108 protein-coding genes, 2 tRNA genes and 5 pseudogenes (2 of these 115 running past the window's edge) are annotated in these 112,040 nt (G+C 70.5%); 83 read left to right on the forward strand and 32 right to left on the reverse strand.

From position 1 onward, the window contains the following. On the reverse strand, positions 1 to 1,159 hold the 5' portion of the coding sequence (locus AC5Y6X_RS06550; protein ID WP_499985407.1) for a phytoene desaturase family protein. It extends 284 nt beyond the left edge of the window; 1,159 of the gene's 1,443 nt are visible here — the first part of the coding sequence; the start codon lies at positions 1,157 to 1,159; its stop codon lies off the left edge, out of view. A 41-nt stretch (positions 1,160 to 1,200) separates the two neighbouring features. Between AC5Y6X_RS06550 and serA the strand changes: the two genes are divergently transcribed. Then, positions 1,201 to 2,787, forward strand: coding sequence for a phosphoglycerate dehydrogenase (gene serA / locus AC5Y6X_RS06555; RefSeq protein ID WP_499985408.1), 1,587 nt, complete (start codon positions 1,201 to 1,203; stop codon positions 2,785 to 2,787). Beyond that, entirely contained in the window at positions 2,784 to 3,794 is a 1,011-nt protein-coding gene (locus tag AC5Y6X_RS06560) for a 3-isopropylmalate dehydrogenase (protein WP_499985410.1), read from the forward strand. Before serA ends, AC5Y6X_RS06560 begins: the two co-directional genes overlap by 4 nt. Before the next feature lie 133 nt (positions 3,795 to 3,927). Here the strand turns inward: AC5Y6X_RS06560 and AC5Y6X_RS06565 are convergent. After that, positions 3,928 to 4,998, reverse strand: a pseudogene (locus AC5Y6X_RS06565) (MFS transporter); the annotation flags it as partial. Positions 4,999 to 5,057: 59 nt separating this feature from the next. Between AC5Y6X_RS06565 and AC5Y6X_RS06570 the strand changes: the two are divergent. The 4 genes from AC5Y6X_RS06570 (at position 5,058) to AC5Y6X_RS06585 (ending at position 7,647) form a co-directional block, all read left to right on the forward strand. Further along, positions 5,058 to 5,855 (forward strand): fumarylacetoacetate hydrolase family protein, encoded by a 798-nt coding sequence (locus AC5Y6X_RS06570; protein WP_499985411.1) that lies wholly within the window; start codon positions 5,058 to 5,060, stop codon positions 5,853 to 5,855. After that, positions 5,852 to 7,315: a glutamate--tRNA ligase gene (gltX, locus tag AC5Y6X_RS06575; protein WP_499985413.1), complete on the forward strand. Its 1,464-nt coding sequence runs from the start codon at positions 5,852 to 5,854 to the stop codon at positions 7,313 to 7,315. Before AC5Y6X_RS06570 ends, gltX begins: the two co-directional genes overlap by 4 nt. Positions 7,316 to 7,430: 115 nt before the next feature. Continuing rightward, a tRNA-Gln gene (locus AC5Y6X_RS06580) sits at positions 7,431 to 7,502 on the forward strand. A gap of 72 nt (positions 7,503 to 7,574) precedes the next feature. Then, positions 7,575 to 7,647: transfer RNA gene (locus AC5Y6X_RS06585), tRNA-Glu, on the forward strand. On the opposite strand, the gene AC5Y6X_RS06590 is transcribed toward AC5Y6X_RS06585, so the two are convergent. Then, the gene (locus tag AC5Y6X_RS06590; protein WP_499985415.1) at positions 7,645 to 8,157 is read right to left on the reverse strand and encodes a pyridoxamine 5'-phosphate oxidase family protein; all 513 of its coding nucleotides are present in this window, start codon (positions 8,155 to 8,157) and stop codon (positions 7,645 to 7,647) included. The two genes, AC5Y6X_RS06585 and AC5Y6X_RS06590, sit on opposite strands and share 3 nt — an antisense overlap. Before the next feature lie 86 nt (positions 8,158 to 8,243). Further along, entirely contained in the window at positions 8,244 to 8,945 is a 702-nt protein-coding gene (locus AC5Y6X_RS06595) for an IclR family transcriptional regulator (RefSeq protein WP_499985416.1), read from the reverse strand. A gap of 52 nt (positions 8,946 to 8,997) precedes the next feature. On the opposite strand from AC5Y6X_RS06595, the gene leuC reads away from it, so the two are divergent. The 3 genes from leuC to AC5Y6X_RS06610 all read left to right on the forward strand — a co-directional run bounded on the left by leuC (position 8,998) and on the right by AC5Y6X_RS06610 (position 11,913). Beyond that, positions 8,998 to 10,407: a 3-isopropylmalate dehydratase large subunit gene (gene leuC, locus AC5Y6X_RS06600; protein ID WP_499985417.1), complete on the forward strand. Its 1,410-nt coding sequence runs from the start codon at positions 8,998 to 9,000 to the stop codon at positions 10,405 to 10,407. A gap of 45 nt (positions 10,408 to 10,452) precedes the next feature. After that, positions 10,453 to 11,049: a 3-isopropylmalate dehydratase small subunit gene (gene leuD / locus AC5Y6X_RS06605; protein ID WP_499985419.1), complete on the forward strand. Its 597-nt coding sequence runs from the start codon at positions 10,453 to 10,455 to the stop codon at positions 11,047 to 11,049. A gap of 213 nt (positions 11,050 to 11,262) precedes the next feature. Next, positions 11,263 to 11,913: an HU family DNA-binding protein gene (locus AC5Y6X_RS06610; RefSeq protein WP_324681262.1), complete on the forward strand. Its 651-nt coding sequence runs from the start codon at positions 11,263 to 11,265 to the stop codon at positions 11,911 to 11,913. Between the two features lie 68 nt (positions 11,914 to 11,981). Here AC5Y6X_RS06610 and mutT1 read toward each other — a convergent pair whose 3' ends face one another. The 3 genes from mutT1 to cofC form a co-directional block, all read right to left on the reverse strand. After that, a complete protein-coding gene (gene mutT1, locus AC5Y6X_RS06615) occupies positions 11,982 to 12,929 on the reverse strand; it encodes an 8-oxo-(d)GTP phosphatase MutT1 (protein WP_499986460.1) in 948 nt (315 codons plus the stop codon). Positions 12,930 to 13,000: 71 nt separating this feature from the next. After that, entirely contained in the window at positions 13,001 to 15,193 is a 2,193-nt protein-coding gene (locus AC5Y6X_RS06620; RefSeq protein ID WP_499985421.1) for an RNA degradosome polyphosphate kinase, read from the reverse strand. A gap of 47 nt (positions 15,194 to 15,240) precedes the next feature. Further along, on the reverse strand, positions 15,241 to 15,903 hold the full coding sequence (gene cofC / locus AC5Y6X_RS06625; protein WP_324681264.1) for a 2-phospho-L-lactate guanylyltransferase: 663 nt from the start codon (positions 15,901 to 15,903) through the stop codon (positions 15,241 to 15,243). A gap of 108 nt (positions 15,904 to 16,011) precedes the next feature. Between cofC and AC5Y6X_RS06630 the strand changes: the two genes are divergently transcribed. Then, positions 16,012 to 17,037, forward strand: a complete 1,026-nt coding sequence (locus AC5Y6X_RS06630; RefSeq protein ID WP_499985423.1) for an NAD(P)H-dependent glycerol-3-phosphate dehydrogenase — start codon at positions 16,012 to 16,014, stop codon at positions 17,035 to 17,037. A gap of 28 nt (positions 17,038 to 17,065) precedes the next feature. Continuing rightward, positions 17,066 to 18,175, forward strand: a complete 1,110-nt coding sequence (locus AC5Y6X_RS06635) for a D-alanine--D-alanine ligase family protein (protein WP_499985424.1) — start codon at positions 17,066 to 17,068, stop codon at positions 18,173 to 18,175. Positions 18,176 to 18,178: 3 nt separating this feature from the next. Here AC5Y6X_RS06635 and AC5Y6X_RS06640 read toward each other — a convergent pair whose 3' ends face one another. Next, entirely contained in the window at positions 18,179 to 18,706 is a 528-nt protein-coding gene (locus AC5Y6X_RS06640; protein WP_499986461.1) for a DUF3515 domain-containing protein, read from the reverse strand. Positions 18,707 to 18,839: 133 nt separating this feature from the next. On the opposite strand from AC5Y6X_RS06640, the gene AC5Y6X_RS06645 reads away from it, so the two are divergent. Together AC5Y6X_RS06645 and AC5Y6X_RS06650 are read left to right on the forward strand one after the other, a co-directional pair. Further along, positions 18,840 to 19,811, forward strand: a complete 972-nt coding sequence (locus AC5Y6X_RS06645; RefSeq protein ID WP_499985425.1) for a thiamine-phosphate kinase — start codon at positions 18,840 to 18,842, stop codon at positions 19,809 to 19,811. An 83-nt stretch (positions 19,812 to 19,894) separates the two neighbouring features. Continuing rightward, positions 19,895 to 20,578 (forward strand): uracil-DNA glycosylase, encoded by a 684-nt coding sequence (locus AC5Y6X_RS06650; protein ID WP_499985426.1) that lies wholly within the window; start codon positions 19,895 to 19,897, stop codon positions 20,576 to 20,578. Positions 20,579 to 20,585: 7 nt separating this feature from the next. Here AC5Y6X_RS06650 and rpmB read toward each other — a convergent pair whose 3' ends face one another. Continuing rightward, a complete protein-coding gene (gene rpmB / locus AC5Y6X_RS06655; protein ID WP_076125869.1) occupies positions 20,586 to 20,780 on the reverse strand; it encodes a 50S ribosomal protein L28 in 195 nt (64 codons plus the stop codon). A gap of 262 nt (positions 20,781 to 21,042) precedes the next feature. Here rpmB and AC5Y6X_RS06660 point away from each other — a divergent pair, with 262 nt between their 5' ends. The 3 genes from AC5Y6X_RS06660 to AC5Y6X_RS06670 are packed head-to-tail and all read left to right on the forward strand — an operon-like array spanning position 21,043 to position 25,612. Further along, positions 21,043 to 22,683, forward strand: coding sequence for a DAK2 domain-containing protein (locus AC5Y6X_RS06660; RefSeq protein WP_499986462.1), 1,641 nt, complete (start codon positions 21,043 to 21,045; stop codon positions 22,681 to 22,683). A gap of 2 nt (positions 22,684 to 22,685) precedes the next feature. Beyond that, positions 22,686 to 24,905 (forward strand): ATP-dependent DNA helicase RecG, encoded by a 2,220-nt coding sequence (gene recG, locus AC5Y6X_RS06665; RefSeq protein WP_499985427.1) that lies wholly within the window; start codon positions 22,686 to 22,688, stop codon positions 24,903 to 24,905. Further along, positions 24,902 to 25,612: an HNH endonuclease family protein gene (locus AC5Y6X_RS06670; protein ID WP_499985428.1), complete on the forward strand. Its 711-nt coding sequence runs from the start codon at positions 24,902 to 24,904 to the stop codon at positions 25,610 to 25,612. Before recG ends, AC5Y6X_RS06670 begins: the two co-directional genes overlap by 4 nt. Before the next feature lie 3 nt (positions 25,613 to 25,615). On the opposite strand, the gene AC5Y6X_RS06675 is transcribed toward AC5Y6X_RS06670, so the two are convergent. Both AC5Y6X_RS06675 and AC5Y6X_RS06680 read right to left on the reverse strand, forming a co-directional pair. Beyond that, positions 25,616 to 26,461, reverse strand: coding sequence for an aldo/keto reductase (locus AC5Y6X_RS06675; protein WP_499985430.1), 846 nt, complete (start codon positions 26,459 to 26,461; stop codon positions 25,616 to 25,618). 6 nt (positions 26,462 to 26,467) lie between these two features. After that, the gene (locus AC5Y6X_RS06680; protein ID WP_499985432.1) at positions 26,468 to 27,301 is read right to left on the reverse strand and encodes an aldo/keto reductase; all 834 of its coding nucleotides are present in this window, start codon (positions 27,299 to 27,301) and stop codon (positions 26,468 to 26,470) included. On the opposite strand from AC5Y6X_RS06680, the gene AC5Y6X_RS06685 reads away from it, so the two are divergent. The 5 genes from AC5Y6X_RS06685 to coaD all read left to right on the forward strand — a co-directional run bounded on the left by AC5Y6X_RS06685 (position 27,300) and on the right by coaD (position 31,008). Next, positions 27,300 to 28,418, forward strand: a complete 1,119-nt coding sequence (locus tag AC5Y6X_RS06685) for an alpha/beta hydrolase (protein WP_499985434.1) — start codon at positions 27,300 to 27,302, stop codon at positions 28,416 to 28,418. The two genes, AC5Y6X_RS06680 and AC5Y6X_RS06685, sit on opposite strands and share 2 nt — an antisense overlap. 90 nt (positions 28,419 to 28,508) lie before the next feature. Then, the gene (locus AC5Y6X_RS06690) at positions 28,509 to 29,276 is read left to right on the forward strand and encodes a DsbA family protein (RefSeq protein ID WP_324681275.1); all 768 of its coding nucleotides are present in this window, start codon (positions 28,509 to 28,511) and stop codon (positions 29,274 to 29,276) included. Positions 29,277 to 29,287: 11 nt separating this feature from the next. Next, a complete protein-coding gene (locus AC5Y6X_RS06695) occupies positions 29,288 to 29,881 on the forward strand; it encodes a vitamin K epoxide reductase family protein (RefSeq protein WP_499985436.1) in 594 nt (197 codons plus the stop codon). Positions 29,882 to 29,891: 10 nt separating this feature from the next. Continuing rightward, on the forward strand, positions 29,892 to 30,446 hold the full coding sequence (gene rsmD, locus AC5Y6X_RS06700; RefSeq protein ID WP_499985437.1) for a 16S rRNA (guanine(966)-N(2))-methyltransferase RsmD: 555 nt from the start codon (positions 29,892 to 29,894) through the stop codon (positions 30,444 to 30,446). Positions 30,447 to 30,522: 76 nt separating this feature from the next. Beyond that, positions 30,523 to 31,008 carry a pantetheine-phosphate adenylyltransferase gene (gene coaD, locus AC5Y6X_RS06705; protein ID WP_499985438.1) on the forward strand — a complete coding sequence of 162 codons (486 nt, stop codon included), beginning with the start codon at positions 30,523 to 30,525 and terminating at the stop codon, positions 31,006 to 31,008. A gap of 12 nt (positions 31,009 to 31,020) precedes the next feature. Here coaD and AC5Y6X_RS06710 read toward each other — a convergent pair whose 3' ends face one another. Further along, positions 31,021 to 32,193, reverse strand: a complete 1,173-nt coding sequence (locus tag AC5Y6X_RS06710) for a permease (RefSeq protein ID WP_499985440.1) — start codon at positions 32,191 to 32,193, stop codon at positions 31,021 to 31,023. 112 nt (positions 32,194 to 32,305) lie between these two features. Here AC5Y6X_RS06710 and AC5Y6X_RS06715 point away from each other — a divergent pair, with 112 nt between their 5' ends. The 5 genes from AC5Y6X_RS06715 (at position 32,306) to mutM (ending at position 36,731) form a co-directional block, all read left to right on the forward strand. After that, a complete protein-coding gene (locus AC5Y6X_RS06715) occupies positions 32,306 to 33,469 on the forward strand; it encodes an AAA family ATPase (protein ID WP_499985442.1) in 1,164 nt (387 codons plus the stop codon). A gap of 262 nt (positions 33,470 to 33,731) precedes the next feature. Continuing rightward, on the forward strand, positions 33,732 to 34,469 hold the full coding sequence (gene sepIVA / locus AC5Y6X_RS06720; RefSeq protein ID WP_324681307.1) for a cell division protein SepIVA: 738 nt from the start codon (positions 33,732 to 33,734) through the stop codon (positions 34,467 to 34,469). Positions 34,470 to 34,508: 39 nt separating this feature from the next. Further along, complete coding sequence (locus AC5Y6X_RS06725; protein ID WP_499985443.1) at positions 34,509 to 35,096, forward strand: YceD family protein; 588 nt, start codon at positions 34,509 to 34,511, stop codon at positions 35,094 to 35,096. After that, positions 35,093 to 35,800, forward strand: coding sequence for a ribonuclease III (rnc, locus tag AC5Y6X_RS06730; protein WP_324681282.1), 708 nt, complete (start codon positions 35,093 to 35,095; stop codon positions 35,798 to 35,800). Before AC5Y6X_RS06725 ends, rnc begins: the two co-directional genes overlap by 4 nt. Positions 35,801 to 35,870: 70 nt before the next feature. Further along, complete coding sequence (gene mutM / locus AC5Y6X_RS06735) at positions 35,871 to 36,731, forward strand: DNA-formamidopyrimidine glycosylase (RefSeq protein ID WP_499985445.1); 861 nt, start codon at positions 35,871 to 35,873, stop codon at positions 36,729 to 36,731. A gap of 265 nt (positions 36,732 to 36,996) precedes the next feature. On the opposite strand, the gene AC5Y6X_RS06740 is transcribed toward mutM, so the two are convergent. Further along, positions 36,997 to 37,764, reverse strand: coding sequence for a PIG-L deacetylase family protein (locus tag AC5Y6X_RS06740; RefSeq protein ID WP_499985447.1), 768 nt, complete (start codon positions 37,762 to 37,764; stop codon positions 36,997 to 36,999). A 34-nt stretch (positions 37,765 to 37,798) separates the two neighbouring features. Between AC5Y6X_RS06740 and AC5Y6X_RS06745 the strand changes: the two genes are divergently transcribed. From AC5Y6X_RS06745 to AC5Y6X_RS06775, 7 genes are all read left to right on the forward strand, one after another. Next, on the forward strand, positions 37,799 to 38,212 hold the full coding sequence (locus tag AC5Y6X_RS06745; RefSeq protein WP_499985448.1) for an OsmC family protein: 414 nt from the start codon (positions 37,799 to 37,801) through the stop codon (positions 38,210 to 38,212). Further along, positions 38,199 to 38,480 (forward strand): acylphosphatase, encoded by a 282-nt coding sequence (locus tag AC5Y6X_RS06750; RefSeq protein WP_499985449.1) that lies wholly within the window; start codon positions 38,199 to 38,201, stop codon positions 38,478 to 38,480. Before AC5Y6X_RS06745 ends, AC5Y6X_RS06750 begins: the two co-directional genes overlap by 14 nt. A gap of 124 nt (positions 38,481 to 38,604) precedes the next feature. Next, positions 38,605 to 42,210, forward strand: coding sequence for a chromosome segregation protein SMC (gene smc / locus AC5Y6X_RS06755; RefSeq protein ID WP_499985451.1), 3,606 nt, complete (start codon positions 38,605 to 38,607; stop codon positions 42,208 to 42,210). Between the two features lie 112 nt (positions 42,211 to 42,322). Further along, positions 42,323 to 43,570, forward strand: coding sequence for a signal recognition particle-docking protein FtsY (gene ftsY / locus AC5Y6X_RS06760; protein WP_499985452.1), 1,248 nt, complete (start codon positions 42,323 to 42,325; stop codon positions 43,568 to 43,570). Positions 43,571 to 43,711: 141 nt separating this feature from the next. Then, positions 43,712 to 45,145: an ammonium transporter gene (locus tag AC5Y6X_RS06765; protein WP_499985453.1), complete on the forward strand. Its 1,434-nt coding sequence runs from the start codon at positions 43,712 to 43,714 to the stop codon at positions 45,143 to 45,145. Further along, positions 45,142 to 45,480 (forward strand): nitrogen regulatory protein P-II, encoded by a 339-nt coding sequence (glnB, locus tag AC5Y6X_RS06770; RefSeq protein WP_003878721.1) that lies wholly within the window; start codon positions 45,142 to 45,144, stop codon positions 45,478 to 45,480. Before AC5Y6X_RS06765 ends, glnB begins: the two co-directional genes overlap by 4 nt. Positions 45,481 to 45,525: 45 nt before the next feature. Further along, positions 45,526 to 48,003 (forward strand): [protein-PII] uridylyltransferase, encoded by a 2,478-nt coding sequence (locus tag AC5Y6X_RS06775; RefSeq protein WP_499985455.1) that lies wholly within the window; start codon positions 45,526 to 45,528, stop codon positions 48,001 to 48,003. Positions 48,004 to 48,010: 7 nt separating this feature from the next. Here the strand turns inward: AC5Y6X_RS06775 and AC5Y6X_RS06780 are convergent, their stop codons facing one another. From AC5Y6X_RS06780 to AC5Y6X_RS06790, 3 genes are all read right to left on the reverse strand, one after another. After that, positions 48,011 to 49,711 (reverse strand): DEAD/DEAH box helicase, encoded by a 1,701-nt coding sequence (locus AC5Y6X_RS06780; protein WP_499985456.1) that lies wholly within the window; start codon positions 49,709 to 49,711, stop codon positions 48,011 to 48,013. An 89-nt stretch (positions 49,712 to 49,800) separates the two neighbouring features. Beyond that, positions 49,801 to 50,592, reverse strand: coding sequence for an alpha/beta hydrolase (locus AC5Y6X_RS06785; protein WP_499985458.1), 792 nt, complete (start codon positions 50,590 to 50,592; stop codon positions 49,801 to 49,803). A 79-nt stretch (positions 50,593 to 50,671) separates the two neighbouring features. After that, positions 50,672 to 51,520, reverse strand: coding sequence for an endonuclease domain-containing protein (locus AC5Y6X_RS06790; RefSeq protein WP_499985459.1), 849 nt, complete (start codon positions 51,518 to 51,520; stop codon positions 50,672 to 50,674). Positions 51,521 to 51,668: 148 nt separating this feature from the next. Between AC5Y6X_RS06790 and ffh the strand changes: the two genes are divergently transcribed. From ffh to AC5Y6X_RS06815, 5 genes and pseudogenes are all read left to right on the forward strand, one after another. Then, positions 51,669 to 53,237 carry a signal recognition particle protein gene (gene ffh, locus AC5Y6X_RS06795; protein WP_499985461.1) on the forward strand — a complete coding sequence of 523 codons (1,569 nt, stop codon included), beginning with the start codon at positions 51,669 to 51,671 and terminating at the stop codon, positions 53,235 to 53,237. Between the two features lie 13 nt (positions 53,238 to 53,250). Then, complete coding sequence (locus AC5Y6X_RS06800; protein WP_499986463.1) at positions 53,251 to 54,321, forward strand: amidohydrolase family protein; 1,071 nt, start codon at positions 53,251 to 53,253, stop codon at positions 54,319 to 54,321. A 12-nt stretch (positions 54,322 to 54,333) separates the two neighbouring features. Beyond that, positions 54,334 to 56,001 (forward strand): serine/threonine-protein kinase, encoded by a 1,668-nt coding sequence (locus tag AC5Y6X_RS06805; protein WP_499985463.1) that lies wholly within the window; start codon positions 54,334 to 54,336, stop codon positions 55,999 to 56,001. Positions 56,002 to 56,036: 35 nt separating this feature from the next. Beyond that, positions 56,037 to 57,858, forward strand: a pseudogene (locus tag AC5Y6X_RS06810) (N-acyl-D-amino-acid deacylase family protein). Between the two features lie 2 nt (positions 57,859 to 57,860). Continuing rightward, a complete protein-coding gene (locus AC5Y6X_RS06815) occupies positions 57,861 to 58,463 on the forward strand; it encodes a TetR/AcrR family transcriptional regulator (RefSeq protein WP_499985465.1) in 603 nt (200 codons plus the stop codon). Between the two features lie 17 nt (positions 58,464 to 58,480). On the opposite strand, the gene AC5Y6X_RS06820 is transcribed toward AC5Y6X_RS06815, so the two are convergent. Further along, positions 58,481 to 59,362, reverse strand: coding sequence for a D-alanyl-D-alanine carboxypeptidase family protein (locus AC5Y6X_RS06820; protein WP_499985466.1), 882 nt, complete (start codon positions 59,360 to 59,362; stop codon positions 58,481 to 58,483). A 77-nt stretch (positions 59,363 to 59,439) separates the two neighbouring features. On the opposite strand from AC5Y6X_RS06820, the gene AC5Y6X_RS06825 reads away from it, so the two are divergent. From AC5Y6X_RS06825 to AC5Y6X_RS06835, 3 genes are read left to right on the forward strand one after another with little or no spacing between them, the layout of a single operon-like run. Next, a complete protein-coding gene (locus AC5Y6X_RS06825) occupies positions 59,440 to 60,327 on the forward strand; it encodes an adenylate/guanylate cyclase domain-containing protein (RefSeq protein ID WP_499985467.1) in 888 nt (295 codons plus the stop codon). A gap of 35 nt (positions 60,328 to 60,362) precedes the next feature. Continuing rightward, the gene (locus AC5Y6X_RS06830; RefSeq protein ID WP_499985469.1) at positions 60,363 to 60,596 is read left to right on the forward strand and encodes a FitA-like ribbon-helix-helix domain-containing protein; all 234 of its coding nucleotides are present in this window, start codon (positions 60,363 to 60,365) and stop codon (positions 60,594 to 60,596) included. Beyond that, a complete protein-coding gene (locus tag AC5Y6X_RS06835; RefSeq protein ID WP_499985470.1) occupies positions 60,593 to 60,991 on the forward strand; it encodes a type II toxin-antitoxin system VapC family toxin in 399 nt (132 codons plus the stop codon). Before AC5Y6X_RS06830 ends, AC5Y6X_RS06835 begins: the two co-directional genes overlap by 4 nt. Positions 60,992 to 60,998: 7 nt before the next feature. Here the strand turns inward: AC5Y6X_RS06835 and AC5Y6X_RS06840 are convergent, their stop codons facing one another. After that, the gene (locus tag AC5Y6X_RS06840; protein WP_499985471.1) at positions 60,999 to 61,430 is read right to left on the reverse strand and encodes a nuclear transport factor 2 family protein; all 432 of its coding nucleotides are present in this window, start codon (positions 61,428 to 61,430) and stop codon (positions 60,999 to 61,001) included. A gap of 223 nt (positions 61,431 to 61,653) precedes the next feature. On the opposite strand from AC5Y6X_RS06840, the gene rpsP reads away from it, so the two are divergent. Genes rpsP through trmD form a run of 4 tightly spaced genes read left to right on the forward strand, consistent with a single transcriptional unit; the run spans position 61,654 to position 63,682 of the window. Next, positions 61,654 to 62,184, forward strand: coding sequence for a 30S ribosomal protein S16 (rpsP, locus tag AC5Y6X_RS06845; protein WP_499985473.1), 531 nt, complete (start codon positions 61,654 to 61,656; stop codon positions 62,182 to 62,184). Between the two features lie 7 nt (positions 62,185 to 62,191). Then, complete coding sequence (locus tag AC5Y6X_RS06850; protein WP_003878715.1) at positions 62,192 to 62,434, forward strand: RNA-binding protein; 243 nt, start codon at positions 62,192 to 62,194, stop codon at positions 62,432 to 62,434. A gap of 13 nt (positions 62,435 to 62,447) precedes the next feature. Next, on the forward strand, positions 62,448 to 62,981 hold the full coding sequence (gene rimM, locus AC5Y6X_RS06855) for a ribosome maturation factor RimM (protein WP_499985474.1): 534 nt from the start codon (positions 62,448 to 62,450) through the stop codon (positions 62,979 to 62,981). Positions 62,982 to 62,992: 11 nt separating this feature from the next. Then, positions 62,993 to 63,682 carry a tRNA (guanosine(37)-N1)-methyltransferase TrmD gene (gene trmD / locus AC5Y6X_RS06860; protein WP_499985476.1) on the forward strand — a complete coding sequence of 230 codons (690 nt, stop codon included), beginning with the start codon at positions 62,993 to 62,995 and terminating at the stop codon, positions 63,680 to 63,682. On the opposite strand, the gene AC5Y6X_RS06865 is transcribed toward trmD, so the two are convergent. Continuing rightward, positions 63,679 to 64,644 (reverse strand): serine hydrolase, encoded by a 966-nt coding sequence (locus AC5Y6X_RS06865; protein WP_499985477.1) that lies wholly within the window; start codon positions 64,642 to 64,644, stop codon positions 63,679 to 63,681. The two genes, trmD and AC5Y6X_RS06865, sit on opposite strands and share 4 nt — an antisense overlap. Before the next feature lie 298 nt (positions 64,645 to 64,942). Between AC5Y6X_RS06865 and rplS the strand changes: the two genes are divergently transcribed. The 4 genes and pseudogenes from rplS to AC5Y6X_RS06885 all read left to right on the forward strand — a co-directional run bounded on the left by rplS (position 64,943) and on the right by AC5Y6X_RS06885 (position 67,294). Further along, positions 64,943 to 65,284 carry a 50S ribosomal protein L19 gene (rplS, locus tag AC5Y6X_RS06870; RefSeq protein ID WP_324681492.1) on the forward strand — a complete coding sequence of 114 codons (342 nt, stop codon included), beginning with the start codon at positions 64,943 to 64,945 and terminating at the stop codon, positions 65,282 to 65,284. Positions 65,285 to 65,332: 48 nt separating this feature from the next. Further along, positions 65,333 to 66,205: a signal peptidase I gene (lepB, locus tag AC5Y6X_RS06875; protein ID WP_499985479.1), complete on the forward strand. Its 873-nt coding sequence runs from the start codon at positions 65,333 to 65,335 to the stop codon at positions 66,203 to 66,205. A 2-nt stretch (positions 66,206 to 66,207) separates the two neighbouring features. Then, positions 66,208 to 66,985 (forward strand): annotated as a pseudogene (locus AC5Y6X_RS06880) (ribonuclease HII); the annotation flags it as partial. A 3-nt stretch (positions 66,986 to 66,988) separates the two neighbouring features. Then, positions 66,989 to 67,294, forward strand: coding sequence for a DUF2469 domain-containing protein (locus AC5Y6X_RS06885; protein WP_324681614.1), 306 nt, complete (start codon positions 66,989 to 66,991; stop codon positions 67,292 to 67,294). 31 nt (positions 67,295 to 67,325) lie between these two features. On the opposite strand, the gene AC5Y6X_RS06890 is transcribed toward AC5Y6X_RS06885, so the two are convergent. Continuing rightward, positions 67,326 to 68,096 (reverse strand): GAF and ANTAR domain-containing protein, encoded by a 771-nt coding sequence (locus AC5Y6X_RS06890; protein WP_499985480.1) that lies wholly within the window; start codon positions 68,094 to 68,096, stop codon positions 67,326 to 67,328. Positions 68,097 to 68,269: 173 nt separating this feature from the next. On the opposite strand from AC5Y6X_RS06890, the gene AC5Y6X_RS06895 reads away from it, so the two are divergent. From AC5Y6X_RS06895 to AC5Y6X_RS06935, 9 genes are all read left to right on the forward strand, one after another. Beyond that, positions 68,270 to 69,250, forward strand: a complete 981-nt coding sequence (locus tag AC5Y6X_RS06895) for an NAD-dependent epimerase/dehydratase family protein (RefSeq protein ID WP_499985482.1) — start codon at positions 68,270 to 68,272, stop codon at positions 69,248 to 69,250. A 34-nt stretch (positions 69,251 to 69,284) separates the two neighbouring features. After that, complete coding sequence (locus AC5Y6X_RS06900) at positions 69,285 to 71,612, forward strand: FdhF/YdeP family oxidoreductase (protein WP_499985483.1); 2,328 nt, start codon at positions 69,285 to 69,287, stop codon at positions 71,610 to 71,612. After that, a complete protein-coding gene (gene fdhD, locus AC5Y6X_RS06905; RefSeq protein ID WP_324681615.1) occupies positions 71,600 to 72,421 on the forward strand; it encodes a formate dehydrogenase accessory sulfurtransferase FdhD in 822 nt (273 codons plus the stop codon). Before AC5Y6X_RS06900 ends, fdhD begins: the two co-directional genes overlap by 13 nt. A gap of 90 nt (positions 72,422 to 72,511) precedes the next feature. Further along, on the forward strand, positions 72,512 to 72,898 hold the full coding sequence (locus AC5Y6X_RS06910) for a YraN family protein (RefSeq protein WP_499985484.1): 387 nt from the start codon (positions 72,512 to 72,514) through the stop codon (positions 72,896 to 72,898). Continuing rightward, the gene (locus tag AC5Y6X_RS06915) at positions 72,898 to 74,409 is read left to right on the forward strand and encodes a YifB family Mg chelatase-like AAA ATPase (protein WP_499985486.1); all 1,512 of its coding nucleotides are present in this window, start codon (positions 72,898 to 72,900) and stop codon (positions 74,407 to 74,409) included. The genes AC5Y6X_RS06910 and AC5Y6X_RS06915 overlap by 1 nt, the downstream gene beginning before the upstream one ends. Further along, positions 74,406 to 75,569, forward strand: a complete 1,164-nt coding sequence (gene dprA, locus AC5Y6X_RS06920; protein WP_499985487.1) for a DNA-processing protein DprA — start codon at positions 74,406 to 74,408, stop codon at positions 75,567 to 75,569. Before AC5Y6X_RS06915 ends, dprA begins: the two co-directional genes overlap by 4 nt. Before the next feature lie 33 nt (positions 75,570 to 75,602). Further along, the gene (locus tag AC5Y6X_RS06925) at positions 75,603 to 76,451 is read left to right on the forward strand and encodes a siderophore-interacting protein (RefSeq protein WP_499985488.1); all 849 of its coding nucleotides are present in this window, start codon (positions 75,603 to 75,605) and stop codon (positions 76,449 to 76,451) included. Positions 76,452 to 76,453: 2 nt separating this feature from the next. Then, a complete protein-coding gene (locus AC5Y6X_RS06930) occupies positions 76,454 to 77,620 on the forward strand; it encodes a lactate 2-monooxygenase (RefSeq protein WP_499985490.1) in 1,167 nt (388 codons plus the stop codon). A gap of 32 nt (positions 77,621 to 77,652) precedes the next feature. After that, the gene (locus AC5Y6X_RS06935) at positions 77,653 to 78,564 is read left to right on the forward strand and encodes a tyrosine recombinase XerC (protein WP_324681505.1); all 912 of its coding nucleotides are present in this window, start codon (positions 77,653 to 77,655) and stop codon (positions 78,562 to 78,564) included. A 76-nt stretch (positions 78,565 to 78,640) separates the two neighbouring features. On the opposite strand, the pseudogene AC5Y6X_RS06940 reads toward AC5Y6X_RS06935, so the two are convergent. Continuing rightward, positions 78,641 to 79,159 (reverse strand): annotated as a pseudogene (locus AC5Y6X_RS06940) (M23 family metallopeptidase); the annotation flags it as partial. A gap of 206 nt (positions 79,160 to 79,365) precedes the next feature. On the opposite strand from AC5Y6X_RS06940, the gene rpsB reads away from it, so the two are divergent. The 3 genes from rpsB to AC5Y6X_RS06955 are packed head-to-tail and all read left to right on the forward strand — an operon-like array spanning position 79,366 to position 82,485. Beyond that, positions 79,366 to 80,220: a 30S ribosomal protein S2 gene (gene rpsB / locus AC5Y6X_RS06945; RefSeq protein WP_324681507.1), complete on the forward strand. Its 855-nt coding sequence runs from the start codon at positions 79,366 to 79,368 to the stop codon at positions 80,218 to 80,220. 3 nt (positions 80,221 to 80,223) lie between these two features. Then, positions 80,224 to 81,039 (forward strand): translation elongation factor Ts, encoded by an 816-nt coding sequence (gene tsf, locus AC5Y6X_RS06950; protein WP_499985492.1) that lies wholly within the window; start codon positions 80,224 to 80,226, stop codon positions 81,037 to 81,039. 24 nt (positions 81,040 to 81,063) lie between these two features. Further along, positions 81,064 to 82,485, forward strand: a complete 1,422-nt coding sequence (locus tag AC5Y6X_RS06955) for an amidase (RefSeq protein ID WP_499985493.1) — start codon at positions 81,064 to 81,066, stop codon at positions 82,483 to 82,485. A gap of 6 nt (positions 82,486 to 82,491) precedes the next feature. Here the strand turns inward: AC5Y6X_RS06955 and AC5Y6X_RS06960 are convergent, their stop codons facing one another. Continuing rightward, on the reverse strand, positions 82,492 to 82,911 hold the full coding sequence (locus AC5Y6X_RS06960; RefSeq protein WP_499985494.1) for a MarR family winged helix-turn-helix transcriptional regulator: 420 nt from the start codon (positions 82,909 to 82,911) through the stop codon (positions 82,492 to 82,494). A gap of 390 nt (positions 82,912 to 83,301) precedes the next feature. Between AC5Y6X_RS06960 and AC5Y6X_RS06965 the strand changes: the two genes are divergently transcribed. Together AC5Y6X_RS06965 and AC5Y6X_RS06970 are read left to right on the forward strand one after the other, a co-directional pair. Then, on the forward strand, positions 83,302 to 83,868 hold the full coding sequence (locus tag AC5Y6X_RS06965) for an MPT63 family protein (RefSeq protein ID WP_499985496.1): 567 nt from the start codon (positions 83,302 to 83,304) through the stop codon (positions 83,866 to 83,868). 124 nt (positions 83,869 to 83,992) lie between these two features. Continuing rightward, entirely contained in the window at positions 83,993 to 84,940 is a 948-nt protein-coding gene (locus AC5Y6X_RS06970) for a lysophospholipid acyltransferase family protein (protein WP_499985498.1), read from the forward strand. A gap of 40 nt (positions 84,941 to 84,980) precedes the next feature. Here AC5Y6X_RS06970 and AC5Y6X_RS06975 read toward each other — a convergent pair whose 3' ends face one another. Together AC5Y6X_RS06975 and mbp1 are read right to left on the reverse strand one after the other, a co-directional pair. Further along, entirely contained in the window at positions 84,981 to 85,718 is a 738-nt protein-coding gene (locus AC5Y6X_RS06975) for a winged helix-turn-helix domain-containing protein (protein ID WP_499985500.1), read from the reverse strand. Between the two features lie 216 nt (positions 85,719 to 85,934). Further along, positions 85,935 to 86,180: a microaggregate-binding protein 1 gene (gene mbp1, locus AC5Y6X_RS06980; protein WP_499985501.1), complete on the reverse strand. Its 246-nt coding sequence runs from the start codon at positions 86,178 to 86,180 to the stop codon at positions 85,935 to 85,937. A gap of 301 nt (positions 86,181 to 86,481) precedes the next feature. Here mbp1 and pyrH point away from each other — a divergent pair, with 301 nt between their 5' ends. Genes pyrH through AC5Y6X_RS07010 form a run of 6 tightly spaced genes read left to right on the forward strand, consistent with a single transcriptional unit; the run spans position 86,482 to position 91,320 of the window. After that, positions 86,482 to 87,243 carry a UMP kinase gene (gene pyrH, locus AC5Y6X_RS06985; RefSeq protein ID WP_324681520.1) on the forward strand — a complete coding sequence of 254 codons (762 nt, stop codon included), beginning with the start codon at positions 86,482 to 86,484 and terminating at the stop codon, positions 87,241 to 87,243. A gap of 15 nt (positions 87,244 to 87,258) precedes the next feature. Beyond that, positions 87,259 to 87,816 carry a ribosome recycling factor gene (frr, locus tag AC5Y6X_RS06990; RefSeq protein WP_324681521.1) on the forward strand — a complete coding sequence of 186 codons (558 nt, stop codon included), beginning with the start codon at positions 87,259 to 87,261 and terminating at the stop codon, positions 87,814 to 87,816. Between the two features lie 22 nt (positions 87,817 to 87,838). Next, complete coding sequence (locus AC5Y6X_RS06995) at positions 87,839 to 88,768, forward strand: phosphatidate cytidylyltransferase (RefSeq protein WP_420715983.1); 930 nt, start codon at positions 87,839 to 87,841, stop codon at positions 88,766 to 88,768. A gap of 22 nt (positions 88,769 to 88,790) precedes the next feature. Further along, entirely contained in the window at positions 88,791 to 89,885 is a 1,095-nt protein-coding gene (rlmN, locus tag AC5Y6X_RS07000; RefSeq protein ID WP_499985502.1) for a dual-specificity RNA methyltransferase RlmN, read from the forward strand. 45 nt (positions 89,886 to 89,930) lie between these two features. Continuing rightward, positions 89,931 to 90,449, forward strand: coding sequence for a disulfide bond-forming protein DsbE (gene dsbE / locus AC5Y6X_RS07005; protein WP_420715984.1), 519 nt, complete (start codon positions 89,931 to 89,933; stop codon positions 90,447 to 90,449). Positions 90,450 to 90,453: 4 nt separating this feature from the next. After that, entirely contained in the window at positions 90,454 to 91,320 is an 867-nt protein-coding gene (locus tag AC5Y6X_RS07010) for a cytochrome c biogenesis CcdA family protein (protein WP_499985504.1), read from the forward strand. 15 nt (positions 91,321 to 91,335) lie between these two features. Here the strand turns inward: AC5Y6X_RS07010 and AC5Y6X_RS07015 are convergent, their stop codons facing one another. Further along, entirely contained in the window at positions 91,336 to 91,590 is a 255-nt protein-coding gene (locus AC5Y6X_RS07015) for a DUF2631 domain-containing protein (RefSeq protein ID WP_324681526.1), read from the reverse strand. A gap of 76 nt (positions 91,591 to 91,666) precedes the next feature. On the opposite strand from AC5Y6X_RS07015, the gene dxr reads away from it, so the two are divergent. The 13 genes from dxr to AC5Y6X_RS07080 all read left to right on the forward strand — a co-directional run bounded on the left by dxr (position 91,667) and on the right by AC5Y6X_RS07080 (position 105,926). Next, positions 91,667 to 92,842 carry a 1-deoxy-D-xylulose-5-phosphate reductoisomerase gene (gene dxr / locus AC5Y6X_RS07020; RefSeq protein WP_324681527.1) on the forward strand — a complete coding sequence of 392 codons (1,176 nt, stop codon included), beginning with the start codon at positions 91,667 to 91,669 and terminating at the stop codon, positions 92,840 to 92,842. Between the two features lie 5 nt (positions 92,843 to 92,847). Further along, positions 92,848 to 94,071, forward strand: a complete 1,224-nt coding sequence (locus AC5Y6X_RS07025; protein ID WP_499985505.1) for a M50 family metallopeptidase — start codon at positions 92,848 to 92,850, stop codon at positions 94,069 to 94,071. 13 nt (positions 94,072 to 94,084) lie between these two features. Next, positions 94,085 to 95,251: a flavodoxin-dependent (E)-4-hydroxy-3-methylbut-2-enyl-diphosphate synthase gene (gene ispG, locus AC5Y6X_RS07030; protein ID WP_324681530.1), complete on the forward strand. Its 1,167-nt coding sequence runs from the start codon at positions 94,085 to 94,087 to the stop codon at positions 95,249 to 95,251. 47 nt (positions 95,252 to 95,298) lie between these two features. Beyond that, entirely contained in the window at positions 95,299 to 96,153 is an 855-nt protein-coding gene (locus AC5Y6X_RS07035) for a GNAT family N-acetyltransferase (RefSeq protein ID WP_499985506.1), read from the forward strand. A gap of 77 nt (positions 96,154 to 96,230) precedes the next feature. Continuing rightward, positions 96,231 to 98,051: a penicillin-binding transpeptidase domain-containing protein gene (locus AC5Y6X_RS07040; RefSeq protein ID WP_499985508.1), complete on the forward strand. Its 1,821-nt coding sequence runs from the start codon at positions 96,231 to 96,233 to the stop codon at positions 98,049 to 98,051. Between the two features lie 38 nt (positions 98,052 to 98,089). Further along, positions 98,090 to 98,668, forward strand: a complete 579-nt coding sequence (locus AC5Y6X_RS07045; protein WP_324681534.1) for a DUF1707 SHOCT-like domain-containing protein — start codon at positions 98,090 to 98,092, stop codon at positions 98,666 to 98,668. 53 nt (positions 98,669 to 98,721) lie between these two features. Beyond that, positions 98,722 to 99,579, forward strand: coding sequence for a type I methionyl aminopeptidase (gene map, locus AC5Y6X_RS07050; RefSeq protein WP_499985510.1), 858 nt, complete (start codon positions 98,722 to 98,724; stop codon positions 99,577 to 99,579). A 14-nt stretch (positions 99,580 to 99,593) separates the two neighbouring features. Further along, complete coding sequence (locus AC5Y6X_RS07055) at positions 99,594 to 101,096, forward strand: cobyric acid synthase (protein WP_499985511.1); 1,503 nt, start codon at positions 99,594 to 99,596, stop codon at positions 101,094 to 101,096. A gap of 53 nt (positions 101,097 to 101,149) precedes the next feature. Further along, entirely contained in the window at positions 101,150 to 101,704 is a 555-nt protein-coding gene (locus AC5Y6X_RS07060; protein WP_499985512.1) for an alpha/beta hydrolase, read from the forward strand. 17 nt (positions 101,705 to 101,721) lie between these two features. Next, positions 101,722 to 103,074: a glutamine synthetase family protein gene (locus AC5Y6X_RS07065; RefSeq protein WP_499985514.1), complete on the forward strand. Its 1,353-nt coding sequence runs from the start codon at positions 101,722 to 101,724 to the stop codon at positions 103,072 to 103,074. Then, positions 103,061 to 103,786: a gamma-glutamyl-gamma-aminobutyrate hydrolase family protein gene (locus AC5Y6X_RS07070; protein WP_499985515.1), complete on the forward strand. Its 726-nt coding sequence runs from the start codon at positions 103,061 to 103,063 to the stop codon at positions 103,784 to 103,786. The genes AC5Y6X_RS07065 and AC5Y6X_RS07070 overlap by 14 nt, the downstream gene beginning before the upstream one ends. Beyond that, complete coding sequence (locus AC5Y6X_RS07075) at positions 103,783 to 105,153, forward strand: aldehyde dehydrogenase family protein (RefSeq protein ID WP_499985516.1); 1,371 nt, start codon at positions 103,783 to 103,785, stop codon at positions 105,151 to 105,153. The genes AC5Y6X_RS07070 and AC5Y6X_RS07075 overlap by 4 nt, the downstream gene beginning before the upstream one ends. Beyond that, positions 105,150 to 105,926, forward strand: coding sequence for a 3-oxoacyl-ACP reductase (locus tag AC5Y6X_RS07080; RefSeq protein ID WP_499985518.1), 777 nt, complete (start codon positions 105,150 to 105,152; stop codon positions 105,924 to 105,926). Before AC5Y6X_RS07075 ends, AC5Y6X_RS07080 begins: the two co-directional genes overlap by 4 nt. Here the strand turns inward: AC5Y6X_RS07080 and AC5Y6X_RS07085 are convergent. The 5 genes and pseudogenes from AC5Y6X_RS07085 to AC5Y6X_RS07105 form a co-directional block, all read right to left on the reverse strand. Then, positions 105,913 to 106,263, reverse strand: coding sequence for a PPE family protein, SVP subgroup (locus tag AC5Y6X_RS07085; RefSeq protein ID WP_499986464.1), 351 nt, complete (start codon positions 106,261 to 106,263; stop codon positions 105,913 to 105,915). The genes AC5Y6X_RS07080 and AC5Y6X_RS07085 overlap by 14 nt on opposite strands. A gap of 114 nt (positions 106,264 to 106,377) precedes the next feature. After that, positions 106,378 to 106,818: pseudogene (locus AC5Y6X_RS07090) on the reverse strand (PPE family protein); the annotation flags it as partial. Between the two features lie 252 nt (positions 106,819 to 107,070). Continuing rightward, positions 107,071 to 108,000: a PPE family protein gene (locus tag AC5Y6X_RS07095; RefSeq protein ID WP_499985520.1), complete on the reverse strand. Its 930-nt coding sequence runs from the start codon at positions 107,998 to 108,000 to the stop codon at positions 107,071 to 107,073. Between the two features lie 124 nt (positions 108,001 to 108,124). Beyond that, entirely contained in the window at positions 108,125 to 108,562 is a 438-nt protein-coding gene (locus AC5Y6X_RS07100) for a hypothetical protein (protein ID WP_499985522.1), read from the reverse strand. A gap of 50 nt (positions 108,563 to 108,612) precedes the next feature. Beyond that, positions 108,613 to 109,731: an alkaline phosphatase family protein gene (locus AC5Y6X_RS07105; RefSeq protein WP_499985523.1), complete on the reverse strand. Its 1,119-nt coding sequence runs from the start codon at positions 109,729 to 109,731 to the stop codon at positions 108,613 to 108,615. Positions 109,732 to 109,784: 53 nt separating this feature from the next. Here AC5Y6X_RS07105 and AC5Y6X_RS07110 point away from each other — a divergent pair, with 53 nt between their 5' ends. After that, positions 109,785 to 111,266, forward strand: a complete 1,482-nt coding sequence (locus tag AC5Y6X_RS07110; protein ID WP_499985524.1) for an HNH endonuclease signature motif containing protein — start codon at positions 109,785 to 109,787, stop codon at positions 111,264 to 111,266. Positions 111,267 to 111,270: 4 nt separating this feature from the next. Here the strand turns inward: AC5Y6X_RS07110 and AC5Y6X_RS07115 are convergent, their stop codons facing one another. Both AC5Y6X_RS07115 and hypD read right to left on the reverse strand, forming a co-directional pair. Continuing rightward, on the reverse strand, positions 111,271 to 112,017 hold the full coding sequence (locus AC5Y6X_RS07115) for a DUF6390 family protein (protein WP_499985526.1): 747 nt from the start codon (positions 112,015 to 112,017) through the stop codon (positions 111,271 to 111,273). Then, on the reverse strand, positions 112,014 to 112,040 hold the final stretch of the coding sequence (gene hypD, locus AC5Y6X_RS07120) for a hydrogenase formation protein HypD (protein ID WP_324681557.1). 1,104 nt of this gene lie beyond the right edge of the window; the window shows 27 of its 1,131 coding nt (coding positions 1,105-1,131); its start codon lies off the right edge, out of view; its stop codon occupies positions 112,014 to 112,016. Before hypD ends, AC5Y6X_RS07115 begins: the two co-directional genes overlap by 4 nt.

Genomic DNA, 112,040 nt, shown 5'->3' on the forward strand with positions numbered 1-112,040 from the left:
CGCGGAAGCCGGGCGCGAACCGCTCGACCACGCCGGTCACGGCCTCGGTCGCATCGACGGCGGAGCCCGACGGCACGTGGGCGTACGTCCAGAACGGGCGCCGGCCCCGGCCGTCGATGCGGCCCGGGTCGGCCACGTGCGGCGAGGCGGCTAGCACCATCGGCCACTGGGCGTGGCGACCGGCGGCGATCTCGGCCTCGGCCCGTGTCATCTGCTCGCGGGTGCCGCCGAGATGAAGCGTCGGTGCCTCCCGCAGCCGCGGGTCCGACCACGGGATCTCGTCGCCGAGCACGAAGTCGACCTTGGCCACACCCGGTCCAAAACGATAGCGGCGCAACGCCTTAGCGTACCGAGCGGGCAGCGCGTCGCCGTAGATCCGAAGCAGCGCGGTCGGCGCGGTGTCGTACGCGACGACACCGCTTGGCGGAGAAGTGACTTCGGCGCCGACGGTCAGCTCGCCGCCGTGCGCGCGCAGGTCGGCGATCAGCGCGTCGCTGATCGCCTGGCTGCCGCCCACCGGAATCGGCCAGCCGACCGAATGGGCGAGCGTCGCCAGCATCAACCCCGCGCCGGCCGCCGCCATCGACGGCATCCGCGAAATCACGTGGGCCGCAACGCCGGTGAACAGCGTGCGGGCTTCCTCCCCGGTCAGGAAGCCGGCCCGCGACCCCCACGCCGGGGTGCCCTGGGCCAGCATCCGCAGGCCCAGGCGCAACGCCGCCGGCGGCGAGGGCGGCACCGAACGCTTGTCGCCGAGCAGCAATCCCACGACCGCATCCGAGTCGGCCACCAACGGTCCGAGCAGGCGCCGCCACGATGCGCCGTCGGTCAACTCGGCGCAGGTGCGCTCCAGGTCGCGGTAGGCGATCACCGTGGGCCGGCCCGGCACCGGGTTGGCGTACGCGATCTCGGGCACCGCCAGCCGCACGCCGCGGCCGGGCAGGTCGAACTCAGCGAAAAACGGCGACGCCAGCGCCAGCGGGTGAACCGCCGAGCAGATGTCGTGTGAGACGCCGGGAAATTCCGGGTCGGCCGCGGTGCGCGCGCCCCCGCCAGGGGTCGGCTGGGCCTCGACGACCTGCACCTTGAGCCCCGCGCGGGCGCAGATCACGGCCGCCGTCAGCCCGTTGGGCCCGCTGCCGACAACGGTGACGTCCACCGGTCAATTAGAGCCGATACCCCGGCCTATAGCCTGGGCGGGTGAACTTGCCTGTTGTATTGATCGCCGACAAACTCGCCCAATCAACCGTCGCCGCCCTGGGGGACCAGGTCGAGGTGCGCTGGGTCGACGGTCCCGACCGGGAGAAGCTGCTGGCCGCGGTGCCCGAGGCCGACGCGCTGCTGGTGCGGTCGGCCACCACCGTCGACGCCGAGGTGCTCGCGGCGGCGCCCAAGCTCAAGATCGTCGCGCGGGCCGGCGTCGGGCTGGACAACGTCGACGTGGACGCCGCCACCGAGCGCGGCGTGCTGGTCGTCAACGCCCCGACCTCGAACATCCACAGCGCCGCCGAGCACGCGATCGCGCTGCTGCTGGCCGCGGCCCGACAGATCGCGGCGGCCGACGCCACGCTGCGCGAACACACCTGGAAGCGCTCGTCGTTCTCGGGCACCGAGATCTTCGGCAAGACCGTCGGCGTGGTCGGGCTGGGCCGGATCGGCCAGCTGGTCGCCCAGCGGATCGCGGCCTTCGGCACCCGCGTCATCGCCTACGACCCGTACGTGGCGCCGGCGCGCGCCGCGCAGCTCGGCATCGAACTGCTCGACCTCGACGACGTGCTGGCCCGCGCCGACTTCATCTCGGTGCACCTGCCCAAGACGCCCGAGACGGCCGGGCTGATCGACAAGGAGGCGCTGGCCAAGACCAAGCCGGGTGTCATCATCGTCAACGCCGCGCGCGGCGGCCTGGTCGACGAGGCGGCGCTGGCCGAGGCGGTGAGCAGCGGGCACGTCCGCGCCGCCGGCCTGGACGTGTTCTCCACCGAGCCCTGCACCGACAGCCCGCTTTTCGAGCTTCCGCAGGTGGTCGTCACCCCGCACCTGGGGGCCTCCACCGCCGAGGCGCAGGACCGCGCCGGCACCGACGTGGCCGAAAGCGTGCGGCTGGCGCTGGCCGGGGAGTTCGTTCCCGATGCGGTCAATGTCGGCGGCGGCGTGGTCAACGAGGAGGTGGCGCCCTGGCTGGACCTGGCGCGCAAGCTCGGGGTGCTGGTCGCGACGCTGTCCGACGCGCCGCCGGTGTCGTTGTCGGTGGAGGTGCGCGGCGAGCTGGCCTCCGAAGACGTTGAGGTGCTTAAGCTTTCGGCGCTGCGCGGGTTGTTCTCGGCCGTCATCGACGGTCCGGTCACGTTCGTCAACGCGCCTTCCCTGGCCGCCGAACGCGGCGTCACCACCGACCTGGCCACCGCCTCGGAAAGCCCCAACTATCGCAGCGTGGTCGACGTACGGGCGGTCGGATCCGACGGTTCGTCCGTCAACGTCGCCGGCACGCTGGCCGGGCCGCTGCAGGTGCACAAGATCGTGCAGATCAACGGCCGCCACTTCGACCTGCGCGCCGAGGGCACGAACCTGGTCATCCATTACGTCGACCAGCCCGGGGCGTTGGGCAAGATCGGCACGTTGCTCGGCGGCGCCGGGGTGAACATCCACGCGGCGCAGCTGTCCGAGGATGTCGAGGGCCCGTTCGCGATGATCCTGTTGCGGCTCGACCAGGACGTGCCCGGCGACGTCCGGTCGGCGATCGCGGAGGCGGTGGGCGCCAACAAGCTCGAAGTCGTTGACCTGTCGTGAAACTGGCGGTGATCGGCGGCGACGGCATCGGCCCCGAGGTGGTGGCCGAGGCGGTCAAAGTCCTCGACGCGGTGCTGCCGGGCGTGCAGAAGACGGACTACGACCTGGGTGCGCGCCGCTTCCACGCCACCGGTGAACTACTGCCGGACTCCGTGCTGGCCGAGCTGCGCGAGCACGACGCCATCCTGCTCGGCGCGGTGGGGGATCCGTCGGTGCCCAGCGGTGTGCTGGAGCGAGGCCTGTTGTTGCGCCTGCGTTTTGAGCTCGATCACCACATCAACCTGCGACCCGGCCGGCTGTATCCGGGGGTGAGCAGCCCGCTCGCGGGGAACCCCGACATCGACTTCGTGGTGGTGCGGGAGGGCACCGAGGGCCCCTACACCGGCACCGGCGGGGCGATCCGCGCGGGCACGCCCAACGAGGTGGCCACCGAGGTCAGCGTCAACACCGCCTTCGGCGTGCGCCGGGTGGTCGCCGACGCGTTCGAGCGCGCCCGGCGCCGTCGCAAGCACCTGACCCTGGTGCACAAGAACAACGTGCTCGCGTTCGCCGGGAAGCTGTGGTCGCGGATCGTCGCGGAGGTCGGCGAGGAATACCCCGACGTCGAGGTGGCCTATCAGCACGTCGACGCCGCCACCATCTTCATGGTCACCGACCCGGGACGCTTCGACGTGATCGTCACCGACAACCTGTTCGGCGACATCATCACCGACCTGGCCGCGGCGGTGTGCGGCGGAATCGGCTTGGCCGCCAGTGGAAATATCGACGCCACCCGGACCAACCCCTCGATGTTCGAGCCCGTGCACGGCAGCGCACCCGACATCGCCGGCCGGGCCATCGCGGATCCGACCGCGGCGATCATGTCGGTGGCGCTGCTGCTCGCCCATCTCGGCCACGACGACGCCGCCGCCCGGGTGGACCGGGCGGTCGCGACCTACCTGGCGAATCGCCCGCAAGAACGCCTCTCCACCAGCGAAGTCGGCGAACGGATCGGAGCCGCGCTGTAGCCTCCAGCCCGGGCGGCAGCACCCGCGTCGGCACCAGCGGGATCGCCAGCAACGGGAACAGCCCGCAAAGCGCCCACGCGGTCGGGTATTTGGCCGCCGCGATCAACGCACCGAAGAGCGGCGGCCCCGCCGCCGCCATCAGCCGTTGCGTGGTGTTCTGCACGCCGAGCGCGCGGCCGCTCCAGAACGGCCCGGCGAATTCGGTTATCGCGGTTGCCTCCAGGCCGTTGTCGAGCACCGCGATCACCGAGATGGCGATCATGAGGGGCACATCGAATCGCGAGTTCACCCGGTCGCTGAGCGCGAGCAGGAACAGGGTGACGGCCGCGGCGACGGCAATGACGAGCACCGGCCACATTCGCGAGCCGACCCGGTCCGACCAGCGCCCGACCGCGACGCGCCCCAGCGCGCCGAGCAGTTGCGCGAGCGTCACCAAAACGCCGGCGGCCCCGACCGACCAGCCGTGGTGGTTCATCAGCCACACCAGCATGAACGTCACGGTCACCGTCTGCGGCATCATCAGCAGGCCCGCCACCGCGTGAATTCGCCACAGCACCAACGACCCCCGATACGGGCTGGCCAGCTCGGCCACGCTGGCCGTCTTCCGGGACTTCCCCGGCGGGTTGACGACGCCGACCGCGCTGGCCACCGTCGCCACCGTGCACACCAGGGCCGGCAACATCAGCCCGGCGCGCGGACCGCGTTCGGCCAACTCGGGTATCACCAGCGCCCCCAACGCGATTCCCAGCGGTTGCGCCGTCTGACGGATGCCCATCGCCAGGCCGCGTTGCTGCGGCGGGAACCAGCCGGACACCAGCCTGCCGCCGGCGGTGTTGCAACTCGCCGCGGCCATGCCGCCGAGGAACAGGTAGATCCCGACCCACACCATCGACTGCACCGACGCCGCCGCATACGCCGCCGCCGCGGTGAGCGCCGAGCCCGCGGTCATCACGATGCGCTCGCCGACGCGGTCGAGCACGTAGCCCCATCCGATGAGCGTGACGACCATGCCCCAGCTCGGCATCGAGGACAACAGGCCGGCCTCGGCCAGCGGGATGCCGCGCCTGGACTGCAGCGAGGGGATCAAGAAGGCGACGCCGTTGATGAAGAGGAAGGAACTTGCCGTCACCCCGAGCGAGACGACCATGATCGACCAGCGTGCCCCGGTGCTGAGTTGGCCCGCCGCGTTCGGGTCGGTCGGCATTCGCCCATGCTCGCACACCGGTTCGAGGGGTCAGTTGCCATTTCACTAGGCTGACCCGAATGCGCCTTGGACGAATCGCCAGCCCGGACGGGGTCGCCTTCGTCAGCATCGAGGGCGAGCTGGACGATCCCACCGCGATGGTCGCCCGCGAGATCGCCGAGCACCCGTTCGGCACGCCGACCTTCACCGGCCGATCGTGGCCGGTGCCCGACATCCGGCTGCTGGCCCCGATGCTGGCGGGCAAGGTGGTCTGCGTCGGGAAGAACTACGCCGACCACATCGCGGAGATGGGCGGCCAAACGGGCCCGGCACCGGAAGATCCGGTGATATTCCTCAAGCCCAACACCGCCATCATCGGACCAAACGTGCCGATTCGGTTGCCCGCCAACGCCTCACCGGTCCACTTCGAGGGGGAGCTGGCGGTGGTGATCGGCCGTCCGTGCAAGGACGTGCCGGCCGCGCAGGCCGCCGCCAATATTCTCGGCTACACCATCGCCAACGATGTGTCGGCGCGCGACCAGCAGCGGGCCGACGGCCAATGGACCCGGGCCAAGGGGCACGACACCTTCTGCCCGGTCGGCCCCTGGATCGTCACCGACCTCGACCCGAGCGACCTCGAACTGTGCACCGAGGTCGACGGCCAAGTCAAGCAGCGCAGCCGTACCTCGCTGATGATCCACGACGTCGGCGCCATCGTGGAATTCATCTCGGCCGTGATGACGCTGCTGCCGGGCGACCTGATCCTGACGGGCACGCCGGCCGGTGTCGGTCCCATCGAGCACGGTGACACCGTCTCGGTCAGCGTCGAGGGAATCGGCACCCTCACCAATCCCGTAGTGCGCAAAGGAAAGTCGTGACAGTACGAGTCCGGTTCTGCCCGTCGCCCACCGGCACGCCGCACGTCGGCATGGTGCGCACCGCGCTGTTCAACTGGGCCTACGCGCGGCACACCGGCGGCACCTTCGTCTTTCGCATCGAGGACACCGACGCCGCGCGCGACACCGAGGAAAGCTATCTGGCGCTGCTCGACGCGCTGCGCTGGCTCGGCCTGGACTGGGACGAGGGGCCCGAGGTCGGCGGGCCGTACGGCCCGTACCGGCAGTCGCAGCGCGGCGACATCTACCAGGAGGTGGTGACGAAGCTGCTCGCGTCCGGCGAGGCCTACCATGCCTTTTCGACGCCGGAGGAGGTCGAGGCCCGGCACATCGCCGCCGGCCGCAACCCGAAGCTGGGCTACGACAACTTCGACCGCGAGCTGACCGAGGCGCAGCGTTCGGCGTTCCTCGCCGAGGGCCGCAAGCCGGTGGTGCGGCTGCGGATGCCCGACGACGACCTCCACTGGGACGACCTGGTGCGCGGGCCGACCACGTTCGCGGCGGGCAGCGTGCCCGACTTCGCGTTGACCCGGGCGAGCGGAGACCCCGGAAAATTCTTGTACACCTTGGTCAACCCGTGCGACGACGCGCTGATGAAGATCACGCATGTGCTGCGCGGGGAGGACCTGCTGCCGTCGACCCCGCGCCAGCTGGCGCTGTACCGGGCGCTGATCCGGATCGGGGTCGCCGAGCGCATCCCCGAATTCGCCCACCTGCCAACGGTGTTGGGCGAGGGCACCAAGAAGCTTTCCAAGCGGGACCCGCAGTCGAATCTGTTCGCCCACCGCGATCGGGGCTTCATCCCCGAGGGGCTGCTGAATTATCTCGCGCTGCTCGGCTGGGCGATCGCCGGTGACCGCGACGTGTTCAGCACCGACGAGATGGTCGCGGCGTTCGACGTCCGTGACGTCAACCCCAACCCCGCCCGGTTCGACCAGAAGAAGGCCGACGCGATCAACGCCGAGCACATCCGGATGCTCGGCGCCGACGACTTCACCGCCCGGCTGCGCGGGTACTTCGACGCGCACGGCCATCGCGTCGGGCTGGACGACGCCGCGTTCGCCGCCGCCGCCGCGCTGGTGCAGACGCGCATCGTGGTGCTCGGGGACGCGTGGGAGCTGCTGAGGTTCCTCAACGACGACGAGTACGCGATCGACCCGAGGGCCGCCGCCAAGGAGCTCGGCCCGGCGGGGGCCCCGGTGCTGGACGCGGCGCTGGCCGCGCTGGCCGGCGTGACGGAGTGGACCGCGGAGCGCATCGAGGCCGCCCTGAAGGCCGCGCTCGTCGACGGTCTGGCGCTCAAACCTCGCAAGGCGTTCGGCCCGATCCGCGTCGCCGCGACGGGAACAACGGTCAGCCCGCCGCTGTTCGAATCGCTGGAACTGCTGGGCCGCGACCGCAGCCTGCGGCGGCTGCGGGCCGCCCGCGACGGCGCGGCCTGAGTTTTTGGTAGTCTGCACAGCGGTTTGCAAAGGCCGACGACGGCTGGCGACGGCGGTCCGCGGACACTCGTTTGGTCCGCGGAATGCGCTCTTACCAGCGGTTATAGGCAGCCAATGGGGTATGGTGTAATTGGCAACACAGCTGATTCTGGTTCAGCCATTCTAGGTTCGAGTCCTGGTACCCCAGCAAAATCTGCCCACCACAAGCGATTAGGTGGCGATATGCCGGTGAGCTATGCTGGCAGCTCGGATCGGTTCTGGCCCCGTCGTCTAGCGGCCTAGGACGCCGCCCTCTCACGGCGGTAGCGTGGGTTCGAATCCCATCGGGGCTACTTTTTACTGGCGAGCACGGCCGGCGCGGTCGATCCGCCAACCGGCATGTGCGGCAGGCCGAGCTTGCGGTGATCCCAGGAACGCGCGCGCCGCGCCACGATGCGCACGCAGACCCGCTTGTTCATCATCTGCTCGACGATCGGCTTCATCTCGTCGCTGTAGGGGCCGGTGTAGCGCTCGAACACGCTGACCCCGACCCGGTGCGAGACGTCGGGATCGTCGACGATCTCGGCGACGCCCTCGAAGGACACCCCGCGCAGCGTGTCGTAGGTGTCGCCGTCCTCGATCAGAAAGCTCACCCGCGGATCCCGCTTGAGGTTGACCGCCTTCTGCGACTTGGCCTTGGTCTCCAGCCAGATCTCGCCGTCGACCACGGCGTACCACATGGCGGTCAGGTGCGGCTGCCCGTCGGGGCCGACGGTGGCCAATGTCCCGGTGCGACTCTTGACTACGAACTCGGCGATCTCGTCCTCGGACATGACGATGCTCGCGCGCTGATTGGTTCCCATCGCGACAGTGTGTCAAGCCACCCGCGAGCAGACGCAAAAGGCCCTCATTTCGGCTCGGAATGGGGACGTTTGCGTCTGCTCGCGCTTCATAACCGGCGGGTGAGCGCGTCGGCCGCGGACAACAGATCGGCGGCCCAGCGCGCCCCCGGACGCCGCCCGATCCGGTCGATGGGCCCGGACACCGAGATCGCGGCGATGACGACGCCGCGGCCGTCGCGCACCGGCGCCGACACGCTGGCCACCCCCGGCTCGCGTTCGGCCACGCTTTGCGCCCAACCGCGCCGGCGCACCTCGGCCAGCGCCCGTTCGGTGAATTTCGCCGCGGGCAGCACGGCCTTCTGGGTGGCGGCGTCGCTGTGGGCCAGCAGCACCTTGGCCCCCGAGCCCGCGGTCATCGGCAGGCGCGCCCCGACGGGAACCGTATCGCGAAGGCCCGCAGCCGGTTCCAGGGCGGCCACGCAGACCCGCGAGGTGCCCTCGCGGCGGTACAGCTGCACGCTTTCGCCGGTGATTTCGCGCAGCTGCGGCAGCACCGCCGCGCCGGCGGCCAGCAGCGGATCGTTGACGCGGGCCGCGAGTTCGGTGAGCGCGGGACCGAGCCGCCAGCGCCCGTCGTCGTCGCGCGTCAGCAGGCGATGCAGCTCCAGGGCCGCCGCCAGCCGGTACGCCGTGGCCCGCGGCAACCCGGTCCGCTCGCACAGTTCGGCCAGCCCGCAGGGGGATTCCGCGACCGTGTGCAGCAGTCCCACGCTTTTGTCGAGGACGCCGATTCCGCTATGCTGTCTCATATCAAGATATTAACGTCTCATATTCTGAGATAGCATCCAGCGAGAGAAACAGATGTCGAACCCGCGCACACTGGCCGAAAAGGTTTGGGACGACCACGTTGTGGTCTCCGGAGGTGGTGATTCGCCCGACCTGATCTACATCGATCTGCACCTGGTGCACGAGGTCACCAGCCCGCAGGCGTTCGACGGCCTGCGCCTGGCCGGGCGCCGCGTGCGCCGGCCCGACCTGACGCTGGCCACCGAGGATCACAACGTGCCCACCATCGATATCGACAAGCCGATCGCCGACCCGGTCTCGCGCATCCAGGTCGAGACGTTGCGGCGAAACTGCGCCGAGTTCGGTGTCCGGCTTTATCCAATGGGCGACATCGAGCAGGGCATCGTGCATGTCGTCGGGCCGCAACTGGGACTGACGCAGCCGGGAATGACGATCGTCTGTGGCGACAGTCACACGTCCACGCATGGCGCGTTCGGCGCGCTGGCGATGGGCATCGGCACTTCCGAGGTCGAGCATGTGCTGGCGACGCAGACGTTGCCGCTGCGGCCGTTCAAGACGATGGCGGTCAACGTCGACGGGCAATTGCCCCCCGGCGTGACGGCCAAGGACATCATCCTCGCGTTGATCGCCAAGATCGGGACCGGCGGCGGGCAGGGCCACGTCATCGAATACCGGGGCAGCGCCATCGAATCGCTGTCCATGGAGGGGCGCATGACGATCTGCAACATGAGCATCGAGGCGGGCGCGCGGGCCGGCATGGTGGCGCCGGATGAGACCACGTACGAGTTTTTGCGCGATCGGCCGCACGCGCCGCGCGGCGCGCAGTGGGACGCCGCGATGCGCTATTGGCAGCAGCTGCGCACCGACCCCGGTGCCGTGTTCGACACCGAGGTCTACCTCGACGCGACGTCGCTGAGTCCCTTCGTCACCTGGGGAACGAATCCCGGGCAGGGCGTGCCGTTGGCCGCGAGCGTTCCGGATCCCGAGCTGATGACCGACGAGGGCGAGCGGCAGGCCGCCGAGAAAGCCTTGGCGTACATGGACCTTCGACCGGGCATGCCGATGCGCGACATCGCCGTCGACGCCGTGTTCGTCGGCTCCTGTACCAACGGCCGCATCGAAGACCTACGGGCGGTGGCCGAGATATTGCGCGGCCGCAAGGTGGCCCCCGGCGTGCGGATGCTCGTTGTCCCGGGCTCGATGCGGGTGCGCGCTCAGGCCGAAGCCGAGGGACTCGGCGAGGTGTTCACCGCCGCGGGTGCCGAATGGCGACAGGCGGGCTGCTCGATGTGTCTGGGCATGAATCCCGATCAGCTCGCGCCTGGGGAGCGCTGCGCGGCGACGTCGAACCGCAACTTCGAAGGGCGGCAGGGCAAAGGCGGCCGGACGCACCTGGTATCGCCGGCGGTTGCCGCGGCAACCGCGGTCCGCGGCACGCTGTGCGCGCCGGCCGACCTGAACTGAATTCAACTTCAAACCACGGAAGACAGAGGAAGACCGAGTAAAACCATGGAAGCCTTTCACACCCACACCGGCATCGGGGTGCCGCTGCGACGCTCCAATGTCGACACCGATCAGATCATTCCCGCGGTGTATTTGAAGCGCGTCACCCGAACCGGTTTCGAGGATGGCTTGTTCGCAACGTGGCGGTCGGATCCGTCATTCGTGCTAAACCTCAGCCCCTTTGACCGAGGCTCGGTTCTGGTCGCGGGACCCGATTTCGGCACCGGGTCGTCGCGCGAGCACGCGGTGTGGGCACTCATGGACTACGGGTTCCGGGTGGTCATCTCGTCTCGATTCGGTGACATTTTTCGGGGCAACGCGGGCAAGGCGGGGCTGCTTGCGGCCGAAGTCAGCCAGGACGGCGTGGAACTTCTTTGGAAGCTCATCGAGGCGAGTCCGGGCTTGGAAATCACTGCCAATCTTCAAGATCGAAATATCACCGCGGGAACGACGGTGCTGCCGTTCAAGATTGACGATCACACCGCTTGGCGACTGCTCGAAGGACTCGACGATATAGCCCTCACGCTGCGGAAACTTCAGGAAATCGAATCCTTTGAGGCCGCTCGGCCCGAGTGGAAACCGCGCACACTACCCACCTCCTGACGGGGCGATCGGGGACGCAATTTCCTCTCGCCCGCCTAACTAACCGGGCCGAATTCGGGGGCGCGCCACCGGTCAAGGGCGGCAACCGGATTGCGAAAATCTCTATCGCCGGGCCTTGAAATTGCGCGTGGCGCTTGGAAATTTGCCAGGTGAGGGTTTACCGTGTTCGCTAGTTGGTTCACAAACGAGGACCACTGGCTTCGGAGGGTTTGGATGAACAAAGCAGAGCTCATTGACGTGCTCACGCAGAAATTGGGCTCGGACCGTCGGCAAGCGACTGCTGCTGTCGAGAATGTTGTCGACACCATTGTGCGCGCGGTGCACAAGGGCGACAGCGTAACCATTACCGGCTTCGGTGTGTTCGAACAGCGCCGCCGCGCAGCGCGCGTGGCACGCAATCCGCGCACCGGTGAGACGGTGAAGGTCAAGCCGACGTCTGTTCCGGCATTTCGTCCGGGTGCTCAATTCAAAGCGGTTGTCTCTGGCGCACAGCGCCTCCCAGCGGAAGGACCAGCAGTGAAGCGTGGTGTAGTGGCGGGTGCGGCCAAGAAGGCCGCCAAGAAGGCTCCGGCCAAGAAGACCGCGGCCAAGAAGGCTGCAAAGAAGGCTCCGGCCAAGAAGGCCGCCGCCAAGAAGGCGACCAAGAGGGCGCCGGCCAAGAAGGCCGCGACCAAGCGGACGGTTGCCAAGAAGGCCGCGACCAAGCGGACCGCAGCCAAGAAGGCGACCAAGCGCACGGTGGCCAAGAAGGCCGCAACCAAGCGGACGGTTGCCAAGAAGGCCGCGACCAAGAGGGCGCCGGCCAAGAAAGCCGCCAAGAGGGCTCCGGCCAAGAAGGCCACCGCGCGGCGCGGCCGCCGGTAAGCCCCAAACCCAATTTCCGACGCGAATACCCTTTGGGGGCAGCGGTGCCCCCAAAGGGTATTCGCGTGTCAGGCCCGCACGTTGGCGGACAACGAGCCGCCGATGTGGTTGGCCGCCACTAGCCTGCCGTCCGCCAGCGACAGCACCCACGTGCTGCCCTTGTGGTTGCGCGACTTGTCCGGGCGCACCCCGTCGCGTTCGCACCACCAAGCAATCAGGTCCGGAATCACCTTGCCCTGCGTGCAGATCACCGGCGTGCCGCCCCGCGCGGCGATGTCCATCACCCGGCGCCGGCCGCGCTTGGGGTTCTTGGCGTAGGACTCCTCGGTGAGGGCGGGCTCGTTTTTGATCGCCCCACCGAGCTCGGCCGCGAGCGGTTCCACCGTCTGGTGGCAGCGCAGCCGGTCGGCCGCGTAGACGTCGGTGGCCCCGAAGGCCATCAGCTGGGGAACGAGTGCCTCGGCCTGCGCGCGCCCCCGCTTGTCCAGCGGGCGCTTGGTGTCGTCTCCGGAGAACCGGGATTTGCGGCCGGCCGTGCCGTGCCGGACCACCAATACCGTGTGCGTGTCCGCCGGCTGTTTTGCAAAGCGGCGCAATACTTTTCGATCCTGCGGGTAGCCGAGTTTCTTCATCGCGGCGGCGACGGGCAGCCAGATCAGCTCGTCGACCTCGCTGCCCGCGCAGAATTCCCCGCCGGTGGCGCGGGCCGCCCAGTAGTACACCTTCTTGACGCCCGCCTCGATCGGGTAACTCACGGTGGCCAGCCGCCTGCCGAGGACGCAGCGGTATCCGGTCTCCTCGAGAACTTCCCGCGCCGCGGCGACGGGCGCCGTCTCGCCGGGGTCCACCTTGCCCTTGGGCAGCGACCAGTCGTCGTAGCGAGGGCGGTGGATGACGGCGATCTGCAATTCCGGCTTGGCCGAATCGGCGCCGACTTGGCGCCACAACACCGCGCCGGCGGCGTAGACGATCCGGGTCCCCGAGCCCCGGCCGGCGGACGAGTTCTGGTCCGACACCTCACTCCTGCAGGTCAATTCGGCCAAGCTCGCTCCGGCCTCGGGCGTGACGTGGAAACGTACCACATGCATCAGGGGCTACGGTGCAGCTCCATCAGCGACTCCTGGTGATCGCGCACGCTGTGACCCTCGTGCGGCGACGCCGTCCACTGCCCGTCGGAGCCGAGCTCCCAACAGCGGGTGGACGGGTCCAGCGCGGACTCGAACAGGTCGTCCAGATATGCGGTGAGCCTGGGGTCCTTGACCTGAACCATCACCTCGACGCGCCGGTCGAGATTGCGGTGCATCATGTCGGCGCTGCCGATCCAGAACTCGTTGACGCGATCGAAGTGGATGATCCGCGAGTGTTCCAGGAATCGGCCCAGAATCGAACGGACGGAAATGTTTTCCGAGAAACCTTCCGCCGCGGGGCGCAGGGCGCAGATGCCGCGCACCACGACCTCGACGCGCACCCCCGCCCGCGACGCGCGATAGAGCGCGTCGATGACCTGTTCGTCGACGAGAGCGTTCATCTTGAGCCGGATGCGCCCACCGCCGCTTTCGCGGTGCGCTTCGATTTCGCGCTCGACGCGTTCGATGATGCCGGTGCGGATGCTGTGCGGCGACACCAGCAGGTTGCGGTAGGAGACCTTGCGCGAGTAGCCGGTGAGCGAATTGAACAAGTCGGTCAGGTCGGCGCCGATCTCGGGGGAGGCCGTGAGCAGACCGACATCCTCATACAGCCGCGCCGTCTTGCCGTTGTAGTTGCCGGTTCCCACATGGCAATAGCGCCGGATCGTCGACCCCTCGCGGCGCACCACCAAACACGTCTTGCAGTGCGTCTTGAGCCCGACGAACCCGTAGACCACGTGCACGCCCGCCTGCTCGAGCGTGCGCGCCCAGCGGATGTTGGCCTGCTCGTCGAAGCGCGCCTTGATCTCCACCATTGCCACCACTTGCTTTCCGGCCTCGGCGGCGGCGATGAGCGCCCGCACGATCGGCGAATCACCGGACGTGCGGTACAGCGTCTGCTTGATCGCCAGCACGTTGGGGTCGGCGGCGGCCTGCTCGATGAATCGCTGCACGCTGGTGGAGAACGAGTCGTACGGATGATGAACCAGCACATCGCCTTCCCGCAGCGTCGCGAAGATGCTGCGCGGCGTCTCCCGGTCGGCGAAGGCGGGATGGGTGGCCGGAACGAACGTCCGGTCCTTCAGCGCCGGCCGGTCGATGCCGTAGATCTGCCACAACGACGACAGGTCGAGCAGCCCGGGCACCTCGATGACGTCGCTGGGATTGACGTCGAGTTCGCGCAGCAGCAGCTCCAGCATGCTCTCGGTCATGTCGTCGGCGATCTCGAGCCGCACCGGCGAACCGAACCGCCTGCGCGCCAATTCCCGCTCCAGCGCCTGCAGCAGGTCCTCGTCGCGGTCCTCCTCGACCTCGAAGTCGGCGTTGCGGGTGATGCGGAACGCGTGATGTTCGACGACCTCCATCCCCGGGAACAGCACCGGGAGAAAGGCCGCGATCAGTTCCTCCATCGGCAGATACCGGATCATGGCGTGCCCGTCGCCGTCGGCGCCGTCGCGGCTTTTGAGTTCGACGAAGCGATCGACGTTGTCGGGCACCTTGACTCGGGCGAAGTGCTGGCCGCCGTCCTCGGGTTGTTTGACCGTGACGGCCAGATTCAGGCTGAGTCCGCTGACGAACGGGAACGGATGCGCGGGGTCGACGGCCAGCGGCGTCAGGACGGGGAAGACCTGCTCGTTGAAATACGTCGACAACTCGTCGCGCTCGGCCTGATCGAGATCGGCCCACGTGACGATGTGGATGCCCTCCTCGGCCAGCGCCGGTCGCACCGAGTCGAGGAACACCCGGGCGTGCCGCGTCGCGATCCGCTGCGTCTGCTCGCCGATGCGGGCCAGTTGCTCACGCGGGGTCAGGCCGTCGGCGGAGCGAACGGACAGCCCCATCTCGTCGCGGCGCTTGAGGCCGGCCACCCGGACCATGTAGAACTCGTCGAGATTGGACGCGAAAATCGCCAGGAACTTGGCCCGCTCCAGCAGCGGCAGGGAGTTGTCGTCGGCCAGCGCGAGCACGCGCGCGTTGAAGTCCAGCCAGCTCAGCTCGCGGTTGAGGTAACGATCCTCCGGCAGCGCGTCGGTGATCGCCGCGGGGGTCGCGGCCGGCGGCGCCGCCAGCGCCGAGCCATCGGGTTGCCATCCCATTTGTTCGACGCGAGCCTCGGCTTCGGTTTCGGTCACCCTGCGATCATCCCGCATCACCGGCCGATGCTGCCAGCGCCCGACCCGGATTGCTCAATGCCGCTTGCTCAATGCCGCGCGATCGCACGGGCGGTCGCCGCGCCGACCCCGAGGCGCCGGGCGGCCGCCAGGTCGGCGGGGGTGTCGACGTCGCAGCGCAGGCCGGGCCACGCGCCGGTCAGCTCGATGGCACCCGAACGGCGGTGCCGGGCGCAGGAATCCGGCCCGAACTGCGGCTCGAGGAAGGTGCCGAACGCGCAGAGCGCCGCGGTCCCGGTGGCCAGCCGGTCGGCGACGAAGCTGCGCCGGTATTGGCGTGCGGCGGCGATCGCCTCCGCCAGCTCCTGGGTCTGCAACGCGGGCAGATCGCCTTGCAGCACAACGACATTCGGGAACGACTCGGCGACGGCGCGTTCGCCGGCGGCGATGGCGTTGTTGAGCGGGTCGTCGTGGCCGTCGGGCGTCGGGTCGGCCAGCACGTCGGCCCCCAGCTCGGCGGCCGCGGCCGCGGCGGCCTCGTCGGGGGTGATGACGGTGATCGATCCCACCGATGCGACGCCCGCCGCGGCGGTCAGGGTGTCGATCAGCATGGCCAGCACCACGTTCTCGCGGGTGGACGCCGAGAACACCGGGGCCAGCCTGGTCTTGGCGGCGGCCAACCGCTTGACGGCGACGATCAGCGCGACGTCGGCCGCGGTTTCGCCCGCTGGGTCGGCGCGTGTGCCGCTCATGGGCTCATCCTGCCAGCGCCGCGCCCTCCTTCGCCGCCTCGGGCTAATCTGAAGCGCCGGCAACGCAATAGCGCAATAAGAATGAAGTACAGACAGACGGGACGGTGAATGGTCAGCACGGTAGCCGGTTCGGAGGGCGCCGTCGCGGTGATGGGCGCCGGTGCGTGGGGCACGGCGCTGGCCAAGGTGCTCGTCGACGCCGGGGCTGCACAGGTCACGCTGTGGGCCCGGCGACCCGACATCGCCGAGCAGATCAACGCCACCCGATACAACCCCGCCTACCTGCCCGGCACGTTGCTGCCCGGCGGCATCCGCGCCACCGCCGACGCGCAACAGGCGCTGGCCGGCGCGTCGACAGTGCTGCTGGGGGTGCCCGCGCAGCACATGCGGGCCAACCTCGAGCGGTGGGCGCCGCTGCTGCCCGACGGCGCGACACTGGTCAGCCTGGCCAAGGGCATCGAGCTGGGCACCCTGATGCGGATGAGCCAGGTCATCGTGTCGGTGACCGGCGTGGACCCGTCGCAGGTCGGCGTGATCTCGGGGCCGAACCTGGCCAGCGAGATCGCCGAATGTCAGCCCGCGGCCACCGTCGTCGCGTGCAGCGACTCCGGGCGCGCGGTCGCCGTGCAGCGCATGCTCAACAGCGGGTACTTCCGCCCGTACACCAACAGCGACGTGGTGGGCACCGAGATCGGCGGGGCGTGCAAGAACGTCATCGCGCTCGCGTGCGGGATGGCGGCCGGCGTCGGCCTCGGGGAGAACACCGCGGCGGCGATCATCACCCGGGGCCTGGCGGAGATCATGCGGCTGGGGATCGCGCTGGGCGCCAAGGGCGCGACGCTGGCCGGCCTGGCGGGGGTGGGTGACCTGGTGGCCACCTGCACCTCCCCGCATTCGCGCAACCGCTCGATGGGCGAACGCCTGGGCCGCGGCGGGACGATGGAGTCGGCGATGCATGCGGGCGAGGGCCACGTCGTGGAGGGGGTGACGTCGTGCGAGTCGGTGCTGGCGCTGGCCTCCAGCTACGACGTCGAGATGCCGCTGACCGACGCGGTGCACCGGGTCTGCCACCGGGGGCTCTCGGTGGACGAGGCGATGGCCCTGCTGCTGGGGCGCCGCACGAAGCCCGAATGAGCACGCCACGCGGTAGCCTCTCCAGGTTGTGAGTGCCAGCGACCGCGTGCGGGTCGCCGTCGTGTTCGGCGGGCGGAGCAACGAGCACGCCATCTCGTGCGTGTCCGCCGGCAGCATCCTGCGCAACCTCGATCCGCGGCGATTCGAGGTGGTCGCGATCGGCATCACCCCGGAGGGATCGTGGGTGCTCACCGACGGCGACCCGGACGCGCTGGCGATCACCGACCGGCAGCTGCCCGGGGTGACCTCCAGCTCGGGCACCGAGCTGGCGCTGCCCGCCGACCCGCGGCGGCGCGGCCAACTGGTGTCGCTTGCGCCCGGCGCCGGTGAGGTCCTGGCGTCGGTCGACGTGGTGTTTCCGGTGCTGCACGGGCCGTACGGGGAGGACGGCACGATCCAGGGGCTGCTCGAACTCGCCGGTGTGCCCTACGTCGGCGCCGGCGTGCTGGCCAGCTCCGTCGGGATGGACAAGGAATTCACCAAGAAGCTGCTTGCCGCCGAGGGGCTTCCGGTCGGCCCGCACGCGGTGCTGCGCCCGTCGCGGGCGGAGCTGAGCCTCGACGAGCGCGAGCGGTTGGGACTGCCGGTGTTCGTCAAGCCCGCGCGCGGCGGTTCGTCGATCGGCGTGAGCCGGGTGGCGAGTTGGGACGAACTGCCCGCCGCGGTCGCCAACGCGCGCCGGCATGATCCGAAGGTGATCGTCGAGGCCGCGATCAACGGCCGCGAGCTGGAGTGCGGTGTGCTCGAAATGCCCGACGGCACAGTCGAAGCCAGCACGCTGGGGGAGATCCGGGTGGCCGGGGTGCGGGGCCGCGAGGATTCGTTCTACGACTTCGCGACCAAATACCTCGACGAGGCAGCCGAATTGGACGTCCCGGCCAAGGTCGACGACGAGATCGCCGACGCGGTACGCCAATTGGCGATCCGGGCGTTCAAGGCCATCGACTGCCGGGGCCTGGCCCGGGTCGACTTCTTCCTCACCGAGGACGGACCGATCGTCAACGAGCTCAACACGATGCCGGGATTCACCACGATCTCGATGTTCCCGAGGATGTGGGCGGCCAGCGGCGTCGACTATCCCACCCTGCTGTCGATCATGGTGGAGACCGCGCTGGCCCGCGGCGTGGGCCTGCGCTGACTGCTAACCCGGCCGGGCCGGGTCGATGGGCACCGCGGCGACGGTGCGGTCAATGATCTCGGACAGCTGCTGGATGGGCGTCGGCCCCGATCCCGACGGCAGCGTCAACGCCACGTACACCGGCCGGTCCACCGTGTACCAGGTGGACCGGCCCGCATTAGTCGATGGGGGGCCGGCGGATTGCGGTGGGGCCGCCACCTCGAACCACTGCACCCGGTCGACGACCTGGATCGGGGATCCCACCACGAAGTCGGCCGGGCGGTCGAGCCCGCAGCGCAGCACCACGGCCTGGCCGCCGGGTCCCGACCGCCACGCGGCGGTGCCCGGCGGCGCCGGTTGCGCGACGGACGCGCGCTGATAGTTGCCCAGCCGCTGCGGCAGCGCGTCCGTCAGCGCGCGGCATGCGGCGCTGCCTGCCTGGGGCGCGGCGACGGCGGGAACGGCCACCGGCTGTGGCGGCGCCTCGCGGTTCGCCGCGATGACCAGGATCGCCCCGATCACCGCGACGGCCAGCGCGACCGCGGCGATCATCGCGGCCCGCGGGGGCCCGCCGAGATCGGTAGCCGAACCAGGGTCGGTCGTCACCGCCAGCGCACCTCCTGTCTCATACACTGGCGCGGGCTGGGAGTTAACTTACCGCAGGTCGGGACCCGGAGGAGGCGGCGTGCGCGACGATACGTCCGGGGCGGCGGAACAGTCCCCGACGCTGCGGCAGCTGGGCGAGTTCGCGGTGATCGACCGGGTCGTGCGCGGCCGTCGGCAGCCGGCCGCGGTGCTGCTCGGGCCCGGCGACGACGCGGCGGTGGTGTCCACCGCGGACGGTCGCACCGTGGTGTCGACCGACGTGCTCGTGCAGGATCGGCACTTCCGGCTGGACTGGTCGACGCCCCACGACGTCGGCCGCAAGGCGATCGCCCAGAACGCCGCCGACCTCGAGGCTATGGGCGCGCGGGCCACGGCGTTCGTGGTCGGCTTCGGCGCGCCCGGCGACACCCGGGCGGCGGACGTGGACGCGCTGGTCGACGGGATGTGGGACGAGGCGGCGCGGATCGGCGCGGGCATCGCCGGCGGCGACCTGGTCAGCTGCCCGCAGTGGGTGGTGTCGGTGACCGCGCTGGGCGAGCTGGACGGTCGCCCGCCGGTGCTGCGGTCCGGGGCCGAAGCCGGCTCGGTGCTCGCCGTCGCCGGTGAGCTGGGCCGCTCAGCGGCCGGACATGCGTTGTGGCACAACGGCATTGACGGCTTCGACGAGCTGCGGCGCCGGCATCTGGTGCCCGAGCCGCCCTACGGCGCGGGTGCGGCGGCCGCGGGCGCGGGCGCGGTGGCGATGATCGACGTGTCCGACGGCCTGGTGGCCGACCTGCGGCACGTCGCCGAGGCGTCCGGAGTGGGGATCGACGTGTCGACCGCGGCGCTGGCCGCCGACCACGACGCGCTGACCGCGGCGGCGGCCGTGCTGGACGCCGACGCATGGGCGTGGGTGCTGGCCGGCGGCGAAGACCACGCCCTGGCAGCCTGTTTCGCCGGCCCGGCGCCGGGCGGGTGGCGCGTCATCGGGCGGGTGCTCGACGGGCCGGCCCGGGTGCTCGTCGACGGCGCCGAGTGGCGTGGCTACGCGGGCTGGGAATCGTATTAGTGTGGCGCGGTGACCGTCTATGCCATCGTCCAGCTGAGATTCACCGGCGCCGACACGGTGGTGCTGCTGGTGCAGGGGCTGGCGTGAGCGCGCGACCGCTGCACGAGCTCGTGGAGAAGGGCTGGGCCGCCGCGCTGGAGCCGGTGGCCGAGCAGGTCGCCCGCATGGGGCAGTTCCTGCGGGCCGAGATCGCCGCGGGGCGCAGATACCTGCCGGCGGGCCCGAACGTGTTGCGCGCCTTCACTTTTCCGTTCGACGAGGTCCGGGTCCTGATCGTCGGGCAGGACCCCTACCCGACGCCGGGACACGCTGTGGGCCTGAGCTTTTCGGTGGCGCCCGAGGTGCGTCCGCTGCCGCGGAGCCTGGCCAACATCTTCGAGGAGTACACCAACGACCTGGGGCATCCCCAGCCGTCGTGCGGCGACCTCACGCCCTGGGCGCAGCGCGGTGTGCTGCTGTTGAACAGGGTGCTCACGGTGCGCCCCAGCAACCCGGCGTCGCATCGGGGCAAGGGCTGGGAGGAGGTCACCGAATGCGCGATCCGCGCGCTGGCGGCGCGGTCGCGTCCGCTGGTGGCCATCCTGTGGGGCCGCGACGCGTCGACGCTCAAACCGGTACTCGCCGAGGGAAGTTGCGTGGCGATCGAGTCGCCGCACCCCTCGCCGCTGTCGGCGTCGCGGGGGTTCTTCGGTTCGCGCCCCTTCAGCCGCGCCAACGAACTGCTCGCCGGCATGGGCGCCGAGCCGGTGGATTGGCGGCTGCCCTGACCGGCTGCTAGCCGCGGACGACCTTGCCGGCCTTGATGCAGGACGTGCAGGCGTTGATGCGCTGCTTGTTACCGCCCGGGCGGGTCACGACGTGCACGGTCTGGACGTTGGGGTCCCACCGGCGGCTGGTGCGGCGGTGGGAGTGCGACACCGACTTGCCGAAGCCGGGGCCTTTCCCGCAGATATCGCACACAGCGGCCATTGTTCAAGCTCCTCAAATTTCGGGGTCCGGCACTCGGGATCGATCTGTACGGGCCGGAACGCCCGGGCTGACCGGGCCCGCCCAGGATACCGACTCCTGCGCGCAACCACCAAAACGCGCCCGACGGCGCCGACCGGCACTGTCGTCCACGCTGGCTAGGCTCAATGGGGCGGTCTGGCCTCGCCGGCGGGCTACGCTGGCGCCGTTCGGGAGCGGGCCCGAACGAGGCTCCGAGGAGGTGGGTCACCTGAGCACTCGTGTGTTGGACGCGGTGACCCTGCGCGACTGGGCGCACACCGCCGTCGGCGACCTGATCACCCACATCGACGAGATCAACCGGCTCAACGTGTTCCCGGTCGCCGACGCCGACACCGGCGCCAACATGCTGTTCACCATGCGCTCGGCCCTGGCGGAGGCCAACGCGCGCGCCGACGGGGGCCCCGGCTGCGTCGCGCGGGTCGCGGGCGCGCTGTCGGCCGGCGCGCTCAACGGCGCCCGCGGCAATTCCGGCGTGATCCTCTCCCAGATCCTGCGCGGCATCGCCGACGTCGCCGCCGCCGCGGCCGCCGAGTCCGGCGGCGAGTTGCCCGAGATGGACGCCGCGACCCTGGCGGCCGCGCTGCACCGCGGCGTCGGCCTGGTCATCGCCTCGATGGGCGGGCAAGAGGTCCCGGGAACCATCGTCTCGGTGTTGCGGGCGGCCGCGGCGGCCGTCGAGGAGTGTGCGGGCGACGGGCTGGCCGCGGCGGTCACCGCCGCCGGCGACGCGGCGGTGATCGCGCTGGAGAAAACTACCGAGCAGCTCGACGTGCTCGCCGACGCCGGCGCGGTCGACGCCGGCGGGCGGGGCCTGCTGGTCCTGCTGGACGCGCTGCGCTCGACCATCAGCGGACAGGCGCCCGCCCGCACGGTGTACGAGCTGGCGCCGCGCGCGCCGCAGCCGCAGGCCCCCGCCGAACGCCCCGCGCCGCAGTTCGAGGTGATGTACCGGCTGGATGGGTGCGATCCCGCCCGGGCGGACGCGCTGCGCGACCGCCTCGGCGAACTGGGCGATTCGGTGGCCATCGCGCCCGCGACGACTCGCGGCACCTACTCGGTGCACGTGCACACCGACGACGCGGGCGCCGCGGTGGAGGCGGGCCTGACGGCCGGGCGGCCGAGCCGGATCGTCGTCTCGGCCCTGAGCTCGGGCGTCACCGGGCTGCCTGCGGGGAGCTGGACCCGGGAGAGGGCGGTCCTGGCCGTGGTCGACGGCGACGGCGCCGCCGAGCTGTTCGCCGCGGAGGGCGCCTGCGTGCTGCGACCGGATCCCGAGGCGGGTGAGCCGGCCGGCGCCGTCTCCGCCCACCGGCTGGTGCGGGCCCTGGTCGACACCGGCGCCGCGCAGGTGATGGTGCTGCCCAACGGCTATGTGGCCGCCGAGGAGCTGGTCGCCGGCTGCACGACCGCGATCGGGTGGGGCATCGACGTGGTGCCGATACCGACCGGGTCGATGGTGCAGGGGCTGGCGGCGCTGGCCGTGCACGAACCGGGCCGCCAAGCCGTCGACGACGGCTACACCATGGCCCGCGCCGCCGGGGCCGCCCGGCACGGGTCGGTGCGCGTCGCGACCGAAAGCGCGCTGACCTGGGCCGGTCCCTGCCAACCCGGCGACGGCCTGGGCATCGCGGGCGACGAGGTGCTGTTCGTGGCCCTCGATGTGGCCGGGGCGGCGATCGGCCTGCTGGACCTGCTGCTGGCGTCGGGCGGCGACCTGGTGACGGTGCTGGTCGGGGCGGGGATCGACGACGTCGTCGTGGGCGACATCCTGCAGGACCATGTGCACGACCACCACCCGGGCACCGAGCTGATGACCTACCGCACCGGTCACCGCGGCGACGTCCTGCTGATCGGGGTCGAGTAGCGGTGGCGACGCTGTCCGACCGGCTCGACTACGTCGTGGGCGGCAAGATCGTGCCCCTGCTCGACGAGGTGTTCGGCATCCGCACCGTCGACGACCTGCTGCGCCACTACCCGCGCAGCTACACCGAGGGCGCGGCCCGCTGGGGCGCCGGCGACGAGCGGCCCGAAGAGGGCCAGCACATCACCATCGTCGACACGATCACCGCGACGGAGACGTTCCCGATGAAGAGGGACCGCAAGCGGATGTGTCACCGCATCACCGTCGGCTCCGGCCGCGCCAAGGTGACCGCGACGTTCTTCAACGCGAACTACCTCAAGAAGGACCTCGTCAAAGGGGCGAAGGTGATGCTCTCCGGAGAGATCGGTTATTACCGCGGGGCGATGCAGCTGACCCATCCGGCGTTTCTCATCCTCGAGTCGCCGGGCGGCAAGAGTTACGGCACGCGGTCGCTGAAAAAGATCGCCACCGCGTCGCACGCCGTCAGCAGCGAGGAGGTGACCTCGGCGTACGAGGGCCGCTTCTTCCCGATCTATCCGGCCAGCGCGAGGCTGCAGAGCTGGGACATCTTCGCGTGCGTGCGCCAGGTGCTCGACGTCCTCGACCCGGTGCCCGATCCGCTGCCCGCGGAGCTGCGCGCCCGGCTCGGCCTGATCCCCGAGGACGAGGCGCTGCGCGCGATCCATCTCTCCGAGGACGAGCGCGAACGGCAAAGGGCCCGTGAGCGGTTGACGTTCGACGAGGCCGTCGGCCTGCAGTGGGCGCTGGTCGCCCGCCGTCACGGTGAGCTGTCCGAGTCGGGCCCGCCGGCGCCGCCGCGGCAGGACGGCCTGAAGGCGGAGTTGTTGCGGCGGTTGCCCTTCGAGCTGACGGGGGGACAGCGCGAGGTGCTCGACGTGCTTTCCGACGGGTTGGCGGCGACCCGCCCGATGAACCGTCTGCTGCAGGGTGAGGTCGGCTCCGGCAAGACGATCGTCGCGGTGCTGGCGATGCTGCAGATGGTCGACGCGGGTTATCAGTGCGCGTTGCTCGCTCCAACGGAAGTGCTTGCGGCGCAACACCTCCGCTCGATCTGCGACGTCCTCGGCGAGTTGGCGATGGCGGGCCAGCTGGGCGGGGCGGACAACGCGACCCGAGTGGCGCTGCTGACCGGCTCGATGAGCGCCGCGCAGAAAAAGCAGGTCCGCGACGAGGTGGCCGGCGGTCAGGCCGGCATCGTCGTCGGCACCCACGCGCTGCTGCAGGACGCGGTGGACTTTCACAACCTCGGCATGGTGGTGGTGGACGAACAGCACCGGTTCGGTGTCGAACAGCGAGATCAATTGCGCGCCAAGGCTCGTGCGGGCACCACCCCGCACCTGCTGGTGATGACCGCGACGCCGATACCGCGCACCGTCGCGCTCACGGTGTACGGCGACCTGGAGACCTCGACGCTGCGCGAACTTCCGCGGGGGCGCCAGCCGATCGCCACCAACGTCATCTTCGTCGGCGACAAACCCGCGTGGCTCGGCCGTGCCTGGCATCGCATCGTCGAGGAGGTCTCGGCGGGCCGCCAGGTTTATGTGGTGGCACCCCGGATCGACGAGACCGACGATACCGAAAACAACGAGGACGGCCGCAGGCCTTCGGCGACGGCGGTGGGACTCTTCGACCGGCTGCGCTCGCACGAGCTGGCCGACCTGCGGCTGGCGCTGATGCACGGTCGGTTGTCGGCCGACGAGAAGGATGCCGCGATGGCCGCCTTTCGCGCGGGGTCCGTCGATGTGCTGGTCTGCACCACGGTGATTGAGGTCGGCGTCGACGTTCCCAACGCAACGGTGATGCTGGTGATGGACGCCGACCGGTTCGGGATCAGCCAGCTGCATCAGCTGCGCGGGCGCATCGGCCGCGGCGAGCATCCGAGCCTGTGCCTGCTGGCCAGCTGGGTTTCCCCGGACTCGCAGGCCGGCCGGCGGCTGCGCGCCGTCGCCGCGACCATGGACGGGTTCGCCCTCGCCGAGCTGGACCTCAAGGAGCGCCGCGAAGGAGATGTGCTGGGCCGCAACCAATCCGGTCGGGCGGTGACGCTGCGGCTGCTGTCGCTGGCGGAGCACGGAGCCTACATCGAGGGCGCCCGCGACTTCTGCGCCCAGAGCTACGAACGGGACCCGTCGAACCCCGAATTGGCTTTGCTTGCAGCACGATTCACCGACACCGACCGCATCGAATACCTGGACAAGTCATGAACCGGAGGGTGTTGCTGTGGTTGTCGGTCGCGGCGGTGCTCGCGGTGCTGGTCGCCTACCAGACGCTGGGGTCGTCGGCGGACCGGCGCGCCGAGATCGCCGCCCGCGCAGACGTTCCGACGGTGGCGCCCGGCGCCGACGTGCTGGCGGGCATCGCCGTGCTGCCCCAGCGGGCCCACCGCTATGACTACCGCCGGGCCGCGTTCGGGGACGCCTGGACGGACGACAACGATGCCCCGCTCGGGCACAACGGGTGCGACACCCGCGACGACATCCTCAACCGCGATCTCGTCGACAAGACGTATGTGTCGATCAAGCGCTGCCCGGACGCGGTGGCCACCGGGACGCTGCACGACCCGTACACCAACACCACCATCGCCTTCCAGCGCGGCGCCAAGGTCGGCGAATCGGTGCAGATCGACCACATCGTCCCGCTCGCCTACGCCTGGGACATGGGGGCCTTCGGCTGGCCGGAGCCCGAGCGGGTGCGGTTCGCCAACGACCCGGCCAACCTGCTGGCCGTCGAGGGCCAGGCCAACCAGGACAAGGGCGACTCACCGCCGGCGCAGTGGATGCCGCCGAACGCCGCATTCCATTGCCAGTACGCCATGCAGTTCATCGCCGTGCTGCGCGGCTACCAGCTGCCGGTCGATCAGCCGTCGTCGGACGTGCTACGCCGGGCCGCCGCCACCTGCCCGGCGGGGTGACGGTCAGGAGCCGTCGTAGGTGTCCGGGTCCGGGCGCAGCCGAGTGCCGTCGTTGAGGCCGTTGATCGCGTTCATGTGCTCGGCGGCCAATTCGAAGTCGAAGATGTCCAGGTTGCCGGCGATGTGCTCGGGTTTGGTCGAGCGGAAGACGACCGAGTTGCCCAGTTGCACGTTCCACCGCAGCAGCACCTGCGCGGGCGTCTTGCCGTACTCGCCGGCGACCGAGGTGACCGTCGGGTTGTCCAGCAGCTTGCCCAGGGCCAGCGGCGTGTAGGACTGGGTGACGACGTTGTGCTGCGCGTTGACCTTGCGCAGCGCGTCCTGGTTGAGCAGCGGGTGCAGCTCGATCTGGTTGACGGCCGGGGTGACAAAGCTGAGGTCGATGACCGTCGTCAGGTACTCCTCGGTGAAATTGGAGACGCCGATCGAACGGGCCTGGCCGTCGCCGCGGGACTGGATCATGCCGCCGAAGGAGTTCACATAGTTGCCCAGCGACGGGGCCGGCCAGTGAATCAGGTAGAGGTCGACGTAGTCCAGGCCGAGCCGCTCCAGGCTGGCGCTGCAGGCGTCCATCGCCGCCTTCATACCCTGGTCGGCGGTGGCCAGCTTGGTGGTGACGAACAGTTCGGCGCGCGGAATCCCGGAGGCCGCGATCGCGCGGCCGACTCCGGCCTCGTTGCCGTAGGCCGCGGCGGTGTCGATGAGCCGGCAGCCCATCTGCAGCGCCGCCGCCACGGCGCGTTCGGCCTCGTCGTCGGATAGCTCGGCGACGCCCAGGCCGAGCACCGGCATGGTGTTCTCGTCATTGAGAGCTATCGAGGGTATGGCGGTGCCCGACTCGCCAGTCAACGTGCTTCACCTACCTGCGAAATTGAAGGTTCGTGGATTCGGACCAAGCCGGGTTCCGTCGTCGAGCGAGGAGATCGTCGCCATTTCATTGGCGCTGAGTTCGAAATCGAACACGTCGATGTTGCTCGCAATCCGTGAGGGGTTGACCGACTTGGGGATAACGATATTACCGAGTTGCAGATGCCATCGAATCAGCACCTGGGCGGCCGTGCGTCCGCATTCCGCGGCGACGGCGGTGATCATCGGGTGGGTCAGCAGCGCTCCCTGGCCCAGCGGCGCCCACGCCACGGTTGCGATGCCGCGCTGGGCGTGCACCTCGCGCAATTCCTTTTGCGTGAATCGGGGATGCAATTCGATCTGGTTGACCGCCGGAACGATGCCGGTGGCATCGATGAGAACGGTGAGGTGCTCGGGCTCGAAATTGCTGACCCCGACGGAGCGGATCCGGCCCTGGTCGCGCAGGTGGGCGAACGCCTTGAAGGTGTCGACGAACTTGTTCAGCGCGGGCTGCGGCCAGTGGATCAGGTAGAGGTCGAGATAGTCGAGGCCGAGCCGGTCCATGCTGGCGTCGAACGCCCTCAGCGTGCTGTCGTAGCCCTGGTCCGGATTCGCCAACTTGGTCACCACGTACAGTTGGTCGCGCGGCACATCGGAGTCGGCAACCGCGCGCCCGGTCTCCCGCTCGTTGCGGTAGGCCGCGGCCGTGTCGATATGTCGGTAACCGGCGCGCAGGGCGGCGCTCACCGCCTGTTCGGTGTCTGCCGGCGGTATCTGGAAGACTCCGAGCCCGACGGCGGGGATCGAGTTACCGTCATTCAGCGTCACCAAGGGAGCTGCCATGACACAAAGTCTGCCAGGCGCGCGGAACCTGGATCCCGGAGCGAAACGTCCGCCGACCGGATGGACCAGCCGCATGCAGGGCGTGATCACCACCGCCGGCGTCAAGGTCATCCCGTGGATCCCGACGGCCGCCCAGCGGATGCTGGTCCGTGGCCGCCGGGTGATGATCGACGGCAACACGCTGGATCCCACGCTGCAGCTGATGCTGACGGGCCAGCGCCTCGCCGGCATCGACGGCCTGGTGATCGACGACGACCCGGCCGCCTCCCGCGCCCAGATACGCGAGACGACCATGAGCTTTCCCGGTCCGCAGATCCACGTCGAGGTCGACGAGATCAAGCTGCCCGGGCCCGGCGGTGAGATCGCGGCCCGGCACTACCGTCCACCCAACGGCGCGGCCGCGCCCCTGCTGGTCTTCTATCACGGTGGGGGCTGGTCGATCGGCGACCTGGACACCCACGACGCGCTGTGCCGGCTGACCTCCCGCGACGCCGGCATCCACGTGTTGTCGGTCGACTACCGGCTGGCTCCCGAGCACGCCGCGCCGGCCGCGGTCGAGGACGCCCACGCCGCCTTCCACTGGGCCTGCGAGCACGCCGGCGAACTCGGTGCGATTCCCGGGCGCGTCGCGGTGGGCGGGGACAGCGCCGGCGGCAACCTCGCCGCCGTCGTGTGCCAGCTGGCGCGCGACGAGGGCGGCCCCGCACCCGTGCTGCAGTGGCTGCTCTATCCGCGGACCGATTTCACCGCGCAGACCCGGTCACTGAGCCTGTTCGCCCGCGGCTTCCTGCTGACCAAGCGCGACATGGACTGGTTCGAGTCGCAATACCTGCGGCGCTCGCCGCTCGACCGGACGGATCCGCGGGTGTCGCCGCTGCTGGCCGAGTCGCTGTCGGGACTGGCGCCGGCGCTGATCGCGGTCGCGGGCTTCGACCCGCTGCGCGACGAGGGCGAGAGCTACGCGGCGGCGCTGCGGTCCGCCGGGACCGCGGTGGACCTGCGGTGCATGCGTTCGCTGACCCACGGCTTCGCCAACCTGTTCCCGCTCGGCGGCGGCAGCGCCGTGGCGACCAGCGAACTGATCTCGGCGCTGCGCGCCCACCTGAGCCGGGCCTGATCGCCCAGCCGCCGGTAATGTCCCGCCGGTAAGGTAGAGGCGCCGTCGCCCGACACGCGCACCAGCCCGCACCGAAGGATCAGCGAACCAGTGGCCGACAAACCCAACCGTCCCCCCCGACTCGACATGAAGTCCGGCAGCGGCAAATCCGGCCGGCTGTTCCAGATCGGCGGCACCGCCTTCGTCGTGATCCTGCTGGTCGCGATCGTGGCCTACATCGTCATGACGCACAACAACAAGAAGGGTGGCGCCACCGGCCAGGGCGACACCGTGCGGGTGACGTCGAGCAAGCTGGTGACCCAGCCCGGAACCTCCAACCCCAAGGCCGTGGTGTCCTTCTACGAGGACTTCCTGTGCCCGGCCTGCGGTAACTTCGAGCGCACCTTCGGGCCGACGGTGTCCAAGCTCATCGACGCCGGCGCGATCGCGGCCGACTACTCCATGGTCGCCATCCTCGACAGCCAGAAGAACCACAACTATTCGTCGCGGGCGGGCGCGGCCGCGCTGTGCGTCGCCGACGAGTCCACGGACGCGTTCCGCCGTTTCCACACGGCGCTGTTCACCAGCCGCATCCAGCCCGACGAGCGCGGCAGCAGCTTTCCCGACAACGCGAAACTGATCGAACTGGCCCGCGAAGCCGGTGTGGTGGGCAAGGTCCCGGACTGCATCAACAGCGGAAAGTATCTCTCCAAGGTCACCGGTGAGGCCGCGGCGGCAAACATCACCGCAACCCCGACGATCAAGATCAACGGCGAGAACTATGAGTGGTCGACACCGGAGGCGCTGGTCGCCAAGATCAAAACCATCGTGGGCGACGTGCCGGGCATAGACACCGCCGTCGCCCCCGCCGCCGCGTAGCGACGGTCGCGGTGTCAGCCGAGCCCGCCGCGCCGCCGGTGCCGGTGCTCAGCGCGTGGTGGGTGCTGATCTCCGGCGCGATCGGTCTGCTGGCCTCCGTGACGCTGACGGTGGAGAAGATCGACCTGCTGCTCAACCCGTCGTACGTGCCGTCGTGCAACATCAACCCGGTTCTGTCCTGCGGATCGGTGATGGTCACCCCGCAGGCATCCGTGCTGGGTTTCCCCAACCCGCTGCTGGGCATCGGGGGCTTCACGGTGGTCGTGGTCACCGGCGTGCTCGCGGTGGCGAAAGTATCGTTGCCCCAATGGTATTGGGTGGGGCTGGGCATCGGGACGCTCGTTGGCGCGGTGTTTGTGCACTGGCTGATCTTCCAGAGCCTGTACCGAATCGGGGCGTTGTGCCCGTACTGCATGGTGGTCTGGGCGGCCACCATCTCGCTGCTGGTGGTGGTCGGGTCGATCGTCTTTCGCCCGGCGCTTCGGGACGGCGGCGCGGCGCGGGTGTTGTTCGAATGGCGATGGTCGATCGCCGCGCTGTGGTTCACCGCGGTGTTCCTGCTGATCATGGTGCGGTTCTGGAATTACTGGTCGACGCTGTGGTGAACGCCCGCGCGTGACCCGGATCATCGGCGGCAGCGCCGGGGGGCGGCGCATCGCCGTCCCGCCGCGGGGGACCCGGCCGACCACCGATCGGGTGCGGGAGTCGCTGTTCAACATCGTGACTGCGCGGCGCGACCTGAGCGGGTTGGCGGTGCTGGACCTCTACGCCGGTTCGGGGGCGCTGGGGCTCGAGGCGCTGTCCCGCGGCGCGGCGTCGGCGCTTTTCGTCGAGTCCGACCCGCGCAGCGCCGCCGTCATCGCGCGCAACATCGAGACGCTGGGCCTGCCCGGAGCGACCCTGCGGCGAGGACCGGTCGCCGCGGTGCTGGCCGCCGGCAGCCCCGGCCCGGTGGACCTGGTGCTGGCTGACCCGCCCTACGACATCCGGCCCGCCGAGCTCGAGGCCGTCCTGGCCGCGCTGGCCACCCACGGCTGGGTGCGCGAGGGGACGGTCGCGGTCGTCGAGCGCGCGGCCGGGGGCCCACCGCTGAACTGGCCGGCCGGCTGGTCGTCGTGGCCCTCGCGGGTCTATGGCGACACCCGTCTGGAGCTGGCCGAGCGGTTGTGAGCCGGCGTGTACCGTCAGTGGTCATGCGCGCCGCTCCTCCCCATCGCTTCGCTCTGCATCGTCGCCGGCGCGGGTCATGAGCGGCGCTGTATGCCCCGGATCGTTCGACCCGGTGACGCTGGGTCACATCGACGTCTTCGAGCGCGCCTGTTCCCAGTTCGACGAGGTGGTGGTCGCGATCCTGACCAACCCCGCCAAGGAGGGCATGTTCGGCATCGATGAGCGCATCGCGATGATCCAGGAGTCCACCACGCACCTGCCGAACCTGCGGGTCGAGGTCGGGCAGGGCCTGGTCGTCGACTTCGTCAGGTCGCGCGGGATGACGGCGATCGTCAAGGGTTTGCGCACCGGCACCGACTTCGAGTACGAGCTGCAGATGGCACAGATGAACAAGCACATCGCCGGTGTCGACACCTTCTTCGTGGCGACCGCGCCGCGGTATTCGTTCGTGTCGTCGTCGCTGGCCAAGGAGGTCGCGATGCTCGGCGGTGATGTGTCGGAGCTGTTGCCCGAACCAGTCAACCGGCGACTCCGCGAGAAGCTTTCCGGGGGCCGGGGCTGACGACCCAAGCAGCTAGTGGCAGCTGTGATCGCGCTGATCCGGCTCGGGGGAGCCGCCCATCATGCGCACCATCGGAAGCCCGCCCGAGGTGATGAACCGCACGACCAGGATTGCCGTGACGGCCAGGAAGGCGATGTTGAGCCAGGTGGTGTAGTTCCACGAGATCTGCGCCTCCACGACGGTGGCGTTGCGCGATCCGGGGATGAGATTGGCTGTGCCGAAAAGCAATTCGACCAGGTACCCGGCCGCGACCATCGCGAGGTAGAAGGTGCCCAGCAGCGCCAGCGCCATCTTGACGCCGTAGTACTTCCGGTAGATGTTCAGGATCGGCAGGATTATCAGGTCGGCGAAGATGAACGCGATGACGCCGCCGAAGCTGATGCCCCCGTTCCAAAGCACCGCGGCCAGAGGCACATTGCCGATCGAACAGACGAAGGACACGATCGCCACGACGGGCCCCACGATGGGCCCCCACAACGCCGCCCAGCCGGGATGATTGGCCAAAAAGAAGCTCTGCCAAAAGCTTTCGGGAACCCACGCCGCGATGGCGCCGGCGATCAACAGGCCCAGCACGAGGTCGCGCAGGATTGCCAGCCACTCCATGACGAACACGTGCGAAACCGAGGTGAAGCCCCGCGCGGAAAGCAGCCGCCGCCAGAACGAGCCGTCCCCCTTGATCGACATGTCCATGGCGGCATGGCCTTCCATCGAGCCGGCGACTCCCCGCTCGGCCTGCTCGCGCGCGGCGTCGATCAGGCCCGACCGCACGAACAGCCGGAACAGCACGGCCAGCACGACGATCATCAGCGGTCCGCCGACGAACTCCGCTGCGGTGAACTGCCACCCCATCAGCAGGGCCAGGATGATGCCAAGCTCCACCACGAGGTTGGTGGAACCGATCTCGAACGCCATGGCGGCGGTGAAGTTTGCGCCCTTGCGGAACAGCGATCGGGCCAGGGCCACCGCGGCATAGGAGCACGACGACGACGCGGCCCCCAGCCCCGCCGCCACCGCCAGCGTGCGGGGCCGGTCGTCGCCCAGCAGGCCCACGATCGTCGAACGGCGCACCACGGCCTGGACCACGGCCGACAGCGCAAACCCCAGGATCAGCGCCCAGGTGATCTCCCACGTCATCGATCCCGCCAGGGCCAACGCGTGTCCGATCGCCGGTAGCAACCTGTTCACTGGTCCTCCGCTCCGGTTCGTCGTGCGGCGATGCTCCGGGTGATCATACCCGGCAGGGGTATATCAGGGTATATCCCGCGTGCTGTCGGCCGGCGAAGTTAGAGTCGGGCGCGTGTTGCAAACGGTGGCGATCCGCGGGTACCGCTCACTGCGGGAAGTAATCCTGCCACTGGGCCCGCTGTCGATCATCACGGGCGAAAACGGCGTCGGGAAGTCGTCGCTGTATCGCGCGCTGCGACTGCTGGCCGATTGTGGTCGCGGCGAGGTGATCGGATCGCTGGCCCGCGAGGGCGGCCTGCAATCCGTGCTGTGGGCCGGGCCCGAACAACTCGGCGCCGCCCGTCGGACGGGAAAGGCGCAAGGAACCGCACACAACAACCGGCCCGTGTCACTCGAACTCGGCTTCGCCGCAGACGATTTCGGCTACCTCGTCGATCTCGGGCTTCCGCAGTCGACCGGCCGGGTCCGTTCGGCCTTCGCGCGTGACCCCGAGATCAAGCGAGAGGCGTTGTTCGTCGGCCCGGTATTGCGGGCGGCGACCACGCTGGTGCGCAGGACACGTGATTTCGCCGAAGTCAGCGCGCAATCGGGCAGTGGTTTCGACGAGCTCTGCCGAACGCTGCCGTCGTATCGCAGCATGCTGGCGGAATACGCCAACCCGCAAGCGCTTCCGGAACTCGCCGCCGTGCGTGAGCGGCTGCGCGGCTGGCGCTTCTACGACGGCTTCCGGGTCGACGCCGGGGCGCCCGCGCGGCGCCCGCAGGTGGGTACCCGCACACCGGTGCTCTCCGATGACGGCCATGATCTGGCCGCCGCCATCCAGACGATCATCGAGGCGGAAATCGATGACTTGAGCCGCATCGTCGCCGACACGTTCGACGGCGCGTCGGTCTCGGTCGTCGTCAACGACGGGCTGTTCGACCTCCAGCTGCGCCAGCGCGGCATGCTGCGCCCGCTGCGGGCGGCCGAGTTGTCCGACGGGACCCTGCGGTTTCTCCTGTGGGCCGCCGCCCTGCTGAGCCCGCAGGCGCCGTCGCTGATGGTGCTCAACGAGCCCGAAACCTCCCTGCACCCGAGCCTGGTGGGTCCGCTGGCGTCGCTGATCCGCGCGGCGGCGTCGCAGACCCAGGTGGTAGTCGTCACGCATTCGCGTTCGCTGCTGGGATTCCTGCAGGACGCGGCGGTCGGCATCGAGCTGTACAAGGACTTCGGCGAGACCCGCATCGCCGGCCAGAGCCTGCTGACAACGCCGCGATGGGACTGGGGCAAACGATAGGTGGCCGTCCGCCGCGGCGCCGCAGCGAACGGATCGACCCCGGCAAGGGCCCCTATACTGGCCGCAAAATAACCGGCCTTCGCCACCTCCGGCGCCGCCGCAAATATGGACATAACGAGCGGGTAAACCTCCCATATGCTGGGGCTTCTCGGCTCCCTTGGCCGGCGAACCCGACACACCCGTCTCGCCACCGCTGTCACAGACGTAACACCAGGCACACTGGTAACAACAGGATCCTTGTAAAAAGCCAGGAGGCATGGCCGTGTATCGAGTGTTTGAAGCGCTGGACGAATTGGGCGCCATCGTCGAGGAAGCCCGCGGCGTGCCGATGACGGCCGGCTGTGTGGTGCCCCGCGGTGACGTGTTGGAACTGATCGACGACATCAAGGACGCGATCCCCGGCGAGCTGGACGACGCCCAGGATGTGCTCGACGCGCGCGATTCGATGCTGCACGACGCCAAGACGCACGCGGAGTCCATGGTGTCCTCGGCGACCACCGAGTCGGAGTCGATGCTCAACCACGCCCGCGCGGAGGCCGACCGCATCCTTTCCGACGCGAAGGCGCAGGCAGACCGCATGGTGAACGAGGCCCGCCAGCACAGCGAGCGGATGGTCGGAGAGGCTCGCGAGGAGTCGATCCGCATCGCCACGGCGGCCAAGCGCGAGTACGAGGCCAGCGTCGGCCGGGCCCAGGCCGAAGCCGACCGGCTGATCGAGAACGGCAACATCTCCTACGAGAAGGCCGTGCAGGAGGGCATCAAGGAACAGCAGCGCCTGGTCTCGCAGAACAGCGTGGTGGAGGCGGCCAACGCCGAGGCCACCCGCCTCGTCGACATGGCCCACGCCGAGGCCGACCGGCTGCGCGGCGAGTGCGACATCTACGTCGACAACAAACTCGCCGAGTTCGAGGAGTTCCTCAACGGCACGCTGCGTTCCGTGGGCCGCGGTCGCCACCAGCTGCGCACGGCGGCCGGGACGCACGACTACGCGACGCGTTAGGCCCTCGCGTCATGCCGGGCGCGCCGTAGGATTTCTCCTATGGCGCGGCAGCACGGCACCACGACGCAGCACCAAAAGCACCACCACCCGACGTCGCCGATGAGGGTCGACATCACCCGGCTGGGGCGACGTCCGGGGGCGATGGTCACGCTGCGCGACACCGTGGCCAGCCCGTTGCGCATCGGGCTGGACCTGATCGCGATCGAACGCGGCGCCCCGTTGGAACTTGACCTGCGGGTCGAGTCGGTGTCGGAGGGCGTGCTGGTCACCGGGACGGTGGCCGGTCCGACGGTCGGCGAGTGCGCGCGCTGCCTGACCGAGGTCAGCGGGCGCGTGCAGGTCGGGTTGACCGAACTCTTCGCGTACCCGGACAGCACGACCGAGGCGACCACCGAGGAGGACGAGGTCGGCCACATCGTCGACGACACCATCGACCTCGAGCAGCCCATCATCGACGCCGTCGGCCTGGAGCTTCCGTTCGCGCCCGTGTGCAGGCCGGATTGCCCGGGACTGTGCCCCGACTGCGGCATTCCGCTGGCCGCCGAGCCGGGCCATCATCACGACCGCATCGACCCGCGGTGGGCCAAGCTGGCGGGGAAGCTGGACCCCGGGCGGGGCGAGCGGTGACCTCCCGGCAAGTCCTGCTCGACGCGCTCGGCGTCGAGCTGCCCGACGAGCTGCTCTCGCTGGCGCTGACCCACCGCAGCTACGCCTACGAGCACGGCGGGCTGCCGACCAACGAGCGCCTGGAGTTCCTCGGCGACGCCGTCCTGGGGCTGACCGTCACCGACGAGCTCTACCACCGTCACCCCGACCGCACGGAAGGCGACCTGGCCAAACTGCGGGCCAGCGTGGTCAACACCCAGGCGCTGGCCGACGTGGCGCGGAACCTGGCCGAGGGCGGGCTCGGGGCGCACCTGCTGCTGGGGCGCGGCGAGGCGAACACCGGCGGGGCCGACAAGTCGAGCATCCTCGCCGACGGCATGGAATCGCTGCTGGGCGCCATCTATTTGCAGCACGGGATCGAAACCGCGCGCGCCGTGATCCTGCGGCTGTTCGGCCCGCTGCTGGACGCCGCGCCCACGCTGGGCGCCGGCCTGGACTGGAAGACCAGCCTGCAGGAGCTGACCGCCGCCCGCGGCATGGGCGCTCCGTCCTATGTGGTCACGTCCACCGGCCCGGATCACGACAAGGAATTCACCGCCGTCGTGGTCGTGATGGAGACCGAATACGGGTCGGGCGTGGGCCGGTCCAAGAAGGAGGCGGAGCAAAAGGCCGCCGCCGCGACCTGGAAGGCGCTGGAAGCGCTGGACACCGCGGCGTCCAACTAGATGGCGTCCGCCTAGATCGATGGTGATGACCCGCGGCGCCCGGCTTCGCCGCGCTTGCGATCATCACTGAATGCCCGAACTGCCCGAAGTCGAGGTGGTGCGCCGCGGCTTGCAGGCCCATGTGGTGGGCAAGACGATCACGGCCGTCCGCGTCCACCACCCCCGCGCCGTGCGCCGCCACGAGGCCGGCCCCGCCGACCTGACCGCCCGGCTGCTCGGCGCGCGGATCACCGGAACCGACCGGCGCGGCAAGTACCTGTGGCTGCTGCTCGACGGCCCGGATGACCCAGACACCGCGCTCGTCGTGCACCTCGGCATGAGCGGGCAGATGCTGCTGGGCGCCGTCCCGCGCGCCGACCACGTGCGCATCTCCGCGCTGCTCGACGACGGGACCGTGCTGAGCTTCGCCGACCAGCGGACCTTCGGCGGGTGGATGCTCGCCGACCTGGTGACCGTGGACGGCAGTGTGGTGCCGGTGCCCGTCGCGCACCTGGCGCGTGACCCGCTGGACCCGCTCTTCGACGCCGACGCGGTGGTAAAGGTGTTGCGGCGCAAGCATTCCGAGATCAAGCGGCAGCTCCTCGATCAGCAGGTGGTGTCGGGCATCGGCAACATCTACGCCGACGAGGCGCTGTGGCGGGCCGGGGTGCACGGTTCGCGGATCGCCGCCACGCTGACCCGCCGCCAGCTCGGCGGCGTCCTGGACGGCGCCGGCGAGGTGATGCGCGAGGCGCTGGCCGAGGGCGGGACGTCGTTCGATTCGCTGTACGTCAACGTCAACGGCGAGTCGGGCTACTTCGACCGCTCGCTGGACGCCTACGGCCGCGAGGGCGAGGCCTGCCGGCGCTGTGGCGCGGTCATGCGCCGGGAGAGGTTCATGAACCGTTCGTCCTTCTACTGCCCGAGATGCCAGCCGCGCCCGCGGCGGTAGTTGGTCATCGAGATCGACTGTGCGCTTGGGGCTTTGAGTGTGAGCACATGGCTTCCGCTGTGCGCGCAGGGCGGCCCAACGCCGAAATTCTCGCCCTGGCTTCACATCCGAAGCCATAGCCGCACACTCGATCGGGGCCGCCACGGGCCAGCCGCGGTGGCCGCCCAGAATTCTCCGCGAGAGTGCACCTACCGACGCCCCTTCTCGCGAAACGCGTCGCTAACCGCACTCTCGCGCCAGTCGGCGGAGGCCCCGTGGACAGCAGTCAATCGAAGATGTCCCGGCGGGCGGTCCCTGCGGGTGCGGCCGGGTCGACGAACCACTCGCACGGAAATATCAGGCCGAAGACCTGGGGCGGCAACCGAAGCAGAATCCCGAACAGGCGCGCGCTGGACCCGCCGATCTGCGATCGGTGGGCGGCGAACGCGTCACGCTTCTGACGCGCGAAACGAAAGACGTTGATGCGATGGGTGATGGTTGCCCGTGGCGCGTACGCGGTGCGCACGATTTGCGGCTCGTACGGCGCGGGCAGCCGTAGCAGGCGAGCGAGATCGCTGGTGCGGCACAGTAATTCGCGCGGCATTGTCGCCTCGAGCACCCGCCGGGTCGCCGCGAGCTCCGCGGCCCGCTTGCCGACGTGATGCACCTGCACATGATCACGATGGCCGTAGCCGCCGTTGCGCTCGTAGCTGAGCAGCAGGTCCGCGCGTTCGTCGCGAAGTATGTCGGCCAGCCGCTGCGCCGCCTCGTCGACGTCCGCCCGCCCGAACCTGATTCGCCCGGGCGGATCCGGGTAGAAATCGGGACCGTAGCCGCTGTCGGCGTAGCCGAGGCACTCGACCCGGTGCACCCCGAGAATGCCCGCGCTCGAATGCAATTCGTGCAGTCGGAGGGCATCGTCGTCGTGCACGCGCCCGTCGGTCGCCGTGACCAGAACAACGCGGTGCCCTGCCACCGCCGCCCGCGCGAGCGTGCCGCCGGTGAGGATGACCTCGTCGTCCGGATGCGCGTGGAACGCGACGACCGTGGCCATGGAAGGCAGTATGCCCGCCCGGTAGAAAGAAGGCATGACCGAACTGTGGGTCGAGCGCACCGGGTCGCGCCGCTACACCGGATACAGCTCGCGGGGTGCGCGGGTACTCGTCGGCTCCGAGGACGTCGACGGCGTGTTCACCCCGGGCGAGCTGCTCAAGATCGCCCTCGCGGCGTGCAGCGGGATGGCCAGCGACGAGCCGCTGGCCCGCCGGCTCGGCGACGACTACAACGCGGTGGTCAGGGTGTCCGGCCCGGCCGACCGCGAGCAGGAACGCTATCCGCTGCTCGAGGAGACCCTCGAGCTCGACCTGTCGGGGCTGTCCGACGACGAGAAGCAGCGCCTGCTGGTGGTGGTCAACCGGGCCATCGACCTGGTCTGCACGGTGGGCCGGACGCTGAAGTCGGGCACGACGGTCAACTTCGGGGTCGCGGATGTCGGATCCTGACGTCCGGCTCACCGCCTGGGTGCACGGCATGGTCCAGGGGGTGGGTTTTCGCTGGTGGACCCGCTGCCGGGCGCTGGAGTTGGGGCTGGCGGGGTACGCGGCCAACCAGGACGACGGCCGGGTGCGGGTGGTCGCCCAGGGACCGCGCGCGGCGGCCGAGAAGCTGCTGCAGCTCCTGGAAGGCGGCGGGACGCCCGGGCGCGTCGACAAAGTCGTCGCCGATTGGTCGCAACCGACCGAGCGGTTCGACGGCTTCGTCGAGCGCTAGTCAAGTGACTGAAGTGGCTCCTGTGGCCGGTGCGTCGGTCTGTGGGCGACGGCCGAATTTGGGGCCTGGCGACACCCACTTGGTGGCGGCGACTGCGGCGATTTGACCGGTAGTCTGGCGAGCCGTGTACCTCAAGAGTCTGACGCTGAAGGGCTTCAAGTCCTTCGCCTCGCCGACGACTCTGCGCTTCGAGCCGGGCATCACCGCCGTCGTCGGGCCCAACGGCTCCGGCAAGTCCAACGTGGTCGACGCGCTGGCGTGGGTGATGGGGGAGCAGGGCGCCAAGACGCTGCGCGGCGGAAAGATGGAAGACGTCATCTTCGCCGGCACCTCGTCGCGGGCCCCGCTGGGCCGCGCCGAGGTCACCGTCACCATCGACAACTCCGACAACGCGCTGCCGATCGAGTACTCGGAGGTGTCGATCACGAGGCGGATGTTTCGCGACGGCGCCAGCGAGTACGAAATCAACGGCGCCAGTTGCCGTTTGATGGATGTGCAGGAGCTGCTGAGCGACTCCGGCATCGGCCGGGAGATGCACGTGATCGTCGGGCAGGGCAAGCTCGACGAGATCCTGCAGTCGCGCCCCGAGGATCGCCGCGCGTTCATCGAGGAAGCCGCCGGCGTGCTCAAGCACCGCAAGCGCAAGGAAAAGGCGCTCCGCAAGCTCGAAGCCATGTCGGCCAACCTGGCCCGGCTCACCGACCTGACCACCGAACTGCGCCGCCAGCTCAAACCACTGGGCCGCCAGGCCGAGGTCGCCCGACGCGCGGCGACCATCCAGGCCGACCTGCGCGACGCCCGGCTGCGGCTGGCCGCCGACGACCTGGTCAACCGGCAGGTGGAGCGGGACGCGATCCTCGAGGCCGAGGCGGCCATGCGCCGCGAGCACGACGAGGCCGCCGCCCGCCTCGCCGTGGCGTCCGAGGAGCTGACCGCGCACGAAACCGCGCTGGCCGAGCTGTCGGTGCGCGCCGAATCCGTCCAGCACACCTGGTTTTCGCTGTCCGCCCTGGCCGAACGGGTGGGCGCCACGGTGCGCATCGCCAACGAGCGCGCGCAGCACCTCGACGCCGAGCCCGTGGCGAGCGGCGACACCGACCCCGACGCGCTGGAGGCCGAGGCCGAGCAGGTGGCGGCCGCCGAGCAGCGGCTGCTGGCGGAGCTGGCCGCGGCGCGCGCCCGGCTGGATGCCGCCCGCGCGGAGCTGGCCGACCGCGAGCGCGAGGCCGCCGAGGCCGACCGGGCCCACCTGGCGGCCGTCCGGGCCGAGGCGGACCGGCGCGAGGGCCTGGCCCGGCTGGCCGGCCAGGTGGAGACCATGCGGGCGCGCGTCGAATCGATCGACGACAGCGTCGCGCGCCTGAGCGAACGCATCGAACACGCCGCCGCCCGCGCGCAGCAGACCAAGGCCGAGTTCGAGACCGTGCAGGGCCGCGTCGGCGAACTGGATCAGGGCGAGGTCGGCCTGGACGAGCACCACGAACGCACCGTGGCCGCGCTGCGGTTGGCCGACGAACGCGTCGCCGAGCTGCAGGCCGCCGAGCGTGACGCCGAGCGCCGGGTCGCGTCGCTGCGGGCCCGCATCGACGCGCTCTCGGTGGGCCTCGACCGCAAGGACGGCGCGGCGTGGCTCACCCAAAACCATAGCGTCGCAGGGCTTTTCGGTCCGATCGCCAAGCTGGTGAAGGTCCGTTCCGGGTACGAGACGGCGTTGGCCGCCGTGCTCGGGTCGGCCGCCGACGCGCTGGCCGTCGAGGGCTTCGGCGCGGCCCGTGCGGCGGTCGCCGCGCTGAAGCAAGCCGACGGGGGCCGCGCGGCGCTGGTCCTGGGTGACTGGCCCGCCGGCGATTCCCGACCGGCCGGCGAGCTGCCCGCCGGCGCGCTGTGGGCGCTCGACCTGATCGAGGCGCCGCAGCGGCTGCGCGGCGCGATGGTGGCGATGCTCTCCGGTGTCGCGGTGGTCGGCGACCTCGGCCAGGCGCTGGATCTGGTGGCGGCCCGCCCGCAGCTGCGCGCGGTCACCGTCGACGGCGACCTGGTGGGCGCCGGCTGGGTGAGCGGCGGTTCCGACCGCAAGCTGTCCACGCTGGAGGTCACCTCGGAGATCGACAAGGCCGGCGGCGAGCTGGCCGCCGCGGAGGCGCAGGTGGCGCAGCTGACCGCGGCGCTGTCGGGCGCGCTGACCGAGCAGACCGCCCGCCAGGACTCCGCCGAGCAGGCGCTGGCCGCGCTCAACGAATCCGACACCGCGATCTCGGCGATGTACGAGCAGCTCGGCCGGCTCGGGCAGGAGGCCCGCACCGCCGAAGAGGAGTGGAAGCGGCTGCTGCACCAGCGCGAGGAGCTGGAAGCCAGTCGCGCGCAGACCGTCGAGGAGGTCACCGAACTCGAGACCCGGCTGCGCAATGCGCAGGAGACGCAGCACGTGCACGTGGCGGGGCCCGATCACGCGGAGGCCCGGCAGCGGATCGCGGCCGCGGCCGAGAGCGCGCGCGGCGTCGAGGTAGAGGCGCGGCTGGCGGTGCGCACCGCCGAGGAACGGGCCAACGCGGTGCGCGGGCGGGCGGATTCGTTGCGCCGGGCGGCCGCCGCCGAACGCGAGGCGCGGGTGCGGGCCCAGCAGGCGCACGCGGCGCGGTTGCGCGCGGCCGCGGTGGCGGCCGCGGTGGCCGACGCCGGGCGGCTGCTGGCCGAACGGCTGGACCGGGTGGTCGACGCCGCGTCGCGGATGCGCGACGCCCTGGTCGCCGAGCGGCAGGAGCGGTCGGCGGCGATGGCGGCGGTCCGCGACGAGGTGCACCAGCTGGGCGCCCGGGTGGCGACCCTGACCGATTCGCTGCACCGCGACGAGGTGGCCGATGCCCAGGCGGCGATGCGCATCGAGCAGCTCGAGCAGATGGTGCTGGAACAGTTCGGCATGGCCCCGGCCGATCTGATCGCCGAGTACGGCCCCGATGTCGCGCTGCCGCCGTCGGAGCTGGAGATGGCCGAGTTCGAGCTGGCCCGCGAGCGCGGCGAGCAGGTGACCGCGCCCGCCCCGGTGCCCTACGACCGGGCCACCCAGGAGCGGCGGGCCAAGCGCGCCGAGCGCGACCTGGCCGAGCTGGGCCGGGTCAACCCGCTGGCGCTGGAGGAGTTCGCCGCGCTGGAGGAGCGCTACAACTTCCTGTCCACCCAGCTCGAGGACGTCAAGGCGGCGCGCAAGGACCTGCTGGACGTCGTCGCCGACGTCGACGCCCGCATCCTGCAGGTGTTCACCGAGGCCTTCGCCGACGTCGAGCGCGAATTCCGCGACGTGTTCGCCGCGCTGTTCCCCGGCGGCGAGGGCAGGCTGCGGCTGACCGACCCCGACGACATGCTCGCCACCGGCATCGAGGTGGAGGCGCGTCCGCCCGGCAAGAAGATCACCCGGCTGTCGCTGCTGTCCGGCGGCGAGAAGGCGCTGACCGCGGTGGCGATGCTGGTCGCGATCTTCCGCGCCCGCCCGTCGCCGTTCTACATCATGGACGAGGTGGAGGCCGCGCTCGACGACGTGAACCTGCACCGCCTGATCGGCCTGTTCGAGCAGCTGCGCGCCCAGTCGCAGATCATCATCATCACGCACCAGAAGCCGACGATGGAGGTCGCCGACGCGCTGTACGGCGTGACCATGCAGAACGACGGGATCACCGCGGTGATCTCGCAGCGCATGCGCGGTCAGCAGGTGGAGTTGGTCTCGAGCGCCCCCTAGGCCCCAGACGTTGACTCTGCGGCTATGGCGCAGAAGTGCGAGTAGGGTGCGCCGTCAGCGCAGAGTCAATGCCCGCGCGGGTAGGTGACGAGGCCCCTGAAAGAATGTCAGCGTGTCGCAAGGACTTTGGATCGCCATCGCGGTCGTCGCTGTTCTGGCCGTCATCGCCGCGCTGGTCTTCGGCCTGCTGCGCTACCGCCGGCGCCGCATCAGCCTGACGGCCCGGCCCGAACCGGGCGCGATCGACCGCTCGGGGGGCTACACCGCGTCGTCGGGCATCACGTTCAGCCAGACGCCGAGCCAGCCGCCGACGATCGACACCAGCGGCCTGCCCGCCGTGGGCGACGACGCGACCATCCCGCGCGACGCGCCCAAACGCACGATCGAAGACGTCCATCTCCCCGAGCCGGCCCCGCCCGTCGCCGAGATCGAGGCCATCGCGCCGCCCGAGGGCCGGCTGGAACGGCTCCGGGGAAGGCTGGCGAGGTCGCAGAACACGCTGGGCCGCGGCCTGCTGGGCCTGATCGGCGGCGGCGACCTGGACGAGGACTCGTGGCAGGACGTCGAGGACACCCTGCTGGTCGCCGACCTGGGCCCGGTGGTCGCCGATTCGGTGGTCTCCCAGCTGCGCAGCCGGCTGGCCAGCGGCAACGTGCGCACCGAGGCCGACGCGAAGGCCGTGCTGCGCGACGTCCTGATAAACGAGCTGCAGCCCGCGATGGACCGCTCGATCCGCGCCCTGCCGCACGCCGACCACCCGTCGGTGCTGCTGGTCGTCGGCGTCAACGGGACGGGAAAAACCACCACCGTCGGCAAGCTGGCGCGGGTGCTGGTCGCCGACGGGCGCCGCGTCGTGCTGGGCGCCGCCGACACGTTCCGCGCCGCGGCCGCCGATCAGCTGCAGACCTGGGCGGCCCGGGTGGGGGCCGAGGTGGTGCGCGGCCCGGAGGGCGCCGACCCGGCGTCGGTGGCCTTCGACGCGGTGGACAAGGGCATCGCCGCGGGCGCCGACGTCGTCGTCATCGACACGGCGGGGCGGCTGCACACCAAGGTCGGGCTGATGGACGAACTCGACAAGGTCAAGCGGGTGGTCAGCCGGCGCGCGGCCGTCGACGAGGTGTTGCTGGTGCTCGACGCCACCATCGGGCAGAACGGGCTGGCGCAGGCCCGGGTTTTCGCCGAGGTCGTGGAGATCACCGGCGCGGTGCTGACGAAGCTGGACGGAACGGCCAAGGGCGGCATCGTTTTCCGCGTTCAGCAGGAACTCGGCGTGCCGGTGAAGCTGGTCGGCCTCGGCGAGGGGCCCGACGACCTGGCGCCGTTCGAGCCCGCCGCGTTCGTCGACGCGTTGCTCGGCTGAAACCGCTTACGTCGCAACCGCGACGTTAATCCTGACGAAACATGGTTGCTCCATTGCCGAAACAACCATTGCGCAAGGTTCTGGATCAGGTCATCAGGCGTGTCTGACGGCCATTTCAGGGCCGACCGGAGGTGATAGCGAGTGGACCAATTCCCGATACTTGGCCAGCCCAATACCGGCGACACCGCCTGGATGTTGGCGAGTTCCGCATTGGTGCTGTTGATGACGCCTGGCCTGGCGTTCTTCTACGGCGGCATGGTGCGGGCCCGAAGCGTGCTCAACATGCTCATGATGAGCATCAGCGCCATGGGCGTGGTGACCGTGCTGTGGGTGCTGTACGGCTACTCGGTCGCCTTCGGCGACGACGTCGGCAACGTCATGGGCAAGCCGACCGAATACTGGGGCCTGAAGGGCCTGATCGGCGTCAACGCCGTGGCCGCCGATCCCAGCACGGGAACCACCGCGGTGAACATCCCCCTGGCCGGCACCCTGCCCGCCACCGTGTTCGTGGCGTTCCAGCTGATGTTCGCGATCATCACGGTCGCGCTGATCTCCGGCGCCGTGTCCGACCGGCTGAAGTTCAGCGCCTGGCTGGTGTTCGCCGGGCTGTGGGCGACGTTCGTCTACTTCCCGGTTGCGCACTGGGTGTTCGCGTTCGACAAGTTCGCCTCCGCGCACGGCGGCTGGATAGCCAACAAGCTGCATGCAATCGACTTCGCCGGCGGCACCGCCGTGCACATCAACTCCGGTGTGGCGGGCCTGATGCTGGCGATCGTGCTGGGTAAGCGCCGCGGCTGGCCCACCACGCTGTTCCGCCCGCACAACCTGCCGTTCGTGATGCTCGGCGCGGGCCTGCTGTGGTTCGGCTGGTACGGGTTCAACGCCGGATCGGCGACCAGCTCCAACGGCGCGGCCGGATCGACGTTCATGACCACCACGGTCGCGACCGCCACCGCCATGCTCGCCTGGATGCTCACCGAGCGCATCCGCGACGGCAAGGCCACGACGCTGGGCGCGGCGTCGGGCATCGTCGCCGGGCTGGTCGCCATCACGCCGTCGTGCTCGTCGGTCAACGTCCTCGGCGCGCTGGTGGTCGGGCTGGTCGCCGGCGTGGTCTGCGCGCTGGCGGTCGGGCTGAAATTCAAGCTGGGCTTCGACGATTCGCTCGACGTGGTCGGCGTCCACCTGGTCGGTGGAATGGCGGGCACGCTGCTGGTGGGTCTGCTCGCGGCGCCGGAGAGCCCGGCGATCAACGGCGTGGCCGGGGTGTCGAAGGGGTTGTTCTACGGCGGCGGCTGGGCCCAGCTGGAACGCCAGGCGATCGGCGCGTTCAGCGTGCTGATCTACTCCGGTGTGGTAACGCTTATCATCGCGTTGGTCCTGAAATACACGATCGGGCTGCGCCTCAACCCAGAGGCGGAGTCGTCGGGCATCGACGAGGCCGAGCACGCCGAGAGCGGATACGATTTCGCTGTGGTCACCGGTTCGGTGCTTCCGCCCCGCGTCAACGTGGAGGACACTCGGAATGGCCTGGAGGGGCGAGTGAACGAGAGAGTAGAGGTAGAGCCCAAATGAAGCTCATCACCGCGATCGTCAAGCCGTTCACCCTCGACGACGTCAAGACCAGCCTCGAGGACGCGGGCGTCCTGGGGATGACGGTCAGCGAGATTCAGGGCTACGGGCGCCAGAAGGGCCACACCGAGGTCTATCGCGGTGCCGAATACTCGGTCGACTTCGTGCCGAAGGTCCGGATCGAGGTCGTCGTCGACGATTCCATCGTCGACAAGGTCGTGGACAGCATCGTCCGGGCGGCGCGCACCGGCAAGATCGGCGACGGCAAAGTCTGGGTCAGTCCCGTGGAAACCATTGTGCGGGTGCGCACTGGTGAACGCGGAACCGATGCTCTATGACCCTGATCGGGAATTGCTGACCCGACCCGGGCGGGCGCCGACGGCATGAACCCGAACCGTCCCGACCCGCCCGGGCCATCGGAACCGGACGACACGGAAACGGAAAACGCCTGCGAAGCAGGCGATTTGGCGGCCGCGCGGCGCAACCTGCTGGCGGATGGCAGCCGTCTGCACGCGGCCGAGCTGCGGCACGCGTGGCTGGACCTGCACGAGTCGTGGCTGACCGCCAAGGCCGGCGAGATCGGGATCACCGACACCAGCGGCTTCGCGATCGTCGGGATCGGCGGGATCGGCCGCCACGAGCTGCTGCCGTACTCCGATCTGGACCTGATGTTGTTGCACGACGACAAGCCCGCCGACGTGCTGGCTCGGGTCGCCGACCAGCTGTGGTATCCGTTGTGGGACGCCAACGTTCGGCTCGACCACAGCGTGCGAACCGTCTCCCAGACGCTGGGCGTCGCCAATTCGGATCTGATCGCGGCGCTGGGCATGCTGGACGCCCGCCACATCGTCGGCGACGCCCGGCTGTCCGACGAGTTGATCGCCGGCGCAAGAAGCCAGTGGCGCAGCGCAATTCGCTCCCGGATGGACGAGCTGGTCGAGATAACCCAAGCCCGATGGCAGCGTTGCGGCCGGATATCGCAGCGCGCCGAGCCGGACCTGAAGTCGGGCCGCGGCGGCCTGCGCGACGTGCAACTGCTCGACGCGCTGGGGGTGGCCCAGCTGATCGACCGCCACGGCATGGGCCGACCGGAAACCCCGGGTGGCTCCCTGGACGACGCCTACCTGACGCTGCTCGACGTGCGCACCGAGCTGCACCGGGTGTCCGGCCGCGGGCGCGATCAGCTGCTGGCCCAGTACGCCGACGAGATCAGCGCCGCCCTGCACATCGGGGACCGGTTCGACTTGGCGCGCAAGCTTTCCGACGCCGCCCGCACCATCGCCTACCACGCCGAAAGTGGTTTGCGCACAGCGGAAAACGCGCTGCCGCGCCGCGGCGTGTCGGCCCTGGTGCGGCGGCCCAAGCGACGCCCGCTGGACGAGGGCGTCGTCGAGTACGCCGGCGAGATCGTGCTCGCCCGCGATGCCCGGCCCGAGACCGACCCCGGCCTGGTGCTGCGGGTGGCGGCCGCGGCGGCCGACACCGGGTTGCCCATCGGCGCCGCCACGCTGAATCGCCTGGCGGCCAACGCCCCCGAGATGCCGACGCCCTGGCCGCGCGAGGCGCTGGACGACCTGCTGGTGGTGCTCTCCGCCGGGCCCACCACGGTGACGACGATCGAGGCGCTGGACCGCACCGGGGTGTGGGACCGGTTGTTGCCGGAATGGGGCCCGATCCGCGACCTTCCGCCGCGCGACGTCGCGCACAAATGGACCGTCGATCGTCACGTCGTCGAGACCGCCGTCCACGCGGCGCCCCTGTCCACCCGGGTGGCGCGGCCCGACCTGCTTGCGCTCGGCGCGCTGCTGCACGACATCGGCAAGGGCCGCGGCGTCGACCACAGCGAGCTCGGGGCCGAGATGACGCTGCAGATCGGGGCCAGGCTCGGGATATCGCGCCCCGACACCGAATTGCTGGCCAAACTGGTCCGCCACCACCTGCTGCTGCCGATCGTGGCCACCCGCAGCGACCTGAACGACCCCGCAACCATCGAGGGCGTGTCGGACGCGCTCGGCGGGGACCCGCAACTGCTCGAGGTGCTGCACGCGCTGACGGAGGCGGACTCGAAGGCCACCGGCCCCGGGGTGTGGAGCGAATGGAAGGCCCTGCTGGTCGACGATCTGGTGAATCGCTGCCGGATGGTGATGGCGGGCGAACCCCTCCCGCAGGCCGAACCGACTGCGCCCCATTATCTTTCGCTTGCGGCCGACCGCGGCGTGCACGTGGAGATCGCGGCGGCCGACGGGTCGCGCGCCTACCGCGTCGTGATGGTCGCGCCCGACCAGCGGGGGTTGACGTCCAAGGCGGCGGCCGTGCTGGCGCTGAACTCGCTGGGCGTTCATTCGGCGACGGTGAACAGCCACGAGGGCGTCGCGATCACCGAATTCGTGGTTTCACCCCACTTCGGGTCGCCGGCCGCGGCCGAGCTGTTGCGCCAGCAGTTCGTCGGCGCCCTCGCCGGCGACATCGACGTCCTCGCCATGGTGGAGAAACGCGACGCCGAGGCCGCCGGTTCGGCGTCGTCCCGGGCGGGCGAGGTGCAGGCGGGGGTGCCCGTCACGCGTTCCACCGCGCCGCCGCGCATCGTGTGGCTCGACACCGCCGCCGAGGGCCAGCTGGTCGTCGAGGTGCGCGCGATGGACCGCCCCGGCCTGCTCGCCCTGCTGACCCGGGCGCTGGAACGCGCGGGCGCGGACATCGTCTGGGCGAAGGTCAACACGTTCGGGTCGACGGCCGCCGACGTGTTCTGCGTGGTGCTGCCGCCGGGGGCCGAGCCGGGCGGCGACCACACCGCGCGCGCCGAGGTGCAAAAGCACCTGCTGGCCGTGCTGGGCCCCCCGGGGGACGTGGCGGTCGGCTAGCCTGCGATCACGCGCGCTCCGAATTCAGTTGCCGCGCAGCGGCGATGCGCGCCTTGATTTGCTCGCGGGTCGCGGCGGCTATCGGCGGGCCCCCGCAGCGGCGGCGCAGTTCGTTGTGGATCCACCCGTGCGGTTTGCCGGTGCGGTGATGGGCTATCGACACCAGCGTGTTGAGTTCGCTGCGCAGTTCGCGCAGCTGGCCGTGCACGGTCGCCGACGGCACCGGCGCGCCCTGATTGGCGGCCGCCCGCCGCTGCAGCTGCTCGTCCTGGCGGCGGTGCAGCAGGGCGCGCATCTGCTCGGCGTCCAGCAGGCCGGGGATGCCGAGGTAGTCGGCCTCCTCGTCGCTGCCGGCCGGGGCGGCGGTGCCGAACGAGGAGCCGTCGAAGATGACCTGGTCGAGTTCGGCGTCGGCGCCCAGCGACGTGAAACCCTGGTCCGCGTCGGTCTTTTCGGTCCGCCGACGTGCGGCGGGATCCCGGTCGAGGGGGTCGCCGGTCTCGCGGTGCGGCCGGCCGAGCACGTGGTCGCGCTGGGCCTCCAGCTCGCTGGCCAGCTGCAGCAGGCTGGGCACCGACGGCAGGAAGATGCTCGCCGATTCCCCGGGCCGCCGAGACCGCACGAACCGCCCGACGGCCTGCGCGAAGAACAGCGGCGTCGACGCGCTGGTGGCGTAGATCCCGACCGAGAGCCGGGGCACGTCAACGCCTTCGGAGACCATGCGCACCGCGACCAGCCACCGGCCGGTGCCCTCGGCGAATTCGCTGATGCGCGCCGACGACCCGGGGTCGTCGGACAACACCACCGTCGGCGCCTCGGAGGTCAGCCTCGTCAGCAGGGCGGCGTACGCGCGCGCCGCGGTTTGGTCGGAGGCGATGATCATGCCGCCGGCGTCGGGCACGTGCGACCGCTTCTGTCGCAGCCGCTCATCGGCCGCGGCGATCACCGCCGGCATCCACTCGCCGGCGGGGTCCAGGGCCGTGCGCCATGCACGCGCGGTCTGCTCGGCGGACAGCGGCTCGCCGAGTCGCGCCGCATGCTCCTCGCCGGCGCTGTCCCGCCAACGCGCCTGCCCGGAGTAGGCGAGGAACACCACCGGCCGGACCACGCCGTCGGCGAGCGCCTCGGCGTAGCCGTAGGTGTGGTCGGCCTGCGAACGCAGCACCCCGTCGGCGCCCGACGCATACGTGACGAACGGGATCGGGCTGTCGTCGCTGCGAAAGGGTGTGCCCGTCAAGGCAAGTCGGCGGGTGGCGTCGCCGAAGGCTTCGCGGATGGCGTCGCCCCACGTCTTGGCGTCGCCGCCGTGATGGATCTCGTCGAAGACGACCAGGGTCTTGCGCTGCTCGGTGCGCACCCGGTGCAGCGTCGGATGCGAGGCGACCTGGGCGTAGGTGACCAACACGCCGTGATACTCCGGTGAGGTCCGCGGGCTGGTGTTCGAGAATCGCGGGTCCAGCGCGAGGCCGTGCCGCGCGGCGGCGTTGGCCCACTGGACCTTCAGGTGCTCGGTGGGCACCACGACGGTGACCTGCTCGACGGCGCGCTGGGCGAGCAGCTCGGCCGCCACCCGCAGCGCGAACGTCGTCTTGCCGGAACCGGGGGTGGCCACCGCGAGGAAGTCGCGCGGCTGGGCCGTCAAATATTTCACCAGCGCGCGGCGCTGCCAGCCGCGCAATGGCGAGCCGGTGTCGCTGCCCAGCCGCATCGACACCGCTCCCCCCACTAGACGCCCCGCGCGCGGGTGTGAAATGTAGCATGCCAACGCTTTTCGGCGCAGCAGCGACTCGAGCCCGGCTAGAGCGCGCCAGGCAGGTCGCGGCTGTCAAGCCACGCGTCGATCCGTTTGGCCACGTCGGGCCAGCCCGGTTCGAGCATCATGTTGTGGCCCATGTCGAAGAACTCCGGCTCGGTCGCATAGGCGCGTGCGGTGGCGCGCACCGAGCGCATGCTGACGAAGCCGTCGTGCACGGCGCCGAGCACCAGCATCGGGGTGGTGACCCGCCGGGTGTCTACGCGGCGGAACATCGGATCGGTCATCGCCGCGCGGATGCTCTCGGGCCCGACGCGTTCGAAGCAGGATTCGACGATGGCCTGGGGCGTGTCGGCGCAGAACAGATATCCGCGGGCCAGCGCCGGGGTGCGCAAGAACTTGACCAGCGTGGGGTCGTTGAACGAGTGCACGGTCATCCATGGGCGGCGGCGCCAGACGCGGAGCGCCGCCGCGAGCACGCCGTGCGGCGGAAGCGAACCCACCAGCACCGCGGCCGGGGCGGCGCGGTCCTCGAGGTAGCGCTGGATCACGTAGCCGCCCAGGGAATGCCCGATCAGCACCGGCGCGCCACCCAGGTCGTCGGCGACCGCGCGGACGTCGTCGATGTAGTCCGCGATGGACACCTTGTGCAGCGGCTTGTCGGTGGGGCTGGCGCCGTGCCCGCGCAGGCTCATCGCGACCGCGCGGTAGCCGGCGTCGGCGAAGAAGTCCAGGAAGTTCTCCCAGCACCACGCGCCGTGCCAGCCGCCGTGCACGAAAAGCAGCGGCACCGGGTTCGCGTCGGTGCAGCTTCCCTTGTCGATCACCTCGAGCATGAGGTTGCTCCCTTACCGAGCCATGCCGTCGCCGAAACTTAAACGACTGCGACACCGTCCGGCGTGTCGTGTGCGTAGCTTAAATGTCGCGGCAGCCCCGACGGCGAAGAGCCTCGCGGACCTCGCGCACGACGTCGTCGGGTCGATCTTCGGCGATGACCCGGATGACGATCCAGCCAAGCCTTTGCAGCATTTTCAGCCGGCGCATGTCGTGGACGTACTGCCGCCTGCTGGTCCGGTGCTGATCGCCGTCGTACTCGACAGCCACCTTGTAGCGCTCCCAGCCCATGTCCAGCAGGCCAACCAGGCGCCAGTTCTCTTGCACCGGGATTTGCGTTGTGGGAACCGGTAATCCGGCATCGACCAGTAGTAGTCGCAGCCACGTCTCTTTGGGGGACTCTGCGCCCGGGTCGACCCGGGGCAGCACGGCCCGAAGTTGCCGCAGGCCGCGCGCGCCCGGGTGACGCTTGGCGAGAAGCAACACGTCCTCGGCGCAGAACGGCTTGGCCCGAGCGAGCGCATCGAGGCGGGCCACGGCGTCGCTCGCAGGCAGCAGCCGCGCCAGATCGAAAGCGGTCCGCGCGGACGTGGTCACCGGGAGGCCCACGACCCGGGTGACCTCGTCGCTCTCGAGTCGCTGGTTGCGGGTGATCACGCCGGCCGGCGCGTGCGGGTTGCGCCAGATCAACTCGATCGGCGCGTCGTCGTCGACCCAGTTCGAGCCGTGCAGCGCCGCGGCGGCCAGTCCGGCCAGGACACCGCGTCGGCGCGACCATAGCCACGCCGCCTCCGAACTCGTTCGCAGCGTCACCGGCGCACCGACCGGCAGGTATACGTCGGGAAACACGGTGCGGAACCCGGTTCGCAACTGGTATGGCGTCAGCTTCCGCTGCCGCAGCGCATCGCTGCCCAGGAATGCGTCGTTCATGGCCGTAGGACGTCGCGATCGGCGGCGCAGGTTTCGTCGAGACTTAATCGGCTGCGACGCCGCCCGGCGTGTCGTGTGCGTGATTTAAGTGTCGCGGTGGATGGGCGGCACCGGCCGGCCCCTCGCGCACTGCCACTAGGCTGGCGGAGTGTTTGAATCGCTGTCCGACCGTTTGACCGGTGCCCTCGCCGGGCTGCGCGGCAAGGGCCGACTGACCGACGCCGACATCGAGGCCACAACGCGCGAAATCCGGCTCGCCCTGCTGGAGGCGGACGTCTCGCTGCCGGTGGTGCGGGCGTTCGTCGGCCGGATCAAGGACCGCGCCCGGGGCGCCGAGGTGTCCGGCGCGCTCAACCCGGCGCAGCAGGTCGTCAAGATCGTCAACGAGGAACTCATCGGCATCCTGGGCGGCGAGACCCGCCAGCTGGCGTTCGCGAAGACGCCGCCGACCGTGGTGATGCTCGCCGGCCTGCAGGGCTCCGGTAAGACGTCGCTGGCCGGCAAGCTGGCCACCTGGCTGCGCGGCCAGGGGCACACCCCGCTGCTGGTGGCGTGCGACCTGCAGCGCCCCGCCGCGGTGAACCAGCTGCAGGTGGTCGGCGAGCGGGCCGGGGTCCCCGTGTTCGCGCCGCATCCGGGCGCCTCTCCCGAGTCCGGGCCCGGCGACCCCGTCGCCGTAGCCTCACAGGGGCTGGTCGAGGCCCGGGCCAAGCACTTCGACGTCGTCATCGTCGACACCGCCGGCCGGCTGGGCATCGACGACGAGCTGATGGCCCAGGCCGCGGCCATCCGGGACGCCATCGACCCCGACGAGGTGCTGTTCGTCCTCGACGCGATGATCGGCCAGGACGCCGTCACCACTGCCGAGGCGTTCCGCGAGGGCGTGGGCTTCACCGGCGTGGTGCTGACCAAGCTCGACGGCGACGCCCGCGGTGGCGCCGCGCTGTCGGTCCGCGAAGTGACCGGTGTCCCAATCCTTTTCGCCTCCACCGGCGAGAAGCTCGAGGACTTCGACGTTTTCCACCCCGACCGCATGGCCAGCCGCATCCTGGGCATGGGCGACGTGCTGAGCCTCATCGAGCAGGCCGAGCAGGTCTTCGACGCCGAACAGGCCGAGGCCGCCGCCGTCAAGATCGGCGCCGGGGAGCTGACCCTCGAGGATTTCCTGGAACAGATGCTCGCCATTCGCAAGATGGGCCCGATCGGCAACCTGCTGGGCATGCTGCCCGGCGCCGGCCAGATGAAGGAGGCGCTGGCCGAGGTCGACGACAAGCAGCTCGACCGGTTGCAGGCCATCATCCGCGGGATGACGCCGGACGAGCGCGCCGACCCCAAGATCATCAACGCGTCGCGGCGGCTGCGCATCGCCAACGGCTCGGGCGTGACGGTGTCCGAGGTCAATCAGCTGGTCGACCGCTTCTTCGAGGCCCGCAAGATGATGTCCTCGATGCTCGGCGGCATGGGCATCCCCGGCATCGGCCGCAAGTCCGCGACGCGAAAGGGTAAGGGCGCCAAGGGCGCAAAGGGAAAGGCCGGCAAGAAGGGCAAGAAGAGGGGCCCGACGCCGCCCAAGGTCCGCAACCCGCTCGGCCCGGGAATGCCTCAAGGGTTCCCCGACCTGTCACAGATGCCCGAGGGCCTCAACGAGCTGCCACCCGGGCTGGCCGACTTCGACCTGTCCAAGCTGAAGTTCCCGGGCAACCCCGGAAGGGGGTAGCCGCGCGGTGCGCATGCACGCGCGGGGTCTGGGGCTGCCCGACGAGACCGAGATCGAACTGTGGATCGTCGACGGCCGCATCAGCACCGAACCGGTCGCCGGGGCCGACACCGTCTTCGATCGCGGCTGGATTCTGCCCGGCCTGGTGGACGCGCACTGTCACGTCGGGCTCGGTCACCACGGCGAGATCCCGATCGAGGAGGCGATCGACCAGGCCGAGACGGAACGCGACGTCGGCGCGCTGCTGCTGCGTGACTGCGGCGCCCCGACCGACACCCGCAGCCTCGACGGCCACGACGACCTGCCCCGCATCATCCGGGCCGGCAAGCATCTGGCGCGGCCCAAGCGCTACCAGAAGGGCTTCGCCGTCGAGCTCGAGGACGAATCGCAGCTGCCGGCGGCGGTGGCCGAGCAGGCCCGCCGCGGCGACGGCTGGGTCAAGCTGGTCGGCGACTGGATCGACCGCGGCGTCGGCGACCTCGCCCCGCTGTGGTCCGACGACGTGCTGGCGGCCGCGATCGACGCCGCGCACGCCCACGGCGCGCGCGTCACCGCGCATGTCTTCAGCGACGAGGCCATGCCCGGCCTGATCAGGGCCGGGATCGACTGCATCGAACACGGCACCGGGCTGACCGACGACACCATCGCCCTGATGCTCGAGCACGGAACGGTGCTGGTGCCCACCCTGATCAACATCGTTGAGAACTTCCCGGGCATCGCCGACGGCGCCAAGCGCTACCCGGCCTACGCCGCCCACATGCGCCACCTGCACGCCCGCTGCCACGAGCGGGTCGCGGCCGCCCTGGACGCGGGCGTCCCGCTGTATGCCGGCAGCGACGCCGGCAGCATGATCGCGCACGGGCGGATCGCCGACGAGGTCGAGGCCCTCAAGGGGATCGGGATGAGCCCCACCGAGGCGCTGGGCGCGGCGTGCTGGGACGCCCGGCGCTGGCTGGGCCGGCCCGGACTGGAAGACGGGGCCCCGGCCGACCTGGTGTGCTACGCGGACGACCCGCGGCAGGGTCCCGGTGTGCTGAACAAGCCCGATCTGGTGATCTTGCGCGGCAACGTGTTTCGGCCGTAGTTAGGATCGGGTATGGCGTTGGCCAGCGGCGCGAACTTCGCCGGTTACCCGGTGGCGCGCAGGCTGGGTTCCGGTGTGACGGGTGAGGTCTATCTCGTCCAGGATCCCCGGGCGGCGCGCTGGCTGGCGCTGAAGGTCCTGTCGCCGGACCTGTCGGCCGACGGCGACTTTCGCCGGCGCTTCCTCGCCGAGACGACCGTCGCCGCCAACCTCTACCACCCGCACATCGTGGAGGTGTACGCCCGCGGCGAGTTCGATGGGCGGCTCTGGGTCGCGATGGACTACGTCGAGGGCAACAGCGCCGCGCGGCTGATGGCCGATCGGTTCCCCGCCGTCGCACCGGCCGGCGAGGTGCTGGCGATCGTCACCGCGGTGGCCGGGGCCCTCGACCACGCCCACGAGCGCGGGATGCTGCACCGCGACGTCAAACCCGGCAACATCCTGCTGACCTCGGGCCCGGGCGAGCAACGAATCCTGCTGGCCGACTTCGGGATAGCCCGCCAACCCGGCACGGTCGGCTACGCCGCGCCCGAGGCGGTGCTGGGTGCCGACGTCGACGGGCGCGCCGACCAGTACGCGCTCGCGGCCACCGCGTTTCACCTGCTGACCGGCGCGCCGCCGGCCGAACACGACGCGGCGGCGAGGCTCAGCGACCAGCGTCCGGAGCTGGCGCGCCTGGACGGCGTCTTCGCCAAGGCGCTGTCCCGACGGCCCGGCGACCGGTTCCACAGCTGCCGGCGGTTCGCCGACGCGGCCGCCGAGGCCGCCGGCCTCCCGGTCGGCGAGCGCGGCCCGGAGGGCAGGGAGGCCGTGGAGGCCGACCCTGTCGTCGACTATCCGGCCTACGCGTGGGTGCCCGACCTCCCGCCCACCCGGTCGGCGCCCCGGCCCGCGCCCGACGCCGCACCGGCGACCGTGCCGGCCAAGCGCAGGCCGCGCAAGCTCCTGGTCGGCGCCGCGGCGGTGGCGCTGGTCGCCGGGCTGCTCGCCCTGGGCTTCGTGATCGGACGCAAGACCGACAACACCGCGCCCGCGGCGAGCCCGCCGTCCAGCGCCTCCGCCCCGGCCGCCGCGCCGCCGCCGCCCAGCACCCCGTCCGGCCCGCCCGCCCCGCTCGACGGCACGTATCGCCTCGAGGTCCAGCGAGCCAGGCAGACCTTCAATTACACGCCCAACCCGCAACCGCCGAACGTCAACACCTGGTGGGCATTTCGCTCGTCGTGCACGCCGTCGTATTGTGCCGCCGCCGCGATACAACTCGACAACAACGAGCACACGCAGCCCAACGCGCCCGGCGTCCGCCCCGTCGTCATGCGGTTCACCAACGGCGAATGGCGGTCCGAGCCGGAGACGGCGCAGTTCCCCTGCGTCGCCAAAGACGGCGCCGCCCACACCCAGACCATGACGCAGGTGCTGACGCTGCGCCCCGGATCCCAGGGCGATCTGGTCGGCGAGATGAACATCACCGTGCAAAGCAACGAGTGCGGCCAGCAATCGGCCGTGGTCCGGGTCCCGACGGTGGCCACCCGGACCGGCGACACGCCGCCGGGCGTCTACGTGCCGGATCCGACGATCGGCGGCGCCCCGAGCGCGAGCGGCCCGCCCACGACGACGGCGGCGCCCACCGCCACCGCCGCCCCGACGCCGTCGGCCACCGCGCCGTCCGGACCGGGGCGATGACCCTCCCAAGAAAAGATTGCGAGTACTTGCTATCTATGTTACGGTCGTCGCAACCCAACGACCTGGAGGCAGACAGTGACCTACGACGTGATCATCCGCGACGGATTGTGGTTCGACGGCACCGGCGGCGCGCCGCAAACCCGCACGCTCGGGATTCGCGACGGCGTGGTGGCCACGGTGTCGGACCGGCCGCTGGACGAGACCGGTTGCCCCGAGGTGATCGACGCGGCGGGCAAGTGGGTCCTCCCCGGCTTCATCGACGTGCACACCCACTACGACGCCGAGGTGCTGCTGGACCCCGGGCTGAAGGAGTCGGTGCGCCACGGCGTCACCACGGTGCTGTTGGGCAACTGCTCGCTGTCCACGGTGTACGCCAACTCCGAGGACGCCGCCGACCTGTTCAGCCGGGTCGAGGCGGTGCCGCGCGAGTACGTCCACGGCGCCCTGGACTCCAACCGGACCTGGTCGACGGCCGCCGAATACATCGAGGCGATCGACGCCCTGCCGCTCGGGCCGAATGTCGGTTCGCTGCTTGGTCATTCGGACCTGCGCACCGCGGTGCTGGGACTCGACCGCGCCACCGACGCCACCGTCAGGCCCACCGACGCCGAACTGGACAAGATGGCGGCGCTGCTGGACGAGGCGCTCGACGCCGGTGTGCTCGGCATGTCGGGCATGGACGCGGCGATCGACAAGCTCGACGGCGAGCGGTTCCGCTCGCGCGCGCTGCCGTCCACCTTCGCGACCTGGCGGGAGCGGCGCAGGCTGATCAAGGTGCTGCGCAAGCGCGGCGGGATGCTGCAGAGCGCGCCCGACGTCGAGAACCCCGTGTCGGGTCTGCTGTTCTTCCTGTCCAGCAGCCGGATGTTCGGGCGCCGCAAGGGAGTTCGGATGAGCATGCTGGTGTCCGCCGACGCCAAGTCGATGCCGCTCGCCGTGTACGTCTTCGGGCCCGTGACCCGGCTGCTGAACAAGCTGCTGGGCTCCAGCGTGCGGTTCCAGCACCTGCCGGTGCCGTTCGAGCTGTACTCCGACGGGATCGACCTGCCGGTGTTCGAGGAGTTCGGCGCCGGGACGGCCGCCTTGCACCTGCGAGACCAACTGCAGCGCAACGAGTTACTGGCCGACAAGGCCTACCGCCGGCAATTCCGCAAGGAGTTCGACCGCATCAAGCTCGGCCCGTCGCTGTGGCACCGCGACTTCCACGACGCGGTCATTGTCGAGTGCCCCGACAAGTCGTTGGTCGGCAAGAGCTTTGGCGCCATCGCCGACGAGCGCGGGCTGCACCCGCTCGACGCGTTCCTGGATGTGCTCGTCGAAAACGGCGAACGCAACGTGCGGTGGACGACCGTCGTGGCCAACCACCGGCCCAAGCTGCTCAACGCGCTCGCGGCCGAGTCGAGTGTGCACATGGGCTTCTCGGACGCCGGGGCACACCTGCGCAACATGGCCTTCTACAACTTCGGCCTGCGGATGCTCAAGCGCACGCGGGACGCCCACCGGGCCGGCGCGCCGTTCCTGTCCACCGAACGGGCGGTGCACCGGCTGACCGGCGAGCTGGCGGAGTGGTTCGGCCTCGACGCCGGCACCCTGCGCGAGGGCGACCGCGCTGACTTCGTGGTGATCGACCCGGACGGCCTGAACGACGCGGTCGACGGCTACTACGAGGACGAGGTTCCCTTCTACGGCGGCCTGCGGCGCATGGTCAACCGCAACGACGAGGCCGTGGTCGCGACCGGTGTCAACGGCGCCGTCGTGTTCGAGAGGGGCCGGTTCCGCGACGGCTATGGGACTACCGCCAAGTCCGGCCGTTACCTGCGGGCCGGCGCCCGGCAGACCGCCGCCGCGAGCGTCTGAAGATGGCCAGGACCCAGCAGCAGCGTCGCGAGGAGACCGTCGGACGGCTCCTCGAGGCGTGCATCGCCAGCATCATCGAGGTCGGATACGCCCGCGCGTCGGCCGCCGTGATCACCAAGCGCGCCGGCGTCTCGGTGGGCGCCCTGTTCCGTCACTTCGAGACGATGGGCGACTTCATGGCGGCGACGGCATCGGAGGTGCTGCGCCGCCAGGTGGAGTCGTTCACCAAGCAGGTGGCCGAGATCCCGCCCGACAAGCCGGCTTTGGAAGCGGCGCTGACGATCCTGCGGGACATCACCAGCAGCCCGACCAACGCGGTGCTGTACGAGTTGATGGTCGCCGCCCGCACCGACGAGAAGCTCAACGCCCATCTGCGCGAGGTGCTCGCCCAGTACTCCGCGAAGATCCTCGACGCCGCGCGCACACTGCCCGGCGCGGAGAGCTTCCCGGAGGAGACGTTTCCGGTCCTGGTGGCCTTGTTGACCAACGTGTTCGACGGAGCGGCAATCGTGCGAGGGGTACTGCCGGAACCGGAGATCGAGGAGCGACGGATCGCGTTGCTGAACGCCCTGATAACCGGGATGGTGCCGAATCAGGGTTTGTGACAACCGGTTTCGCGCGCCTACAGCGAGCCGATGCCGGACTCCGGGTTGAGCGCGAAACCCCAGTCGAACAGGCTCGCGGCCTGATCCCAATACGTCGGCCCACCCTCTTTCACCATCCCGTACATCATGGCGATCACCAGCCGGCGGCCGCCGCGGGCGGCGGCGCCGACGAAGGTCTTGCGGGCCGCGTTGGTGAACCCGGTCTTGCCGCCGATGGCGCCGGGGTAGCGCTGCAGCAGTTCGTCCTGGTTGGTGATGGGGTGATCGCCGTTATCGCCGGGGAACATCGCCGACGGCTCGGCGGTGATGTGCGCGAACACCGGATTGGCCATCGCGGCCCGGAAGATGACCGCCAGATCGTGGGCCGTGGAGGCGCCGGAGCCACCGGGCCCGTCCAGCCCGGACGGGGTCGCCGCGTGGGTGTTGGTCGCCCCGAGCGAGGCCGCCTTGGCGTTCATCTTGCCGACCGTGACGTCCGGGCCGCCGAGCAGGTGGGCCAGCGTGTTGGCGGCGTCGTTGCCCGAGACCAGTAGCAGCCCGTCGAGCAGTTGCCGCGCGGTGTAGGTGCGGCCCGGCTTGATGCCGACGCAGTTGCACTCGACCTGGGTGTCCGCGACGTCGGCGACGACGGTGGAGTCCAGGCTCACCTCGTCCAGGGCCACCAGCGCCAGCAGCACCTTGATGGTGCTCGCGGGCGGGTGGGCCACGTTCTGGTCGCGGCCGGCCAGCACCTGACCGCTGTCCAGGTCGGCCACGATCCAGGTCTGCGCGGGGCCTTCGGGGATCGGCACCGAGCCGGCCGGCTGCATGCTGTCGGCCGAGGCGGCGATCGCGCCGCCGGTGGCACCGATGGCGCCGACCGTGAGCGCAGCGGCGGCCGCGGCCATGAGTTTCCGCATGGCCGCAAAGTGTAACTTCCGCGCCGCTCAGCGGGTAACCGTTGACCGCCGGCGCAACCGTGCATGAAAATGCGTGCATGGCCGGGGTTCGAGCAAAGAACCTGATGAGCCCCGACGAGACACTCGAGTTCCCAGGGATCAAGGTCCAACAGGTCGACGTCGGCGACCTGACCGTGGGGCGGATCGTGACGCAGCCCGGATGGCGGTGGTCGACGCACGTGCGCCCACGCGTCGGCGGCGACTGGTGCGACGCGCGCCACGTGGGGGTCGTGTTGTCGGGCCGGTTCGAGGTCGTGATGCGCGACGGAACGAAGCTCCAGTTCGGGCCGGACGACGTCTTCGAGATCCTGCCCGGTCATGACGGGTACACCCTCGGCGATGAGCCGTGCGTCCAGATCGAATGGTCGGGGTTGCGGGCCTTCGCGGGATTCCGGCTGTTCGGCACACACAACCGGGCGTTGGTCACGCTGCTGTTCACCGACCTCGTCGACTCCACGGCGATGGCGAAACGAGTCGGCGACGTCGCCTGGCGAGAACTGCTCTCCGCGCACTACGAGGCGACGCGGGCGGCGTTGGAGCGCCACCATGGCCACGAGGTCAACACCACCGGAGATGGCCTGCTGGCGACCTTCGATGGCCCGGCCGCCGCGTTGCGCTGCGCGGCGGCGGTAAGCCGGGCCGCCGCGCGCGAAGGCCTGCAGATCCGGGCGAGCGTGCATGTCGGAGAGGTGGAACTGGTGGGGGCCGATGTGCGCGGCGTCGCGGTGCATGAGGCGGCACGGATCCTCGGCGCGGCGGCGGCCAACGAGATCCTGGTGTCAGCGACCACCCGCGCGCTGGCGGGCAACGCGGGGTTCGTGTTCTCGCCCCGGGGCACTCACGTCCTCAAGGGCCTGCCGGGCGAGTGGGAGCTCTTCGCATGCTTCGAGGAAGACGACGACAGCAGCGTCGGCAGCGGTTCGTGAATTCACGGTAGCAGCATTGCTGCTAGAATGCAGATATGGTTGCGGTGACCGTACGCGATATCCCGGATCATGTGCGCGACGAACTCGCAGCGCGTGCGGCGCGGGCTGGTCAATCCCTACAGGAATACCTGCGCGGACTGCTGGTGAGCGTCGCAGCCAAACCCTCGTCCGACGATGTCATCGCACGCGCTCGAGCGCGGGTTCAGACAACCGGTGCGCGCCTGGATGCGGCCAGCGTTCTGGCCGCAAAAGACGCTGATCGGCGATGACGGTTCGGGCGGTTTGCGACGCTTCGGCGGTGGTGGCACTGCTACTTGATTCCGGGCCAGATGGGCAGTGGGCCGCTGAACGCCTCAGCGGCGCAGAGCTTTTCGCACCATCATTGCTACCTTATGAATGCACCAACATCATCCGTCGGCACGAACTCGGTGGGCTGGTCAGCGGCGACCTGGCGGCTCAGGCTCACGCCGATCTACTTGACCTGGCCGTCAACCTGTGGCCCTATGAGCTGTTGTCGACCCGGGTCTGGCAGTTGCGCGCGAACATCTCCAGTTACGACGCGTCCTACGTCGCGCTCGCGGAGGCGATAGGCGCCGATCTCATTACGCTCGATAGGCGAATCTCGCGAGCACCCGGCGTCGCGTGCTCGGTTTTCTGCCGTTGACCGACTCTCAGCGGGCCTCGAGGGGCGCATTTTGCGACCAGAGGATCTCCTCGATCAGGTTGCGGCTGCGCCAGCCGTCCGGCGTGCGGACCATGTCGTGGTGGTAGTAGCCGCCGAAGTAGGTCAGCCCGTCCATGCCGGGGAACTGCATCGGGTTGAAGACCGCCGCCCGGACCCGGGCGGTGTCGCCGGTCACCTCAGCCTCGACGTTGGTGATGTAGTGCATGCCGCTCCAGGTGAAGGTGCCGAGCGTGCTGATCAGCCAATCGACAACCTGGTCGCGCTGGCCGGTGATGCCGCCCGACGCCGCGTAGTCGATGAACGCGTCCTCGGTGAACACGGAGCGGTACAGCTCCCAGTCTCTGGTGTCCAGTGAGCGGGAATACCGTGCCAGCAGTTGCTGGATCTCGACGAAATCGAGGCTTTCGTTAGCGTTCATCGCCGCCGCCTTCGCATGACGCAGATGCCGATTTGATCGGCGTGCAGCTTACCGGCATTGCCGGGCGAATTTCCGCGGGAGCACTCCGTTCTGGCACAATGGGCGGCTGTCTGCCCTGCGGTCACGGCCGCTCGGTGGTCACACACGCGAGGCAAAACCGGATCCGCGCATCCCGCCCGGGTCGCTGAATTGCAGCGTGACACAAAGGAGAAGTCGCTCAACCATGGCTGTGAAGATCAAGCTGACCCGGCTTGGCAAAATCCGCAATCCCCAGTACCGAATCGCCGTCGCCGACGCGCGCACGCGGCGCGACGGCCGCTCCATCGAGATCATCGGCCGGTATCACCCGAAGGAAGACCCGAGCCTGATCGAGATCAACTCCGAGCGCGCCCAGTATTGGCTGTCCGTGGGTGCTCAGCCCACCGAGCCCGTCCGCAAACTGCTGCAGATCACCGGCGACTGGCAGAAGTTCAAGGGCCTGCCGGGCGCGGAGGGCCGGCTGAAGGTCAGGCCCGCCAAGCCCAGCAAGCTCGAGCTGTTCAACGCCGCGCTGGCCGCCGCCGAGGGCGAGCCGACCACCGAGGCCGCGAAGCCGAAGAAGAAGGCCCCGGCCAAGAAGGCCGCCAAGGCTGCCGAGGCTGCCGAGCCCACCGAGCCCGCTGCCGAGGCTGCCGAGCCCGTCGCCGAAGCCGAGCCCGCCGCGGAGGCGCCGGCCGAGGGTGGCGAGCAGCCCGAATCGACCACCGAAAGCTGACCGGCCCGTGAGCACCGTCGTCGTTGACGCCGTCGAGCATCTGGTCCGCGGGATCGTCGACAACCCCGACGATGTCCGGGTGGACATGGTGACCAGTCGGCGTGGCCGAACCGTCGAAGTGCACGTCCATCCCGACGACCTGGGCAAGGTGATCGGCCGCGGGGGACGCACCGCGACCGCCCTGCGCACGCTGGTCGCCGGCATCGGTGGCCGCGGCATCCGCGTCGACGTGGTGGACACCGACCAGTAGGGCGGCCCCGCTCATGGAGCTGCTCGTCGGGCGCGTCGTCAAAGCGCACGGCATCGGCGGCGAGGTGGTCGTGGAGGTCCACACCGACGATCCCGCTGCCCGCTTCGCACCGGGTACCACGTTGCGCGCCAGGGCATCCCGGGGCGACGGGGGAGAGCGCGACTATGTCGTGGCCGCCGCCCGCGAGCACGGCGGTCGGCTGCTGGTGCGGTTGACCGGGGTGGACGACCGCGAGGCCGCCGACGCGTTGCGCGGCAGCCTGTTCGTGGTGGATTCCGACGACCTGCCGCCGATCGACGAGCCGGACACCTACTACGACCATCAGCTGGAGGGCCTGCGCGTGCGGACGACGGGGGGACAAGACGTCGGCGTCGTCGCCGAGGTGCTGCACACCGCAGCGGGTGAGTTGCTGGCGGTGCGGCGGGGCGACGGCGCCGAAACGGCCGAAGCGTTGGTGCCGTTCGTCGGCGCGATCGTGACGTCGGTGTCGCTGGACGACCGCACCGTCGAGATCGATCCGCCCGAGGGCCTGCTGGACCTGGGCTAGCGGGCATCGACATGAGAATCGACGTCGTCACGATCTTCCCGGCCTATCTTGACCCGCTGCGACAATCGTTGCCGGGCAAGGCGATCGAGTCGGGCCTGGTCGACCTGCGCGTGCACGATCTGCGGCGGTGGACCCATGACGTGCACCGCTCGGTCGACGACACGCCATACGGCGGTGGGCCGGGCATGGTGATGAAGGCGCCGGTGTGGGGCGAAGCGCTCGACGAGATCTGTTCCGCCGAAACGCTGTTGGTTGTTCCCACCCCCGCGGGCGCGCTGTTCAAGCAGGCCACCGCCCAGCGCTGGAGCGCCGAGGCGCACCTGGTGTTCGCCTGCGGCCGTTACGAGGGCATCGACCAGCGCGTGATCGACGACGCCGCCCGGCGGATGCGGGTCGAAGAGGTCTCGATCGGCGACTACGTGTTGCCGGGCGGGGAGTCGGCGGCCATCGTGATGATCGAAGCGGTGCTGCGGCTGCTGGCCGGCGTCCTGGGCAATCCCGCGTCGCACCGCGACGATTCGCACTCGCCCGAGCTGGACCGGCTCCTGGAGGGGCCGAGCTACACCCGGCCGCAGAGCTGGCGCGGCCTCGACGTTCCCGAGATTCTGCTGTCCGGCGACCATGCGCGAATCGCCGCCTGGCGCCGGGAGGTTTCCCAGCGGCGCACCAGGGAACGCCGGCCCGACCTGTCCGGCGACTAATCGGTGGGGGCGGTGCCGATCCGTCCGTTGGGGAATATCGTCTTGACCGCGCGCGTGATCGTGTCGCGCGCGGTGGCGTCGTCGGAGGACTGCAGCGACTGGACCACCATCACGTAGCGGCGGTCCGCCCCGACCAATCCGGTCGACAGATGCACCCAGGCGCTGCCGATGCAGCACATCCAGCCCTGCTTGACCGCAACCGTCTCGGCGTACAGGCCCTCGGGGATGCCGAATCGCTGTGGGTAGCCGTCGATTCCGGTCGGGGTGGCCTGCGCCAGGTCGTTGACGATGATCTTGGCGCGCTCCGCCGGCAGCCCACCCGACCCGTCGAGCAGGACGTCGTAGTAGTGCACCAGGTCGGTCACCGAACTCATGGTGTTCCACCAGCGCCCGTCGCTGGGCGGCGTGGTGGACGACAGGCCGTAGCGGCCCGCGACCTGAGTGATGATGGCGTCTCCGCCGCCCTGGTCCCAGAACTTCTCGGCGGCGCCGTCGTCGGACGACTGCAACATCGCGTCCAACGCCTGGTGGTCGTCGGGGGACAGCACGGTCTTGCCCTGGGACTCGGCCAGCAGCAGGTCGTCGGCGATGAACAGCTTGGCCACCGACGCGGTGCCGACGATCTGGGTGTTGCCGCTGGAGACCAGCTGGTGGGTCTTGCGGTCGAGGACCGCCACCGACAGCATGGCCCCGCCGGCGGCGGCCTCATCGGTGGCCCGCTGGATTCGCGCCTGCAGTCCGTCGAACCCGGAGCGGGGCAACGCCTGCGGGGGCGGCGTGGCGCCGTCCAGCACGAGTCCGACGGGCCGCGGCGGCTGTGCCGGACGGTCGGTCGCGGCGCGCACCGGCCTGGTGGACACCTTCGCGGGGGACCTCGCAGCGACGACCGCCTCGTCGCACCCGGCCATCACCAGCGTCACCGCCGCCATGGCGGCGAGCACAGTGAGCGGCCGTGCGCGCATTGTCTCCTCCGGACGTCTGGAAACGTGCGTGTGGCGGGCGGTTTTGACCCGAGTCATGTGTACCATTCACCGGCGTTTTCGGCGCGCCATGAACCGCGGGTTTACCTGTGATTTTCAATGCACGCGGGCCGTCTGGCACAATTGACCAGTTGTCTCGCCGCTGTCAGCGGACCGGGCCGCTTCCCGCCCGCTGCGAGATACGCCCCGGAAGCCCGAAAAACCATCGGCCTGGTGGCCCGTTCACACCCGCGTGTGGGCGGCTGCCGCGGCCGCGACCTCGAGGAAGAGTCTTCTCACGATGAACAGGCTGGACTTCGTCGACCAGGCGTCGTTGCGCGACGACCTCCCGGCCTTCGGTCCGGGCGACACCATCAACGTGCACGTCAAGGTGGTCGAGGGCGCCAAGGAGCGCATCCAGGTGTTCAAGGGCGTGGTGATCCGCCGGCAGGGCGCGGGCATCCGCGAGACGTTCACCGTGCGCAAGGAGAGCTACGGCGTCGGCGTCGAACGAACCTTCCCGGTGCATTCGCCCAACATCGATCACATCGAGGTGGTGACCCGTGGCGATGTCCGCCGCGCCAAGCTGTACTACCTGCGTGAACTCCGCGGCAAGAAGGCCAAGATCAAGGAAAAGCGCTGACCGGACGCGGCCGGCCGGGCCGCGAACCGCGCTGGCTACGCTGATCTCGTGACCGATACCACGGACTCACCCGACCCCCAGTCCGACGCTGGTCAGTCAGAGCCGAAGGTTTCCATCCGCGACGCGGACACGGCCCCCGACGCGCCCCCGGAGCCCAAAGAGCCGGAGGCCGGCGAGCCGGAGGGCAAGAAGAAGTCCGCGCTGCGCGAACTGGCCATCCTGGCGGTGATCGCGGTGGGGCTCTACTACGTGATGCTGACGTTCGTTGCGCGTCCCTACCTGATCCCGTCGGAATCCATGGAACCGACGCTGCACGGGTGCACGGGCTGTGTGGGCGACCGCATCATGGTGGACAAGCTCAGCTACCGCTTCGGCGCGCCGCACCCCGGCGACGTCATCGTCTTCAAGGGACCGCCGTCGTGGAACGTCGGGTACAGGTCGATTCGTTCTCCCAACCCCGCGCTGCGCCTGGCGCAGAACGCGCTGTCGTTCGTCGGCTTCGTGCCTCCCGACGAGAACGACCTGGTCAAACGCGTCATCGCGGTCGGCGGGCAGACGGTGCAGTGCCGGGCCGACACCGGGCTGACTGTCAACGGCAAGCCGCTCAAGGAGCCGTACCTGGATCCGGCGACCATGATGGCCGACCCGTCGGTGTACCCGTGTTTGGGCAGCGAGTTCGGGCCGGTGACCGTCCCGCAGGGCAGGCTGTGGGTGATGGGGGACAACCGCACGCACTCGGCGGACTCGCGCGCCCACTGCACCAGCGTCCCGGGCGAGGCGCTCAAGGGTGTGCTGTGCACCGGCGACCCGACGTCGGGCACGGTGCCGGTAGCCAATGTCATCGGCAAGGCCAGGTTCATCGTCTGGCCGCCGTCACGATGGGGTGGTGTGGGTTCGGTGAACCCACAGCAGAACCAATAGCCATGGCCACCACGTGGCCGCCGCGGACGGTGATCCGCAAGTCCGGAGGTCTGCGCACCCTGGAGTCGGCGCTGTACCGCAGCGGCCTGGGGCCGGTGGCCGGGGTCGACGAGGTCGGCCGCGGCGCCTGCGCGGGCCCGCTGGTGGTCGCGGCCTGCGTGCTGGGGCCCGGGCGGCTGGAAAGCCTTGCAGCCCTTGATGATTCGAAGAAGCTCACGGAGAAGGTCCGGGAGCGGCTGTATCCGTTGATCCGCCGCTACGCCCTGGCCTACCACGTGGTGTTCATCCCGCCGGCCGAGGTCGACCGGCGCGGCGTGCACGTGGCCAACATCGAAGGCATGCGCCGCGCCGTGGCCGGCCTGTCGGTGCGGCCCGGCTACGTGCTCAGCGACGGCTTCCGGGTGCCCGGCCTGCCGATGCCGTCGCTGCCGGTGGTCGGCGGGGACGCGGCGGCCGCCTGCATCGCGGCGGCCAGCGTGCTGGCGAAGGTCAGCCGGGACCGGCTGATGGTCGCCATGGACGCCGACCACCCCGGCTACGGCTTCGCCGACCACAAGGGGTATTGCACGCCCGCGCACGGTCGGGAGCTGGCCCGGCTCGGCCCGTGCCCCGAGCACCGCTATTCGTTCATCAATGTCCGGCGGGTGGCCAGCGGGTCGAACACGCGGGTGGTGGCCGAATTCAGACCGGCCCCTCCGGCCGAGCGGGGCGAATACCGGTGAGGAAAGATGGCATCAGGGTTGTCACCCGCGCACCTTGGCAGGGAGAAGGACGTCTCAGCAGATGAGTGCAGAAGATCTCGAAAAGTACGAAACCGAGATGGAGCTCTCGCTCTACCGCGAATACAAGGACATCGTCGGCCAGTTCAGCTACGTCGTGGAAACGGAACGGCGCTTCTACCTGGCCAACAGCGTGGAGATGATGCCCCGCAACGCCGAAGGTGAGGTCTACTTCGAGCTGCGGCTGTCCGACGCGTGGGTATGGGACATGTACCGGCCGGCCCGGTTCGTCAAGCAGGTGCGGGTGGTCACCTTCAAGGACGTCAACATCGAAGAGGTGGAGAAGCCCGAGCTGCGGCTGCCCGAATAGGCCCCCGACCCAGAGCTATGTGGACCCAGAGCTATGTGCCCGGCGGAGGCGGAGTTTCGCCGTTGGACGGCAGCCGCCCGCGCCTCTCGATGACCTCCCGCGCCACGTCGGCCAGCTTGATGTTCAGGTCCTGGGAGTGTCGCCGCAGCAGGTCGAACGCCTCTTCTTCGGTCATGCCGTGCAGCAGCATCAGCATGCCCACCGCCTTGCCGATTTCACGGTTGCTGAGCAGCCCCTTTCGCAGGCTGGCGGCGTCCTCGCCCTTGGCGACGGCGTTGATGGCCACGCTGGCGAACGAGGCCAGGACCGCCGCCCGCCCGGCGGCCTCGGCGTCGAACGCGTTGGGCCTGTTACTGAACAGGTTGAGCGCGGCCCCCTTGCGCTTGTTGACCAGCAGCCGGAAGCCCATCGCGCCGCGCACCGGCGTCTCCGCGACGAGCAGCGACGCGAACTTGGGCCACAGCGACGGCGTGGTGAGGTCGGGGTCGATCTGCGGGGTTTCCTCCTCGATCGCGTCGATGCACGGGCCGTCACCCGCGCGCCGTTCCAGCTCGTCGATCTTCTGCGCGAGCCGGTCGCTGGCGCCCACGGTGATGTAGCGATCGTTCTCGCGCACCAGCAGGCTGGCGTGATCGCAGCCCTTGACGATCATGGTCGCGGCGATGCAGATGGCCGCGTACATCTCGTCGGCATCAGAGCCCTGGTAAATGATCTCGGCGAGGGCCGCGAAGACGGTCGAGGGGTCGGCTGTCTCCCCGCCGGGTGGCGCCGCGTCCGCGCCGGCCTTCGATTCGTCTGCCACGTTGTGCCTCGTTTTCCGCACGCGAGTTCGCTGCCCTTGACGAGCATACTTACCCCCGCCGTATACCCACCCGAATCGGCCCCTCACGGGTGGCCGCGCGAAAACCGCGGCGCTGACCAGCGATTTTCGCGACGCCGGTTTCGGGCGAGGCGCGGTCGGGGAAAACACCCCGGGTGGGACTCACGGTTGCGGTAACCGGGCCGACGGGAGACATCGGCATCTCGGCGGTGACGGCGCTGGAGCGCGAACCCGCGGTGGACACCATCATCGGGATGGCGCGCCGCCCGTTCGACCCGTCGTCGCGGGGCTGGGTGAAGACGATCTACCGGCAGGGCGACATCCTGGACCGCGAGGCCGTCTACGCGTTGGTCGCGGACGCCGACGTGGTCGTCCACCTGGCGTTCATCATCATGGGCTCGCGCGACGAGAGCGCGCGAATCAACCTGCAGGGCGCGCGCAACGTGTTCGACGCGTCCGTCGGCAGCGTCCGGCCGCGGCGCCTGGTGTACACCTCGTCGGTGGCGGCGTACGGCTACTACCCCGACAACCCCGTCCCGCTCACCGAGGACGTGCCGACCCGCGGGTCCCCCGAGCACTACTACTCCGCCCAGAAGGCCGCGTGCGAGGCGCTGCTCACCGACATCAGCAAGGACTCGTCGCTGGAGGTTTTCATCCTGCGGCCCTGCGTCGTCGCCGGGCCCAAGGCCCGTGCCCTGGCCCGGTCGATGCCGTGGAACAAGTTGCCCGGCCCGCTGCGCGCCGCGACCAAGCTGGTGCCGATGCTGAAGCCGGTCGTGCCGGACCCGGGTTTTCCGTTGCAACTGGTCCACCACGACGACGTCGCGGCCGCGATCGCGCTGGCGGCCACCGCCCCGACGCCGCCGGGTTCGTACAACATCGCCGGCGACGGCGTCGTGACGGTGGGCGACGTGGCCAAGGCGCTGGGCGGCCGGCCGGTGCCGGTGCCCGCCGCCGCTGCCTCGGCGGCGTCCGCGGCGGTGTCGCGATTGCCGTTCGTCCCTTCGATACTGGAATGGCTGCACGTCGCGCGGACGTCGGTGGTGATGGACACCGCCAAGGCGAAAAAGGAACTCGGCTGGCAGCCGGTGCACTCCTCGGCGGACACCTTGGCGGCGTTGGCTCGGGCGGTTTGACGGTCGCGCGGCCCGGCCAATGTAGGTTGATTTCGTGAGGTTTCACCGGGCGTCCGGCGACATCCCCGCCGACTACGACGAACACGCGGTGACCGTCGCGCCCGCCAAGCACGAGGCGGCGGGCATGCGGGCGGTGATGGTCTCGCTGCGGCGGGGGCTCGAGCAGATGGGCGCGGTGCGCACCGCCGCGGCGCTGGCGCGGCTCAACCAGCGCAACGGCTTCGACTGTCCCGGCTGCGCCTGGCCCGAAGAGCCGGGCGGGCGCAAGCTGGCCGAGTTCTGCGAGAACGGGGCCAAGGCCGTCGCCGAGGAGGCCACCCGGCGTACCGTCACACGAGAGTTTTTCGCCCGGCACTCGATAGCCGAGCTGTCGGGAAAGCCCGAGTACTGGCTGTCCCAACAGGGCCGGCTCACCGAGCCGATGGTGCTGCGTCCCGGTGACGACCACTACCGCCCGATCGGCTGGGACGCCGCCTACCAGTTGATCGTCGAGCGGCTGGGCGCGCTGGAGCACCCGGACGAGGCGGTGTTCTACACGTCGGGGCGCACCAGCAACGAGGCCGCGTTCTGCTACCAGCTGCTGGTCCGCTGTTTCGGCACGAACAATCTGCCCGACTGCTCCAACATGTGCCACGAGTCCTCGGGCTCGGCGCTGACCGGGTCGATCGGAATCGGCAAGGGGTCGGTCACCGTCGACGACGTCGAGCGCGCCGACCTGGTCGTCATCGCCGGGCAAAACCCCGGCACCAACCACCCGCGAATGCTGTCGGTCCTTCGCAAGGCAAAGGCCAACGGCGCCAAGATCATTGCGGTGAACCCGCTGCCCGAGGCCGGGCTGATCCGGTTCAAGGACCCGCAGCAGGTGAACGGGCTTGTGGGACACGGCATCCCGATCGCCGACGAATTCGTGCAGATCCGCATCGGCGGCGACATGGCCCTGTTCGCGGGGCTGGGCAGGTTGATGCTCGAGGCCGAAGACCGCGCCCCGGGCACCGTCGTCGACCGGGAGTTCGTCGACGCGCACTGCGCGGGTTTCGGCGAATACCGGCGCCGGACAATGCAGATCGACCTCGACACCGTGCACGCCGCAAGCGGCGTGCAGCGCGGGCAACTCGAACGCGTGGCCGCGATGCTGATGGCGTCGCGGCGCACCGTCGTGTGCTGGGCCATGGGCCTGACCCAGCACACCCACGCCGTGGCCACCATCGGCGAGCTCACCAACCTGTTGCTGCTGCGCGGCATGATCGGCAAGCCGGGCGCGGGGGTGTGCCCGGTGCGCGGGCATTCCAACGTGCAGGGCGACCGCACGATGGGCATCTGGGAGCAGATGCCCGAGCAGTTCCTGGCCGCCCTGGACCGTGAATTCGGCATCAGCTGCCCCCGCAAGCACGGGTATGACACGGTGGCCGCGATCCGCGCGATGCGCGACGGGCGGGCCACGGTGTTCGTCGGCATGGGCGGCAACTTCGCGTCGGCCACCCCCGACACCGCGGTCACCGAGGCGGCCCTGCGCAGTTGCGCTCTGACGGTGCAGGTTTCGACCAAGCTCAACCGCAGCCACCTCGTGCACGGGAACACCGCACTGATCCTGCCGACGCTGGGCCGCACCGACCGCGACATCCGCGGCGGGCGCAAACAGGTTGTCTCGGTGGAGGATTCGATGTCGATGGTGCATCTGTCCCGCGGCAGCCTGCACCCGCCCAGCGACCAGGTGCGCAGCGAGGTGGAAATCGTCTGCCAGCTGGCCCGCAGGCTGCTCGGCGCGGAGCATCCGGTGCCGTGGGAACGGTTCGCGGCCGACTACGACACCATCCGCGACGCGATCGCTGCGGTGGTCCCCGGCTGCGCCGACTACAACCGCAAGGTGCGCGGGCCGGACGGGTTTCAGCTTCCCCACCCCCCGCGCGACGCACGCGAATTCCACACCAGCACAGGCAAAGCCAACTTCGCGGCCGACCCGCTGCAGTGGGTGCCGGTGCCGCCGGGCCGGCTGGTGCTGCAGACGCTGCGCAGCCACGACCAATACAACACCACGATCTACGGGCTCGACGACCGTTATCGCGGGGTGAAGGGCGGGCGCCGCGTGGTGTTCGTCAACCCCGCCGACATCGAGTCGCTGGGACTGGCGGCGGGCCAGCGGGTCGACCTGGTGTCGGAGTGGACCGACGCCGATGGGCGGCTGCAGGAGCGTCGCGCCAAGGACTTTCTCGTGGTGGCGTATTCGACCCCGGTCGGCAACGCCGCGTCCTACTACCCGGAGACCAATGCGCTCGTCCCACTGGATCATACGGCTGCCGTGTCGAACACCCCGGTGTCCAAGGCGATCATCCTGCGATTGGAGCCGGCGTCATCGGGCACGTGACCGCGCGGCGGAGGGTCAGGCATCTCAGCGCCGGTCGGGCCGTCACCCGGCCGGAGACCCTGGTCGTCGAGGAGCCGCTGGAGATCCGCGTCAACGGCGCTCCGGTCACCGTGACCATGCGCACGCCGGGCTCGGATATCGAACTCGCGCAAGGGTTTCTGCTCACCGAGGGAATCATCGGGTGCCGCGAGGACGTGGTCACCATTCGCTACTGCGGCGGGCGCGGGGACGACGGCGCCAACACGTACAACGCCCTCGACGCGACACTCGCGCCCGGCGTGCGGGAGCCCGACCTCGACGTCACCCGCAACTTCTACACCACCTCGTCGTGCGGGGTCTGCGGCAAGGCGTCGTTGGATGCGGTGCGGGTGATCGGCCGGTTCGCGCCGGGCTCGGATCCGGCGACCGTCGCCGCGGCCACGCTCAAGGCGATGCCCACCCAACTTCGCAGGGCGCAAAAGGTTTTCGACAGCACCGGCGGCCTGCACGCCGCGGCGTTGTTCGGTGTCGACGGCACCATGCTCGCGGTGCGGGAGGACATCGGCAGGCACAACGCGGTCGACAAGGTCATCGGCTGGGCGCTGGAACACCGGCGGGTGCCGCTGAGCGCGACGGTGCTGCTGGTCAGCGGGCGGGCCTCGTTCGAGCTGATGCAGAAGGCCGTGGTGACCGGGATCCCGGTGCTGGCCGCGGTGTCGGCGCCGTCGTCGCTGGCGGTCTCGCTGGCCGAGGAGTCCGGGGTCACGCTGGTGGCGTTCCTGCGGGAAGACTCGATGAACGTCTACACCAGGGCCGACCGGATCACGTAGCGCTGGGGATAAACCCGGGACTGGGGATAACCGCCTGTTCCGGCGCGCGCTCGGCCGCGTCGTGTCGGGGCCGTCGGGCAGGTTGGCCGCATGACGACCGAACCGACGATGACGCGGATTCAGTTGGGCGCCATGGGCGAGGCGCTCGCCGTGGATCACCTGACGAGGATGGGGCTGCGGATCGTGACCCGCAGCTGGCGCTGTCGCTACGGCGAACTCGACGTGATCGCGTGCGACGACACCACCCGCACCCTGGTGTTCGCCGAGGTCAAGACCCGCACCGGCGACGGCTACGGCGGCCTGCCGTACGCGGTCACCGAACGCAAGGTTCGACGGCTGCGCCGGCTGGCGGGGCTGTGGCTGGCCGCCCAGGACGAGCGCTGGGCCGCGGTCCGCATCGACGTGATCGGCGTGCGGGTCGGGCCCGATTACCCACGCCGCGCCCCGCAGATCATGCACCTGCAGGGGATCGGCTGATGGCGCTGGGGCGCGCGTTCTCGGTCGCGGTGTGCGGATTGGACGGCAAGATCGTGGAGATCGAGGCCGACATCACCTCGGGGCTGCCGGGCGTGCACCTGGTGGGCCTGCCCGACGCCGCGCTGCAGGAATCCCGCGACCGGGTCCGGGCCGCCGTCACCAACTGCTGCAACAGCTGGCCCCAGACGAGGCTCACGCTCGCGCTCTCACCGGCGACGCTGCCGAAGATGGGATCGGTCTACGACATCGCCCTGGCGGCGGCCGTGCTGTCGGCGCAGCGAAAGAACCCGTGGGAACGACTGGAGAAGACGGTGCTGCTGGGCGAGCTGGCGCTGGACGGCCGCGTCCGGCCGGTGCGCGGCGTGCTGCCCGCGGTGCTGGCCGCCAAGCGCGACGGCTGGCCGGCCGTCGTCGTGCCGGTGGACAATCTGGCCGAGGCGGGCCTGGTCGACGGCATCGACGTTTGGGGCGTTCGCACCCTGGGCCAGCTGCGGAGCTGGCTGTGCGGCAAGGCCCAGCTGCACGACCGCGTCGCCACGGCCGCCCCGCCCGCGGAGCCGCGTGCGGACCTGGCCGACGTGGTGGGCCAGGCGCAGGCGCGTTTCGCCGTCGAGGTCGCCGCGGCCGGGGCGCATCATCTCATGCTGACCGGGCCGCCCGGGGTGGGCAAAACCATGCTGGCGCAACGCCTTCCGGGGTTGCTGCCACCGCTGTCGGACGCCGAGTCCCTGGAGGTCACCGCGATCCACTCGGTGGCCGGGCTGCTGTCGGGGGACACCCCGCTGATCACCCAGCCGCCGTTCGTGGCGCCCCACCACAATTCCAGCGTCGCGGCGCTGGTGGGCGGCGGTTCGGGCATGGCCCGGCCGGGCGCCGTCAGCCGGGCGCACCGCGGGGTGTTGTTCCTGGACGAATGCGCCGAGATCAGCGCCCACGCGCTGGAAGCGTTGCGAACACCGTTGGAGGACGGCGAGATTCGTTTGGCCCGCCGCGACGGGGTCGCGTGCTACCCGGCCCGGTTCCAGCTGGTGCTGGCCGCCAACCCGTGTCCGTGCGCGCCGGCCGATCCGCAGGATTGCGTCTGCGCGGGGGCGGTCAAACGGCGCTACCTGGGAAAGCTGTCGGGGCCGCTGCTGGACCGGGTGGACCTCCGGGTGCAGATGCATCCGGTGCGGGCCGGGGCGTTCTCGGCTTCCGACGGTGAGTCGACCGAACAGGTTCGCCGCCGGGTGGCGGCGGCCCGCGACGCGGCCGCGGCGCGCTGGCGGCCGCACGGGTTTCGCACCAACGCCGAGGTCAGCGGGTCGCTGCTGCGGCGCAGGTTCCGTCCCGGCCATGAAGCAATGAAACCGTTGCGCACCGCGCTGGACCGTGGACTGCTCAGCATTCGTGGCCTGGATCGCACGCTGCGGGTCGCGTGGAGCCTGGCGGACCTCGCCGGTCGCGGCTCGCCCGGCATCGACGAGGTGGCCGCGGCGCTGAGCTTCCGGCAGCCGGGAGCCCAGCGATGACCCGCGCCGGCGACGATGCAGAGCTGTCTGCCTGGGCCTACCTGTCCCGGGTGGCCGAGCCGCCGTGCCCGGAGCTGGCCGCGCTGGTGGGATGCGTTGGCCCCCGGGAGGCCGCCGACCGGGTCCGGCGCGGCCTGGTCGGCGACGACCTTGCTCAGCACACCGAGGCCAGGCGCGGAATCGACCGCGCCGCAGCCGATCTCGAGCTGCTTGCCCGCCGCGGCGGACGGCTGATCACCCCCGACAGCCACGAGTGGCCGCTCGCGTTTGCCGCGTTCGGCGGCGCCGCGGCGCGGTCGCGCGGCGGGCCGCCGATGGTGTTGTGGGCGATCGGCCCCGTCCGCCTGGACGAGGCGGCGCACCGCGCAGCCGCGGTGGTCGGCACGCGCGCGGCGACCGCGTATGGCGAGCACGTCGCGGCCGACCTGGCGGCCGGGCTGGTCGAGCGCGACGTCGCGGTCGTCTCCGGTGGGGCCTACGGCATCGACGGCGCGGCCCACCGCGCGGCGCTGGCCGCCGACGGAATCACCGTGGCGGTGCTGGCCGGCGGGATCGACGTCCCTTATCCCGCCGGGCATTCCGCGCTGCTGCATCGCATCGGCCAGCACGGGCTGCTGTTCACCGAGTACGCGCCCGGGGTCCGGCCGGCCCGGCACCGTTTCCTGACCCGCAATCGCCTGGTGGCCGCCACCGCCGGCGCCGCGGTGGTGGTGGAGGCGGGGCTGCGCAGCGGCGCCGCGAACACCGCGGCCTGGGCCCGGGCACTGGGCCGGGTGGTGGCCGCGGTGCCCGGACCCGTCACATCGTCGGCGTCGGCGGGTTGCCACGAGCTGTTGCGCAACGGCGCCGAACTGGTCACCCGGGCCGACGACATCGTCGAACTGGTCGGCCGCATCGGCGAGTTGGCACCCGAACAGTCGCGGCCCACCACGGCGCTGGACGGGTTGGGCGAAGCCGAGCGCCAGGTGTACGAGGCGCTGCCGGGCCGCGGCGCCGCCACGGTCGACGAGATCGCCGTGGCGGCGGGGCTGGTGCCCGAGCGGGTGCTGGGCCCGCTGGCGATCCTCGAGGTGGCCGGGCTCGCCGAGCGGCAAGATGGCCGGTGGCGAATCGTCCGCGCCGGCGGCGGCCGGACCGCGGGTGCGGTGCGACTCGTATAGTCGACGACGGGTCGGGACTGGACAGGAGGACAAGTGGCAGGTCGACCTCTGCAACGCTTCGAAGTCGTCGGTACCAAGCAACTCACCCGGCACATGGTCCGGGTGGTGCTCGGCAGCAAGACTTTCGACACCTTCGTGCCCAGCAAGTTCACCGACTCCTACGTCAAGATGGCGTTCGTCGCCGACGACGTCGACGTGGGCGGGCTGCCGCAACCGCTGACGCTGGACAGCTTCGCCGGCCTGCCGCCGGCGAAAAGGCCGTCGGTGCGGACCATGACCGTCCGCCAGGTCGACGCCGCGGCCGGCGAGATCACGGTCGACATCGTGGTGCACGGCGACCACGGGGTGGCCGGGCCGTGGGCCGCCGCCGCGCAGCCCGGCCAGCCGATCTATCTGATGGGCCCCGGCGGCGCGTACACCCCCGACCCGGCCGCCGACTGGCATCTGCTGGCCGGTGACGAGTCCGCGCTGCCCGCCATCGCCGCGGCGCTGGAAGCGTTGCCGCCCAACGCGGTTGGCAAGGCGTTCATCGAGGTGGCCGGTCAAGAGGACGAAATCCCTTTGACCGCACCGGAATCCGTCGAGGTCAGCTGGGTCTATCGGGGCGGGCGCGCCGACCTGGTTCCCGAGGACCGCGCGGGCGACCACGCGCCGCTGATCGAGGCGGTCACCACCACCCCATGGCTGCCCGGGCAGGTACACGTCTTCATCCACGGCGAGGCGCAGGCGGTCATGCACAACTTGCGGCCCTACGTCCGCAAGGAGCGCGGCGTGGACGCGAAATGGGCGTCGTCGATCTCCGGCTACTGGCGACGCGGCCGCACCGAAGAGACGTTCCGGCAGTGGAAGAAGGAACTGGCCCAGGCCGAGGCCGGGACTTAGCGGTGGCGCCCAATTTCGGGGACTACCAGAACGAGATCTATCTGCGCGGCCTGGCCGGGGTGGTGCCGCCGTTCCCGATGGCCTTCGCCGAGCTGGAAGCCAAGGCCGCCACGGCGCTGCCGCCGTCGGTGTGGTCGTACGTGGCGGGCGGGGCCGGCGACGAGCGCACCCAGCGGGCCAACTGCGAGGCGTTCGGGCGGTGGGGCCTGTACCCGCGCATGTTCGTCGGCGCCGCGCAGCGCGACCTGTCCGTCGACCTGTTCGGCCTGGCCCTGCCGAGCCCGCTGTTCATGGCGCCGATCGGCGTCATCGGGCTGTGCGCCCAGGACGGCCACGGCGACCTGGCCACCGCGCGCGCGGCCGCGGTCACCGGGGTGCCCATGGTCGCCTCGACGCTCACCGTCGACCCGATGGAAGACGTCGCCGCCGCCTTCGGCGACACGCCCGGGTTCTTCCAGCTGTACACGCCGACCGACCGCGAGCTGGCCGCCAGCCTGGTGCAGCGCGCCGAGGCGGCCGGCTTCAAGGGCATCGTGGTCACCCTCGACACCTGGGTCACCGGCTGGCGCCCACGCGACCTGAGCACGTCGAACTTCCCGCAGCTGCGCGGGCACTGCCTGGCCAACTACACCAGCGACCCGGTGTTCCGCGCCGGCCTGCGGCGCCCACCGGAGGAAGACCCGCAAGGCGCCGTGCTGCGCTGGGTGCAGCTCTTCGGAAATCCCCTGACGTGGGACGACCTGGGTTGGCTGCGCTCGCTGACCAAGCTGCCGCTGCTGGTGAAGGGCATCTGCCACCCCGACGACGCCCGGTGCGCCCGAGACGGCGGCGTCGACGGCATCTACTGCTCCAACCACGGCGGCCGGCAGGCCAACGGCGGCCTGCCCGCCATCGACTGCCTGCCGGGGGTGGTCGAGGCCGCCGACGGTCTGCCGGTCCTGTTCGACTCGGGCATCCGCAGCGGCGCCGACGTCATCAAGGCGCTGGCGCTGGGCGCCACCGCGGTGGGTGTGGGCCGGCCGTACGCCTACGGTTTGGCGCTCGGCGGCGTCGACGGCATCGTGCACGTGCTGCGCATGCTGCTGGCCGAGGCGGACCTGATCATGGCCGTGGACGGCTATCCCACGCTCAAAGATCTCACCCCGGACACGCTGCGGCGCGTCGACTGAGCCGCGGCGCGCCCGGCTGCGACCGTGGGGGAGTGCAGGCGATCCTCGATGAGTTCGACGAGTACCTGGAGCTGCAATGCGGGCGCTCGGCGCACACCCGTCGCGCCTACCTGGGGGATGTGCGCTCGCTGTTCGCCTTCCTCGACGGACGGGGCGTGGAGGCGCGCGGGCTCGGCCTGGACCGGTTGAGCCTGCCGGTGCTGCGGACCTGGCTGGCCGCGGCGGCCGGCGCCGGTGCGGCCCGCACGACGCTGGCCCGTCGCACCTCGGCGGTCAAGGCGTTCACCGCGTGGGCGCTGCGGCGCGGCCTGCTGACCACCGACCCCGCGACCCGGCTGCAGGTGCCCAAGGCGCACCGCACCCTGCCGGCGGTGCTGCGCCAGGATCAGGCGCTCGACGCCATGGCCGCCGCGAAATCCGGTGCCGCGCAAGGCGATCCGTTGGCACTGCGGGACCGGCTGATCGTGGAGATGCTGTACGCCACCGGGATTCGGGTGAGCGAGTTGTGCGGCCTGGACGTCGACGACGTCGACGCCCGGCAACGGGTGGTGCGGGTGCTGGGCAAGGGCGACAAGCAGCGCACCGTGCCGTTCGGGGTGCCGGCCGCCGACGCGCTGCGCGGGTGGTTGAACGACGGGCGGCCGGCCCTGGTCACCGCGGAGTCCGGGCCGGCGCTGCTGCTGGGCGCCCGGGGCCGCCGGCTCGACGTGCGCCAGGCCCGCACGGTCGTGCACCAGACCGTCTCCGCGGTGAACGGCGCCCCCGACATGGGGCCGCACGGCCTGCGGCACAGCGCGGCCACACACCTGCTCGAAGGCGGGGCCGACCTGCGGGTCGTCCAGGAGCTGCTCGGCCATTCCAGCCTGGCGACCACCCAGCTGTACACCCACGTCGCGGTGTCCCGGTTGCGGGCCGTGCACGACCAGGCCCACCCCCGGGCTTAGCCCCGGCGAGCAGACGCAAAAGCCCCCTAAAACCGCAGGTTTTGGGGGGCTTTTGCGTCTGCTCGCGCTAGCCGCGCAGCGGCTTGAGCCGGATCCGCGTGGACTTCAGCAGGCCCAGCGGATCGACGTAGTCCGCGCCCGACGCCGGGCCCCACATCGCGCCCCAGTGCAAGCACGCCGCCGCCGGGCAGCCCGGGTGCCCGGCGACCAGCTCGCCGAGCACGGTCTGCGCCGTCACCGGCTGACCGACCCGCACCGCCGCCCGCACCGGCTCGTAGCTGGTGCGCAATCCGCCGGGATGGGCCAGCGACACCACCGGCCGCCCGGCCAGCACGCCGGCGAACACCACGGTCGCGTCCGCGGCGGCGTATACCCGCTGGCCGGGGGTTCCGGGCAGGTCCACCCCCCGATGCCCCGGTTTCCAGTCGGGCGACGGGGCGTCGAATCCCCGGGCCACCGCCGGCGGCGGGCGCAGCGGCCAGTCGAACCGAACGTCGTCGGCGACCGCCGGCGCGGCGCCGAGCAGGCCCAAGGCCAGCATCAGTGCCACCCACCGCATCCGTGCAGTCCAGCGCGGCGCCGCCGATCGGGCCAGTCAGCGCTGTGCACAAGCACCGTCAAAGCAGCTGGCCGAGCGGTGTAAACTGCTTCACGCGGTCCGTGTGAACGGGCTGACTTCGCGTGTCTGCGCAACAACCGGATGCCGTGCGGTCCCGAGTAAGGGTTCGGCATCTCGACAGACGCCAGGGCCCGGCCTCACCCGATGCCGGGCGACAACCGACAACAAAGGAATGGCCGGTAATGGCTGTTGTAACCATGAAGCAGCTGCTCGACAGCGGCACCCACTTCGGGCATCAGACCCGACGCTGGAATCCCAAGATGAAGCGGTTCATTTTCACCGACCGCAACGGCATCTACATCATCGACCTGCAGCAGACGCTGACCTTCATCGACAAGGCGTACGAGTTCGTCAAGGAAACCGTCGCCCACGGCGGGACGGTGCTGTTCGTGGGCACCAAGAAGCAGGCGCAGGAATCGGTCGCGGCCGAGGCCACCCGCGTCGGCATGCCGTACGTGAACCAGCGCTGGCTGGGCGGCATGCTCACCAACTTCGCCACCGTGCACAAGCGGCTGCAGCGCCTCAAGGAGCTCGAGGCGATGGAGCAGACCGGCGGCTTCGAGGGCCGCACCAAGAAGGAGATCCTGGGCCTGACCCGGGAAAAGAACAAGCTGGAGCGCAGCCTCGGCGGCATCCGCGACATGAACAAGGTCCCGTCGGCGGTCTGGGTGGTCGACACGAACAAGGAGCACATCGCCGTCGGTGAGGCGCGCAAGCTGGGCATCCCGGTCATCGCGATCCTGGACACCAACTGCGACCCCGACGAGGTCGACTACCCGATCCCGGGCAACGACGACGCGATCCGCTCGGCCGCGCTGCTGACCAAGGTGATCGCCTCCGCGGTCGCCGAGGGCCTGCAGGCCCGCGCCGGCCTGGGCCGCGGCGACGGCAAGCCCGAGGCGGAGGCCGCCGAGCCGCTGCCCGAATGGGAGCAGGAGCTGCTGGCCTCGGCCGCCGCGACCGCCGGCGCCCCGACCGCCGCCCCCACCGACGCCGCTGCGGGTGCACCCGAAACAACTCCGTCACAGGAAGGCTGACCATTGGCGAACTTCACCGCCGCCGACGTCAAGCGGCTTCGTGAACTGACCGGCGCCGGCATGCTCGACTGCAAGAACGCGCTCGCCGAGAGCGACGGCGACTTCGACAAGGCCGTCGAGGCGCTGCGCATCAAGGGCGCCAAGGACGTCGGCAAGCGCGCCGAGCGGGCCACGGCCGAAGGCCTGGTCGCGGCCAAGGACGGCGCGCTCATCGAGCTCAACTCCGAGACCGACTTCGTCGCCAAGAACGCCGAGTTCCAGGCCCTGGCCGAGCAGATCGTCGACGCCGCGCTGGACGCCAAGGCCACCGACGTGCAGACGCTGCTGGCCGCCAAAATCGGCGACAACACCGTCGAGCAGGCCATCGCCGACTTGTCGGCGAAGATCGGCGAGAAGCTCGAGCTGCGCCGCGTGCAGTACTTCGACGGCAACGTCGAGACCTATCTGCACAAGCGCGCCGCCGACCTGCCGCCGGCCGTCGGGGTGCTGGTCGAGTTCACAGGCGAGGACAAGGACGCGGCGCACACGGCCGCGTTGCAGATCGCCGCGCTCAAGGCCCGCTACCTGTCCCGCGACGATGTCCCCGAGGACGTGGTGGCCAGCGAACGCCGCATCGCCGAGGAGACCGCCAAGGCGGAGGGCAAGCCCGAGCAGGCGCTGCCCAAGATCGTCGAAGGCCGGCTGAACGGCTTCTTCAAGGATGCGGTGCTGCTCGAGCAGCCGTCGGTGTCCGACAGCAAGAAGACCGTCAAGGCGCTGCTCGACGAGGCCGGCGTGACGGTGACGCGGTTCGTTCGCTTCGAGGTGGGGCAGGCCTAGCCGGCGACGGCTGGCGTCAGTGCCATGCGACGCGTACACGCTTTCGGCGACGATGCCCTCGGCGACCTCGATGCGGTGGGCCTGTCCGAGGCCATCCGCGCCGGCTGGGTCAGCAGAGCCGACGTCATCGAGGCCGCCATCGCCCGCGCCGAGGCCGTCAACCCGGCCCTGAACGCCTTGGCGCACAAGGCGTTTGACCAGGCTCGCGAGGCCGCCTCGGCCGGGCCGGGGACCGGGCGGTATTTCGAAGGCGTCCCCACGTTCATCAAGGACAACGTCGACGTCGCGGGCCAGCCGACGATGCGGGGCGCCGACGCGTGGACGCCGTTCGACGCCGTCTCCGACGGCGAGTTCACCCGGCTGTACCTGGCCACCGGGCCGACATCGCTGGGCAAGACGCAGATGTCGGAGTTCGGGTTTAGCGCGTCCGCCGAACATCCCCGGCTCGGGCCGGTCCGCAACCCGTGGGACACCGACTACACCGCCGGTGCGTCGTCCTCGGGATCGGGCGCCTTCGTCGCCGCCGGCGTCGTGCCGATCGCCCACGCCAACGACGGCGGCGGCTCGATCCGAATTCCGGCCGCCTGCAACGGACTTGTCGGGCTGAAGCCGTCGCGCGGTCGGCTGCCGCTGGATTCGCAGCTGCGCCGGATGCCGGTGGGCATCGTCGCCAACGGTGTGCTGACCCGTTCGGTGCGCGACACCGCGGCCTTCTATCGGGAGGCCGAGCGCATCTGGCGCAATCCCGCGCTGCCGCCGGTCGGCGACGTCACGGGCCCGGGCCGGCAGCGGCTGCGGATCGCGGTGGTGACCCGCTCGGTCCACCGCGAGTGCAGCCCGCAGCTGCGCGAGCTGACGCTGAAGTCGGCCGGCCTCCTCGAGGAGCTGGGCCACCGCGTCGAACACGTCGACGAGCCCCCGGTGCCGGCCGGTTTCACCGACGACTTCGTGCTGTATTGGGGGTTCCTGGCGCTGGTGCAGGTGCGCACCGGGCGGCGCCTGTTCGGCAACACGTTCGACCGCACCCGGCTGGACGCCTTGACCCTGGGCCTGGAGCGGCACAGCGGCCGCAATCTGCACCGGCTGCCGGGGGCCATCGTGCGCCTGCGCAGGATGCGGCGGCGCACCGCGGAGTTCTTCCGGACCTACGACGCGGTGCTCACGCCGACGGTCGCCGACGAGACGCCGCGGATCGGACACCTCGCGCCGACCGACTACCCGCAGCTCATGCAGCGGCTGATCGACTGGGTTGCGTTCACCCCGCTGCAGAACGTCACCGGCGAACCGGCGATATCGCTGCCGCTGGCCCAAACCGCGGATGGCATGCCGGCCGGCATGATGCTGGCCGCCGACATGGGGCGCGAAGCGCTGCTGCTGGAACTGGCCTACGAGCTCGAGGAGGCCCGGCCGTGGGCGCGGATCCACGAGCCCGGGGAATCCGCGTAACCGGGGTCAGTCGGATCCCAGCCGTTCCAGCATCCGCTTGAACTCGCGTTGCTGGGCCGGGGTCAGCTTGGCCAGGATGCGCGAGTCGGCGACGCGGACCGCGCCCTCGGCGCGCTTCAACAGGGTGCGGCCCGAAGCCGTCAGCGTGGCGGGCAGCGCACGCCCGGAGGAAACCGATTGCGGCCGGGCCACAGCGCCGATCTCTTCCAGCCTGCGCAACACCGTGTTCATCGCCTGCGGTGTGACGTTGGTGCTTCGGGACAACTCGGCGCTGGATAGGCCCGGGGACATCGAAAGGATTCGCAGGCAAACGAATTCGGGCAGTGTCAGGCCGAGCGGACCCAACACCGAGGAAACCTCCGGTCGCAGAACCGCTCCCACCCGGTAGAGCAGGTATCCCAGTGGAGCGTCTTCGGTTTGACCCATGTCAACGATATTGACATACGTCGCAGCTTTTCGACGGGATTCGGGGTTTGCGGGTTCGGGGCTTACGCCTCCGCCGGAAAGCTCATGGCGACTTCACCTTTCGCGATCGGCCGTGCCGACGTCCGGATCGAGTTAATCGTTGGGGTAGTCGTGGCCCCAGTGGCGCGGTGCCGGTAGTGATGCCGATGTTGTTCCTGTGGCGCCAAAAGGCCTGCGTTAAAAGGCGCTCAGCAAAACGGCACCCGAAATGGCGGGCATTCCGGCTGGTGGTGGGCCGTGCCTTTCACAATTCGCAATTGTTCGCGTTTAACGCCGCGCCGAAAAGGTTATGGGGAAATACATCGCGCCCTGCCTAAAGGGGGGTGACTGTGGATAGGAAAGGAATTGAGCATGAAGGTCAGTAGGACTGCTGTAAAGAGTGCTATTGCCGCCGGGGGGATAGCCGCGGCAGGAGTGTTCACCGCAGCGACCGCATCCGCTGCGCCGCCCAACATCCAGCCGTTCGGCACCAGCGAACCACTCATCGATGGTCCCCTGGTCACGAATTACACCGTGAGCAATCTGCAACCCAGCAACGCGGTGATCCCGGGGTACACGCCGAAGGGCACGCTCTATCAGGCCGACGTCACCGCCAGGTCCGATAGCGGTCTGGTGACCCCGATGGTCAACGACTTCATCGCCCGCGGGCCCAACGGGCAGAACTACCGGGTGATCGACAAGGTCGCGGCCCCGGGCAGCCTCAACCCGGCGCCCATCCCACAGGGCAGCGAATCGACCGGGACGCTGTACTTCGACGTGACCGGCGCACCGCCGAACGGCGTCGTCTACAACGACGGGAACCAGGACGTGCTGATCTGGACGTCGAACCTGTCGCCGGGCTCGGCACCGGCCTCGCCGACAACCCCGGCGCCCGGTGCGCTGCCCAGCCCGGCGCCGGGTGGGGCGACGCACGCCTGACCGGTTCTGATCCGGCCCGATCCGGCCTGATCCGGTTGGACAACCTCCCCGCGCCTTGCCCTTGGCGCGGGGAGGTTTTCGTGTGCGCGAATCCCACGCGGCCGAACGGGGTACCCGAACCCACATGAGCAATCCCGATCACAGGTCAGACCACAGGCCAACCGAGGTGCGCGAGCAAGCGCGGCGCCACGCCGAACGGGCGCGGGCGACGATGCAGGACAAGCGCGGTGATCGCGACGGCGGGCTGAGCGGCTGGGTCGCCGAGCGCGCCGCCGAATGGGACCTCGGCGGCCAGGACGAAACCACGCTGCAGCGCCAGAAGTTCTTCTGGAACGTCCTGGTCGACTACTGGTTCCGCATGGAGATCGACGGCTGGGAGAACATTCCCGGGCCGCCGGTGCTGCTGGTGGGGATCCACTCGGGCGCGCCGTTCGTCTGGGACGCGTGGACCGTCGGCCTGCAGTGGTGGCGGCGCTTCGGCCAGGATCGCCCGCTGCACGGCACCGCCCACGACGCGTTGATGGCGATCCCGCTCATCGGGCGCTACTTCCGCTCGATGGGCGTGCTTCCGGCCGCCCCGGACGCGATCGCCACCGCGCTGGCCGAGGGCCGCGATGTGGCGATATGGCCGGGCGGGGAGGTGGACTCGCTGCGCCCGTGGACGGAGCGCGATCGCGCCAACCTCGCCGGGCGCACCGGATTCGTGCGGATGGCGATTCGTGCCGGAGTGCCGATCGTGCCGATCGCCACCGTCGGCGGTGCCGACGCGATGCCGGTGCTGATCCGCGGCGACCGGCTGTCGAGGGCCCTGCGGCTGGACCGGCTGCTGCGGCTCAAGGTGTTCCCGCTGGCGGTCTCGCTGCCGTGGGGCATCGCGCCGGCCGCGCTTCCGCAGCTTCCGCTGCCGGCCAAGATCAGGACCCGGTTCATGCCCGTCGTCGAGCTGGACCACGACCCCGCCCGCGCCGATGACGACGAATACGTCGACCGCAAGTACCGCGAGGTCGAGGACAGCATTCAGGAGGGCATGGACGCGCTCGCGCGCAAGCGCGCACTTCCGCTTTTCGCGTGATTGGAAGCTCGAAAGTTGAATCGCGACAGGGTTTTTGGGGTCAGCGGGCGACCGTGTCGGTGGGTTCCGGGGCGGACGTCGAGATCGGGCCCAGCGTCGGTTCGCTGACAACCCATTCCGGGTGCGGCGGCGTCACCGCCATGTAGCCCACGCCGCGCACGGTGTCGACCATCGACTCGTATTCGGGTCCGAGCTTGGCGCGCAGCCGCCGCACGTGAACGTCGACCGTGCGGACGCGGCCGTTGCAGTCGTAGCCCCACACCTCGTGCAGCAACCGGGTGCGGCTGAACGCCCGACCGGCATGCTGCACAAGGAAATTCAACAGCTTGAACTCGGTAAGCGTCAGGCCCAGGTCCCTGCCCGCCACCGACGCGGTGAAGCTGGCCGGGTGCAGCGCGAGGTCCCCGAATTTCAGCGTGCCGTCGACCGAGCTGCGCCGGCGTTTGATCGCCAGCCGCAGCCGCGCCTGCAACTCGTCCGCGCCGGCGGCGGGCAGCATCACGTCGTCGAAATTCCAGTCGATGTCGACCGTGACGAAGTCCACCGGGGTGACGACGGCCAGCACCGCCGTGGCCGGCGCGGTGGCGGTGAGCCGGCGGCACACCCCGCGAGCCGCGGCGAGGTCGGTGCGCGCGTCGATGATCGCGACGTCGGCGTTGTCGGATTGCCCGTCAACGTGATCGGTCAGCGACGCGCGCCGCGTCGTGTGCGCCACCGAGCCCAGCGTCGGCAACACCGACTCGAAGTCGTCGGCATCGGTAAGCAGTAGTACGTCCAATGACGTCTCCAAAACTCATGACGGTCGTGCCATGGACCCGTAGGCACCTCCCACATGGAGACCACATGGACTCCCACATGGAGATGTCTGCAAGCGCAGCGCAGGGTACCCGGATTAGTTCAGAACTATGCCACCTCTGCCCGAGATGTAACCCATCCCGCAGAAAGTCGACGGGCCCGGCCCGTAGAGCCGGGCCGGACCCATCGTGGAAACAAGCTACTGGTTCTGGTTGGACTTCTGCCGTTCCTCGGCCACCTGCGCGCTGCCGCGGGCGGCTTCCGCCTCGGCCTCCTTCTTGGCCGCGTCGCGCTGCGCCTCGGCCTTGTCCTGCTGGGCCTGGCCCTCGCGGGTCAGGTCGTCTCGGCCCGACACGGCTCCGGCGGCCTCCTTGACGCGTCCCTTGACGTCCTCGACGACGCCCTTGACGGCTTCGGCAGGTCCGGATTTGTTGGTGTCCGCCATGGATGTTCCTCCTGAGTGGCTTGGGTGATTCGGGCGATTCACGCCCAATCGATGCCGATCCACGCGATCGGCCGGGTCAACGCGGGTCCGGCCCTCATTCTCAAGGCCGTGAATTCCCCCCGCGCTGATGCGGATTCCCCCTCCCGCGGGATGTTCAAACATCCCTCGACGTCGCGCCCCGCCCGGCAACCGGCCAGATAATGCACCCCGCCGACGCCGCATTGTGCTGCGATGAGGCAGGATGTGAAATGCCGTTCCGGGTGAGGTCGTCCCGGGATGGCACTGTCATGCGAGGAGTGTGATGACGGATCCCGAGCCAACGAGCGCCAACGGCGCACCGGCGCCCTCGGCGGGTCGATCGAAGTATTCGAGAGTGTTGCTCAAGCTCGGTGGCGAAATGTTCGGCGGCGGCCAAGTCGGGCTGGATCCCGACGTCGTGGCGCAGGTGGCCCGCCAGATCGCCGAGGTCGTTCGCGACGGCGTGCAGGTCGCCGTCGTCATCGGCGGCGGCAACTTCTTCCGCGGCGCGCAGCTCCAGCAGCGCGGCATGGAGCGCACCCGTTCGGACTACATGGGCATGCTCGGCACCGTCATGAACAGCCTCGCGCTGCAGGACTTCCTGGAGAAGGAAGGCATCGTCACCCGCGTCCAGACCGCGATCACCATGGGCCAGGTGGCCGAGCCCTACCTGCCGTTGCGCGCCGTCCGCCACCTGGAGAAGGGCAGGGTGGTGATCTTCGGGGCCGGCATGGGGCTGCCGTACTTCTCCACGGACACCACCGCGGCGCAGCGGGCGCTGGAGATCGGCGCCGAGGTGGTGCTGATGGCCAAGGCGGTCGACGGGGTGTTCTCCGCGGATCCGCGGCAGCACCCCGAGGCCGAGCTGCTCACCGCGATCAGCCATCGCGAGGTCATCGACCGCGGGCTGCGGGTGGCCGACGCCACCGCGTTCAGCCTGTGCATGGACAACGGCATGCCGATCCTGGTGTTCAACCTGTTGACCAGTGGCAATATCGCCCGCGCGGTCGCTGGTGAGAAGATCGGAACACTGGTCACCACCTGAGGGGAAGACGCGCAAATGATCGACGAAGCTCTCTTCGACGCGGAAGAGAAGATGGAAAAGGCCGTGTCCGTGGCCCGCGAGGACTTGTCGACCATCCGGACCGGCCGCGCGAACCCGGGGATGTTCTCCCGCATCGTGATCGACTACTACGGCACCAACACCCCGATCACCCAGCTGGCCAGCATCAACGTCCCCGAGGCCCGGCTGGTGGTGATCAAGCCCTACGAGGCCAATCAGCTGCACGCCATCGAGACCGCGATCCGCAACTCCGACCTCGGGGTGAACCCCACCAACGACGGCACGCTCATCCGGGTGGCCGTGCCGCAGCTCACCGAGGAGCGCCGCCGCGAGCTGGTCAAGCAGGCCAAGCACAAGGGAGAGGAAGCGCGGGTGTCGGTGCGCAACATCCGTCGCAAGGCGATGGAGGAGCTGCACCGCATCCGCAAGGACGGGGAGGCCGGCGAGGATGAGGTCGGACGCGCCGAAAAGGATCTGGACAAGACCACCCATCAGTACGTCGCCCAGATCGACGAGCTGGTCAAGCACAAAGAAGGCGAGCTGCTGGAGGTCTAGCGGCCGCTCAGCAACCAAGTCCGTGGCAGCGAACTACGCCGGCGCAGGCTCGTCGCCCGATGAGCAAGCCCGTCGGGCCGAGAACACCACGGCGCAGCCCGCCAAGAAGGCGTCCCGGGCCGGGCGCGACCTGCGCGCCGCGATCGTCGTGGGGCTGTTCACCGGCGGACTCGTCGTCGTGACGGCGGTGTTCGCGCACCGCTACTGGGTGGTGCTCTGCTCCGGCGCGGCCCTGGTCGCCAGCCACGAGGTGGTGCGGCGGCTGCGCGAGGCCGGCTACGTCATTCCCGTCATCCCGCTGCTGGTCGGCGGCCAGGTCACGGTGTGGCTGACCTGGCCCTTCCACGCCGCCGGCGCCATGGCCGGCTTCGGGGGCACCGTCGTGGTCTGCATGATGTGGCGGCTGTTCATGCAGGACAACAGCAAACGGCCGGAGCCGTTCGCCGGTTCCCCGTCGGCGAACTACCTGCGGGACGCGTCCGCCACCGTCTTCCTGGCCGCCTGGGTCCCGCTGTTCGCCTCGTTCGCCGCGCTGCTGGGCTACCCGCACGACGGCACCGGACGGGTGTTCTGCCTGATGGGCACCGTCGTCGCGTCCGATGTGGGCGGCTACGCGGTGGGGGTGCTGTTCGGAAAGCATCCGATGGTCCCGGCGATCAGCCCGAAGAAGTCCTGGGAGGGGCTGGCCGGGTCGATGGTCTTCGGCATCACGGCCGCGATCCTGATCGCGACGCTGCTGGCCCACAAACCGTGGTGGATCGGCGCGCTGCTGGGCGTCGTGCTCGTGTTCACCTGCACGCTCGGCGACCTGGTCGAGTCGCAGGTCAAGCGCGACCTCGGCATCAAGGACATGGGCCGGCTGCTGCCCGGCCACGGTGGCCTGATGGACCGCCTCGACGGCGTGCTCCCGTCGGCCGTCGCGACCTGGACGGTGCTGACGCTGCTTCGCTGACGTGGCCGATACTGGACGGGTCATGGTCCAACAGCTGATTTTCGACGAGCCGCGCCCGAGCAGGCCGCCGCGGCACCTGGCCGACCTCGACGCAGCGGGCCGCGCCTCGGCCGTCGCGGAGCTCGGCCTGCCGGCGTTCCGCGCCAAGCAGCTCGCGCACCAGTACTACGGCCGGTTCATCGCCGACCCGCGGCAGATGACCGACCTCCCGGCGGCCGTGCGCGACCGGATCGCCGAGACCATGTTCCCGAGGCTGCTCACCGCGGCCGCCGAGGTGACCTGTGATGCCGGCCAGACCCGAAAGACGTTGTGGCGAGCCGTCGATGGCGCCACCGTCGAGTCGGTCCTGATGCGCTACCCGCAGCGCAACACGGTGTGCATCTCCTCGCAGGCCGGCTGCGGCATGGCCTGCCCGTTCTGCGCGACGGGCCAGGGCGGGCTGACGCGCAACCTGTCCACCGCGGAGATCCTCGAGCAGGTGCGCGCCGGTGCCGCCGCACTGCGCGACGACTTCGGCGGCGATCGGCTGTCGAACGTGGTCTTCATGGGCATGGGCGAGCCGCTGGCCAACTACGCGCGGGTGCTGGCCGCGGTGCGGCGCATCGTCGACGCGCCGCCGCACGGTTTCGGCATCTCGGCCCGATCGGTGACGGTGTCGACGGTGGGCCTGGTTCCGGCGATCCGCAAGCTCGCCGACGAAGGGCTGGGGGTGACGCTGGCGCTGTCGCTGCACGCGCCCGACGACGAGCTGCGCGACACGCTCGTCCCGGTCAACAACCGCTGGAAGATCGGCGAGGCGCTCGACGCCGCCCGGCACTACGCCGAGGCCACCGGTCGGCGGCTGTCGGTCGAGTACGCGCTGATCCGCGACGTCAACGATCAACCGTGGCGGGCCGACCTGCTCGGCAAGCGGCTGCATCGTGCCCTCGGCCCACTGGTGCACGTCAACCTGATCCCGCTCAACCCGACGCCGGGCAGCGACTGGGACGCCAGCCCCAAGCCGGTGGAGCGGGAGTTCGTCCGGCGGATCCGAGCGAAGGGGGTGTCATGCACCGTCCGAGACACCCGGGGTCGCGAGATCAGCGCCGCCTGCGGGCAGCTGGCAGCGCGCACCTGAACCGCCGCGGCGCCCGGCACGTCTTTAAGACGTAACCCCCAGCAGATGAGGAATGCCATGATTCGCCTGTTGTCCCCGCTCAGACTGTTCGCCGCAGCGGTGTGCGCCGCCGCCCTGATATTCGGGCTGGCCGAGGCGCCGCGCGCGAAGGCCGCCGACGATCGGCTGCAGTTCACCGCGACCACGCTCAGCGGCGCGCCGTTCAACGGCGCCAGCCTGCAGGGCAGGCCGGCGGTGCTGTGGTTCTGGACGCCGTGGTGTCCGTTCTGCAACGCCGAAGCCCCCGGCGTCAGCCAGGTCGCGGCCGCCAACCCCGGGGTCGCCTTCGTCGGCGTCGCCGCGCACTCCGACGTCGGCCAGATGCAGAGCTTCGTCTCCAAGTACAACCTGAACTTCCCCAACCTCAACGACGCCGACGGTTCGATCTGGGCCCGGTACAACGTGCCGTGGCAGCCGGCCTACGTGTTCTACCGGTCGGATGGCAGCTCGACGTTCGTCAACAACCCGACCTCGGCCATGTCCCAGCAGGAGTTGGCCGGCCGGGTGGCCGCGCTGACGCACTGACCCGGTGAACCAGGGCCTCATAGGTCTGGCCTTCGCCGCCGGGCTGGTGGCGGCGCTCAACCCGTGCGGGTTTGCCATGCTGCCCGCGTACCTCCTTCTGGTGGTGCGCGGGCAGCGCCAGAGTGCACAGCCGGCCGCGGCGTGGGCGCCGATCGGCCGCGCCGCGGCGGCCACCGCCGGCATGGCGCTGGGCTTCGTCACGGTGTTCGGACTGTTCGGGGCGCTGACCATATCGGCGGCCACGGCCGTGCAGCGCTACCTGCCGTACGTGACCGTCGCGATCGGCGGAGTCCTTGTCGCCCTTGGGGTTTGGCTGCTGGCGGGCCGGGAGCTGGCGCTGCGGCCGGTGGGCCCGCGGTGGGCGCCGAACGCGCGGCAGGGCTCCTGGATCGCGGGCATGTACGCCTACGGCGTCAGCTATGCGATCGCCTCGCTGTCGTGCACCGTCGGCCCGTTCCTCGCGGTCACCGGCGCCGGCCTCCGGGGCGGGTCCGTCGTCACCGCCGTCGCGGTCTACGTGGCCTACGTCGCGGGCCTGACGGCGGTCGTCGGCGTGCTCGCCATCGCCGCCGCTCTGGGCGGCTCGGCGCTGGCCGACCGGCTGCGGCGGGTGCTGCCGTTCGTCAACCGGATCGGCGGCGCGCTGCTGGTGGCGGTCGGCCTGTATGTGGCCTACTACGGGGTCTACGAGCTGCGCCTGTTCGGCGGCGGGGCAAACCCCCACGACGGGGTGATCGCGGCGGCCGGACGCCTGCAGGGCACGCTGGCCGGCTGGGTGCACCGGCACGGCGGATGGCCGTGGGCCGCGGCGTTGCTCGTGCTGGTCGCGGGCGCACTCGCCGGGGCCTGGTATCGGCGGGCGCGGCGCTGAAAACGCCCGGGCGAGCTACCTGATCCAGCCGCGGTGGCGGCCCCACAGGTCGCGCACCAGGACGAAGAGCGTCAGCGCGGCGAACCCGATCAGGAACACGTTCTCGACATGGCCGACGTGGTTGCCGCGCAGCATCGCGACCAGGAGTATCAGCGCCAATACCCCGACGACGTGCCAGGTGCGGTGGTTGATCCGGCTCCACCCCCACGCCGCGGACGGCACCTCAGCGGGGTCGACGCCGTTGTAGTGCTCCACCTCGGTACTGGCCACGACGATTCCCTTCCTGTCGGCTCGTACCGAGATTCTGGCATACGCCCCGCGCGGGCGGGCGGGGCACAATGAGTGGGTGACTAACGCGACTGCCGGGGGGCGCCTGCGGGTGCTCGTGTTGGGCAGCACCGGCTCGATCGGCACCCAGGCGCTGGAAGTCATCGCCGCCAACCCCGACCGTTTCCAGGTGGTCGGGCTGGCCGCCGGGGGCGCCAACGTGGACACGCTGCTGCGGCAGCGCGCCGAAACCGGCGTCGGCAACATCGCCGTCGCCGACGACCGCGCGGCACAGCGGGTGGGGGACGTCCCCTACAGCGGACCCGAGGCGGTGACCCGGCTGGTCGAGGAGACCGAGGCCGACGTCGTGCTCAACGCGCTGGTCGGGGCGCTGGGCCTGCGGCCGACGCTGGCGGCCCTCGCGTCGGGTGCCCGGCTGGCGCTGGCCAACAAGGAATCGCTGGTCGCCGGCGGTCCGCTGGTGCTGCGGGCGGCGCGGCCGGGTCAGATCGTGCCGGTCGACTCCGAGCACTCCGCGCTGGCCCAGTGCCTGCGCGGCGGCGACCCCGACGAGGTCGCCAAGCTGGTGCTGACCGCCTCGGGCGGGCCGTTTCGCGGCTGGTCCGCCGCCGACCTCGAGGGCGTCACCCCCGAGCAGGCCGGCGCCCACCCGACCTGGTCGATGGGCCCGATGAACACGCTGAACTCGGCGTCGCTGGTCAACAAGGGGCTCGAAGTGATCGAGACCCACCTGTTGTTCGGCATTCCCTACGACCGCATCGAGGTCGTGGTGCACCCGCAATCGATCGTGCATTCGATGGTCACGTTCGTCGACGGCTCCACGATCGCCCAGGCCAGCCCCCCGGACATGAAGCTGCCCATCTCGCTGGCGCTGGGCTGGCCGCGGCGGGTGGCCGGGGCCGCCCCCGCCTGCGACTTCACCACCGCCTCGACCTGGGAATTCGAGCCCCTGGACGCCGACGTCTTCCCGGCCGTCGAACTGGCCCGGCAGGCCGGCCGGGCCGGGGGCTGCATGACCGCCGTCTACAACGCGGCCAACGAGGAGGCGGCGGCAGCGTTCCTCGACGGGCGGATCGGCTTCCCCGCGATCGTGAAAACCATCGCCGATGTGCTGCACGCCGCAGACCAGTGGGCCGTTCCACCCGCTACCGTGGATGACGTACTGGACGCGCAGCGCTGGGCACGGGAGCGAGCGCAGCGCGCCATCACAACTGCCAGTCCCGCGGGAGTCTGAAGAGAATGATGTTCGCAATCGGCATCGTGCTGTTCGCGCTCGCCATCCTGATCTCGGTGGCGCTGCACGAATGCGGCCACATGTGGGTCGCCCGCGCCACCGGCATGAAGGTGCGCCGCTTTTTCGTCGGCTTCGGCCCCACGCTGTGGTCGACGCGGCGCGGCGAGACCGAGTACGGCGTCAAGGCCGCGCCGCTGGGCGGCTTCTGCGACATCGCCGGCATGACCCCGGTCGAGGACCTTTCACCCGACGAGCGCGACCGCGCCATGTACAAGCAGGCGACGTGGAAGCGGGTCGCGGTGCTGTTCGCCGGCCCCGGCATGAACTTCGTCATCTGCCTGGTGCTGATCTACGGCATCGCGCTGGCCTGGGGGCTGCCCAACCTGCACCCGGACACCCGGGCCGTCGTCGGCGAAACCGCTTGCGTCGCACCGGAAACCGCGCCGGGCAAGATTGGCGGCTGCACGGGGCCGGGGCCGGCGGCGCTGGCCGGGATCCGCGCCGGCGACGTCGTCGTCAAGGTCGGGGACACCCCGGTCTCCACCTTCGAGGACATGGCCGCGGCGGTGCGCAAGGCGCAGGGCGTCGTTCCGGTCGTCGTCGAGCGTGACGGCGCCACGATCACCACCTACGTCGACGTCACGCGCACCCAGCGCTTCCTGCCCAACGGCGCCGCCGGGCAGGGCGGTCAGCCCCAGGCCTCGAATGTGGGCGCGATCGGGGTGGGCGCCGTCAAAGCCGCCCCCACGCGCTACGGCGTGCTCGCCGCGATACCGGCCACCTTCACCTTCGCCGGTGACCTGACCGTCGAGGTGGGCAAGGCGCTGGCAGCGATACCGACGAAGGTGGGCGCGCTGGTGCACGCCATCGGCGGCGGACAGCGCGACCCGCAAACGCCGATGAGCGTCGTGGGGGCCAGCATCGTCGGCGGCGACACCGTCGACCACGGGCTGTGGGTGGCGTTCTGGTTCTTCCTGGCCCAGCTGAACCTCATCCTGGGCGCGATCAACCTGGTGCCGCTGCTGCCCTTCGACGGCGGCCACATCGCGGTCGCGGTGTTCGAAAAGATCCGCAACTCGATCCGGGCCGCCCGCGGCATGGTCGCGGCCGCGCCGGTGAACTACCTCAAGCTGATGCCCGCGACGTACGTGGTGCTGGTGTTCGTGGTCGGCTACATGCTGCTGACCGTGACCGCCGACGTGGTCAACCCGATCCGGATCTTCCAGTAGAAAGAGAGCGAAAGTGACCATAGGCCTGGGCATGCCGGACGCCCCGGCACCCACGCTCGCCCCCCGGCGCAAGACCCGCCAGCTGATGGTCGGCGACGTCGGGGTCGGCAGCGACTACCCGATCGCCGTGCAGTCGATGACCACGACCAAGACGCACGACGTCAATTCGACGCTGCAGCAGATCGCCGAGCTGACCGCGTCCGGTTGCGACATCGTCCGGGTGGCCTGCCCGCGTCAGGAGGACGCCGACGCGCTGGCCGAGATCGCCCGCCACAGCCAGATCCCGGTGATCGCCGACATCCACTTCCAGCCGAAGTACATCTTCGCGGCGATCGACGCCGGCTGCGCCGCGGTGCGGGTGAACCCGGGCAACATCAAGGAATTCGACGGCCGGGTCGGCGAGGTCGCCAAGGCGGCCGGCGCGGCGGGCATCCCGATCCGCATCGGCGTCAACGCGGGCTCGCTGGACAAGCGGTTCATGGAGAAGTACGGCAAGGCGACGCCCGAGGCGCTGGTCGAGTCCGCGCTGTGGGAGGCCTCGCTGTTCGAGGAGCACGGCTTCGGCGACATCAAGATCAGCGTCAAGCACAACGATCCCGTCGTGATGGTCGCCGCCTACGAGCAGCTGGCCGCGCGGTGCGACTACCCGCTGCACCTCGGCGTCACCGAGGCCGGCCCCGCCTTCCAGGGCACCATCAAGTCCGCGGTCGCGTTCGGCGCGCTGCTGTCGCGGGGCATCGGCGACACCATCCGGGTGTCGCTGTCGGCGCCGCCGGTGGAGGAGGTCAAGGTCGGCAACCAGATCCTCGAGTCGCTGAACCTGCGGCCGCGTTCGCTGGAGATCGTGTCGTGCCCGTCGTGCGGTCGCGCGCAGGTCGACGTCTACACCCTGGCCAACGAGGTCACCGCCGGGCTCGACGGGCTCGACGTGCCGCTGCGGGTCGCCGTGATGGGCTGCGTCGTCAACGGTCCGGGCGAGGCCCGCGAGGCCGACCTGGGCGTCGCGTCGGGAAATGGCAAGGGCCAGATCTTCGTTCGCGGCGAGGTGATCAAGACCGTGCCCGAATCCCAGATCGTCGAGACGCTGATCGAGGAGGCGATGCGGCTCGCCGCCGAACAGGAAACCGGCCGCGATGCGGGCACAACACCGAGCGGTTCGCCTATTGTGACCGTAAGCTGATATAGGCCTCGACCGGCCTTCGGTTCGCACCACAGAGAGTTCGCCAGATGTCGGCTCCGCCCATCTTTCGCCTCATCGGCGACCGGCGGGTGTCCGTGGTGCGTGACGCCGCCGCGGTGTGGCGGGTCCTCGACGAAGATCCGGTCGGCTCGTGCATGGTCGCGGCGCGGGTCGCCGACCACGGCATCGACCCCGGCTCGATCGGCGGCGAGCTGTGGACCCGCCGCGGCGTGGAGGAGTCGCTGTGCTTCGCCGGGGCCAACCTGATCCCGCTGCGCGGCGCGCCGGCCGACCTGGCCGCGTTCGCCGACGAGGCGATGAGCGGGACGCGGCGCTGCTCGTCGCTGGTCGGCAGGGCCGGCCTGGTGATGCCCGTGTGGGAGCGGCTCGAATCGGCGTGGGGGCCCGCGCGCGACGTGCGCGACGACCAGCCGTTGATGGCGCTGGCGACGCACCCCGACTGCGAGATCGACACCGAGGTGCGTCAGGTCCGCCCGGAGGAGCTGGACGCCTACCTGGTGGCCGCCGTCGACATGTTCATCGGCGAGGTCGGCGTCGACCCCCGGCTCGGTGATGGCGGCCGCGGCTATCGCCGCCGGGTGGCCAGCCTGATCGCGGCCGGGCGCGCCTGGGCCCGGTTCGAGCAGGGCCAGGTCGTCTTCAAGGCCGAGGTGGGATCGCAATCGCCGGCCGTCGGCCAGATCCAGGGCGTCTGGGTGCACCCCGAATGGCGCGGCCTGGGCATCGGGACCGCCGGCACCGCGATGGTGGCCGCGGTGATCGTCGGGGGCGGGCGCATCGCCAGCCTCTACGTGAACCACTTCAATACCATCGCCCGCGCCGCCTACGCCCGGGTCGGCTTCGCCGAGGTCGGCACCTTCGCGACTGTTCTGCTCGACTGAGGGCCCTCGCGCGATAACGGTTGGGTTTCGGTGTGCCTACGGCCGTGTCGCGGCCAACGTGCCTAACATCAGCCTCAATGGCAACTCTAACCACATACGTATCACGGCTGGCCGGGCTGGCCGCCGTCGTGATCATCGTCGCGTCGGCGCAGGCATGCACCCCCCGGCCCGACGGGCCCGGCCCGGCCGCCGAGCGGTTCTTCCGCGCGCTGGCCATCGGGGACACCGCGACGGCCGCCCAGCTCAGCGACAACCCCAACGAGGCCCGCGAGGCGCTCAACGCGGCCTGGGCGGGGCTGCAGGCCACCCATCTGGACGCGCAGGTTCTGTCCGCCAAGTACGCCGAGGACACCGGCACGGTGGACTACCGGTTCAGCTGGCACCTGCCCAAGAACCGGACCTGGACGTATGACGGCCAGCTGAAGATGGCCCGCGACGAGGGCCGCTGGGAGGTCCGCTGGGCCGCCAACGGGCTGCACCCCAAGCTCGGCGAGCACCAGACGTTCGCGCTGCGGGCCGACGCGCCGCGGCGCGCCTCGGTCAACGAGCTCGGGGGCAGCGACGTGCTGGCGCCCGGCTACCTGTACCACTACACCCTGGACGCGACCCAGGCCGGGCCCGGGCTGATCGGGACGGCCCACGCGGTCGTCGACGTGCTGCGGCCCCTGAACAATTCGCTGACCGACCCGCAGTTGCTGGCCGAGCAGGCCAGCTCGGCGACCCAGCCCGTCGACCTGGTGACGCTGCAGCCCGCCGACAACGACAAGATCTTCCCGCTGATCGGCAGGCTGCCCGGCATCGTGATCACGCCCCTGGCCGACATGCTGCCCACCGACCCGCATTTCGCGCCGGCCGTCGTCAGCCAGGTGAAGAAGGCCGTCATCGACCAGCTCAACGGGCAGGCGGGCTGGCGGGTGGTCAGCGTCAACCAGAACGGGGTCGACGTCGCCGTGCTGCACGAGGTCGAGGGCTCGCCGGCGCCGTCGGTGTCGATCACCCTGGACCGGGCGGTGCAGAACGCCGCGCAGCACGCGGTCGACACCCGCGGCGGCAAGGCGATGATCGTCGTGATCAAGCCGTCGACGGGGGAGATCCTCGCGATCGCGCAGAACGGCGCCGCCGACGCCGACGGCCTGATCGCCACCAACGGCCTGTTCCCGCCCGGGTCGACCTTCAAGATGGTCACCGCCGGCGCGGCCATCGACCGCGACATGGCCACCCCGAACACGATGCTGGGCTGCCCGGGCCGCATCGACATCGGGCACCGCACCATCCCCAACTACGGCGGCTTCGACCTCGGCGTGGTGCCGATGTCGCGGGCGTTCGCCAGCTCCTGCAACACCACGTTCGCCGAGCTGAGCAGCAGGATGCCGCCCCGCGGCCTGACGCAGGCGGCCACCCGCTACGGGATCGGGCTCGACTACCAGGTGGACGGCATCACCACCGTCACCGGGTCGGTGCCCCCGACGGTGGACCTCGCCGAGCGCACCGAGGACGGGTTCGGCCAGGGCAAGGTGCTGGCCAGCCCGTTCGGCATGGCGCTGGTGGCCGCCACGGTCGCGGCCGGCAGGACGCCGGTGCCGCAGCTGATCGCCGGGCGGCCGACGACGGTCGACGGCGACAGCACGCCGATCAGCCCGAAGATGGTCGACGCGCTGCGGCCGATGATGCGGCTGGTGGTGACCAACGGGACCGCCAAGGAGATCGCGGGCTGTTGCGGCGAGGTGTACGGGAAGACCGGTGAGGCCGAGTTCCCGGGCGGATCGCACTCGTGGTTCGCCGGGTATCGCGGCGATCTGGCGTTCGCGGCGCTGATCGTCGGGGGCGGCAGCTCGGAATACGCGGTCCGGATGACCAAGGTCATGTTCGAGTCGCTGCCGCGGGACTTCCTGGCCTGAGCCTCTCGCGCGTCCGCGGCAGCGGTAAATTTGCGAGCATGACCGATGCCGGCGGAGACACGGTGATGTTGCGCGTTTCCGACGCCGACCGCAACGGCACGATGCGGCGGCTGCACAACGCCGTCGCGCTCGGACTGATAGACATCGGCGAGTTCGAGCAGCGCTCGTCGCTGGTGTCCTATGCGCGCACCCGACGCGAGTTGGACGAGCTCGTCGGCGATCTGCCCGGGCCGGGCGCCATCGTCACCTCCGCGGCCGACCGGGTCCAGCTGCGCGGCTGGGCCGGGTCCCTGAAGCGCCACGGCGAGTGGACCGTGCCCACCCGCCTGGCGCTGATCCGGCGGCTGGGATCGATCGACCTCGATCTCACCCGGGCGCGGTTCGCCGGGCCGGTGGTGGTCATCGAGCTCGACATGAAGTTCGGCTCGCTGGACCTGCGGCTGCCCGAGGGCGCCAGCGCGTCGATCGACGACGTCGAGGTCTACGTCGGCAGCGCCAGCGACCGCCGCAGGGACGCGCCGGCCGAGGGGACGCCGCACGTGGTGCTGACCGGCCGGGTGACGTGCGGGTCGGTGATTATCCGCGGGCCGCGCCGCGCGCTCTTCTCCCGGCGTTGAGTCTGCGCCCAATCTGTTCCAGGGCTGCCCAGGCCAGCCCGTAAGCTGGCGGCATGCCCGCTCGCACCGCGCTTTCCCCCGGAGTGCTGTCGCCGACGCTTCCGGTGCCCAACCACATCCCGCGCCCGGAATACGTCGGCAAGGCGACCGCCAGGGAGGGCAGCGAGCCCTGGGTCCAGACGCCCGAGGTGATCGAGAAGATGCGCGTCGCCGGCCGGATCGCGGCGGGCGCGCTCGCCGAGGCGGGCAAGGCGGTTGCGCCCGGGGTGACCACCGACGAGCTGGACCGGATCGCGCACGAATACATGGTCGACCACGGCGCCTACCCATCCACCCTGGGATACAAGGGATTCCCGAAGTCGTGCTGCACGTCGCTCAACGAGGTCATCTGCCACGGAATCCCGGACTCGACGGTGATCGCCGACGGCGACATCGTCAACATCGATGTCACCGCCTACATCGACGGCGTGCACGGCGACACCAACGCGACCTTTCTGGCCGGCGACGTCTCCGAGGAGCATCGGCTGCTCGTCGAGCGGACCAAAGAGGCCACGATGCGCGCCATCAACGCCGTCAAACCCGGGCGCGCGCTGTCGGTCATCGGCCGCGTCATCGAATCGTATGCAAATCGGTTCGGGTACAACGTGGTTCGCGACTTCACCGGGCACGGCATCGGCACCACGTTTCACAACGGCCTGGTCGTGCTGCACTACGACCAGCCCTCGGTCACGACGATCATGCAGCCCGGGATGACGTTCACCATCGAGCCGATGATCAACCTCGGCGGCCTGGACTACGAGATCTGGGACGACGGCTGGACCGTGGTCACCAAGGACCGCAAGTGGACCGCGCAGTTCGAGCACACCCTGCTGGTCACCGACACCGGCGCCGAGATCCTGACGTCGGTATAGCAAGCCGTGAACCGTTGAGCGGGGCGCTGCTCGTCGCGGGCACCAGCTCCGACGCCGGGAAGTCGGTGGTGGTCGCGGGCCTGTGCCGGCTGCTGGCGAGACGCGGCGTGAAGGTCGCTCCGTTCAAGGCGCAGAACATGTCCAACAACTCGGTGGTCACCGCCGAGGGCGGCGAGATCGGCCGGGCGCAGGCGTTGCAGGCGCGGGCGGCGGGGCTCGAGCCCAGCGTGCGGTTCAACCCGATCCTGCTCAAGCCGGGCGGCGACCGCACCTCCCAGCTGGTCATCAAGGGGCGCGTGGCCGACTCGGTGAGCGCGGCCGGGTACATGCGGCATCGCGACCGGCTCGCCGGCGTCGTCGCCGACGAATTATCATGCCTGCGCGACGAATTCGACGCGGTGATCTGTGAGGGAGCCGGTTCCCCGGCCGAAATCAACCTGCGGGCAACGGATTTGGCCAACATGGGTCTGGCCAGGGCCGCGGGCCTGCCGGTGATCCTGGTCGGCGACATCGACCGCGGCGGGCTGCTGGCGCACCTGTTCGGGACGGTCGCCGTGCTCGAGCCCGACGATCAGGCGCTGATCGCGGGCTTCATCGTGAACAAGTTCCGCGGCGACCCCGGGCTGCTGGAACCCGGGCTGCGGCAACTGACCGACCTCACCGGCCGTCCCAGCTACGGGGTGCTGCCCCACACCGACGAGCTGTGGCTGGACGCCGAGGACTCGCTGTCGGTGGTGGCGCACCGCGTCGTCGGCACTCCGGCGCCGCCGCGCGGCGACCAGTGGCTGCGGGTGGCCGCGGTCCGGCTGCCCCGGATCTCCAACTCCACCGACGTCGAGGCGCTGGCCTGCGAGCCGGGCGTGCTGGTGCGCTGGATCGCCGACCCCGCCGACCTGGCCGACACCGACCTGATCGTGCTGCCCGGCAGCAAGGCCACCGTCGCCGACCTGGCCTGGCTGCGCGATCGCGGCCTGGCCACCGCGATCGTCGGGCACGCCCGCGCCGGCAAACCGGTCTTGGGCATTTGCGGCGGAATGCAGATGCTGTGCAAGCGCATCGAGGACACGGTCGAATCCGGGGCCGGGGAGGTTGCCGGGCTGGGGCTGCTGGACGCCGACATCGCGTTCGAGGAGGCCAAGACCCTGCGCCGCTGGCGGCGGCCGCTCGCAGGGTACGAGATCCATCACGGGCGGCTCGTCCGGTGCGACGAGACGGCCTGGTTCGGCGTCGACGGGCAGGCACACGGCGTCGCGCGCGGCGCGGTGTTCGGCACGCACTGGCACGGCCTGCTGGACAACGACGGCTTCCGGCGCGCCTGGCTCACCCGCGCCGCCGACGCGGCGGGCCGCGGCGGATTCCTGGTCGCCGACGACACCGACGTCGGGGCGCGACGCGACGCCCAGCTGGACCTGATCGCCGAGCTGCTCGCGTCCCACCTCGACGTCGACGCGGTCCTCGGCCTGCTCGACGGCCCCCCGCCGCCGCGACCGCGCATCGCGACCGCGCTGCGGCCGTAGCGCACGCCTCGCGCGGACCGGCCGGTTGGCGGTAGCGTGCGGGGGTGCCCTCGATGATGACCACACTCGACGGGTTCCCCGTTCCAGTTGGCGTAGCCGGTCCGGAGAAGGGCGTCGTCGTCGTCATACTCGGCGACGCGCAGCGGACGCCGGCCGCCTATGACGCCGTGTGCGAGCGCCTGCACACCGCCTCGCTGCGCACCGTCGTCATCGGCCTCGATCCGCGGTTGACGCCCAAGTCGGTGATCGGCATCCTCGACGCGCTGGGCATCGGGTGGGCCGTGGTGGTCGGCGACCGCGCCGGCGCCGACCTCGCCTGGGAACTGGCGGCCACCAAGCTGGGCCGGTTCACCGGCCTGGTGGTCATCGACCGCGGGCATCCGGCGGTGGCCGACCCGAGCGGGGTGGTTCGCGACGAGCACTGCCCGCCGGTGGAGATCGGCACCACCGTGCTGGTCAGCTCCCCGGGCGGGCGGACGGTGGCCCGCAACAGCCAGCGGTTCGTCTACGCCGAATACCGCACCGTGGACCTCCTCGGGCGGCGCAACGCGCAGGAGTCGACCGCGCAGCTGGCCGCCGAGATCGTGTTGCGCGCCAGCACCTGGTAGCCGGTCCGGATTCGGTGATGTTGTCCTTGGCCGCGCTGGACCAGCTGGTCGGGGTCGACGAGGTGGACACCGTCATCGTGGCGTTCACCGACATGCAGGGCCGGCTGGTCGGCAAGCGGATCTCGGCCCGGCTCTTCGTCGACGAGGTGGCCGCCCACGGCGCCGAATGCTGCAGCTACCTGCTCGCCGTCGACGTCGAGATGAACACCGTGCCCGGTTACGCGATGTCGAGCTGGGACACCGGCTACGGCGACATGGTGATGAGGCCGGACCTGGCCACGCTGCGGCTGGTTCCCTGGCTGCCCGGCACGGCGCTGGTGATCGCCGACCTGTGCCGGGCCGACGGCAGCGCGGTGGCCGCCTCGCCGCGCGCCGTGCTGCGCCGGCAGCTGGACCGGCTGGCCGAGCGTGGCCTGGCCGCCGACGTCGCGACCGAGCTGGAGTTCATCGTGTTCGACCAGTCGTATCGGCAGGCCTGGGCCGGCGGCTACCGGGGGCTGACCCCGGCCAGCGATTACAACATCGACTACGCCATCTCGGCGTCGTCGCGGATGGAGCCGCTGCTGCGCGACATCCGGTTGGGCATGCAGGGGGCGGGCCTGCGGTTCGAGGCCGTCAAGGGCGAATGCAACAGGGGACAGCAGGAGATCGGCTTCCGCTACGACGACGCGCTGGTGAGCTGCGACAACCACGCCGTCTACAAGAACGGCGCCAAGGAGATCGCCGACCAGCATTCCAAGAGCCTGACGTTCATGGCGAAATACGATGAGCGCGAAGGCAATAGCTGCCACATCCACCTGTCGCTGCGCGGCTTGGATGGCTCCGCGGCGTTCGCCGACGACGCCGGCGCGCACGGCATGTCGTCGACGTTTCGCGGCTTCCTCGCCGGCCAGCTGGCCACGCTGCGCGAGCTCACCCTGTTCTTCGCGCCGAACATCAACTCCTACAAGCGATTTGCCGACGGTAGCTTCGCGCCCACGGCGCTGGCCTGGGGGCTGGACAACCGAACCTGCGCGCTGCGGGTCGTCGGCCGCGGCCGCCACATCCGGGTCGAGTGCCGGGTCGCGGGCGGCGACGTCAACCAGTACCTCGCGGTGGCGGCGCTGATCGCGGGTGGGCTGTACGGTGTCGAGCGGGGCCTGCAACCACCCGAGCCGAGCACCGGCAACGCCTACGCGGAGACGGGCCTGCCGCGGCTGCCCGCCACGCTGGGGGAGGCCGCCGCGTTGTTCGAGGCATCGGCGTTCGCCCGCGACGCTTTCGGCGACGAGGTGGTCGCGCATTACCTGAACAACGCCCGCGTGGAGCTGGCGGCCTTCAACGCGGCGGTCACCGACTGGGAGAGGGTACGGGGGTTTGAGCGGCTCTAGCGCGCCGGTGATCGGCCTGACGACTTATCTGGAGCAGGTACGGACCGGGATCTGGGACGTCCGCGCGGGCTACCTGCCCGCGGACTACTCCGACGGCGTCATCGAGGCCGGCGGTGTCGCGGTGCTGTTGCCGCCGCAGCCGACCGACGCCGTCGGGGCGGCGCTGGACAGCCTGGACGGTTTGGTGATCACCGGCGGCTACGACCTCGACCCCGCCGCCTACGGCCAGCCGCCGCACCCGAGCACCGACGAGCCCCGCACCGCACGCGACGCGTGGGAGCTCGCGCTGCTGCGCGGTGCGCTGGACCGGGGGCTGCCGGTGCTGGGCATCTGCCGCGGCGCGCAGGTGCTCAACGTCGCGTTCGGCGGGACCCTGCACCAGCACCTGCCCGACGTGCTCGGCCATTCCGGGCACCGGGCCGGCGACGCCGTGTTCACCACGCTGCCGGTGCGCACGGTGCCGGGCACACGGCTGGCCGCGCTGCTGGGCGAGTCCGCCGCCGCGTCGTGCTATCACCATCAGGCCATCGACAAGGTCGGCGACGGCCTGGTGGTCAGCGCGTGGGACGCCGACGGCGTGGTCGAGGGGCTGGAGCTGCCCGGGGATTCCTTCGTGCTCGCGGTGCAGTGGCACCCCGAACAGACCCTGCACGACCTGCGCCTGTTCCGGGCGGTGGTGGACGCCGCGCGGTCGTACGCGGACGGCCGATGAGCGCGGCGCGACTGATCAATCCCGCCACCGAGGAGGTGCTGCGCTCGGTCGACCTGGCCGACGCCGCCGCGGTCGACGACGCGGTGGGCCGCGCGCGGGCGGCCCAGCGGCGCTGGGCGCGGCTGGCCCCGGCGGAGCGGGCGGCCGGGCTGCGCGCGTTCGCCGCCGCCGTCGACGCCCACGCCGGCGAGCTGGCCGCCCTCGAGGTCGCCAACGCGGGTCACCCCGTCGCGTCGGCCGAGGCCGAGGCCGCCCACGTCCGCGACGTGTTGACGTTCTACGCCGCCGCCCCGGAACGGTTGTCCGGCAAGCAGATTCCCGTGGCCGGCGGGCTCGACGTCACGTTCAACGAACCGCTGGGCGTGGTCGCGGTGATCACGCCGTGGAACTTCCCGATGATGATCGCGTCGTGGGGCATCGCGCCGGCGCTGGCGGCGGGCAACGCCGTGCTGGTCAAGCCGGCGGAGCTGACGCCGCTGAGCACGATCCGGCTGGGTGAGCTGGCCGTCGAGGCCGGGTTGGACGCGGACCTGCTGCAGGTGCTCCCGGGCAGGGGCGCGGTGGTCGGCGAGCGATTCCTCACCCATCCCGGCATCCGCAAGATCGTGTTCACCGGGTCCACCGTCGTCGGCAAGAAGGTGATGGCCGCGGCCGCCGCCCACGTCAAGCGGGTGACGCTGGAGCTCGGCGGCAAGAGCGCGAACATCGTCTTCGCCGACTGCGACCTGGAGCGCGCCGCGGCGACCGCGCCGGCCGGGGTGTTCGACAACGCCGGCCAGGACTGCTGCGCCCGCAGCCGAATTCTGGTGCAGCGCAGCGTCTACGAGAGGTTCATGGAGCTGCTCGAGCCCGCGGTGCGCGCCGTGGTGGTCGGGGACCCGGCGTCCCGCGATACCGAGATGGGCCCGCTGGTGTCGGCGGCGCACCGCGACAAGGTGGCCTCGTATGTGCCCGACGACGCGCCCGTCGCGTTCCGCGGCAGCGCGCCCGCCGGTCGCGGATTCTGGTTTCCGCCAACGGTTCTCACGCCACCGCGCACCGACCGTACCGTCACCGACGAGATCTTCGGCCCGGTCGTCACCGTGCAGGCCTTCGACGACGAGCACGACGCCATCACGCTGGCCAACGACACCGCCTACGGCCTGTCGGGATCGATCTGGACCGACGACCTGTCCCGCGCGCTGCGGGTGTCCCGGGCGGTCGAATCGGGCAACCTGTCGGTGAACTCGCACTCCTCGGTGCGCTACAACACCCCGTTCGGCGGCTTCAAGCAGTCCGGGCTGGGGCGTGAGCTCGGCCCGGACGCGCCGCTGCATTTCACCGAGACCAAGAACGTGTTCATCGCGATCAGGGAGGAGGGCTCGTGATGGACCTGACCCGACGGCTGGCGGGCCGGGTGGCGGTGGTCACCGGCGGTGGCGGCGGCATCGGCCTGGCCGCGGCGCGGCGGATGCGCGCCGAGGGCGCCACGATCGTCGTCGGCGACATCGACCCCGACGCCGGCGCCGCGGCCGCCGACGAGGTCTCGGGTTTGTTTGTGGCCGTTGATGTTTCCGACGAAGACGCGGTCAACGCACTGTTCGACACCGCGGCACAGGCCTACGGCTCGGTCGACATCGCGTTCAACAACGCCGGCATCTCACCGCCGGACGACGACCTGATCGAGAACACCGAGCTGCCGGCGTGGCAGCGGGTGCAGGACGTCAACCTCAAATCGGTGTACCTGTGCTGCCGGGCGGCGCTGCGGCACATGGTGCCCGCGGGCCGGGGCTCGATCATCAACACCGCGTCGTTCGTCGCGGTGCTGGGCTCGGCGACGTCGCAGATCTCCTACACCGCGTCCAAGGGCGGGGTGCTGGCCATGTCACGGGAGCTGGGGGTGCAGTTCGCCCGCCAGGGCATCCGGGTCAACGCGCTGTGCCCGGGGCCGGTCAAGACCCCGCTGCTGGCCGAGCTTTTCGCCAAGGATCCCGAGCGTGCAGCGCGGCGGCTGGTGCACGTGCCGCTCGGGCGTTTCGCCGAGCCCGACGAAATCGCCGCCGCCGTGGCGTTTTTGGCCAGCGACGACGCGTCGTTCATCACCGCGTCGACGTTCCTGGTCGACGGCGGCATCAGCTCGGCCTACGTCACGCCTCTCTAGGGGCGGTTCCCCTGACCAACCGCGTCGGCTCGCACGCCCCGCTGCCGGCCGCGGCGGTCGCCCAGGCGGCCGGCACGGACAGCGCCCCGATCGACCGGCCGCGACCGAAGCCCCGGGTCGCCGGCGCGCCGCGGCCCGGGATCAGGGCGCGCAGCGCCGCCGCGCGATCCAACGCCGCCGCCTTGTTGAGCGAATTCAGCCGGCCGATCGCGACGTCCGCCGGCGCCGACAGCGAGCTGAGTCTCGACAGGTCCGCCCTCGCCGCCGACAGGGAAACGTCCAGGCACCTCAGCGGCGACACCGAAAGCGCCTGCAGCGCTTCGGGAATCGCCGACATCACCCGGTTGCCGGCCGAGATGACGTCCGGGGCGCAGGCCAATGCCCAGCCACGTGACGCCGGCCTCGCCGGGCCGGCGGAACCCGGCGGCGAGCCGAACCGGGTCAGCGCGGTGGCGCCGGCCGCGGCGCGGGCGTAGGCGTGCATGGCCTCGGCGTCCCGGGCCCACATCCGCTCGTAGTCGGCCTCGGTGTCCGCGATCGCCGGGCCGGCCTGGGCCAGGCAGTTGGTCGAGGCGAGCGAGCGCAGCCGCGTCCGGTTGGCCTCGATCGCCGGCGGGGGCACCGTCGCGGCGAACGCCGCATCGTATGCGCTCGCGGCGGCCCTGGCCCGGGCGGCGGCCTGTCGGGCCTGCGCGCTCGTTGCTTTCAGCCACGCGACGTGGTCGGCCGCGGCCGGGGCGATCGGCCTGACGGCCATGCAGTCAGTCGCCGCATCGCGCAGCCGGGCGGCCAGCCCGTCCCACGTCGCGGCGGCCTCGACCATCGATCGTGCGCCGGGGCCCGAGTACATGCGCCCGGAATTGGTTTCCGGCGGTAGGGTCGCGAAATTCATTGGTACCTCTCCCTGAAGGACATAGACGCACGGGTTACGGACGCGCGTGCCGCGGAGAGGTCAGCGACGAGCGACGCAGAACCGGGCCAGGGTATCTCGGCCGGCCAGGCCGGCCGACCGCCGTCGTCGCGTGCTACCAGCGCCCCGAAATGCCACAGGGGCGGACCCTACAACAGGACCCTTGGGCGGCAACCGGAAAAAGCTGTGAAAACGATCAAAGTCCGGCGGGCGTATCGCCGCAGGTCAGCACGGCTACGGCGCGTCGTGCCCGGCCTGACCGCTGGCCCAGCGGCCGATGGCCGCGGCCGCGCTGTGATAGTCGGTGCTGAACGCGCTCGCCCGCGGCGCCGGCGCCCAGGTCCGCGGAACCGACAGCCGGCCGATCGGCTTCCCGCGCCCGATGGCCGCGCTGACCGCGGTGCCGCGAGCGGCCGACTTCGCCGCGCCCGTTATGGCGACGGCCAGGGGCACGCTCGCGCCCCTGGCGAACCCCAACCTCAGCGAGCTGAGCCTCGCCAACGCCGGCGACATCGCCAGCAGGGCCCTGTCGAACCCCGTCGGCGACGCGCAGGACAGCTGTTTCAGGGCGTGCGGCACCCTCGAAAGCAGTTGGGCACCAGCCGATATGACCTCCGCGTCGGCCGTCGGTTCGTCACCGGTTGGCGCGGCGGGCGGTGGCGGCTCGAATTGCGGCATCGCCGAGGCGGCCGCCGCGGCGTCGGCATAGGCATACATGGCGGCGGCGTCGGCGACCCACATCTTCTCGTAGTCGGCCTCGGCCGCCGCGATCGCCGGGTTGGCCTGGCCCAAGAAATTGGTCTCGGCCAGCGCGCGGCGCAGCGCGCGGTTGTCCGCGATCACCTGCGGTGGCACGGTCGCGGCGAACGCGGACTCGTACGCTTCGGCGGCGGCCCTGGCCTGCGCCGCCGTGCGCTGAGCCTGCGCGGCGGTGGCGTCGAGCCACCGCAGGTACGGCGCGGCGGATTCGCCGTAAGCCGTGGCCGCCGAGCCCCGCCAGCCGTCCGCCAGCCCCGAGGTCATCGCGCGGCCGTTCGTCGCCATCTCGGACAGCGAGTCGGCCAGCCTGTCCCAGGCCGCGGCCGCGGCCAGCAACGACCCCGGGCCGGGGCCGAAATACATTCGTTTCGAGTTGATTTCCGGCGGTAGCGTTCCGAAATCCATTGCTATTTCTCCGCGCCGGCGGGGGTGTGCAAAGTATGCGGAGTCGGGTCACTGAAAGACACGGGTTGCTCCTTGGGGGAGGAAGGCGAAAATGGGCCGCGCACAACAAGCAGGCGCGTGCCGATCAGCAGCGGGCGACGCAGAGTTGAGTCAAAAGGCCTTGGCCCGCAACGGTAGTCACCGGGGCGCGGGTGCTCGGGTGGCCCCACTGCTGCCACCGGGCGCCGCCTGCCACCGCCGGAGTCGACCAGAGCGATCGTGGCACGGTCAGCGGAAAGGTCGGTGGCCGATCGCGTTTCAGCCCGGCGCTCTTGAACGCCTTGTCATCGTTCAGCGTGGACCCGAAGTCGGAGTGACACGCGAGCGCCGAGCCGTCCTTGTGATGCACCGGGCCGGCGTCGAAAACCGACACGGAAACGCACGGCGGTGCCGATGCGTCCGCCGAGATCTGCAGGGCCGAGCATCCGAGCGCGGCGGCGAACAGGGACAGCGCAGCAGCGATGACGATCGCCGGCCGCTGCCGCGACCACCGCGAAGGCTTGCCCGCAACCCGGAAACTCACAGTGTCCCGACCTTATCAGCAGCCCCGGCGGCGGCCGGTGAGCCGCTGAGTCAAGATTCGAACACGATCAGGGGTATCGCCGTTTCGGCGTCGGTTGCGGCGCCGTGGAATCCGATGAGCCGAGCGGTCTCGGCGGGCTCGTGCCCGGTTGCCAGCACCGCCGCGTCGCCGGTGCAGACGACGACGACATCGCCGATCCGCGGCAGGTTCGCCGGGTCGACGGGACCGAACAGGCCGGTGGCCACGGCCTGCTCGCGGCTGTAGACCCGGGCCCGGTCGCCGAGCACCTCGCTCCAGGCGGCCCGCACGTCCGCGGCCGCACCGGGCTCGGTGTGCAGGTAGCGCACCCGCGGGTCGCCGGCCACCAGCCGGACCCCGCCGCCCAGCCGCGGGTCGGTGTCGAGGTCGACGCGCGCTTCGGGCGGGACGTTGAGGCCGCCGTGGTCGGCGGTCACCAGCAGCGCCGCGTTCGGGGGCAGCGCCTCGACCAGGCGGGTCAGCAGCGCGTCGACACCAGCCGCCGCCTCGTGCCAGCGCGGCGACCCGATGCCGAACACGTGGGCGGCGGTGTCCAGGTCGCCGGCGTAGCCGTAGACCAGGCCGGGTGCCGCCGCCAGCTCGTCGCCCAGGAGCCGCGCATAGTCGTCGGACGGGTGCGACGGGAGGAGCCGGGCGCCGCGATACGCGGCGTCGGTCAGCCCACTGCCCAGGAACGGCGCGGGCAACACCGCGCGGGCATCGACGCCGGCGCGGTGCAGCCGCTCGAACCAGGTCGGCAGCGGCTGCCATTCGGAGTGGGGCGGGTCGTCGCGCCACTTGATGTGGTGCAGCACCCGATCGGTGCCGGGAACATTGAGCGTGAAGCCCAGGATGCCGTGCTCGCCCGGCCGGGCGCCGGTGCCCAGCGAAACCAGGCTGCTCGGCGTGGTCGACGGGAAGGTGCACGCGAGCCGGCTCAGCCGCCCGGCGTCACCGGCGACAACCGAGGCGAGCAGCGGCGCGTCGCCGGCCAGCTCCGGCAGCAGGTACCAGCCCAGGCCGTCGACCAGCAGGACCGCGACCCGGTCGACGGTGCCGGCCGACTCGGTGAGACCCAAGACGTCGACCGCGCCCGGCACCCCGAGCAGGGCGGCCGCGGCGGGCAGCACGTCGCAGATCGAGCCGGGCATGACCGCCAGTTTGGCACGAACTTTTGTCGGTAGATCCTGCTACTCTCGAACACATGTTCGATACTCGGCTTCACGAGCACTGGGATCCGCCGCGGACCGAGCGGTCGCGTGCGCTGGTGGACCGGATGTGCGCGTCGTGGCGTTGCGAGGCGCGCTCGGCCGCGGATCGGTTGGATGCCATTGGCGAGTTGTTCGAGCTGCGCCGCGCCCAGCGCGGCGAGGCGGCCGATTGGGCGGTGGATACCTGGGCGGCGGTGGGCGCCGAGGTGGCCGCGGCGTTTCGGGTCAGCCTGGCCATGGCGGGCAGCTACCTGCGTTACGCGCTGGCCATGCGCGCGCGCCTCCCGAGGGTGGCCGAGCGGTTCCGGGCGGGCGAGATTGACTATCGGATGTTTCAGACGTTGGTGTATCGCACCGATTTGATCACCGATGAGGCGGTGCTCGCGGCGGTCGATGCCACCCTGGCGGCCAGTGTGGCGCGTTGGCCGTCGATGACGCAGGGTCGGCTGGCCGCCCAGGTGGATCGGGTCGTGGCCCGCGCCGATGTCGATGCGGTGCGCCGGCGCCGAGAGGTCCAGCGTGATCGCGGGGTCTGGGTTGGTGATCGGGTCCACAGCGGGCTCGCCGAGATCAGCGGCACCCTGTTCGCCCCGGACGCGCACGCGTTGGATCAGCGGTTGGATGCGTTGGCGGCCACGGTGTGTGAGCATGATCGGCGTACCCGCGCCCAGCGCCGCGCCGATGCGCTGGGCGCGCTGGCCGCCGGCGCCGACCGGCTGGGCTGTCGGTGTGGGCGCGCTGATTGTGCGGCCGGGGCGCGGCCGGCGGCCGGCGCGGTGGCGATTCATGTGATCGCCGAGCAGGCCACCCTCGACGGGACCGGCACGGCCCCGGGCTCCGAACTCAACGCCGACGGGCTGATTCCCCCCGAACTCGTGGCCGAGTTGGCCAAGTCGGCCAAGCTGGTGCCGCTGGTCCATCCCGGCGACGCGCCCCCGGAACCGGGTTATGTGCCGTCGACCGCGTTGGCTGATTTTGTGCGGTGTCGGGATTTGACGTGTCGCTGGCCCGGTTGTGATGCCCCGGCCGCCGGGTGCGATCTCGACCACACCATCCCCTACAGCCAGGGCGGGGCCACGCATGCGTCAAACCTGAAGTGCTACTGCAGAACCCACCATTTGATCAAGACCTTCCTGGGCTGGGCCGAACGGCAACTGCCCGACGGCACGCTGATCCTGACCGCACCGACCGGGCACACCTATGTCACCACCCCGGGCAGCGCGCTGCTGTTCCCCAGTTTGTGCCGCGCGGTCGGCGGGTTCGCCGCCGCCGAGGCCGACCCGGCGCCCGATTACTGCGCCGAGCGCACCGCGATGATGCCCAAACGACGCCGCACCCGCGCCCAAGACCGCGCCTACCGCATCGCCACCGAACGCAACCACAACCGCCGAACCCGTCAAGCCCGCCGGGCCGCCGTCGTCGCCGCCCAAGGCATCCAACACCCGCCATCGGACCCCGACCCGCCGCCCTTCTGACCGGCTAAACGTGCGCGAGCCGTTGGCTCGTCGCCCGCAGCTGGCGCTCGGTGCTGTCGGCCAGCGCGCGAACCTGCTCGGGCCGCAACCGGCCGCACAGCCGGCCCCAGTGCACCGCGACCTGCTCGCCGACGGCCACGTCGGGCACCGCACTGTACCCGTCGGCCCACACGTCGAGCGGGCGCACCGAGGGCTCCGCCAGCGCCAGCGTCCGGCCGTCCCAGGCGAGCCGCCTGCAGCTGATCTCGACACGATCGCCGGCGCGGGAAACGACTGTGCCCCAAGTGATCCGGCAATTGTCCAGCACGCCCAGCGGATGCTCATCCAGACCCCGACCCAGAAACCGCGTCCACGGATAGATCCCGAACACGTGGAAGCAGTGGTTGGCTGCCGCCTCGTGCGCCAGGGCGGCGGTGAGGTGCGACCAGTAGCGGCCGGCCTGCGGGCCGATGATGGCCAGCAGCGCGTCGAAGAACTCGTGCGGGTCGATGCCGGCTCCGAGACCGCCGCCGAGCCAATACGATTCGACGAGCCGACGATCCAGCGGGTCGGCGATGCCGGTCAGCACGGACAGCACTCGCAAATAGGGCCAGGCGCCGGAGAACTTCGCCGCCGCGGCGCGCACCTCGGCGACCGAGCCGTCGCGCAACGTCAGGCCGAGCGGGGGACCGCAATACCCCAGCGCATTGGGGGCGTAGGCGTAGCGGGCGAACATCTCGACGCCCTGTTGTAAGCCCCGGGTGTCGGTCAAGTGCGGGTCACCACTTTGACGGC

It is taken from the genome of Mycobacterium sp. NGS26, from assembly GCF_059813025.1.

Bases quoted from the DNA above. Each gene is read 5' to 3' on its own strand.
- AC5Y6X_RS06570 (WP_499985411.1), top strand. From the start codon at position 5,058: ATGCGCCTTGGACGAATCGCCAGCCCGGACGGGGTCGCCTTCGTCAGC.
- AC5Y6X_RS06590 (WP_499985415.1), bottom strand. From the start codon at position 8,157: ATGGGAACCAATCAGCGCGCGAGCATCGTCATGTCCGAGGACGAGATC.
- AC5Y6X_RS06595 (WP_499985416.1), bottom strand. From the start codon at position 8,945: ATGAGACAGCATAGCGGAATCGGCGTCCTCGACAAAAGCGTGGGACTG.
- leuC (WP_499985417.1), top strand. From the start codon at position 8,998: ATGTCGAACCCGCGCACACTGGCCGAAAAGGTTTGGGACGACCACGTT.
- leuD (WP_499985419.1), top strand. From the start codon at position 10,453: ATGGAAGCCTTTCACACCCACACCGGCATCGGGGTGCCGCTGCGACGC.
- AC5Y6X_RS06610 (WP_324681262.1), top strand. From the start codon at position 11,263: ATGAACAAAGCAGAGCTCATTGACGTGCTCACGCAGAAATTGGGCTCG.
- cofC (WP_324681264.1), bottom strand. From the start codon at position 15,903: ATGAGCGGCACACGCGCCGACCCAGCGGGCGAAACCGCGGCCGACGTC.
- AC5Y6X_RS06630 (WP_499985423.1), top strand. From the start codon at position 16,012: ATGGTCAGCACGGTAGCCGGTTCGGAGGGCGCCGTCGCGGTGATGGGC.
- AC5Y6X_RS06640 (WP_499986461.1), bottom strand. From the start codon at position 18,706: ATGATCGCCGCGGTCGCGCTGGCCGTCGCGGTGATCGGGGCGATCCTG.
- rpmB (WP_076125869.1), bottom strand. From the start codon at position 20,780: ATGGCCGCTGTGTGCGATATCTGCGGGAAAGGCCCCGGCTTCGGCAAG.
- AC5Y6X_RS06670 (WP_499985428.1), top strand. From the start codon at position 24,902: ATGAACCGGAGGGTGTTGCTGTGGTTGTCGGTCGCGGCGGTGCTCGCG.
- AC5Y6X_RS06685 (WP_499985434.1), top strand. From the start codon at position 27,300: ATGACACAAAGTCTGCCAGGCGCGCGGAACCTGGATCCCGGAGCGAAA.
- AC5Y6X_RS06680 (WP_499985432.1), bottom strand. From the start codon at position 27,301: ATGGCAGCTCCCTTGGTGACGCTGAATGACGGTAACTCGATCCCCGCC.
- coaD (WP_499985438.1), top strand. From the start codon at position 30,523: ATGAGCGGCGCTGTATGCCCCGGATCGTTCGACCCGGTGACGCTGGGT.
- AC5Y6X_RS06725 (WP_499985443.1), top strand. From the start codon at position 34,509: ATGGCGCGGCAGCACGGCACCACGACGCAGCACCAAAAGCACCACCAC.
- mutM (WP_499985445.1), top strand. From the start codon at position 35,871: ATGCCCGAACTGCCCGAAGTCGAGGTGGTGCGCCGCGGCTTGCAGGCC.
- AC5Y6X_RS06740 (WP_499985447.1), bottom strand. From the start codon at position 37,764: ATGGCCACGGTCGTCGCGTTCCACGCGCATCCGGACGACGAGGTCATC.
- AC5Y6X_RS06745 (WP_499985448.1), top strand. From the start codon at position 37,799: ATGACCGAACTGTGGGTCGAGCGCACCGGGTCGCGCCGCTACACCGGA.
- AC5Y6X_RS06750 (WP_499985449.1), top strand. From the start codon at position 38,199: ATGTCGGATCCTGACGTCCGGCTCACCGCCTGGGTGCACGGCATGGTC.
- glnB (WP_003878721.1), top strand. From the start codon at position 45,142: ATGAAGCTCATCACCGCGATCGTCAAGCCGTTCACCCTCGACGACGTC.
- AC5Y6X_RS06775 (WP_499985455.1), top strand. From the start codon at position 45,526: ATGAACCCGAACCGTCCCGACCCGCCCGGGCCATCGGAACCGGACGAC.
- AC5Y6X_RS06780 (WP_499985456.1), bottom strand. From the start codon at position 49,711: ATGCGGCTGGGCAGCGACACCGGCTCGCCATTGCGCGGCTGGCAGCGC.
- AC5Y6X_RS06785 (WP_499985458.1), bottom strand. From the start codon at position 50,592: ATGCTCGAGGTGATCGACAAGGGAAGCTGCACCGACGCGAACCCGGTG.
- AC5Y6X_RS06790 (WP_499985459.1), bottom strand. From the start codon at position 51,520: ATGAACGACGCATTCCTGGGCAGCGATGCGCTGCGGCAGCGGAAGCTG.
- AC5Y6X_RS06800 (WP_499986463.1), top strand. From the start codon at position 53,251: ATGCACGCGCGGGGTCTGGGGCTGCCCGACGAGACCGAGATCGAACTG.
- AC5Y6X_RS06805 (WP_499985463.1), top strand. From the start codon at position 54,334: ATGGCGTTGGCCAGCGGCGCGAACTTCGCCGGTTACCCGGTGGCGCGC.
- AC5Y6X_RS06815 (WP_499985465.1), top strand. From the start codon at position 57,861: ATGGCCAGGACCCAGCAGCAGCGTCGCGAGGAGACCGTCGGACGGCTC.
- AC5Y6X_RS06820 (WP_499985466.1), bottom strand. From the start codon at position 59,362: ATGCGGAAACTCATGGCCGCGGCCGCCGCTGCGCTCACGGTCGGCGCC.
- AC5Y6X_RS06825 (WP_499985467.1), top strand. From the start codon at position 59,440: ATGGCCGGGGTTCGAGCAAAGAACCTGATGAGCCCCGACGAGACACTC.
- AC5Y6X_RS06830 (WP_499985469.1), top strand. From the start codon at position 60,363: ATGGTTGCGGTGACCGTACGCGATATCCCGGATCATGTGCGCGACGAA.
- AC5Y6X_RS06835 (WP_499985470.1), top strand. From the start codon at position 60,593: ATGACGGTTCGGGCGGTTTGCGACGCTTCGGCGGTGGTGGCACTGCTA.
- AC5Y6X_RS06840 (WP_499985471.1), bottom strand. From the start codon at position 61,430: ATGAACGCTAACGAAAGCCTCGATTTCGTCGAGATCCAGCAACTGCTG.
- rpsP (WP_499985473.1), top strand. From the start codon at position 61,654: ATGGCTGTGAAGATCAAGCTGACCCGGCTTGGCAAAATCCGCAATCCC.
- rimM (WP_499985474.1), top strand. From the start codon at position 62,448: ATGGAGCTGCTCGTCGGGCGCGTCGTCAAAGCGCACGGCATCGGCGGC.
- trmD (WP_499985476.1), top strand. From the start codon at position 62,993: ATGAGAATCGACGTCGTCACGATCTTCCCGGCCTATCTTGACCCGCTG.
- AC5Y6X_RS06865 (WP_499985477.1), bottom strand. From the start codon at position 64,644: ATGCGCGCACGGCCGCTCACTGTGCTCGCCGCCATGGCGGCGGTGACG.
- rplS (WP_324681492.1), top strand. From the start codon at position 64,943: ATGAACAGGCTGGACTTCGTCGACCAGGCGTCGTTGCGCGACGACCTC.
- AC5Y6X_RS06885 (WP_324681614.1), top strand. From the start codon at position 66,989: ATGAGTGCAGAAGATCTCGAAAAGTACGAAACCGAGATGGAGCTCTCG.
- AC5Y6X_RS06910 (WP_499985484.1), top strand. From the start codon at position 72,512: ATGACGACCGAACCGACGATGACGCGGATTCAGTTGGGCGCCATGGGC.
- AC5Y6X_RS06915 (WP_499985486.1), top strand. From the start codon at position 72,898: ATGGCGCTGGGGCGCGCGTTCTCGGTCGCGGTGTGCGGATTGGACGGC.
- dprA (WP_499985487.1), top strand. From the start codon at position 74,406: ATGACCCGCGCCGGCGACGATGCAGAGCTGTCTGCCTGGGCCTACCTG.
- rpsB (WP_324681507.1), top strand. From the start codon at position 79,366: ATGGCTGTTGTAACCATGAAGCAGCTGCTCGACAGCGGCACCCACTTC.
- AC5Y6X_RS06955 (WP_499985493.1), top strand. From the start codon at position 81,064: ATGCGACGCGTACACGCTTTCGGCGACGATGCCCTCGGCGACCTCGAT.
- AC5Y6X_RS06960 (WP_499985494.1), bottom strand. From the start codon at position 82,911: ATGGGTCAAACCGAAGACGCTCCACTGGGATACCTGCTCTACCGGGTG.
- AC5Y6X_RS06965 (WP_499985496.1), top strand. From the start codon at position 83,302: ATGAAGGTCAGTAGGACTGCTGTAAAGAGTGCTATTGCCGCCGGGGGG.
- AC5Y6X_RS06970 (WP_499985498.1), top strand. From the start codon at position 83,993: ATGAGCAATCCCGATCACAGGTCAGACCACAGGCCAACCGAGGTGCGC.
- mbp1 (WP_499985501.1), bottom strand. From the start codon at position 86,180: ATGGCGGACACCAACAAATCCGGACCTGCCGAAGCCGTCAAGGGCGTC.
- pyrH (WP_324681520.1), top strand. From the start codon at position 86,482: ATGACGGATCCCGAGCCAACGAGCGCCAACGGCGCACCGGCGCCCTCG.
- frr (WP_324681521.1), top strand. From the start codon at position 87,259: ATGATCGACGAAGCTCTCTTCGACGCGGAAGAGAAGATGGAAAAGGCC.
- rlmN (WP_499985502.1), top strand. From the start codon at position 88,791: ATGGTCCAACAGCTGATTTTCGACGAGCCGCGCCCGAGCAGGCCGCCG.
- dsbE (WP_420715984.1), top strand. From the start codon at position 89,931: ATGAGGAATGCCATGATTCGCCTGTTGTCCCCGCTCAGACTGTTCGCC.
- AC5Y6X_RS07025 (WP_499985505.1), top strand. From the start codon at position 92,848: ATGATGTTCGCAATCGGCATCGTGCTGTTCGCGCTCGCCATCCTGATC.
- AC5Y6X_RS07035 (WP_499985506.1), top strand. From the start codon at position 95,299: ATGTCGGCTCCGCCCATCTTTCGCCTCATCGGCGACCGGCGGGTGTCC.
- AC5Y6X_RS07040 (WP_499985508.1), top strand. From the start codon at position 96,231: ATGGCAACTCTAACCACATACGTATCACGGCTGGCCGGGCTGGCCGCC.
- AC5Y6X_RS07045 (WP_324681534.1), top strand. From the start codon at position 98,090: ATGACCGATGCCGGCGGAGACACGGTGATGTTGCGCGTTTCCGACGCC.
- map (WP_499985510.1), top strand. From the start codon at position 98,722: ATGCCCGCTCGCACCGCGCTTTCCCCCGGAGTGCTGTCGCCGACGCTT.
- AC5Y6X_RS07060 (WP_499985512.1), top strand. From the start codon at position 101,150: ATGATGACCACACTCGACGGGTTCCCCGTTCCAGTTGGCGTAGCCGGT.
- AC5Y6X_RS07065 (WP_499985514.1), top strand. From the start codon at position 101,722: ATGTTGTCCTTGGCCGCGCTGGACCAGCTGGTCGGGGTCGACGAGGTG.
- AC5Y6X_RS07075 (WP_499985516.1), top strand. From the start codon at position 103,783: ATGAGCGCGGCGCGACTGATCAATCCCGCCACCGAGGAGGTGCTGCGC.
- AC5Y6X_RS07085 (WP_499986464.1), bottom strand. From the start codon at position 106,263: ATGTCGGCGATTCCCGAAGCGCTGCAGGCGCTTTCGGTGTCGCCGCTG.
- AC5Y6X_RS07095 (WP_499985520.1), bottom strand. From the start codon at position 108,000: ATGGATTTCGGAACGCTACCGCCGGAAATCAACTCGAAACGAATGTAT.
- AC5Y6X_RS07105 (WP_499985523.1), bottom strand. From the start codon at position 109,731: ATGCCCGGCTCGATCTGCGACGTGCTGCCCGCCGCGGCCGCCCTGCTC.
- AC5Y6X_RS07110 (WP_499985524.1), top strand. From the start codon at position 109,785: ATGTTCGATACTCGGCTTCACGAGCACTGGGATCCGCCGCGGACCGAG.